A 112768-nucleotide genomic window follows, 5' to 3' on the forward strand; every position below is an offset into this window, starting at 1 on the left:
TTCACGTCGATTTTTCGACATGTCCGCGCGGGAAGTGCGCACTAACTCAGAAGAACCCAAATCGCTCGTGTGCCTAGTAGCGACATGGATCGCGTCGATACACACGGTTCGGGTGGAATCGATTCTTTGTCCGAATGGGTCAACGCGATCTCAGGCGTGACAATATGGGCTGTCGGATTCTTCGACGAAAATCCGAGGTGATCCTCGCACGGCAGCTCCCTGCACGTAACAGGAGACCTATATGCTCGACGGACAAAAGTCAGTACCCGAATTCGCGTAGCCGATCGAAACGCAGTCGTACCTGTTCGGCACTGAGAGGACGACGACCTCCCGCCCTCTCGACTCATTCACCTATCCACACAACCAGACCTTCGCGGCAACAGGACAACCCTTAGCAGACTTCCTCAGTCTGGCGCACGCGCGGCAGCATCCTGTCGAACTCGCGCTTGACGATGCCATAGCATTCGCACGCCCGGGCTTCCAGACCTGCGCGATCGAGCACCTTGATGCAACCACGACTGTGATGGATCAGGCCGGCGTCATGGAGCTTTCCGGCCGCTTCCGTGACCCCTTCGCGACGCACGCCCAGCATGTCCGCGATCATCTGCTGCGTCGCGTGGAATTCGTTGGACGGCGTGCGGTCAATCTCGATCAGCAACCAGCGGCACAACTGCTTGCTCAGCGAGTGGTGACGGTTGCACGCAGCGGTCTGCGCAATTTGCGTCAGCAGGGCTTGCATGTAAAGCAGCATCAGGCGGCGCAGGAAATCCGAGCGATTGAACTGCTCACGCAAGGCGCTAGCACTCATGCGATAAGCAAAGCCTGGGCATTGAACCTGAACGCGGGTCGGCATGGTATCGCCACCGGTCAGGATAGGAACGCCGGTCATGCCTTCCCGGCCGATGGCTGCGATCTCGGCCGAGCTGCCGTCTTCCATCGAGTGAAGCAAAGAGATGATGGCGGTCGTCGGGAAATACACGTGATGGATGCGCTGTCCTGAATCGCAAAGCAACTGGCCCGTACGGAGCTGAACGAGTTCCAGGTGCGGCGTAAGCGCTTGCCATTCGTGCGCCGGAAGCGCTCCTAACAAATGATTGCCGTGCAGGTCGGATTGAAGAGTCAACATGTTTTTCTTCTCTGATTCGTGCGCTGTGCGCCGTATTTTTATTCTGGTCCACCCCGCGTCCCGTGATGCATCTAACGGCACCCATCGAAGACGTATTGCGACCAGCCCCGTAAGCAGCTCTGCCAAAGTCGTTTGCTTGATTTTGAATTTCGACATTGGCTAGTGCTGCACCACACATATAGCGAGGACCGTGCCAGTAGGCGTAAAACCCAATGCCATCATGAAGCGCCCTAGGATATGCAGTAGCGCACAGTGGGGATGAGAACGTTTTTGATTCAGTCTTGAACAGTGCCTGATCGAACCGGCGCTATCCGTCCGATCAATCACGCAAACGCTTTCGTCTGTTCAATGCCTTACTGGAGGCGCATCCGATTTCTATAACACCATTTGAAACACCTGTATCTGCGACCTTGAAACCGTGATCGCATAAGCATTTGTCGGTTGTTTTAAAAGTGATACAGAAATGTCCGTCCGTTTTGGCGTGACCCGGGGAAAGTTTGCGTCGGGGACCCGGCGGGGGAGCGCTGTCGCGGCATTAAGGGCCTTCACACCTCGATGACAGAGCGGAGTTGTCAGCCTTTGATGGGATCAAAAACGGTTGCATGAATTGCGCGAGATTCAGCGACGGCCGTCTTCAGTAAAGGACAGGGTGGCGATCCGTGACATGCTCACCCGCGTTGCATCAACCATTTAGCATCGCACGCGACGATGTAGCTTGGCGATCCCTCTCCCCTCGCAAAGAGCACCAGTTCGACGAGCTCGCCAACATGCTGGAGATCGTATCGGTGATCGCCGCGTCGTCGTCCACCCTGCCCTTTCGAAAAAGTCCGTTGGCAACGTCGAAGCTCGAATCGTCTGCGGCCATCGGCCCAGCCGACCAGGCCTCCTTCGGGACGTAGTGATTAATACGTTTTACATCCTATCCAGTACAAACGCATTATGCGGTGGGTATTTCGCCCTTCGCCAGCGCAAAAATTGCCGTTGCAGTCGCATCGGGCCCAAAGAAGCTTCGCGGACGCGTGAAACATTATTGCGCTTAATGCTTCGGGTCCATGCTGGATATGGCTTTTGCGTCGTCGTATTTCGATGTCGATTGTTTCACGGTCGTAGTTGCGGATGCTAAGGCAAAAGCCGACAACTCCATTCGCTTCGGTACTCGGTCCGGCGCGCTGGTCAGCAAACCTCACCACTCCCTATCAACGAACGCGGGCCGGTGCTGGTCGGCAGTAGAACCCCGCGATGCTTGGGCTGGCGGGCAAACTACTGAACATTATGAGCGATAATGTCCAGTAGTTTCACATGGCCCGTGCCGCTCAAACATGCAACCAGTTTGGCTGTGCCGCCGCGATAGTCCCCACGCTGGAATTCAGTTGGCCGACCCACCAATATGTAATTATCAGAGCAGGTCGTCCCACAAAAACGCTCGGATCGCGCTAAACCCGCTAGGGCGAATTCAAATCATCGGGCAGCGTGCGCGTCAGGTGAATGCAAGCGCAAGATCTCGTAGATCGCCGCCAAGTGTCGCTCCCCCGCAGCATCCGTACTCACGTAGTGGCTCATGAGCCTGGGAACGGACAGGCCGAGTTGTCGGCAGATCACAGATAAATACGGTTTCGAATCGCCGCGAGTGCAGGCCTGCGCCGCCGCTACGATCGCTGCATCCCTTACCCGTTCACGCCGCCATGCCAGCACCTGGCGGTCGCGCTCGTTTTGCACTCGTACCCACTATTCCATGGCTTTCTCGTAGGCTGTATGTTTATACAGTACTCGAATGCCGCGCCTCTCTGATGACAAGTAGCGGGCCTTCTCCGCCATCGAAAATTAACCGTGTTGTTGCTGCGGTCGCCTTGGCGGGAGACAGTTAGTTGCATATGACACAGACCGGTGCAATGTCATTACACGTCCAACGCGAGTTTCTCCATAGATCGATCCGCCCAGCCGTTCATGTGACTAGAAGCCCTTTCAATCGAGAACCCTCGAAGACTTCACGTGTTACCTCAAATAAATCGCGGAGAGCCAGTGGTACTGCGCTTCTGGCAGCCTTCAACGGTTGCAAAGTTAACTTGCGAATGGTCAGTTTACTGAGTACGCTTTGGGAAATTAAACGCTCAGCGTGTTTTTTTTCGTTGAGCGTTCACTAAATCATCCAGCGAAGAACTTTTGGCTGACCAGTTTGACACGGAGTCCAGAATGACGACTGCTGCTCGAGCACGTGCAGAGAAGCCGATTGTATCGATTAAACCTCAAGTGAGACACGTGCCCAAGCGCATGCCGTTGTCCGCGATAAAAGCCATCGCCGACAACGCCAGCGGCATGTTGGTCGACGTACGCGAAAGCATGCTCGCGCCGCACCCGCGAAAGAACCCGCCTGTCTTCACGACTGCCCAAGTCGGAGCTCTTTGCAGAATCGACCGTCAACGAGCCAATTATTTTCTCCGCGCTGAATCCGAACTTCCGCAAGGAACTTTGCATGGAAGCGGCCGTAGCCGCGAGTTTTCGCTGGCCGAGGCACGCGTCTGGATTGATAAGGTTGCGCCGTTTACAAAACGACCGACGGGAGTCAAAGGGAAAAAGATTGCAATCGGAAACTTCAAAGGTGGCGTGAGCAAGACTACAACCGCGATGACTCTTGCGCAGGGACTTTCCCTGTTTGGGCGTCGAGTGCTAATTATCGACTTGGATCCGCAGGCTTCGCTGTCTGCACTGAACGGGATCCTTGCAGATAGTGAAGTGTCCGATGAACAAACGGTCCTGCCACTCATCTACGGCGACGCTAGTAATTTGGAATACGCGGTTCAGTCGACTTACTGGGACGGTATTGACCTAATTCCAGCGAGCGCGGCGTTATTTGGCGCGGAATTTTTCCTTCCATTTAAGCAATCCAAGGATTCTTCATTCCAGTTTTGGGATGTGCTTAATAAAGGAATGGAATCTTTGTTGGATATCTACGATGTAATCATCATCGACACGCCCCCAGCTTTGTCCTACATGACCATAAATGCGTTTATGGCTGCGGACGGCTTGATTGTGCCTACGCCGCCAAGCGCGCTGGACTACGCATCTTCAACACAGTTTTGGAGTTTGCTGTCCGATCTGTCCGAGAGCATGAAGCAGGTTGCCCCTCACTTAGATAAGAGCTTCGACTTCATTCATGTCCTTCTTGCGAAAGTGGATCACAGCCAAGCTGCAACCCACATTGTTAGGGAATGGATAAACAAGACCTATGAAGGGCTGGTTCTGCCGGTTGAAATCCCGACCACGACGGTGACACAAAGCGCAGCGGCTGAGTTCGGCACGGTCTATGACATTTCAAGATATGAAGGAAGTCTGAAGACGTATCAGCGCGCCCGGGAGGCGTATGACCGTCTGGCTGAGCTGATTGACCAGGAATTGGTTGCGTTGTGGCTATCAGATGCGGAGGTCGCATGAGCATTAAAGATAGGTTGGCTGCGAAATCTGCCACGATTGGGGCGAATCCAAGAGTCCCCAAAACACTCGATGATGGACCGGCCCGTCCAAAGACGGCTCCCGGCCAACTTATGTCATCGCTCCCCTTCCTCGCGGAGAAGGAGCGTGAACTTAGCGCAATGTCTCAAGAGAACGAAGAGTTGCGCGAACAATTGCGGAACGGGGGCGTTAGCGAAGTGGCCATATCAGAACTGCACGAAGTTGAAGGACGCCGGCGCAGGCTGACGGTGGAGCAATATTCGGAACTCCGAGAAAACCTCCGCCAAAACGCGCTCGTGCAAGCCATCACCGTTCGCGCAAGGGATTCGGGCGGGTACGAAATCGTTTCTGGTCATAACCGTGTCGCGATTTTCCGTGAGTTGGGCAGAGAGCGCATCCCGGCTGCCTTCTTCAAGGAACCAGATGACGCTGCAACCGAAGCGAGCGCGCTGTACGCCAATCTTTTTCAGCCCGATCTCACCGACTACGAAAAGTATTTGGGGTTTAAGAAGTTGCTGGAACAAACCGGAAAGCAACAGAAAGAATTAGCTCGCGAGTCCGGAGCGGACGAAGGTTCGGTCTCTCGGTGGATGTCGTTTGGAGACCTTCCGCGAGACGCGCTTGCGATCATCGAAACAAAGCCTTCGTGTATAGGTGGGAAGGCAGCGATGGCGCTAGCTTCCCTTTCGCGAGAAGGGAAATCCGACGCGGTCGTGCAAGCGATCAAAGCCCTCTCTACAGGGAGCATTACTCAGGAGGCGGCGGTTCGACTTGCCAAGGAAAATAAGGCCGCGCCGGCCAAACCGGTCCGAGCAGCACCGGTGACCTTCCGTCAGGGTGCGAAGGTTTATTGCAAAGTAATCGGGGCAAAGGAGACGATTCGAATCGACTTTCATTCCGAGGAGGCGCGAGTTGCAGCAGAAGAGGCGATTCACGCTGTGCTGGCAAATTTCTCAGGGTCGAAGCGATAGTCTCACGGTGAGACTTATTTAAAATCAACCACTTATGGTTTGGATCAAGAGAATCGAGATGATTTAATCAGACTTGGAAAAACAGAAGCCTTCGGTTGGCGCCGAAGGCTTCTGAATATTGGGCTTGCTGTTGCTCACCCTGCTGCTTCACTTCCCCGACGGCAAATCGGGTAAGGACTCACATCTCGAAGTGTAGCGGATAGCGATCGGCAGTCAAGCGTTTGTCCTCCATTTTTTCAAATGGATGCATGACTATGCTTATCGCGCAACGCTTCGTTGCTGGCGAGGGTAACGATCGCCCCTCCCCGCTCGAAATAGACTCTCCAAACCTCGACAGTGAGGCGCTTGATAACTTCGCGTGTGATCGCTCCAACCTACCCTGGATAGTCTTCCGGGCAGCGCACCGCGCGAATCACATTGCAGCCATTCCTTCACGCTCACGTGCCCTCCTCGCGGCACTCGCACGTACCGTCGACGCGCAAAAGCCGTACGCCGCTATCTTCGCCCGTCGCGAACTCCTCACCGGTCGCGCACTGCAGTCAATGCGCACGTTCTACCGCAGTCTTGATGATCTAGCCGAAGTCGGCCTCATCGTGCGAGCCCCCCAGAAGCGCCATGGTGATGCGGGACTATTCGGACGTGCCTATATTCATCTCACGGAAAAAGCAGCCGAGCTGCTGGGATTCGTCGAAGAGAAAAATCCGCCAGCCTTGGCACAAACGTCGAAATCCACAGGCGCCAGCCCACAGAATTCAGAAGCCGATGCCCAACAGGACCCTTTACTCATCCGCCCGTCTGCCACCGTGGCAGACGGAGGTATATATAAGGATCTATTCCCTAAGAATCAAAAGAGACAACCAGGAACGCTCCCGCTGGACCTTCAACGTCTGCTGAGCTTGGGTTTTCATAAATTTTTAGTTTTCAAACTCATGCGGGAAGCAAAGCAACACGGCAAGCTTCTGACCGAAGTGGTCGAAGTAACCTGGGAACACCTGAGCGCGGCGAAACGCCCCATCAGCTATCTCCGGTCTTTGCTCCGCTCGCCAGTCGATTTTGGTCACCAACTTCGCTCCCATTACGCAAAGATTCACGAACGACGCACGCGATTGAATGAGATCAAAGCCGTTGACGATCTCGTAGCACGCCACGCCGGACAAGTCTTTTTCGACGAAGCCATCAACCGGCGCTTTGAGATTTCTGCGGATGGCTGCGAGATCGCTATTCGCGATTGCCGTGAACCCCGCGCTCGCGTGTCCGCGGCCGGCTGGAAGCCGGATTTTGTCGCAGCACTCCGGGCCGGTCGCCTGCTGAGCGCATCACCGTCACACGACGCTGCGTTTGCCGAGAAATGCACGTCTTTACCTTCGGTCGCCAGCGTTAGCGTTCGCGCGGAGAGCGCTCCGAAGGAAGGCGCCAGGTCCAACATCAAACCGGCCCCGGCAGCTGCTATTTCCGCACGCCTCGCGGACATGAAACAGCTCCTTCGGGCCACATGCGCCGGCGTTCGAAAAGATGTGGCTGCGCAACCCAATGCCGCGAACTGATTGCTGGTCGCAGAGTCTAGAGAAGTAACCTTGAAGCCGCTTGCTGCGCCCCTTCGCCATCGAGAAAGTCTTCGAAATCCGCCAGCCTTTGGTCCGCAGACTAGAGGAGAGCACAGAGGCGGCGGGGGAGTGAGCAACTACACTCACGCGAGCGCACCGCATCCTAAGTGACATCGTATCCGCAGCGGTCAGATCATAGTTGTGGTGGTCGGACGAAAGAGACGCGATGTGTACTTCGCTATCTAAGGATGCAGATCTCTCATTCTTGGGCTGGACCATTGATTTTCATGCGACCCAATACGGTTTGATTGTTTGATATCCGTAACGAAAAATCTAAGGTCGCTGGGGGACGATCATGAGCCACACAAGGGAAAGAAGCACGGAGGAGGCGAGGGTTGCGCCATCTCGCATCCGAAGTCAACATCCGAAAACTAACGCACTCGCTCACGGTAAGCGCACTATCGACAACGCAAACGTGACGATCTATGTGTCGTTACCGCAATCAGAAAGAAGTCGGTACCGTATGCGCCTCGTGAGCCAGTCATAGGTCAAAAATTAGTAATCCTAAAATTTGGCGGAGAGTATCCATCTAAAACAGGATGCAGCCCTCGTCAAGGCACAGCCATTCAAGAGAGAGGCGCTCATAGTGGCACAGCGAGTTGCGCGCGCTGAAGCAGAACTCGGCCGGAGAGGTCCTTCCCGCTTAAATGATCAGAATGAGCCGTCGTTCGAGGTCATGGTCAGGTTGCTCGCCTTGGTTTGCAAACTAATGTCGCCGAAGGCTCAACTCGAGATTTGTGCCTCCAATGTTTGGCAAGATCGAATCGTTCAAGCCCCGGATGTTTTTGAATCTCAATTGAATCGATTGGGCTTTGCGCCCCGAGGCAAGCTTGTATAGCCGCCGCCCGCGTGTGTTGTGCAAGGAAACGATTAGATGGTCTGCGAAGCTGGGCGAGTGCGAGACGGCAAGAGGGGGAGGGCGCTCTGGAGTTGTAGCGCCTCGCGGACACATTTTCTGATTCCGAAGGGCCAGTTCCTAACCTGTGCATCCGGTGCCGGCCATTAGGCCCTGACTCGTCATTCACTGGCCGACAACAACGCCTCGCCGCTCTTTGGGAGCACCTGCCTGCCCGCCAAGACGCGCGTTAGCGTGGATCACCCGCTGGATTGCTTCAAACTCGTCCCAGTCAACGTATCCCTCGTGGGCATTGGGGGTCAGCGCCAACCATTGATCTCGCGGTTTGCGTTGGTCACGTTTGCGCGGTTCTACGTCCTTGTAGTGGATCGAACATTCCGTCTTGCCACAGGCATATGCGCCACCGTAGACCGGCCTGGTCAGGATCTGATACACCGTTCCGTAATACGGTCGCTTCCAGTGGACCTCGCCGCGCGGCGTGCATGCCGGCAACTGCAGGCCATGCTCCAGGAACCATAGTAGCGTCTGGCGTACCGAACCAATCGCGGCGAACTGGCGGAACACCGAACGGATAGCTTTCCGCACACGCAAATTCGGCTCCTTCTCCAGACGCTGGTCTTCGGAATTGCGATAGCCGACGGGCGCCGTGATGATGAGCTCGCCGCGTCTGGCTTTCTCGCGGCGCGCTTCCAGCGAACGCTGACGCAGAAGATTCAGTTCGTATTCGTTGTGGCTGCCCTTCAATCCAAGCAGCAAGCGGTCATTGCTTAGGCGTGGCGCGTACACTGTCTCCTGATCTATCAGTACGGTATCAACGACACGGCAAACTTCGACCAGTTACTGCCACTCGCGACTGTCGCGCGCGAATCGCGAAACCTCGCGAGCGGCAACCGCGCCGACGCGCCCAAGACAGACCTCTGCCACCATCCGTTCGAAACCCGCGCGTGTCTGCGTGTCTGCGTGCCGGCTGCAGAGCGGCCCAGATTCTCATCTATTACTTCAACCTCGTGCCAGCCCAACCGGTGCAGACGATCCAGCATCGCGTACTGCTGTATCTGGCTCTCCAGATTGTGGCTGACCTGGTAAGCCGACGACTGGCGCAAATACAGCATCGCCTTGCGCCAGTTGCTGCGCCCGGATCTTGTCACTCATCGCACACCTCCTGTTGGAGTGCGGGGGCGTACAGCCCGCGTCGGTGTTGCCGCAGCAATTGCACCAGCAAGCGCGTCGTCTGCTGCCGTACCTCCGGCGGCAGGTTCGTCCACTGCGGTGTCTTCGGGTAAGGATGAAACAGGTCGAGTTGATCGCCAGGTCGTGGGATTGTCGCGCGTCGCATCAGAACCTCCGGCAAGGAGCAAAGGATGGTGCTGGGCTTGTATCATATTCGCTTGCACGGAAAGCGACGTATCAGCCAGCAAGCGCTTCAGATCGCGCAGCGCCTCACAGGTGACGACGGGAGAAATTGCGGAAGTAACGTCACAACAGGCAGCCGGGTCGAACATCCACGGCGGCACCTCCGATACACGCGCCGTCTCCAGTGGATCGAGTGCGCAGTGCAGAACGATCTCGCCGTTCTTCTCCACCGTATTGAAGATCCGCACCGTACCTCCGTACCACGGGTGCCAGTGATAGAGAACTTCCCGCGACTCGGTAATATGCGTGTTGTGTTGACGGCTTGTATAACCGCCAACGGCGCCACTCGCGCCTAGGAAATGTCGCGCCCGCGTTGTTTGCCGAAGCGTTCAGCAAACAACAACAGGCGGCTTAAGAAAAGAGTGGCGGCTGTTGACAGTGCACCTCATACAAAGCCGAGCTGATTCATCGTCGAGTGCCCTGGAAGACCAAAGAAGCTGTGGAGTTCGCCACGCTGGAATGGGTGTCGAGGTTTAACAACCATCGACTGCTGGAACCCATCGGTTACATCCCTCCCGCTGAAGCGGAAGGAAACTACTACCGGCAACTCTCTAATCCAGCTGTCCCAATGGCAGCGCAACTTAAACCGAACAGCCTCCACGGAACCCGGGGCGGTTCACTTTTTCTGCGAAAACCTTACCCTATATGGCGCAGACCTCATCCGATGGCTCACGCGACTTAGCGACGCGATCTCAGCATTTCGCGCTTTCCTGCTGGCAACGCTCCGGGCGCAAACGTGATTGGTTCGGTCATTGACTACCAACGGTAACCAAATCTTAACGAAGTACATTTCCTTTTGGTTTAAGAATTGTTGCGATTGAAACGTTCAGTATCAATCGCAACGCATCGAGGTCTGCTGCCAAAGATCCCGTCTCGTCTGGGCAGTGGAATTCAACCACCAATTTCTTTCGCATGCGCCTAGCCTTGACGGTGATCGCCGGCCAACCTCCTGAGTTGCCTGCAGCTAAAATGGTTAGTTTTTGCTGGTTGGATAAATTGCAATCTTTCTCGGCGGTCCACGTCGCGCGTCGCACTAATGTGTTGGGACCGTACATCGCTACTAGCTTGGCGAGTTTCTGACCGGCCGACAGAGATAGGGTGCCTGCCTCGAAAAGATCCAGTACGGACCTAGGAAGATTCGATACGGCGACCGCTTGATATAGCTGATTGCGCAACCCGAGCTGTCTGCTCGCTTGGTTAATATTTTTCCATCGCTTCGATGCGAGTCCTGCATGATACTCCGCGACCAACGATTGAACTTGAAGCCGTCTGACTTCATGCTGTCCATCGTCATTAAGAAGTCTCAGTATTCGGCGCCGATCCTCATCGTCGGTCGCCGGCGTAATTGCTGCGGCTTTCATAATGAGGTTATCAACTCCATACTTCGCTTTGGCGCTAAGAAGCCGCTGTCGCGTGTAGGTGTTCAGTTCGACTTTCGCAAAAAGAGCAAGGATCTGAGGCGGCAGCGATAGGAGCGATCTAGCGTGTTTCAACTGTGCCACGGTGACCTTCGGTTCCGTCTTCGAAAGTACGTGTGAAGCCTCCGCTAGAGTGTGCCAAAGAAGCCCTTTGCCATTATCGTAGAGCCTCGCCAGTTCGAGCGGTTTCGCAATCAACGTCGCTTTATCCATGCTGTCTACTTCCCTGTTAGGCAATTTCATCTTCTACATCGAATTTTGGCCAATTTCTTGCGTTGCGCTGGAAATGTCTGGTCCACTTCTGAAATCCCATACGCAGCGATTTGGTCGCGAACCACCGCCAAATCGACCCATTAACTTTCTTTTCGTAAGGAATACACCACGTTTTCCTATTTCATGATTCGCTCAAAAATTCCATTAAAAGCTTTTAAATCAAGCCACTATTGTTTTTTTCTTGGTAGGACACCCTAAGTGCCGATTAGGGTCATGCGCTCGATAAGAGTAATCTCGCTGCCTGTCCTATTCAGCACTGAGCCGGTTCAACCACCTGCCATGCAATTTAAACGCATTAACTCGGAGGTTCCTCAAGGCAGTCGGCAGCATGCTTGAACTTGTGCAAAGTTGGTCCTGGAATAAATAGCAGAAGCAACAGGGTTTTGGGATTGGAAAGAGGGTTGATTTTGGTGCTCTTTCTGCAAAGGACCCTGAGCGCCGCTTAGGGTCTCGGGCTTCGCGACAGCACACGGATACACACTGCTCACGTATCCGGTCAAAGACGCGCAATTTCGTTCGTCTTTCCACCAAGTTTTTGGGCGTAGCGCTGTTTCAATGGTAACCATTCAACAAGGGTTGCCATGCGTCTTTTCAGAAACCAGCGCCAAGCTGCACTCGCCACCGCTCCAGGCATGTACGCCGAGGAAGATCCGAGCAAAGTCATTTTCGAAACCAGCACGCGGCTCAAGCTTGAGTCGAATCGCTGGATGCTCATCGCATTCGCCTGTGCAGCCATCGCGGCGGGAGCCGTGTGGACCCGCCAGCCCCCGCCTTCCGTGGTCCGCGTCGTGGGCGTCTCTGCTGATGTGACAGGCCATCCTGTCACAACCGAGCTCGTCGCGTACAAACCGGATTCCCAAGCGATCCGCGCCCACGTCAAAGACATGGCCGTCCGATGGTTCACGATCGAACCGGTTTTAACGGATCGGCTCGAAACGTCTCGCATGACGACAAATATCAACTCCGTCAAAGCAGAGATGATTGGAGCTGGTTCGAGTCAGTTCAAGGCTTGGCTTGATCAAGACGCACCTTTCCAGGCGATCATCGCTAATCCGAAGTTGATCCGTGAAGTCAACGTCCGAAACATTGCGCTCCTGGAAGATTCAACCGTCCTCGTCGAATTCACAACCTCGACATCACAGGCCGGCGGCGCTGGTAAGCCGGATGTCAAAGCCTATGCGCTCACCTTGCGCTACCAGATAGTCGCGCCCACTGCGGATGCGGCGCTCACGTCAAATCCATTCGGGGTCTTTATCCCGTTCTTTCGCCTCGAGCGGACTGCCTAAGCATGAACGCCAATCTCAAACACACTAGCCGGCGCGCAATCGCCATCTGTGCAGTCATGGCGATAACGGTAATCACCGCGCCTGCGGCGATGGCCAGGAAATCGGTCAGCGACGCAACGACACCTGCGATGATCGCCGACAACCCCATGAGCGCGCTCAATCCGTTCAATGGCGGCGCCGATCCTGTGACGATGCCCGGCGACGCGCGCATTGGCGTCTTTCCGTACAGCCGGGATCAGATCTACCGGGTTCTGACGGCACCGCTCAAGCTCACCACGATTGAGTTGGAGAAGGGCGAAAAACTCATTGCAGATCCCGCCATGGGTGACAGCATCCAGTGGGAGATCGACGACGACAAGTCGAACCACATCTTCATCAAGCCCCACAAAGCTGATCTTGTGAACACGCTTCACATTACGACCAACAAGCGCGAGTACGACTTCACGCTCATTGCTTCGCCGGCAGGGGGCTTTTTCTACCAGACCGTTCGCTTCCAGTATCCGCACTCGCCGATGACCCGTGTGACCTCGCGTGATGACCAGAGCGCTGGTGCGGATCGCGGCGGTGTTGATTCCGGGTCGGTCAGTGTCGCGCCAGACAAGCTGAATTGGGATTACAGCGTTGACGGCCGGACTGAGTTCACCCCGGAAGTGGTCTTCGATGACGGTCACGCCATCTGGATGCGCATGCCCCAAAAGGCGCAGTCGTGGCCGGTACCGTTTATCAAGGATCACGGCGACGCGGTTGTCGCCAACTTCATTCGTCGCGGGGATTTTCTTGTACTGCAGCGCCTGGCAGATGAGATCGTTTTGAAATCTGGCAAAGACGAAGTCACGGTCACCCGCGGTCGCCGCCGCGTGCTCGGGCTGTTCTGAACACCATGGCCAAGAAAAACCCAGCTGACAATCCCAACGAAGAGCAGATAGCGCTCACGAAGGGCAAGACGCCTCGCAACGCCATTATGAGCATCGGCATTCTTGCCGCGATTGTGATCGGTGTGTTGGGCTTCTTTTACGAACTGAAGGCCTCGAACCAGGCAGAGCAGGACGCGCGCGACAAGAAAAGTCTGGCGCTCAAATCGAGCACCGAGGGCGCGGGCGACAAGGGGCCAACTGATATAGAGCAGGAAATCCGCAAGCAGCGGGATGCAGCGGCGGCAGACGCAGCAGCGCGCGCAGCGTCCGATGCGGCCGCTGCCCAGCATCCCGTCAAGCCGATGCTGACGGGGACCGATTTCCAAAGCGAAATTGACAAGGGTGGGGCGGATACGCAGGCGCTTGCACGCAATGCAGCTCAGGACGCAATTTACACGTCCTCCGTGTTCAAACAGTCAGGCGGGTCGCGCAATAACGCTCAGCAAGCGACAACGCTTCCCCCAGGTGTTCTCTCGTTGGAAGAGTTTCGTGCATCACGAGCCGCCGCGGGTGACCCCAGCGCGGAGCAGCTGGCCATGCAGCTTGCGAAGCAGGGGCAAGCACCTGAAGACCGGGATCGCGCGTTTCTTCGTGAGGCCGCCGCACAAGGGGGCATTGAACAGACAACGTTCAACGGTCGCTCACGCGGCTGCACGCTTACGCCCCCTCACAACATTCACGTAAAGACGATTGAAGGCCTAAATTCGGACAAGCCGGGACGTGTCGCGCTCATGGTCGATGAAGACGTATACGACAGCCTCCAAGGCGACTGCCTGATGATCCCTAAAGGCTCGTTCATCAACGGCCAATACAGCGCGGACGTCAAGGTTGGTCAGGAGCGCTTGCTCGTTGCCTCGACAAGCCTGCGCTTGCCCAACGGAAAGAGCGTGCCGATGAATGGCATGCAAGGTGCGGACCAGAATGGCTATGCCGGATTCTCCGGCGACGTGAACAATCACTTTCTCAAGATCTTTGGTGCTGGCTTCATCACTGCGATCCTGCTGAAGTCATTTGACAACGGCGCGCAGACAGCGACGAACTCCAGCCCCAATGGCGTCACGACCTACGGCAGCACTGCAGGTCAGGTCGCCGCGACGACGGCGCAAGCCGTCTTGCAGCGCAACCAGAATATACCGCCCACGATCACGGTCGATCCGGGTGAGAAGTTCCTCGTGCAAGTCACGCAGGACATCGTTATGGAGCCCTACCATGACTAACGCGCTCCTCGCGGCAGCGCTGCTTTTCATTGGATCCTCATGTCATGCGGCCACGATCGAAGAGATCATCAGCCCGACACAGTTTGTCGTATCGAGTGCCGGACAGCGCACGATCCTTGATATCGAAGGCACCCCGGTTTATGCATGCGGTATGAAACCGTTTCAGTCGTGGGCGCAACGGCTTGAGGGTCAAGCAGTGGAAATGGGGCAGGGCGCAACGCCGACCGTCAAAGTTGATGGAGCGCCCGTTAGTCTGCTTGCCATCCTCGTGAGCGGTGGATGGGTACAACCCGGCGTCCTAAGCGATGACGCGCAGGCTGCGATGACCGAGCGGCGTGGCGGCTGGGCATGCGCATCCGCGCAAGCGCCGTTCGACGCGATGCATTCCACAGTCGACCCGAAGATCCTCGCCGGGATAGCACTCAACGAATCCGCCTACAACGGTCGGGCGTGGCCATGGACGCTGAACGTGGCCGGTCGCGGATTCTTCTTTCGCACGCGCGAGGACGCCTATCGCGCGATTCGCATCCTGATCGCGGATGGTCGAAGTGACTTCGACATTGGCATCATGCAAGTGAACTGGGGATACCACTCGAAGTGCTTTGCTTCGCCGTGGGACGCCTTGAGTCCGGCGACCAACATCCACGTCGCCGAAGACATTCTCAACGAGAACTATCAGAAGACGCATTCCGCGGTGAAAGCGGTGGCGTACTACCACAGCGCTAACCCGCAGCCAGGTCGTGAATATCTCGCGCGGTTCGTCCAGCACCTCTCTCAAATCGATCGCGGCTTATGAAGCAATCACTCACAGTCGTCTCTATGGCGTTGGCACTGCTCTCAGTGAATGTCGCGCTCGCCGGCACCGACCCATTCGACTTCGACTACGAAATCGCCGGCAACGTGCTCGAGCGTCCCGCGCTCGTCTTCAATGATGGAAGTTCGACGTACTTCCAGCCCCGGGCGGGACAGAATCTGCGCGTCGAGGGCGGCCACAACGAAGGACCTTACGTCGTCGTCCCGGGCACCCCGGACGTGATCCATTACTCCACGGGGCAAACCACTGCCACGGCGTACTGGAAGAAAGCGAACCGCTTCATGGGCGACACGACCCGCGAAAGCGACGATCTCCCGTCTGGGTTCACGGGGTTTTCAGGTCGACTCGCGCTTATCGGTGCGCACTCGCACCTTGAAAGCACGCGCGCGCTGAACGCCACCATGCCCCTGTCGCAGATGGTCAAGGCGTTGGTGCCGCAGGGGTGGACGGGGTCGGCGCAGAAAGATATCGACCTTACCGCATCAACGAGTTTCGCAACACGGGATGGCGAAAACTGGATGCAGTCGTTCGACCGGCTGATCGCCTCATCCGACATGTACGCGGATGTCGATTTTGATGCGCGGCATGTCACCTTGCGGCGCTCGGCACCCAAGTCGGTGGCGGTGAACTATGTGGCGAGCAATGGGCCATCGGCCTCGACATCGACGATCGCGGATCCAATTGCTGCGATTGCCGCGAGCTCTGCAGACGCCCCCGTCCGTGATTCGTTGCTTGCCTCAAAGCTTGGCGCGGTCGCCATTCGCGACGGCGACGATGCACATGTCCAGATCAAATTCGCGGCGAAACCCGCAGCCGAAATCAAAGTGGTCGATGAAAGCGGCAAGTCGTTGCGCCCGAAGTGGGATGACGCCGGCAATGTACTCACGATCAACCGCGCTGAGCGCTTTGTTGTATCGAACGGCGCGGACCAAGTGGAAGTGGCCCGGGTCGCTGGAACGGTCTACGAATTCGACGCCGGGAATAAGGCCGCGTTGGAGAGTGTGTTCGACAAGGACGGATCGACGTTCTTCAAATTCGCCGATTCGGTCGGTCACGTAACCGTGGCTGATGCGAGGCATCTCGGTACGGGCGAGCAGAAAGGCCGCTATTACAAGTTCAACGGCACGTCCGACCAGTTCATCGTCAATGCGGACGGCAACGTTGTGAATGTGACGCGTCGCCATGACGTGCGCTTCTTCGACAGAGCCAAATCGTGAGCACGGCCGTCATGACGATCAACCATCTTCTTGCTGGCGTCGTGCTGTGGCTCGTGGCTGCCCCGTCGATCGCACGCGCCGATTGCCTTGATGATGCAGCTGCATTTCATCGCGTGAATGTGGTCCTCGTGCGCGCCATTGCGCAACAAGAATCGGGCATGCGTGCAAACGCCGTCAACGTGAATCGCGATGGCTCAGAAGACATTGGCCTAATGCAGATCAACAGCTCCTGGTTGCCAAAGCTATCGCGGTGGGGCATCACCCGCGAACGCCTTTTCGACGCATGCGTGAACAGCTACGTCGGCACCTGGATCCTCGCGTCGAACATCAAACAGTTTGGGCCGACCTGGCGCGCTGTGGGCGCGTACAACGCCGTGTCCAGTTCGAAGCAACTGATTTATGCCACCCATATTTATCGCCGCATCCAGCGCGGCAACTGACCTCATGACGTCGAACACTCTTATGAAAACATCTTTCCTGTTTCGTCCGGTCGGCCGCTTTCTCGCGATTTTGATGCTGGCCGCGGCCGCCAATGCGATGGCGGCCGATCCTGATCAGTCCCGCTTGGCAGCGCCGGCTGGCGACGGTTGGCAAGTGTTGTCCGCCACGAGCAGCCCCAAAGCAACTGTGGCGCCGATGAAGATGGCGCCTGCAAGCGCGGCTTCCAACGATGCCTTTGCATCGCGAGGTACCAGTTCCGTGGACACCAAGCCGATCCAGATAGCCTTGGCTCCGACATCGACTGCCGTTGCACCGGTCGTGCTTCCTTCGCCGTCGGCTGCCGTCGCACCCAACGGCATCCTGACCTTCTCGACCACACCTCAAGACTCCAACCTGCGCAACGCGCTTGATCGTTGGCTTCAGCAGCAGGGATGGCAACTCGCCTGGAAGATCGATGACGATCTGCCGCTTGAATTCAATGCGACGTTTTCCGGTGACTTCAAGTCGATCCTCACACAGGTCATGCAGGCCACCAATCACATGCGCACGCCCACCCGCGTATGCAAGCACACCAACAACGTGATCCGCGTCGTCGCACGCGCGGCCAATTGCCAAGAGTAATCATCATGCGCCATAACACGATCAAAATTGCCGCGTCGCTTACCCTGGCCTCGATGCTCTCGGGCTGCGCTGTTAGCCAAATGGACGTCAATCGGGCGTACTCGGCGGCCGCCGCTGACGCGGCGAACGCAATGGGCAATGGTCCAGAATCCATGCCCCTCGTTGAGGAGGTACCGACTGCATTTCTCGGCGACCGTCTCGTACCTGTGGCTTATGAAGCGACGCTCCCGGCGGTCTTTCGCGACAAGATGGTGACGTTCCCGCCGAACCTGCCAATCTCCAGGATCGGCACGCTCGTTTCGAGTGCAACCGGGTATCCGGTCCACATTAGTCCGGACGTGTTTATCCCGCGTGAATCGCTGATTCCGAGAAGCGCCGGGTCCGCATCCGTTGCTCCGGCGGTTGCGGCCGGCGCGCCGATGGGTGGATTGGGCGGACCACTGCCTACCTCACTGGCAAGCGCAAGTGTCAAATCAGGCGTGGAGCCGGTGTACGCACAGCCCTGCGATTGCAAGGTGGGACAGTACCTGCGCGGCGTAACCGAAGATCTCGGGCTCGACTGGAGCTTCGACGGCACAACAATCGCGATCTCCCGTTTCGTGACGAAGACGTTCACCATTTCTGCAATCCCCGGAAAGGTTAGCGTGAAGTCGTCGATGTCTAAAGGCACGGACACCTCGACCGGCAACCAATCGTCGGGAACGACCGGTGGCTCGTCGGGCAATACGGGTTCCTTCTCCGCTGTGACGTCGACCGGCCGGGACGGGTCGTTTGATCAGATTGCGTTGATCCAGGACGAATTGAATCAGTTGAAGTCGCCCATGGGTGTGGTGACGGTGAATCCGCAAAGCCGGCTCGTAATGGTGCGCGATACGAAAGAGGCAGTCGATCGCATGGGTGCACTGCTTGCACGCGAGAACGCCATTTCGACGCGTCAGGTTGCGTTGCGTGTGCGCACGCTGCAGTTCGACATCAACGACGGAACGCAAGCAGGCATCAGTGCCGATGTGATCTTCAACCGCATCTCGGACGGCTTGAAGAAGTACTCGGTGGCCTTTGGTTCGCCGACGTCACTTGCGACATCAGCCGGTTCGGTCGGCTTGTCCGTCCTGCGAGCCAACTCGCCGCTCGAAGGCACGAACGCTGTGATCAACGGCGTGAACAGCTACGGCAAGACCGTGCAGGACAACACGGTTACCAAGATGACCTTGAACGGCCTGCCAGTGTCAGTGGGTTCTTTCGAGACGAAGGGCTATCTCGCGGCCACGACGCCTTCTGCAGGCGGAATCGTCGGATCGTCGGGCGGCTCTGTCGGGCTGCAACCGGGTTCGGTTACCGTTGGCGACTTCGTGAACATCTTGCCGTCTGTCAACGATCACAACCAGATCGTCTTGTCGTACTGGAGCGATAGCTCGAAGCTCAATGGTCCTTTCCAGACGATCAGCGCGGGCTCGGGCGCTACGCTGCAGCAAATCCAACTGCCGGACATCATCGGCAGCAAGGATGACCAGACGATTGCCCTTTCCGACGGTCAGACAATGGTTCTGTATGGGGCTGTGACCAACCACTACGACGCGGCGAGCAATAACGGCATCGCCGGGTTGAGTGGCGCGTGGAACAAGTCGCGCACGTTCCAGGTGATCATGCTCACGGCCACCGTTGTTTCGTCGATGTGAGCGCCGGTATGCATCTCGAACCTATTCCAGGAGAGAAGGGCGCACGGCTCGCGTTTGGCCTTGAGTGGCGCGCCTACGCGACCAAGGGCGCGGCTGCTGAACGACGCCGCTATGCCGAACAATTTGACGCGACGCATTACGTCGAGCTCAAAACGAACGGCGAGACAATCGGGGGCTTCTGCAACCTTGACCCCGATGAGCGCAAGGGCTTAAAGCTTTACTCGGCAGCCGCTCGCATCGCGCTGCTTGAAATCGTGCGCGCGAAACCGGCCGTGCTTGTATTGATCCAGAACGACCAGCGCGTGCACTTTGTTCACGTGTTGCGTGGTGCTGTGTCGGTTGACGAAGACGTTCCGCTCGTCTCGCTCGATGCGCGGCGCGTGGCGCTCGAGGATCAGTGCGCGAAGATCAACCTCCCGTTGGTGACGCTCGGCCACGGCGCCCAGCTTCACAACCTCGATGAGCCCTTTCCTATCCGCGAGTTGCTCGCTGCGCGCAAGACGGCCGAGATCAAGAAGGTGCCGGTCAAGCTTCCGACCGCACTTCCTTTGCTTGTAATCGCGTGCGCAGGGTTCTTTGGCGTGAGCAAAGCAATCGACTTCTTCAATCCGCCGCCGCCGCCCGCACCCCCACCGCCCACGTACATGCAGGAATATCAAACTGCGGTCGCGCGGGTATTTACGGCGCCGGCCCCGCTTGCATCGGTGATGGCGCCCCGACTACTCGCCGCATTCGGTGGGCAGGAAAGCAATTTCGCCGGATGGCAGTTCTGGAAGGCGACCTGTAACGCGACCGGCCCCTGCAAGGTCACATACAAGCGGCAGGGCGGAACGTTCAAGGACTTCGACGCAAACGCGCCCGAGCGCGTCCGACCTGTGGTCTTCAATGCCAACGGCTGGCAGCTCGATACGAAAGGCCCACAGGTAATCGTGGTCGAGCGCGTCGCGCTCGCTCAGGCCAAAACCTGGCCGACATCGCAAGCGCTCATCAAAGCGTTGCAGACAGAGCCGCAAAAGTTGTCGGTCACGCCATTCACGCTCGATAGCCACGGGTACGTCGTCGATATCAAAGAGCCGGAGCGCATTCTCGCGCGCCAGCCGCAGCCGGGAGAGATGCATGGGCCTCTCATCATGCGCGGCCAGTGGGAGATCGATGGATACAAATGGCAAGCACCGCTGCTCGCGCGCCTGCCCGACAACATGACGCTCGACTCCTTGGACCTCGAATTAAAGGAAGACGGTACCGGCGTTCATTTCACCGCAAAGGGTAAATATTATGTTTATAAGTAAAACCGCTCTGGCCGGTGCAGTGGCACTCGCGCTTGCAGGCGGGCTGCATGCAGAAGAAAAACATCTCACGCTTGACGACATCGACACGCTCGCGCGCCAGAAGATAGTCGACAGCATGAAGAAGACGCCTGACGGCAATGCGAGCCAACAGGCAACCCCAATGCTCGGGGCGTCGCTGCCAGCGGCGCCTGTGCCCGCTCAGGCGGCTGCAGAAGCCTCCAAGGCCGTGCCGCGGCGCACCGTCGCCCCGGTCGTGCGCGCGATACCGGTCACGTTCCTTGGCGCATTCAGCGACTCGACGGGGTCGTACGTCCTGTACGACTACATGGGTGCGATCTACCCGGGCCGGCAAGGCACGAAGCTTCTCAATGGCTGGACCGTGTCTCGCATCGATGGCTATCAGGTCACCGTCACGGAGGGCAAGCGCAGTTGGAGCCAGGTGATCGTCGCTCAGGCAATCCCTGTGGCCGACCCATCGCCTCCTAGTTCGAGCATGCAGGCGCTTAATGATCTGAACAGCCCGTTGCCCAGCGCACCGGGCGGAAATTCCGTTTTTATTCCTGTGGGGAAATAAGCCATGAGTCTTTTTGGTGGAATTGACGATGATGTGCCTGAGGCACGCTCAGGGTTCTTCAAGCGGTTGCGTACCCCGAAAGCAAGCTTTGTAGAGCCGGCCGGCGCGATTGAGCCGCGTATGCAGCCTACGCGCGCAACTGTCGGCCCGGTGAGTTTCCTTGGGCGTAATCTGTCAGCGGACGTCGAGGATGTGGAAAGCGTCGACGTTGACGAAGAGCTAAAGCATAGCGAAGCAACGGACACCACCGTTGTTACGGGCAAGGAGAAGATTGTTGCTGAGCAGGTGGCGATTGAGTCGATATCGCGCGCGATCGATGCAGCGAGCGCCAGCAACGTTGAGCACGGTGACGAAACGGCGAAAGCGGTCGATAGTGGGCAGGCGGCCGCAACGGCAACGAGCGCAACATCAGACCTAGCTAAACCCGTCTCGCCAGAGCCTTTCGTCGTCCCGGAAATTTTGAGCGACGAAGACAAGGCATTCAACGAAAAGGCCGACACGCTTTTTACGCAATCTGGACGCCCGCACCTCGTATCTGCTGAAGCGCTACCCGACTACAAGCGCATTCTGACGGCCGCTGATGATGACGCGGCGTTGCGAATTCCCGCTGCCGCACGCAAGGAATTTATCGCTGTCGAGCTGCAACCGGGTGTTGCGATTTCGGTCGCGACGGCACGGTTTTGCGAGCGTGCCCAATATGCGACTTTCATCAAGGACTTGGCTACCGCCGACGTGTTCGTGCGCGAAGAACTGGTCGCGGCAGAAGAAGTGATTGCCGCGATCTACGCCGGCAAAGCGGTGGCAGCAGTGAAGGGCGGGTTGCGTGAATCGTCGCGCGCCATCGGAAACTTTCGTGACGTCATCGAAGCCGCGCATCACTACGGCGCAAGTGACGTGCACTTCGAGCCGCGAGAGTTCGAAAACGACGTGGAGGTGCGCTTCCGTGTGAACGGAGACCTCTATACCTACGAAAAATTACCGAAGACCATCGTGCGACGCGCCTTGTTCGCAGCCTACAGCGACCTGGTTCAGCGCAACACCAACTCGGGTAATAGCTTTCAGCCGAGCGCGCCACAGTCTGCGATGATTCCGCTGGTCGTGAAAACCGATACCGTCAACCTGCGCTGGCAATCGTCACCGCTTGTTGGCGGCTATGACGTGGCGCTTCGGCTACTCGATGGCAATTTCAAGAACTACAAAGTCCTCTTGCCCAAGGACATGGGCTTTGAGCCTAGCCAGCTTGAGTTGATCGATACACTCAACTATGTGAGCGGCGGCATTACGGCTTTGACCGGCGAAACCGGTTCAGGGAAGACGACGACATTGCGGGCGCTCTCATATCAGCTTCCTGATCGGGATCTCAAGAAGCAGTTCGCCGTGAACGAGCCTTCCGAATATCCGATGCCCTGGCTGTCGGACTATTCGATCATCCGCAGGCCCGACGAGACCGACGAAGAAGCGAACCGCAAATACGCGGAAGTGATCCGTACGCTGATGCGTCAGGACCCCGACGATCTGACCATCGGCGAGGTGCGGGACAAGGTGGTGATGGGTCTGGTTGCGGAACTCGCGCTTACTGGTCACCCCGTGCGCTTCTCGCTGCACGCAGGCGACATCATCGCGGCCATCATGCGAATGGCGGGTGGCCGTTTGCAGTTGCCCATCGATGAGCTTGCCTCCGAGGGCTTCATCAACGCGGTCGGCAATCAGAAGCTCATCCCGACGCTTTGCGACCACTGCAAGATCCCCGCTGAAGATGTCATGCCGAAAGCCGACCTCGAGATCCTTCGCCGCAAGTTTGGTCTGGACACTTCGAAAATGGCATGCCGGAATATGGAGGGGTGCGCTCATTGCCGCTTGGTCGGGCTGACGACGCGTTCCGGAAAGGTCGCCGGCGGCACGAAGCGCCAATCCGTTGTCGCTGAACTTTACCGCCCGACGCCCGAGTTCCTCGAGCGGGTGAGCCACAAGGATTGGGCTGGCGCGCGTCAAGTTTGGCGCGGTTCACGTAAATCCGGGTTCGAGGATGGGGACATGACCGGAAAGACGCTATATGAACACGCTCTTTACAAGGTTTCGCGCGGATTAATTGATCCACAATTTGTGAATCGTTCGATGCAGGGCTTTTCGCAATACCGCGTCATGCCCGGCGTCGATGGTCTGATGCCCTAAGCGCTTGCGGATACACCATGTTCAACCTAATCGGAAAGATGTTGCCCGCGCGGCAGCGGGAAGCGTATGCACGCTGGCGCTTTCAAAAGGTGCGCGAAGTCTTCTATCGCGAAACGCGGTTGGATATTGCGAAGAAGGGGTTGCGCAATACCGAGACGCTTTTTGACCGGCTCGAAACGTACGAGAAGCGTAATCGTTCTCGCGGGCAGGTCGTCTGGACTGTTTTCGCGAGAATCCGCGAGACGATGCAACGGGGAGAAAGCTTCTCTGTCGCGATCAAGCCGTTCATCCCAGGCGACGAATACGCACTGCTCGATATCGCCGACGAGTCCGCTCAACAAGACGCGGTGGTTCGCGGGTTCGAACTTGCCGAAATGGCGGCAAGCGCCAAACGCGTGCTGTCGGCTACGACGCAACTGCAGATGGCGTATCCGGCATTGCTGCTGGTCTACATGTACGGCTACTGCATGTTGTTCGGCGGGGCGATCTATCCGCAGATCCTGGATTCCAAGCCGCTGGACCAATGGCCGGACGCGGGTCGATGGCTCTACCACGTCGACACCTTCGCATACGACTACTGGTGGTTCTCGCTGTGCCTGGTGATCGGCCTCGTAACGATGTACTTCTACTCCCTCAAACGCTGGACCGGGCATGTTCGAAACAAGTTCGATCGCATGCCGATGCTGTGGCGTAATCGGCGAGACCTTCGAGCTGCGCTTCTGATCGTGTCGCTTGCTGGTCTTTTCGATTCCAACTTGACCCTGCGCGCTGCGCTCGACCGGTTGCTGAAAACATCCGATCCGTGGCTGCGCTGGCACCTGAAATCCATGCATCGGCGTCTGACCGCGCGATCGGACGAGCCGATGCGTGCGCTGGATACCGGCATCTTCTCGTTGGAGATCGTCGACACGATCACTGACGCGGCGGGGCGCGATCAATTCGAAGCGGCGATCAAAAATCTCGGTCGGCAGTCACTGGATCGCGTGGTCGACTCCGTCAAGCGAAACGCGCGTGTCACGCATTACCTCATGCTCGGCTTTGCGGCCGCGCTGTTCCTCACCATCGGTATCGGCTCCTATGTGATGACCGGCGCCATCAGCATGACACCGGGTGCGCCCGGCGTCTCAATCAACTAAAAGGAGCTTGGCCATGAAGCACAACGAACAGGTACACCTCGACGCCGCTGCGCTTGCGAAATCAAGCCGTCGGCAACGCATGCTCATGATCGCCCGCAGGACGAAACAATCGGGCGAGTTGTCCATGATCGAAGCAGGCGCGGTCATGGCGGGCGCTGCCTTGCTCGCGCTTGCGGTGTATGCAGGGGGCAAGTATGTGCTTGACCTGATTCACTCCTCGCAGTTCAAGAGCGAGGCGCAGATGTTCCACACGGGCATTTTGAACGCGACGCAAAACGACGCGGACTTCTCCGCTGAGACGTTGCAGGTTCTCGCGCAGAACCATGCTTTCGACTCGGCAGGCTCGCGTGTTTCCACCGACAAGTCGACGATCAAGGGTCTCTTTAACGGCACGCTCTCAACCAGCGTGGGTACGCTGGTGACGGCGAATGATTCGTTGATCTTGACCTATCCGGTCACGGCGACGATTTGTTCGCTTAGCGTTGCGGCATTGACCACGGTCTACACGCAGGTATCGGTGAACGGTACGATTGTGGCCTCGCCCACCTTGCCGTTTAGCTCAAGCACTGCGGCCACGTCGTGCGCCTCGGCCGGTGCGACGGCGAGCCTCCAGCTGTACACGACTCGCACGTAAGGCGGGGCTGCCGACATGGGAAGCATTCTGGAGATGTTGATTGTCCTGGTCGGCGCGGCCTTGCTGACAGTGCAGGGTATTAAGGAAGACATCGCCGCCAAGCACACGAACCTGCTGCAGATCGAGGGCCAAAATCTCGCGTCGATCAATGCGGCGCTCGGCAGCTACGTGACGGCCCAGTATGGATCGTTGATTCCGGCCGGCTACTCGCAAACGGTCGCGACGCCAATTACACCGCCATCGCTGTTGCAACTCAGCGCCTTGGCCAACAATCGGGTGACTTTTAAAAACGGGCCGTTCTGGGGCGGCACGTATCAGATTGCGATGATGATCGTGCCCGACGCCTGTTCGACCGCAGCGGGGACGTGTCACATCGCTACCTCGCTATACCCGAGCTTGCCGTTGATGAAGGCGGGATCCGCTGACATCGAAGGCGCCGGGATCATCGCTTCAGCAGGCGGTAGTTCGTTTGGCTACTCGACCAACCGAGCGCCGTCTGTCATCACAGGCATCCAGGGGAAGTGGACGCTCGCGAATCCGAATGGCAACAAGAGCGGCACGATCCTGGCCATCAACGGCTTTGGCGCCGACGGGAATTCTCCATATTACCGGCGCGACGGCACGCTGCCCTTGACCGGTACGATGAACGCGAACAATCAGGACATGCAGAACATCGGCAATATGTCCGGGAAGACACTCGCGTTGCAGGCGGGCAATAGCCTGAATATCGGCGGAGGTGCCACTTACTACGGCGACGGGACAAACGCGGCTGTCCGGACCAACGGTGCACTTTTCGTCCAGAACCAGGCAGGCACTGCTGCAGCAAACGTCAATATGGGCGCGCTTAATGCAACCACCGCCACTCTATCGGCGAACGGGGGAGCGCTTACGATCGGTACCGCGGGTGTGAATTTTTACGGTGACCAAAACGGCAGTGCGGCAATTCGCGGAAACAACGGTCTGTACGTGCAGGATTTGGCTGGCAATCCCGCACCGATCCAGCAAGTGGCGAGCATCAATTCGACGGGAACGGTCACTGCGCCGGTCGTCAACTTTAACGTCGCGGCGGGCAACTGCGCATGGAACACAGTAACGATGCGCGGTGCTAATCAGATGTGGGTCTGCAACAAGTACGGCAACTGGGTGCCGTTGAGCAATCTCATCGGCAACTTTACTACTGACGCGCAACTTCAGGGGTACTACAACGGGTGGCAAATTGCTGTCCCCGCCTGCGGACCTGGGGGTTCGGCATGGTGGAAAGTGATTCCCTCATCGGTGAGCACCAACTACGCGACAGCGAACCCTCCGCTAGCCGGTGTTCGCTATGGCATGGGATACACCGGGGTGAATTGGGTGCTTCAGATCTATGACGTTCTCGCAGACGGCAATAACTCCTTGGTGCAGGATCAGCTCAGTTTGCAGGCGGAAGTTGACACTGGTTGTAGTTTTGGAAATGAATAAATGAAAACAACGAAATGGATGGCGTCGCTGGCTGTGGGCACTGCGCTGGTCGGCCCGACGCTCAGTGTGAATGCTCAATATGTGCAGAACGCTATCACGACCCCAATCGCGCCGGGGTGCGGGCCGGGAGAAAGCTGGACAAAGAATGGCGCGCGATATCAATGCGAGACACCGCAACCGTCATGTCAATACGGTTTCGCGTCTGGGCCAGTATGGACCGGTAGCTCGTGGAGTTTTTCGTGCAACGCGCCACCGCCGCCGGTGCAGCCTACGCCGGCAACGGGAGGCAACACACAAACAGTAACAAGACAGGACGAGGAAAATGCCTGTACAGCCGCGTACACGGCGTTTTGGCGTAAGGCTCCCATTGGCGGAGCTAGTGCCATGACGGGTCCGTACACAGGCAGCGGTTTAAACCAGTTTAATAATTCGGTCGCGGCAATAGCAGCGACCGGCGTTTACCTCAGCACGGCTGCGCCCGAGGTTCAAACGGGGAATCCGGGCACACCGGCTAATAGCAATGATATGTTCATTTTTCAAAACGGCGCGTACTGCTGGCTCCAGCCGGGTACAACCAACGTGACCGGCTTGGCTCTTCTTACGTGGTGCAGTCCAAATGGCGGTAGCGTGCAGTGCGGTGGTGGTGGTGTTGGCAACTAGGTTTTTACGACTTGCCGATAGCTGAAGCAAAAAGAACGCTCTATAAAAGGGCGTTCTTTTGAGGGAAATTTCACGTTTTTGACTAACTTGCGGCGGTGGTGAAGCTCCATGTAGCGCTGATCGGCGTTCCGTCACGCGCGCCGCTGAAGGTTGCGGTGTACGTCGTGTTTGCTGTCAGCGGCGCGAGCGGCAGCAGGAACGCAACGCCTTGGAATAGGGCGTTGTTCACGTCGGCCGTGACACCAGCGGATGATCCAGTCAGTGCAGCGGACGGCACGATGATCCGTGCGGCCACCACCGCCCCATTGGCCGCAGTCAACGTGAAGCTGCTTACTGTCAGCACGTCTCCTGCGTTTGCCGCGTTCACTAAAACCATGATCGGCCGTCCTGGCGCCGCGATATCCGGTGCCACATTCACATCTTCTTTCATCATCGCCAGTGCGACGTTCGGTTCGTTGACCAACGGCGAGTGCGCAATCGTAGTGGTTGGCATTTGCTGACCGCCCGACGCGTTAAACGAGTTGGCTTGCGGTGCACCGCTTACACCGGCCGTCTCGCCAAAATCGAGTACGCAGCTGTAGTTGGGATAGGAGCCGGAGTTCTGCTGGAAACCAATGCCGATCGTTTGTTGATTGCTCGTTACGCTTTGCAAGTGATAGACGGTATCGAGATAGATATTGACGCAGTTGGAGCCATAAGCAGCCGCGCTGGTTTGCGGATAGCCGGCCGCGATATCTTCACCGATCCATTCGGTTGCGGGAGCACCCGCGAGCTGCGCCCGACTCAGGGGCGTGGCACTGTAGTAGTTCGCGAAGGTCGACACTTCGTCGTGCGATAGCGCGGTCAAGTTTCCGTTCGCCAGATTCGAGTCTAGATACAGCGCATGTGCCATGGCCGAGGTATCCAGGATCGGGTCCTGAGCTACCTCACCTACGCCCATCGAAAGGCGGTAAGCGTTGAGCGTCGAGAAGGCGCTCGCCTGCATGGTTCCCGTGCCATACGTGGGAGCCGGCACAGACGTCTGCACCGCTACGGCACCAGAGGTCGTGGCGGGCGGGCTGCTCGCGCTGGAAGCAGGTGCAGCGCTATTGCTACCGCCACCGCCGCCACCACCACAAGCTGCGAGAACGAGAGAACCCGCGATAGCCAGCGCGGTCAGTTTGTATGTTTGTTTGGTCAGCATTTCTATATTCCTCGTAGGTCGTTGATGCAGTCGCATTTTTGCGATCTGCTTATTACTTAGCTTACCGAGCGCCGTGCGAAGTCAAGTCTTCGCCGCCGGTAGTTCACGCATTCAAATTAAAATTTGTGAAACTTGGCCGCGTGCATTGTAAGGGCCGGTAAGGCCGTCAGGCGACGCCCCGTTGCCCGGACGCAACCGTTTGCTATGGGTGCCGCGCCCGGCCGCGCCATCTCTTCACGCGCAGAAATATAAACGCGCCTACAAGAAACGCACCGGTGGCAACAGGCTCAGAATGGCCGACCGTTGGAAGCAGTGAAGACCCGATCCAGAGAAGCGTCAGCGAAAACGCGATTTGCTTGAACAGCTTGCTATCCAGCATCTCGACGATTCGACTTCGAGCAGGCCGGCAGATTGTCGCGTATCGCTCGTTGGATGCTTCGAGGTCGAACTCCGCCGCGTTCGCTGCCGCAGCACGCGACGCTCGATAAAACTTCTCATACCGGTGAAAGCGCGCGTCGCCTCGGCCATTAAGCCAGGACGCGGCGCTATCCGGGAACAGGTAGGCAAAGTCGTGCATTGCTAATGGGCAATATCCGAATTGAACTCGATCGCGCCGATGACGCCGTGGATGCACTGTCCATCGACTTCCGAATGAAAGCGACCAGTGCCAAGGTCGCGCCAGCCGAACTGCGCGCGTCCGTCCGTCGTAAAAACGATTAAACCTGCTTCAACTGAGAACTGCGCACTCGGGCCAACGGCTCCTTCGGATTTGTTCAAGATTTCACCTTTCGTTTAGCCGCTTGAAACTTGGTGGTAAGGGTGAGCTGACATCCCGGGCACGTAAATTTGTGTTCCAGCTCGATTTTGTCTTCGCCGTTGGCGAGGATGTAATGCGTTCCGCACGAACGACAAGGCCCTGTGCGCAACAACGAGTCGCGCGCCATCCTTCGTGTCAGATGGTTGCCTCGATCTGCGGAGATCAGCAGATTTTTGCCGAACGTTTTGGCCATCAGATCGTTCGTGGCAATAAGCGCTTCCGGGACATTACCGCCGCTTCGCAGTACGCTTCGATACAGCCAGGTGTACATGCTCGCCTGCACGCGGCGCACCGGTTGGTCCACGTACCACGTGAGGGAAGTCGGGTTGTTGCCAGAGGGAGACTTGACGCCGTGATACTCCTTATAGATGAGTCGCGTCTTGGTCGGGTGGATGTCGAACAGGTTCGAAGCGGTCGAGGAACGGCACCCCTGCTTCATCATGGCGCGTGCGTACACTTCCTTCGTGACCCGATCAATGCGCAGGCTGGTCCATACCGTCTGATAGGGAAGGTCGCCCGAGCGAACCGGCGAAGTTTGCATGAGGTAATGACCAACCGACTCTTCGGTGAGAAAATTCGCGCTGTATTCCTGCCAGAAGTTTTTATCGCTGAATCGCCACCTGAACAGCGGAAACTTGATCTTCGCTATGGCCGTCTCGAGCTGCCCAATAGGCACGCTTTTGAGGTACGCGGCGAGTTCGAACGAAAGACCAAGAAGAGGCACGGCCAGCAAGCTCATGTGCATGACATCCATCAAGAGCTTCACATAGTCCTTGTTGTAATGAAAGATGTCGTTGGCTGTGACTCTGTCAATCAATGGCATCGCAAAACTGAGCTGGTCGACCTTGGCGGAATGCGTGAGCCCTTCAACAATCGATTTCCAATCGCGCGCGTCGTCCAATACTGGTGCGAGTGCGACGAATGGCATGTTCATAATCGCTGCCATGGGCGAAGCATGTTTACGAAAAATCATCATGTCAGGCATCGAGACAGCGAGGACTCTCTCCATCGCCGCATTTTCCGAGAGCGCGATTTGCATGAAGTCGGTGAGCGAGTAGTTGGTGCGCTGAATCTTCTCGATCAACCAATGCGGGACGATCGTGTTCGCCGGTTCTGCGGCAGCGGTGGTGAGCAGTGTCATTTGTGTTTCTTCTTTATGGTCTTCGGCGGCGCAGGTCCTTACGCCGTGTCTTGTTGAGTGTTTTGGGCGAGTAATCGATCAGCTGCTTATTGCCTCGTTGCGCCGTCTACTTCCGACAAGCATTTGCGCAACATCGCCGAGAGCGATTTCAGCGTAGGCGTATAGAGGGTCGGCTCCGTAGAGGCCTGGACCGCGAGCTGTGCCGTAGCAAATTTGGCAGCGAACCCTTCCCACGCGCTGATCAACTGGGCCAACGTTTGTTGCACAGAGCTTTCGGATTCCACCTGAGCGCGGCTGGCCGCAATTTGGTCGTTTATTTCCTCCAGCTCCCGCTCGGCCCGTTGCTTATTTACTTCAGCGGCTTCGAGCGCGGCCATCCGGTCTTTGAGCGCTTCGGTCAACGTGCTAAAGCCTTCCGGTACCTTCTCCACGATGACTTCCTGAGTCTCGACGGTCTTGGCTTTTTTTGCGGCGGCTAATTCGGCGACGACCCGGTCGAAGTCTTTAACCTTGTCCTGATAATCCTTTTGCAACTGGCCAAGTCCTGACGTGCGTTCCTTGACGAAATCACTTTGGGCTTGAATCTGCTTTTGTTGCTCCTGGAGCGCACGGTTGAGTTCTGCGAGCTGGCGCCGCAGGTGTTTTGAATCGGCCTCAACGCCCCGAAGCTGATCCTTGCTGTCCTCGAGCAAGCTCTGGACGTTATCCAGTTCCTTGTCCTTGTCTTGAATTGTCTGGTCTTGCTTGCGAAGCAGGTTAAGAAATTCCCGAACTTCGTCCTGAGTCATTTTGGGATCGGCGAGCTTTTTCTTCCATACCTTGTCGATCTCGTCGTCAGTGACGCCCGGAGCGGAAAGGATGTTTAGCTCGCCGATATTAAACATTTGAACGGCTTCGTTATCCTCGCCGAACTTTTCGAAGCAGCGCATGTATTTCCTAGCGGCGTGACTCGTGAGCCCCAGCGATGCATCGAAATACTTGTATGCGAGATGTTTTGCTTGATTGACCGCGAACGTGGAATGACCGGTTTTAGCAATGTGGTTCTCGATGATGAGTTCCGTTGCGTTGAAGAGGCTGCCGCCAAGTAATACGAGTTCGCTTGCGATTTTCTTGCGTGACGCGGACACTGAAAGCATATATTCAGTGAGTCGTGCGTTCAGCTCCTCGTTCTCGGGTTTGGCACCGAAAAGCTCTTGAGCAGCCTTCATGATCTTCTCGCGGCCCGACGACGAATAGTCGTGGTTCCCGAGGAAGTCAAAATCCTGCACTGGGTCCAGAACATCCTGCTCGAAGAGGTTGAAAGGAGCGACGGCGGTGCTGCTCGCTTTCTTTAAGGCTAAACCATTCAACTGCATATTAACTCCTCTGATTTGTGAACCGAGCCTTGCTTTTGACAAACACGGTTAAGCGGAGCGCACTACCAGTTAATACTTGGCACGCGCATTAAGACCGGCCCAAAATAATGGGGACGGCGAAGCCTTCTCAAAGTGCGGTAAAGGCGCGATAGGGGCGTTGTCTGAATAACGGTAATTTTTCGTGAGACTGAAGAGCATTATGTAAGCTTTTACCGAATTTACACTCTTATATTTCTCGTGACATCGCGAGTTCATTTTGGTAGATGCGCTGTTTATGCTCGATCAATGCGTTTGGATTCGAATCGATAAACTTACATATTGCTTTCCTTGCCATATCGATATCGATGCGTGACACCCCGGCGTGTTGCCGTTGATGGCGAATCCAAAAAGGAATTTCTGCAAGGCTGATTAAATCGAGGTCCAGGTCAGCAGAAAGCCGGCATTCGCTGGATGAGAACACTCCAGCGCCAGCAACATGCCAGTCTCGTGGCAGGACGGAGCGTAGGAAGGCAAGCTTGGATCGGTTCTGCGCAATGGGCGACTTTCGCTCTTCGGCTCCGATGGCACCTGTTGATCGCAACAGGGCATCCGGATTGGAGGACGGCTGAATCAGGCCGCTCCAATTCTTCGTCTCGAAGATGAAAACGCCGAAGGGCGTAATGGCCAAGTGATCGATTTCGATGGTGGGATAGCGGGTCCCGGGGGCATGCTCGATGATGACTGAACCATCGTGCAAGTAAAACTCGGGTCCGCAGCACCACCCCAGGGAGTCCCGAAGCTTGGCGTGCGTCAGCTTTTCGCCGAGCATCCCGGCGGCTTCTGCACGTGCAGCTGCCGCTGCCGGAGTACGCCAATCCATTGTTTGTGCCTTCGTCACGGGCGTTCGCCGTACGAATCGCCGGTACCCATATACCGCCCCTGCCGCCAGCAACATCTCGAAGAACATGCTTTCCTCCAACTCGTGTGTGATTAAGACCAAGTCTGGCAGCCTGAGAGCGTTGTCAAGGCGCGATGCCGTAAAAGCGCCCAACTAGACTACACCCAATAATCTGAGGATTGGATTGCTAAGAGGGCCGGTTTTAGGTGTCTTTCTGCGAAACAGCGCTATCTAAGTAGGTGTTTCGAAGAAAAACCGTGAAACCTTACGATTGTGTAATTGTTTTTAGGGGGCGCGCTCGAGAGCCAAGGCACATTTCTTCCGTTGAAAGCCACTATGAAATCGTGAGCTTTCGAAGCGCCGGTGGGCGCGATCTCGATTAAATTCGTTTTCATACCTCGCGTTTTCTACGCATCGAACTAGGCCACGGGCAATTACGTCCGCCGCGCCTCCATTCCTTTCTCCCCGCTGAGCGTTTCCGCCAAGGCCCGTGAATGAGCCTTGACGAAAGCGTCTCTCCGCGCGCCTGTTTTCCCTGCTCATCCGAGCATCGAAACCGTCTGGACCTCGGTCCAGCCATTCCTTAGTGCGTTAATTTTTCTGGAGAGAAAAATGCCGAAGCAGTTGGTACATATGGCGACCAAGTCGCCGTTGGTTTTCTTGGCTGTGTGTTTTGCGCTGTGGTTTGCGGCGCATTCGTTTTTCGCCGGCATATTCGTGCTTTTCGTTGGTGCAGCCTGGATCAAGAAGTCGATCTTGGCGGCGGCAAAGTCTGAACCGACCGCTAACGAATCAAAGGAGTCACCTGCAACGGTTAGTGCAGCACCAACCGCAGTTGCCGAGCCTCAAGCGCAACCGGCAACTCCGATCAAGCGGCAGTACGCAAAATCGGCCGTTGTCGTTCCAATTAAGACAGGCACCGACAACTAGTCGCCACGCCTTAATAGCAAAGCCGCCAACTGGCGGCTTTGCAACTTCACCCCTACGGGAATCCTCCCGTTCGGGGCATGGGATTCCCGCTCATCGGAGCACTCTCATGCAAAACGAAGTGACAGCATGGCAACTCGACATGTTCGGGGGACCGTCTGCAATCGTCCCAGCCGTTATCAAGCCCGATCCGCTTCCTGATCCGCAATTCTGGAGCGATAGCGTGATCGACAAGATGGTCGACGCGCTCGTCAGTCTTGCGACTGACAGCCGGCGCGGTGACAACATGCCGGAATCGCTGATGGACTGCTGCACGCTCTTTAGCGAGCGGCTTAGAAACAGAAAGAAATTCGACCACGAGGACTACCGGGCGACACTCGGCTGGGTGATGGGTTTTTGGGATGGCGCGTTGCCATACCGATACGTCTGCGCGATCAATGGGATTGATCCGGAGATCCTGCAAGACATCATCACGAGCAATCCCTTGCTCAAGCGCGACATGGAAGAAGTGCGGTGTGAGTGCTTCGGCACGCTCTTATAGGGAGGCACCATGACTTCAATCACGTTTGGCAAAATTTTCGATGGCCTTTTCGCGTCGCGCCCATCGGCCAATCCGACTGCACCCTCCCAACCGCCAGCGCCAACCGCGCCAACCGCGCCAACCTCACCAGCCGGACCGGCCGCACCGATCACCGTCGGTACGGGGGCGTCCAACGAGCGTCAAGTGACGATCGCCGGCGAACCGGTGCTGTTTCGCGACGAAGGCGATGTGGTCGTGCAATTCAAACCGGCCTTCGATTACGACCTTCGAGAGACAACAGTCGGTATGAAGCTGATTCCGGCTCTCACGCCGCATTGGACATTGGTACGCGAGTTTTCCTGTTCGGTCACCGAGGCGATCGCGACTGCAATCAAGGACGCTGCCGGCTCTATGAGACGTGAGCATCACGAGTCGCACGAGCGACAGAATGAATTCTCTCAGCGCTTATCGGCAAAAGCGGATGTGGTCGTTGACAACTCGGTACCGCATGTCGAAGACGTCGTGTCCAAGGCTTTGCAGCCTCGACGCATCGAGCGTCCGCGCTTTGGCGTAATCACGGAATGGGGCGAAAAGACCTTTCCAGACGGCAAGCGGCCTGGAAAGACGTATGAGTCGTTCTGTTTAACGCTTACTCACCGAGGCGAGGTTCACGTTCTGCAAGGCGAAGGGCTTCGTGACGCGATTGCGGATGCACGGTGCACGACGGGCGATTCAGTTGAGGTCAAGCGCCTCGGCAAAATCAAGGTTCCGGCAGTCGATAAGCAAGGTCGACCGAAGCTCGATGGTCAAGGTGCTCAAGTCCTTTGGGACAAGTGGCAATGGTCAATTCGAAAAAAATCTTAAGGAGTTTCTGATATGGCTTCAGTCAACAAGGTGATTCTCGTCGGTAATCTCGGCGCGGACCCCGAAACACGTTTTCTCCCCAGTGGAGACGCAGTTGCAAACATTCGACTCGCGACAACAGATCGCTACAAGGACAAGGCGTCCGGCGAGATGAAGGAAGCGACGGAATGGCACCGCGTCACGTTTTTCGGCCGCTTGGCCGAAATCGTGAACGAGTATGTGAAGAAGGGCTCATCGCTATACATCGAAGGCAGAATCCGGACGCGCAAGTATACGGACCAGGCTGGTGTCGAGAAATACGCAACTGAGATTGTGGCTGAGCAGATGCAAATGCTCGGCGGTCGATCGTCGGGAGACCGCGGAGATTCGAGTCGTGACGGCTTTGAGTCGCAAGATCGAGCACGGTCGGCGAACCTACCTGCTGCTGCTTCGAGACCCGCGCCAGATCGACAACCGGCGCGCGGAACACCGGCACCGGCGAGCTTTGGCGGTGGCGGGGGCTTCGCGGACATGGACGATGACGTGCCTTTTCGCGCCGTTTACACGCGGGCGGCTTGGTCATTGATCTGATCCCGTAAAGCCTCACTTGTTCCTCCTGTAAAGCCTCACCTTTCGTTGTTCTGGTCCATCCCTCGCGGGATGGGCTGGATCACGACATATCTTCAGTCGTCGTATTGCGACTAGTCAGCGCGTATGCGCACACGCACACCATTTCGCAAATTTGCTTTGCTGAAAAAAGCCGTTCGCCGAGCTCAACCGCTCGCGCTCGGACGGTTTTTTTGAGCACGGTTTTTACCGCCTGTTCAGGCATCGACCCTCAACCACACCAACCCTGGAGTGACCAATGAATGTAAAGGACATCAAGCTGTCCCCGGAACAGTGGCTTGCGTTGCTCCAGCGGTATGGAGTTCCGGCCAGTTCACTGAACGGGAAGGGCGCGCCTTGTCCCATCTGCGGCGGTACCGACCGCTTCACTTATGACAACAAGCGTGGCCGCGGTGATTGGGTATGCCGCAAGTGCAATGGCGGCGATCGGATGGCTGGCGATGGTTACCAGTTGATTTGTCGTTCCGCCGGACTGTCGTTTCGAGAACTGATGGTAGAGCTCGAGGGCGGCACGTTGGCGGAATCGCAGCGGCAGGCCAAGCGCATGCCGGCGTCGCCAGCGCCTACCCAGAAACGGAAGATCGACCCGGCTTGGGCCCAGAAGCATCTCGATTCAATGTGGAATCGTGCCGTCGGGATCGGCTTCGACAGTGCGGCCGCGCGTTATCTTCGTTCGCGCGTTCCCGGATTGACCGTTGCGCCTTCACCGGCGCTGCGGATGGGAATGCTCGAGTATCGGCACGAGAAAAAGGTGCTTGGCCAATGGCCGGGAATCTTGGCTCGCTTCACCTTGCCGGATGGTCAGCTTGGAACGTTGCATCGAACGTTTCTTGACCGATCGAAGGCTGCGAAGGCCAACGTCGTTACTAACGATGGCGAGATTCTGGCGCCGAAGTTGAATGACGTGACACTGCGCAGACTCAACGGCGGCGCAGTCCGGCTGATGGATCCTGTTGACGGAGAGATCGGTGTAGCCGAAGGGATGGAAACGGCTTACGCGGCGCACATGCAATTCGGCGTGCCCGTGTGGTTCTGTCTGAATCGGGTTCTGCTAGCGGACTTCGTCGTGCCCGACGGGCTGGGCATTCGTGTGGTTCACGTGTTCGCCGATTTTGATGCCGTTGATCCCCGAACCAAAAAGTCGCCGGGCGTCGACGCGGCATTGACGCTGGCCAGGCGGCTGAGGGCTGAGGGATTCACAGCGATCATTCATCGGCCGAAGAAACGGGAGACCGATTTTGCGGACGAGTGGGCAGCATCACGGCCAACAGTTTCAACGTCTATCGCGGTGCGTCCCGACGTACAGAACCAGCATCACGGGTTGAGCGTTTAGCTTTTTAACGGCCCTAGTGGTCGCATCATTTTATTTACCACCCGGTGGGGATTCGTCCCCACCGGGGCCGACATCCGCCCGGGTTTTACACTTGGGAGAAGGTCATGAGTTTTAGCGTGAAAGTCGGTTGCTTTGAGATCGTCGCGACTTCAGGTCGAAAGAACGGGTCATTGCCCGTCAGTAAATCCGAAGCAGAAGAATTCGATGTGTTCGAGCGCAAGCGCGCAGGTAGCGTGCAACGTGCGCAACAGGGACTCAATTTTGAAACGGCTGTGACGTACTGCGTCCAGCGAGTGGCAGGTGCAAAGGGAGAGATCCTTCTGCATTAGCGGTAAAGAAAAACCCGGCACGCCGGGTTTTTTTTCGCCTATACGGTCTAGAAAATAAGGCTAGATACGGAGAAACACTGTCGCGAACAGCATCATCGCGAGAAGCAGCTTGATGAAAAGCAACGTGGGTTTAAACATTCCAAACAACAACCAGGCCGCGAGAAAACACCCTCCAGCAATCGAGTTCCAGAAGGGTGTGGACGGGCACAAGCTCAGGTTGCAAAGAAACAAGAAGAGGCACAGGCAACCAAGGATCGCCCTCTGGTAGATGCGCTCAAGGTTCAGAAAACGGTCAAGCATCGCTATTCTCCTTTCCTGCCTTCAGTTTCATGCCACGACGCAACAGGACTGCTGCTTCCCAGAGTGCTACGGCCGCCGCGACGAGAAGCCAGAACCGCACTGCGCGGGTCCAGTCCAGATGCATCAGGGTATCAAATATGGTCATCGAAATGCTCCCTTCGTAGGTGGCTTGTGTAAGCCGATAACTCATATTGACAGTTCTGTAGCGAAGTCAAGATGCCGAAAACGGCAACGAGCACCGGCGGTCGCGGCGGTCCGTTTTCAGCCAAAACCTGTCAGATTATTTTCGAGGAAGTCGTAGTGCTCATCGTCTTCTACTGTAACGGGTGCAGGACTACTCTTCGTTGTCGGAGCTGCTTCGCGGCTGACCGCATGCGTTTGCGTCGCCGGAAGCGAAGCGATTGCGACTTCGGGAGGTGGGTGCCGAATGCCTGGCGGTAATGGTTCGAGAACGCCAACCTGAGCGTGTCCTGGGGAGACGACTCCCTTTAGATAGTCGTCCGCGAGGCGTTTAAGCAACGCAGCGCGTTGGCGGGGATTCGAAACGCCGATCATGGTGCGATAAAGCTCAGGCGTCGCAACCGCGCTGATCGTCACTTTCATGTCGAGCGTCTCTTTCATGCGGCCGCTCCGTGCTTACGCATATCGCGGCGCAGCGTCGCTTCGCCGGCGGCAAAAAAACCATTAACGTTGGCGAAGCATGGCGCCTCTAATAGGTCGATCCTCACGCGCTGAAATGCTTGCTGCATCACCGGCCGATAGAGAGCTGCTCCCCCCCCGGTCAGAACGATGGAGCGAATATCATTCGTCCGTCCGACTTTGTTTTGCATCTCTTTAACGGTTGCGGATATGACCGCTTGTGATTGCGCGAGATACGGAGCGAGCGGGATATCGTCGCCACAGAAAAGCAGTGGCAGATTCTCACGCAAGCATTGATCGATCCGTTCAATATCGTCAGCAGGTTCACCCTTGTCATTTGAGATAAGTTGGGCAATACGCTGATAGATTTGCGATGCACCGCCGGGTGCACCGCCGCTGCGCCGATCGTCCATCGTGAGCCCTTTCGCGACCACCCAGTCCGTTGTGAAATAACCGACATCGACGACGAGGTGGGAGTTGACCTGATCAAATTGGTCCCGGTGATACCGTGAAAAATAGATCAGGGCTCCCAAGGGCTGTGGCATCACCATGACATTGTTGATGGTTACCTCGGTGCTGCCGAAATTCATCTTGCCCGTGAAGCGCTTGCTGAGGTCCGTGGCGTACTTGCTATAGGTGTGAACGGGCAGACCCAACACAAGGCGGTCAACATTGTCGACGTTTGCGAAATGCAATGCGCCACCAAGCAGCGCTGCATAATTCGCCGTCGTGCAGTAATCCTCCGACAACGTGCGACCGGCGTTTCCATAAGCGGAAGAGAGCGCTACCCCAGGGCCAACCTCGTAAGATGTTCCCTCTACATCCCCCCGCGTCAGAATACTTGTCGCTCCAATAGAATCAATGAACCGGGGGCGATGATGAGAAAACGAATTGGCAAAATACGGACAAGCATTCAAGGACAGAGCGGTTGCGCGGTTGCTGCCGCCGGAGAGCGCGGCGTTGGAAGACGTTGCACGTGAGGTTGGCGTGGGAGTTGGGACGCTGGAGCGCTGGCGCAGTGATGCGCTGTCCAGGCCCGCTCGCGAGCGGGCCTGGACAGCGGCGGCCCGATTTGACGCCGTGCTGACGACCGCTGCGATGGACGAGGCTGCCAAGAGCGCATGGTGCCGCGCCAACGGCGTGTATCCGCACGAGCTGGCTTCCTGGCGGCAAAGCGCCACGCAGGCGCTGGCCGAGCCCGAGGAGGCGCGTGCCAGCCCGCAGCAGACCCAGCAGGACCGGCGTCGTATCAAGGAACTCGAGCGCGAGCTGCGGCGCAAGGACCGTGCGTTGGCTGAGACGGCGGCGCTGCTGGTGCTATCAAAAAAAGTCGAGGCGATCTTCAGCACGGGCGAGGACGAATGATCGACCTCGAAGATCGCCAGTCGCTGGCCCATGATATCCACACCGCGCACAAGGCCGGCGCACGGCTGCGCCTGGCTTGCGAGACGGCCGGCATCGACGTGCGCACCCTGCAGCGCTGGAATGCCGGCGAAGGCCTCGTATCGGGCGATGGAAGACCTCATGCGGTACGCCCGCAACCTTCCCATGCGCTGAGCGCCGCCGAGCGTGCCGAGGTGCTGCGCGTGGCCAACGAGCCGCGCTTCGCCGATATGCCTCCTGCGCGCATCGTGCCAATGCTGGCCGACCAAGGCGTGTATATCGCCAGCGAATCCACCTTCGCCCGCGTGCTGCGCGAGCACGGACAAACCGCACATCGGGGCCGGGCGAAAGCGCCCAAGGCTGGCCGACCGCCGACCACGCACATCGCTTGCGCACCACGCGAAGTCTGGTGCTGGGATATGACGTACTTGCCCGCCGAGGTCGTCGGTCAATGGTTTTACCTGTACCTGATCCTGGACCTGTACAGCCGCAAGATCGTCGGATGGGAGGTGCACGAGCGCGACGATGCCAGTCACGCTGCCCATCTGGTGCGGCGCACGGCGCTGGCCGAGGGCATCGCTACTCTGGCGGACAAGCCGGTGCTGCACGGAGACAACGGCTCCACGCTCAAGGCCACGACCGTGCTGGCCATGCTCCACTGGCTTGGCGTGAAGCCATCGTACTCACGCCCACGCGTCAGTGACGACAACGCCTATGCCGAGGCGCTGTTCCGCACGGCCAAGTACCGCCCGGAGTTCCCCGCCACGGGCTTCGCCGAGCTCAATGCTGCACGCGACTGGGCGAGCGACTTCGTGCATTGGTACAACTTCGACCACCGTCACAGCAGCATCCGCTACGTCAGCCCGGCGCAGCGCCATGACGGAGACGATCACGCGATCCTCGCCGCTCGTCACGAGGTGTATGTCCAGGCGCGGGAACGTAACCCGGCCCGCTGGTCAGGCTGCACGCGAGACTGGACGCCCATCGGTGCCGTCACGCTCAATCCGGAGCGCGAGTCAGTCGTCACGATGGCCTCGCACGCCACACTTAAACAGCCTTTGGCTGCATGACTGAGGCGACAAGTACCTTGACACGCGCCGACATCGATGCATGCGATCTTACGTGCATCAAGCAACCCATGACCGAAACCGGAGATAGCGTTCTTGACTGCGAGGGGCGCCAGCGAAGGAAACATCTGGGTCGCGATTTCCGAGCCGTTTCGGAAAGCACTTTTTGTGTTGCCATATCCAACATCGATCGCGAAAACATTTGCGGTTGATTTCATTTCTCTCTCTCCAGAGCGGAAGTTAAGTTCCGGCGGTACTGCCACTTTTCTGTCAGTTATCTGGCAGATAACTGATAGTTCGATGGGCACCTTCGAGCGTTTTGCGGAATCTGACAGATATCTATTAGTTAACTGTCAGATCATGGAGGCTTGCCGATGGACGCTTGAAGAATCTGACAGTTATCGGGTACTTATCTGTCAGATACCATGCGTTCGGGTTCAACTCTACCGAAGTGCAGGCCAAGTCAAGCCTTCGAAAGCTCACTACATTTACGTAGCTTTTGACGTGGGCTTTGCATGCACATGCGGTTATTCTCCGTTTCATACCCCGCGCGTTCTGCGCATCGACCTCCAAGTTTGACCATCGAGGGCCTCGCTTTGCCTAGCGAAAAGCCCTTCTGTCCGGGCCCCAAGTTGCTGGGGCCTTTTTCTGATTCGAATCAAGTACACAGTGGTCAAAGTTGAGGACCACTGGACAGCGATATCCATTGGGTTTGCGGGCTGTTCAGCCCCTGTAAGTGAGTTGAGACACTGTGTATGCGGACACCTCGGACATTTTCCGGGTTCGCATCGACAGCGCTCAAGCTCACATGGACACATCCTTTCAGCATACGAAGCTGGGTGCGTTACGCGAAGTCCGACACACGGCGACTGAGTGAACGTGCTTGGGGATGGGGGTATCGGCGATCCGGTTTACGGATTGGCTGATCCCTGTACGGAAGACGAACGGTAGGCGCAGCCGGAGAAAGAAATGCGCAAAAAGTATTACCGAGCAAATGGCCAGGGTGTGCGCGAAGCGCGAGCAACGCGTGAGCACACAGCGACGCAGCAGTGCGTCTAGGCCGGCGCGGTAGCCGTAGCAGCCGCATAGCCGGGTTGCGGAGCGAAATGCTCTGCCGACCTGACCAGCGACGCAGCATGCCGTACCGAGCGACAGTGATCCCGCAAAGCGGGGCCGGTTCGATAGGGCGGATGCAGCATGTTCGCAGGCGATCTTCACGCGGGAGCGTGATGGATTGGCAGCAGGCAGCAGGACAGTCGAACACGTTTCTTCCACGTGTTGGGTTGATCGAATGGAATCGCTAAAGGACAGGAAGGTAGGACCCGGCGGGGTACGCAACGCGCAGCGCGATTGAGGCACGGCGGAGATAGGCTCCCACCGACTCTCGCGAAGCGCACCACGGCAGAGACTGTGAGTGGCCACCCGGCTTGTGTGGCGGGGGATCAACAACGGACGAAGGGTTTTGTAGAGGATGCGTTATGCAGATTAGCAATCGTCAGGGCAGCGGAGATTCGTTGCGTCGGCTTGTCGCTTTCGCCGTGCTCGGCGCGTCGATTTGGACGGAGACTTGATTTATGTCGGCCATTTTGAATGTATCGGCGATCCTGAAAAGCTATCGCTTTCCGCCTGATTTCCGAGGTGCATTCGAGAGATTGTTCCTAGATAACGTCAATCGAGTGCATAGCCGCACGCGAATCAGTGCAAAGCCGCTTTCGATCAAGACACAGGAATACCGCATGCGAAAGCTGTGCCGATCGTTCGAAGAACTTCGCGAGAACGGCTATGGGCTTCAAAGTCCGTATTCGCTCAAAGGCAAACACATTCAGGCGCTTGTCGATTTGTGGGTGGAGGACGGTCAATCGGGCGGGACAATAGAAAACAAGCTCACGTACTTTCGAGCGCTCGCCGAGTGGATGGGCAAATCCGGCCTGGTCGGCGCGCTGTCGGATTATGCGGACAGAAAAGCGCTCGGGTTGGTCAGGTCCTATGTAGCGCTTTGCGACAAATCCTGGGAAGGAAACGCGGTAGATGCGGTAGCCAAAATCGAAGAAATTGCTTCGACAAACATAAACGTTGCGATGCAGCTGAAGTTGCAGGCCACATTCGGTTTGCGGGTCGAAGAAAGCTTCATGCTCCGCCCCACTGAGGCCATTCGGGACGCTGCCTTCTTGGCGGTCGTTCGTGGAACAAAGGGCGGCAGAGCCCGAGAGGTGCCGCTGGAATTTAAGTTTGCCATTCTCGAAGAAGCAGCGCGAGTGACAAATCCCTATACGGGTTCAATGATGCCGCACGGGCGGACGATGGCTCAGTGGCGGAATCACTACTACTACGTTCTCCAATGTCACGGGGTGACAGAGGATGGGCTCGGCGTAACCAGCCACGGCCTGCGACATCAATATCTTCAACAGTTGTATGAGCGCCTGACGAGCGTTCCGGCGCCGATCAAGGGCGCGCTCGAGCGCGTGGACCGCGAGACGCATCGTGCAGCTATTCAGCGTGTTGTGGAAGCTGCGGGTCACAGCCGCGCGACCAAGGCGAACGCCTATCTTTCGACTTATCGGATCCAAGCGACAGCGCAGGCGCCGAAGGTCTCGCTTGAGCAAGCGAACGCGGCACTCATCAATGCAAGCGGGAACAAGAGTCACGCGGCGGCTGCCCTGGGAATCTCCCGGCAGGCGCTTTATCGGCTATTGGCTCAAACGGACTTGTCCAGCTCGCAGTCATAGGCGGGCGAATCTGCAAGCGCAGACAAGGGGGGCGACCTCTGTTTAAGCGTCGAGCATGGCGAAGGGATGAAAGTTTTTATCAACGAGGGCGGCAGCTTGTCGTGGGTTGTCGGCCGGTATCCAACGAAAGGGGATTTAAAAATGGAAGATCGCATCTACACAGGTTCAGAGTTGGCCAACATTATCGCAATCGGTATCGACCGTACCTCGCTTAGCGCCTGGCCCATGGTGACGCCCCCGTATAGTGCCGCGGAATTCGAGGACTTTCGGACCAGCGGCCATGCAGCCGGACGCGATCTTGCAGAATTTGCTGGCCCGCGCAGGGGTATCCGGACCGCCTGGGGTTACGTCACGGCCGAGATGCGAGAGGACAGCAGTCTCCGCAGCTTGAAGATCCGTCTCGAAAATGATCCGTGGTTTCGCGACTCGGCGTCAGAGACCGCGGGTGACGGGCAAGCCGAGGCGGGTATCTACCTCAGTGACATTGCGCAATGTGATCTTGAACGCGCGATTGGCGACGACATCGATGTGTTGGAGGAAGCCGGTGCCGCATGGACTGACATTGGATCAGTCTATGTAATCGGCGAGTTTTACATCCTCGAGGGCGCGTCGCTCGGGGAAGTTGGGGCAATTCTGGCCGACGTTTTTCGTCGCGTTGATGTCGCGGCGCTTATCGATAAAGCCAAGCTGGAGGCGGTAGACGGCGGGGTTGAGGTGTAAGCGCGAGTGCGATTTGCGTCGCCCGAACTGGCGTAAATCGCAATTTTTGGCCAAATATGATTTTCCAGATTTTTTTATTTGTTATCCGACCCAAAACGGACGTTTTTTCTTTATAAATCAAACAACTAACAAAATCGGGCGAAAAAAAGACCCTAAGTGCCGCTTAGGGTCTCGCCGATCGGTGTTTCGATGTTTTCACGCCGAGTCGGAAAAGCGACGGGCGGTGGCCCGGGCAGATTCCGCGCAGAAGGTTCGGTGCCGTCGCTGTAAATGGCGGTCAAAGTTTGGGTGACGATATTGATGTGTCGTCATGCGCATCGCGGCGTTAGCGGGGCGCGAGTGAATTCAGCGCGCTAACCAATCGAGCAATGGGCTGGTCATCGCGTGATAGCTCAGGATCAAACCCAGCACGGCGATGCTCAGTAACTCGAGTTTCAGCTGAGCGCGGTGACGGTAAGCCGCACGAATGTATTCGATGGGTGACATGGCGTTCTCCGGAAAAAGTGCACGGCAAAGCGCCGGGCATGCATTCAGTATTGCGCGTCGTTGGCGATGTCAAGGCGCACGGCAAAGCGAAGGCGGCAGAGCCAGAGCAGGGGAAGCGGGAAAAATTGATGCTGGAATTAGCTGCGGGAAAGACGACTTTGCCCCTTTCCCGACGAATGTAGAGGGTCGTGATTACCAGCGACTGCGCTCGGGCAGATCATCGACGGCCGCGGCGATACGCGTCTCAAAGGCGCAGTCGTCGTCACCGCCTGTAGCCGGGATGCGGGGGAATTGCACGGATGCGACGCCGTCGATATAGACGAACTTTGCCAATTGAACGAGTGTTCGGAATCGAGCCGCATCCTTCAACACGGGATCGACCGGCCAATAATCGCGCATTGTTATTTTTCCATCGACCACCTTTTGGGCAAGCATCGCGAAGATCGGCCCGCGTGTTTCCCAGTCTTCAGTGGTGCGCGACAACAAATCCAGAATGTAGGGGATATCGACTGCGGAGATTTCCTTGCGGGCGAGGTCGAGTAAATCACCTTTCGTTGCAACGGGTCGATTGAAGCGCGTATTCCATATGATGCCGGCGCGATCCAATGCGGCATTCTTATCGGTTCCGATCGGCTCCCACGGAGTTTGCATTCCGCAGTCTTCGCATGCGATACACACGACCTGCTCGGTCGGACGCTCCTCAGGCGGACGGGGTTCCGTGTCACCCATCCTCAAGGCACGACCAGCGCCAGTGCCCCACTTGGATAGATCCAGTTGAGGTCTTGATGGCCTGTCTATCACGCGTTGTGACCAGCCAAAAGACCAATTGCCGCCACAATGAGCGCATGGGAAAAGTTCGTCGGTCATCAGCTAAAAGTTATGATTTCAGATATAGCGAATCATCAGATGAATTGATATCGCCCCGCCTATATTGGCCGTCGAAATGTTCCCATAAATAGTCGAACGCCGAATGCTTATTTTAGTGTCAGGCGCGTCGATCGGCGATGCGGTTATAAGCTTCGTGACTTAAAAGCTGCAATGGTTCGAGCGTCGGTGCGTCAAAAAGTAGACGGTACGAGCGGCCAACGGGAACGGAGATAACCTGGCCCGCACATGAACGCAGTGGTTTTCCATTGAGCGCGAGTGGATGCTCGCCGGCGCTTACCTTGCGTAGGATCTCCCGCGCCTGTCGTTGAACGGTACTCAGGTGGGTCACTATCGATAGGTCGACGCGGTCACCTTCAGCGGCTCGCTGTTTCGCCTCCCGGGTTTGTTCACGAGCAAGCTTATCGAGCTGCCTGGATTTTTCTGCGGCCGTGCAGGCGTGACAGTACTGGCCTTTGCCGGTGTGCGCGCAAGAGAACGTGCGCTTCATGGTGTGAATGGTGCGAAATTGGATGATCTCATTGCACCACGAAAGGGGCACTAGTCAAGCGTCGGAACGTCACTCATTAGTGTGTCTTTCTGGATCGGCGAGTGTTGTTCATCGAGTGCGGCGGAAAGGGTGAGGATGAGTTCGTTGGCTTGCTTTAATCGATTGTCCAGCCGGGCGATATTCGCTAAGGCCACAGCGTATTGCTCCGAGAGCATTTCAAGCGCCCAGAACGCAGACAGTGCGGCGTCGCAGTTGCCGCAGGTGACGAGGCCGCCATGGCGGTCGAGCTTGATGTGCCGATGAGCGCATTCGCCTGGTCGGTGAGTACGCTCGTCCCGGGTGATTCGGATCTTCCTGATATCAACGACCTTGCTCATGCGCTCTCGGGAAACTCGTCATGTTGCCGAGCGTCCAGAGTGCGCCCTGACGCGCTCTTGCCGAACCATCCCATAACGGCGATGTCTTCGCCAATCTGCCCATTTTCATCGGTCGGTGGCTCGCCGGTATGGTTTGACCAGACTCCCTCATCGTCAACGAGCCAGCACAACCCATGCTGAGCTGTTCCAGCATCGACCCATGCGTGCGCATGGCGCTCTTCACCGCAGTGGGTGTAATGATCTTCATTTGCGAACTCGCTCCATTCCCCCCACTGCTTGAACAAGAAGGGAACGGCCGCGACGCGACACTGATCCCGAATTGATTTTGGCCATGCAGGATGCATAGGCCGCGCGCGGTGCCCGCTTTCGCCGCCGACAATCACCCAATCAATGCCGGCGTCGTGTCCGGTCCAACTGCCACGCTCACCGCAGCGCGCACAAAGCGGTTCATGTTCGCCACGGTCGAGGACGGTTTCGACTTCGGTCTCGAGCACGTAGCGCGTATCTGGGCAGACGTCCGGACAGTGAACGCCGGTGGGTGTCAGAAACCGACGAAGGTCGATCGGACCAAGCATTGGCTCGATCGACAAGAATCGTAACGCCGCTGGGATATCTAATAACTTCGGGATATCTCGGTCCGCTTCGGCTTGATTGACGACCGTGGCGCCGATCCAGACGTTGGACCATCCATCTCCCCAATCCGTGGGCAACATGGCGGGGACGTTACCAATTCGCTTGGTGAGAAGAAGCCAGTCGAGCTGGGGCGTGTGCTTGATCAATGAGAAAAGGTCCGCGCGCCATTGGGGGTCTACCGCGTTGTCGAACACGTCCGCTAGACTGGAGCAAAAGACACGTTGCCGATGACCGTGCTCGGCGAAGAAAGCGTCGTGCTCCGAAGCCCACTTGCGTGGCTTTGACCAGTTGGCAGCGCTGGTACGACGGCGGGGCGCACCTGGACCCCAATTGACAGCGACGCCACCAGCAAAGCGGGCGTTGCGGGCTTCCGCGTAGCAGTGGTCGCACCCGGGGCCGACCTTTTGGCAACCTTCCCACGGATTGAAGCTGTGCGTAGCCCAATCGATTTTTGTGTTCTTCATCTTGCAGTCCCCGCTGCACGGCGCGCCGCATTGTATTGACGCATCCAATCCAAGGCGTCGGCGGGTGTGCCAAGCTCGCCGGTGACTCGTCGACGGGCGTTCATCGCCGCGGCTTGGCGCATGGTGATTTCGACAGCGCCGACGGCAACGGCTATTGCGCGCTTGCTTAGAGCGATGTCGTAATGGCTTCCGCTTGTGTTCGTCGGGCGTTGCCAATGCTCGCGTGCTACGCCAATGCGATCTGCCATTTCGTGGAGCTCGGATTCATGCGACGCGAGCATGTGGCAAAGAATTAATCGGCCATAGAGTGCGCGCATGTCGTCGACGTAGACGGTCATGCGAGTCCGCCGATTTGATCATCGCTTGTCATCTGACTGCGGCGGCGATAGGAGCCGTCGAGCTTGGCCGGGCGGCGAGCAAACAACGCATACGCGCCGTCTTCGGTTTCCTGAATTTGGAGGAGCACCCATCCCGCGCCGGCGGGAGGCGTCGGCATCCACTCGGAGAAGTCGAACGCTTCGCTCATTTTTTCCTTGGCATCAACCGAAAGCGCGTCCGACTCGAGATCAACCAACCTGGTCTCCAATCCAAACGCCCCGAGCAGCTTGTCGAGACGTACGTCTTCATCGCACGCGGGCAAGCTGGGATGATTGAAAAAGCCGTGACGGTCGCGAACGATCGTCACAGGCGCGAGCAAGCCATCAGCAAAACCTTCGAGTGTAGGTGGAGCGGCTCGAGCCGGCAGAGCCTCGGCGAGAGAAGTGTTGAGGAGCCCACTGTGCTGCATGCCGTCTAGAAAGACCGCTTTCGCGAACTCGACAATATGTTCCGCGCGCTGTTCAGGAATAGAGATGTGGGCCAATCCTGCGGCTAACCTGTCGAGGTCGAACTCGCTCGCCCACGTATTAACCAGTGCTTGATGCGATGGCGCGATCTTTTTTTCTTCGTTGTAGAGGTTCATGGTGGTCGCGGTAGGTTGGTTTATGCCAGTGCGTCGATGAACCCGTGGTTGGCGGGAAACAGGACGCGTGAAATAGACGCATCGCGTCGGTAATTCGCCTCGACGCTCGTGAGATAAGCCCGAAAAGCCAACTCATCCGAGAGGTCGCCGACGAGTGGCCGGTTTGCAATCCGCACGTCGGTGGGAGCGTGAGCGGCTTCTGCTAGTACGCGCTGGGCGGCGGCGTCGGGCAACCACCAGCGATTCCAACGAAGCGTGAACCCCAGCCACGAGGAAGCGCCGCGCAACTCTGGCCACGTCGCCTGAAAGTCCAGGACCGCACCAAGGGAGCTGAAGAAGACCATCCGGAGGCGCATTTCGTCGGCCGCAGCGACGACGATCTGCTTGCGGTCTTCGTCGGCACAATCGGTGGAGCTGGCTAGCGCCAGTGCAGGGTACGCAAGCTGCCAATCGGCGCCGCGCGCGATGGCCCGTTGCAGGAAAAATGAAGGTGCGTGCATGGGAATGTCCTTTGTTGGCAACGCTCATGCGAGCGGTGCCTTCAACCTACGCCCGGCTTGTAAAAGTCAAGCCGCCGCCGGCAACCGAACCGACGCCAAGTCCGCCGGAGGCACCCATTCGACGCATGGCGTACGTCTCTGGGCGTAGATCGCCTGCTTCTCTTCCTTCCTGCGACGGTAGGCATCGTGAGATTCCATCCCGTATACCTCAATCGCCGTTGCCGCTGCCGTATCGGTCAGCACGAAGTCCGGCAACATCTCGTCGCCCGGCATAAGTCGCAGGGGCTTGTAAAAGCGCCTGCCTTCCGCGACGAGGCGATTTGCCATCGCAACCTCGTAACTGGAATCGCAGAAGATGAACGCTTTGTTGCAGAGCTGCACGGCCAGATCGATGACGCGCAGGTTGCCGTCCTTCGTGCGTTCGAGAACGAGCACCGCGACAACGCGTGCGTCGGCGTTGCCGATCATTGACCATGCGTACCGGAATGACTTCGCTGCCTTCTCGATCAGGTCCTTCGGAGCGAAGAACGATTCGAACGTCTGCCGGATCTTGACGACAAAGCTGTATTTGGACGGGTCGATTGATTTGATTTCTGCGATGAGGATGCCCCGCTCGGAAGCGTCTGCGGTAGTTTGAATTCGTGCGAGAAATTCTTCGAATTCGGTCTTGATCGCGGCCTGCTGTGTTTCTTCGTATCTGCGCATGACATGCAAGACCTCCTGGATCGGACGCCCGTTGAGTTTGCCTTCCCCAAGCTGCGCCAGGACCTGTGCGTTACAGGTTCCCCAGTTCCGCTGGGTGCCGCCGGACCATTGGTTGAGTCCCGCGTCGCCCCAGACCCGTTGGAGAAATCCGAGCAGGGGCGCAGCGCGCCTGCCCGCGGTGGACGTTCGCGCCGGATCGCCGGAACTCTGCACACGACCCACTGTTCGAACGCTCAATGAAATATCGAGCTTCGCGTTTAGTCCGTCAGGCGTGTTTCGAATAGCGTCTTGCGCAGGACCGGCCGACCCGCCAAGAGGACCGGGCTTCGCGAAGAAGGGACACGTCGTTGCATCGTGCTTGGCGCCTTCATCAGGCCAGCGCGCGAGATGAAATAGTTTTCCATAGCGTCGAACGACCAGTCTCAAGGGTGCCAAGATCGAGCTTGGCTTGCAGCCACACACCGCGTATCCCGGGTTCTTTTTCGCGCGCTCAAGGTGCAGTGCAAATCGAGCGGGATTGTTCTGCACCTCTTCGAGAGGCTGGCTGATACCGTCGAACGAAATGAGGGGCATGGGAAGGGCCTATAAGCGGTGGTGTAGGGGCAGTCGAGCGGAGCAGCATCGATATCGGCACGGGTCGCGAGGAGGCGTTTATGCGCCTCTGCGTTTGACAGACTTGCGATCGTCCACTTGCTGCGACGATGCCTTGCCGCGGTGGGCGCTCGCAGATCGCGACCGAACGCAAGAGATTGCTGCCACTATCGCGATAATTCCCACTACCACCGTCGATGATCCAATCAAGAGCCAGCCGAGTGAAACTGAAGGTCCAAGCAAGCGCAGCGCTGCTGCCGCGACAATGAGGATGAGCAGGGTAGGAGTTTGCGCGGGGTTTGTGAGTGTCATGGGCATGGTGCCGGTTGTAGTTCAGATATAGACGCCCGCTTAACCCGCGCTTTGTGGCGTAGCCAATGCCGTTTGGGCGGTTGAATCGGGCGTTAAGCGAATGACACCGTCTGCAGGCGTGCCGACGAGACGCCGCACGCGACTGTGGATGTCGCGCTCGAAATGATCGACGTACCCAATGTCCATTCCGAAGAACGGGAATACAGCGCCTGCGAACACCAACGCAAGCAATGAAAGCGTTGTCCAAAGTTGCCCGAAGCTCGCGACATCTTTGGTTGTCAGCGTACTGGCATGAGCCAGGACGTAGGCTGTATCTTGTGGGCTCACGACGGCACTGATCGCAAGGGCCCAGACAAGCAGGAGCGGGGTGAGGATTGCGACGCGGCCGATCGTCGCAAGCGCCACCCGAAGAAAGTTGCTCGCTTGGGAAATGTAATTACCGGGGGCAAGCAGCGCATTCAACTGTACCTGCGCGTATTGCGTGTCTTGAATCTTCGCGACCATCACGTCATTCACAAAGACTGCCCATGTCATAGCGTTGTTCGCGGCAACCATTCTCCGCAGACGGCGTACTTTCAAGCGCCGACTCAATTCATAAACTGCGGGAAAGCATATGACGGCAAGAGCAACTGGCCAGACGAGGCGGGCAGTGCATCCGTAGAGAAGCGCAACGGCGATGGCCGCGGGCAGGCAGAGGAGTGCAACGCTGCCCCAGTTTTCAGAACGTCGGTCGAATAATTGCATGATTGATTTCGAAGATCCGGGTTGAAGGGATTAGTGAGTCGCGCAAACGACACCTGTCGGTGCAGCGTCAACGGCCTACCAAATTCTCAACGCTGATGAGACGGCCGAGTGACTGAAACGTGCGAGAAAACATGCGCTATTCGGGGTCGGCGTCGATCCGAAGCGGGAAGCGTCCAAACTCGGCCCAGTTTCCGACGTATCTCGTGGGAATCGCGGGACGCCAGTCGACCACTCAGTGACCTCGAAGAGGCAATGGCACCTCAAGCCATGACTGGTATGGAGCCACACACACATATCCACAGCTTTGCCCACACAATCTGTGGACAACCGCAGCTCACCGCCCAACGCTTTTCGAACCTGATGCCAACGAAAAGAAGGTGGTTTTTCGAAGTCTTTCGACTGCCGGTGAAGGGCCACAGGCTATAAAGTACGATTTCCATCCGCGCTTATTTGCGCATCGACACCGCGCCGTCAAGCAGTTCCGACTGCGCATTTCCTTTTGATCTTCGACAACAATCCCGCAGGGGCCAAGCCCCTTCGAGGACTTGCGCCTGCATTTTCATGGAGAATCACATGCAGGCATTTGATAAATACACCAAAGTCTGGAGTCAAGTTCAACCTCTCATGAGCGCCAAGCTCACGCAAATACGGAGCGGCCTTGCTGAGCGGGTACCCAATCGACTCGGCGATATATACGAAGGCGGCGATGAAGAATCCCGCCTGAGTCTCGACGTGTTTGCGGACTCGCTTTGCATCATCAGTCTGGATTTCACATTGCTAGACGCCACCGTCAACGGCGAGGAGCCGGGCGGATTTGGTATCAGTCTTTCGGTTACTGGCTATGCGGCACTTGCGTTGGGCGGATACATGCCCAAGGCGTACACGCCAGAGGCTTATACCGACGACGTTTCTGAAATCGTTGATCGCATAGAAGCACTTGATACAGAAGCGTTCGTGCGGCACGTGTGCGACGAGGCGCTCACCCACGAAGGGTTGCTGCGCGAACTTGCTCAGGCAGGTTAAGCGACTCAAATCTAGAAGCTCATTCATTTATCCCGCAGGGGCATCGCCCCCCCGTGGGCGTGCGCCTGCTCATTTCCTCTTGGAGATCTGCATGTTCACAAATCTGGTTCACTTGTTTAAAACGGCACAGGACGCGGCCGAGCGCGCATACGGCGGCGTCCTCACGGCGGAGAAAGAAGCGTTCGCGGATCTTGGCGGGGGTTACACCGCCATGAACACCCGAAGCTCTTATGCTGCCGAGCGAGAATTGCAGGAGTTCTGCAGCCGGCTCGTCGGGCGTCTGGTGATGGAGGCATCCCGCAAGTTCGCGCCTGGGTCCGGGCGACTTGATATCGACAAAGATGCCGAGCTCAAGCGATTCGGCTTAGACGTCAACGAAGTGCTCCAAGCGGGAAAGCTCCCTGATCTCGACGGGTTCTGGCAGCACCTCGGAAAGACGTACTCGGGCGATGCCGGCCGCGAGGTCGCGTTTTCTCAAGCTGCGAAGGCGATCATCGACGGCTTTTGGTTGAAGCCCGATTCGGAAATCAAGCGCACGAGCAGTGCCGTGGTGCTTGAAATGCGAGTCTCGTCCGAAGTGTCTTTCAGCTCTTCCGGAAAAAGACGGATTCACTACGGCTCGGGGCAGCGAAGGCACGGTCACGGTGAAACGTGAAGGCTCAAACCGGGCGGTGCTGGCTAAGATCCTCGGCACTGTCGAAGTCGACGGTATAGAGGTGATTTGCCTGGATCGGTTGGTACACGAGAGCCACGAGTCGACGTTTGGCGAGTGGGCGCTTGCGGGCGCGGTTACGACACTCCTCTCGCGGCCGATCGCAACTTCCGTCGCAGTGTAAGATTTGGTCGGCAGTTGACTACTGCCTCAGTGTCCTTTTGTCAGAACCCGGCCGTGAGCCGGGTTTTTTTTGCTCTTTACAGCTTGGCCACCTATCGACAAGTAGGTCAGTTTGCGCAACTTCTTGCGTATTCTTGGTAAAAAGTTGCCGTCCACGATTCGTTCTATGGGCCGGTACACTGGGGTTGTCGCGCGCCGTGGATAAGGTGCGGAGAAGGTAAAAGGAGGCATCGATGTGCGGTCGATTTTCGCGTGCTCGGCAAGGCTTGGACTATGTCGTTCCTTTCCTACCGGACGCTGTCTACGATGACAATATCTTTCGCCCGAGCTGGAATGCCCTAGTGAGATGGAGAGCGCCGGTATGCGGTGCGGGTTCCCCTACGGCCACCGCGTCATATGCCACTCGCGGCCATAGGCTACGGAACTTAGTCCTCGCTCAACGGGCGGGAGTCCTGGTTTTGCAGGAGTCGCACCCTAGCGGCGCGATTTGTTGCTCATTCACCAACGCCGGCGATCGTTACAGTCGTGCCAACGGCAATCTTGGCGGTGCCGCTCTTCCCATTCACGGCGGCGCCACTCCCTTTCGCGCCAATCGTTCCCGTAATACGCGCCAGGAGGAACGTAGGATGGAACTCCTGGCGGGACACCATAAATAGCGGGCGGGGGACCGTAGACCACTGGAGGCGCGCCGTACACGACTGGCGGCGCTTCATAGACCACGGGCGGTGGTCCATACACCATAGGCGGCGGTTCGTATACTACCGGGGGCGGCGCATACTGCGGCGCAGGCGCGTAGATTCCCACACCGACATCGATATGGGCCGATGCTGGTATCGATACGCATAACGAGGCAATCAACGCCATCACCCACGACGCTAGCTTGAACTTTGTAATCACTGATAATCCTCGGGCACGATGTAGCTTTCTTAGAGCCATTGCAGCAGCGAAAGGTAAGTTAAGTGAGCCAAACTCGGCTCACGCCTACCATTGGTTAACGGCACCACACCGCGAGCGTGGACAGGCAAGCTGTTAGAAACGTAAGTAATTGTCTGAGCGCTGCCTCTTTCCAGGTACTAGATCGGAGGAAATGCCGGTTAGACGTCGGCCAAGACCGGTCAGTTGCAAGCCCTCGATCAGGCGACGATTGTTGACTGGTTGGCCAGTTAAGACTGGATCTGTCCATCTTGAACGCGCGTCGACCCAACGGCTCTTGTCGTCCAGATTGAAGGGTTATGGCGAGTTGTGTTCAGCCGATCGCTGAAAGACAGAGTTCGGCCACAGGAAGCGACGCTCGTTCAACGAAGACGTACGGCTGAAACTCGACGCGTTTCGGTCATTCGATCCACTTGTCGTCGGCTATCCGCGAATGCGCGGTCGAATTCGTTCGCCTGTACAATTCCCGCGCTGGTTCACCACCAGGGGAGCGGGAAATGGAGCAGGCCTACGCGGCGATCGGACGCGCGGTAATCGCGATGCAGATGTTCGAAGTGACTTTCGTGTCGATCCACGAAGGCTTCAAGATGATCACGGACGAGGTTTACCGCGAGGCGTCGGGCGGCATGATCGACGAGAAGAAATACAGAACTGCATCCTTGAACGTGGTCAAGGCGCTCTCCGATAGAGGCCAGATTGCCATGGATCTGGAGGATCGGTTAAATACTCTGATAGAGCGTCGGAACGAATTAATGCACCGATGGTTTATGCATCACGGCTGGCCGTGGCCCGAGACTAACAATGCGGCCGACTATGCGCCCGTCATCGAACTCGCAGAGTGGGTCAGGACCGAGGCGAACGCAATTACGCACATGATGGCGGGCTACATGGTGCAGCACACCCATCCCGACGACGCCCAAAAGGACCCCGAGACGTACAGGCAGGCGACGGCCGAGCTTTTCCAGAAGCTGCGCGCGCAGGAATAGATGGCATGCACATAACAAAGATCGCTGCCGCTCGAAGGCAACTCACTACTGCCATTCGCCTTTTCTTCGATGGCGGGGACCGAGTATCCGTTTACTCGCTGGCATCGAACGCGTGGGAGGTTATTGACGTGCTCTGCACGAGCGCGAACGTGGAAAGCTTCTCCAAGCAGGCGCGCGAAAACTTGCCGGACGGACACACGCTTAACCACTACATCAACGAGCCGTGTCGAAACTTCTTCAAGCACGCCAAACAAGACCCGGACCCCGATAGCTCGGTCGAATTGCTTGAGTCTAACGTTGCCGCCATCTTATTTCTGGCTGTGGAGGATTACATGCGACTTCGGCAAGGTGGTCCTGTAGAGGCGCAAGTCTTTCAGGCATGGTTTATTGCCGTTTTCCCAGAAAAGGTTGCGGATGAGCCTGTCGCACAATCGGTTCTCGAAGACGTCAACCTGGCCTTTCCAGGCATCGCCACACTCGTCGCGAGCGATCAGATCGAGACGGGCAGACGGGTACTGGAAGCTGCTCTCAATGACCCCGGACTCACGGCTGATCCGAAAACCGAGCCGAGCCTCTGAGTCTCGTCTGCTCCCGGCCTGCTTTTGCTCAGTCACGGGAGCAGCCGCCGGATACACGGAGTTGCACTTGGCTAAACCATGCATCTCCGCGCTCTTATCAAAAAATTAGCTCGTGGACAACTCAGATGGACGATACCCGATCAGAAATCGAAGAATTGAAGCGAATTGTCGACACCGCCCGACAGGAGATCGAACTGTCGGTTATGTTCCATGAGACTTGGAAACCCGCAGCATATGACGGCGCGCTCCAAGCACGAATCGGGACGTCCTATGCGACGCACGCCTTCCAAATCATTCGCTTGTCGCTGCGTCGTGAACTGTTATTAGCGCTGACACGTGTGTGGGACACCAACAAACAGGCTGTGCGAATGAGCCTGATCGCCGATCGCCTACGGAACAAAAAATTGTTCGAAGCACTGGTTCAAGACCGTGCTAGCCGCCTCGGCCTTAGTTCTAAGTTCGCGCCCGACGCGATGAGAAACACGCTGTCGCCAAGGCGCGATGAGATACTGGAATTGATCGCCAAATACAGTGCGAACGGCGCCAGCTTCGAGGTCCTAGAGAAGCTTAAAATGCTTCGCCACCAGCATCTAGCACATCGGCAATTGCCCAGAGCCCCGGTTGGGCCCACGGAATCGAATACGGCAGCGCAGCAACAGGAGGAAGGTGCGCCACCTGTTTGGGCCACCGACGACGAGATTGAGACCTTCTACCAAGACAACCTCAAAATCATGCGGCTGCTGTTGAGCGTCGTTTTGGGCATGGCCTACGATCTGTCGGAGGCAACGGAAGTCTACGAGCACCATGCAAAATACTTCTGGGCGTCAGCACGTGGTGAGCGCACCGAGGGCCACCCCGACTATCGTCCGCCGCCGGCGGCGTCTGAGTAAAGGCGAAAGCCAATGAGTGCACATCCACCCGCGGCGATACCGCAGACGCGTGATGCTCGACTGGCGCGTCGACAAGCACTACTGAGTTGCGCGATCATCCGCAATATTGCTTTTTACTACGCTGGCTGGGTCAGCGAAGATGGCCGAGGGCAGTTAAAGGACGACACGGAATTGGGTCGCACGATCAACAGTAATTTTATCGACATGGCGGTTCTTGAGTGGGCAAAACTCTTTGTCGACGCCCGAGGACGGCATCATTGGTATCGGTTCGTGCGGTCCGTAGAAGCGCGCACCGCGTTCAGGACGGGATTGCTGGCGAGCATTGGGCTTGACCTACCGACTTGGGAGCAATACCACGCGGACGTCAGAGTCTACCGTGATCGCTTCATTGCACATCTGGACGATGATGACGTAATGACGACACCGCGCCTTCGCCTTGCGCGTGACAGCACACTGTTTTTCTATCAGCACCTAGCCGCCAATGCGCCTGTCGGCGCTATCGCCGGCCGATTGCCTCACGATCTTCGCGATTATTACGACGCTTGCTCTGACCTCGCTAGTACTTACCGTGTGAGCTATGTAAGTGACGGGATCTGAGCCTGCTGCAAGATTCAACGGACAACAGAAATGGCGCAGGATATAGCGAAACAGAAGACTCTCGATATGTACGCTTCGCTCATGGAAGAAGTGAAGCTTCGCGAAGCAACGGTCTGGAAAGTTATCGCGGGCGAGATCACGCTGCCGCACCCATGCGCCCGTGAGTATTGTTTCCTGCAGATCCGGATGATTATCGAAACAATGGCCTTAGGCTGCCTCCTCGTGCATGGCGATATCCCGGCGACGCAGAGCAACAAACATTTGAGCCAATATTCTGCGGACCAGATCATGAAACTACTCGGGAGCCTACATCCCGAGTTCTATCCAGAGCCCGTTCTCCTGACTACCACTGTCTCATTCAGTGGAAAGAAACAGCACCATCTAGAACCTCAAGTCAACGACTTTCTTCCGAAGAAAACTTTACTGAAGTACTACGCACGCTGTGGTGACGTGCTGCACCGTGGGTCAGTAAAAAATTTGTTTAAAGAACGTGGCGTACAGTCAGATCTCGACGAACCGAAAACCATGCTGGTTAGCATTCGAAAATTGCTGGAACAACACCTGATCGCGTTGTTCCAGCCCGACGCCAAATTCGTCTGTCTACTGTCTGACCCAGAGGCTGGGGGTAAGACAACGGCCGCAATCGGATCTTCCGGCTAGTAGTTTTCACATGCCCAGAGTCCCTTGCGCATCCCGGTTCGCTTGCGTTCGGCAGCCAATAGCTGTTCGGCGCTCCACCGATCAACCATCGACAGTTCAACAAGCGGCATTGCCTCGCATGAACGAAAGGCAGCTGGACAGTCGGAAGCGGACCTTGCGGCCCAAAGGGTAATTGACGGCAACGGGTCGATTCCGGTCTTTCAATTAATCGGAAGGACTCAAGTACCGCGCGAAAGCCACCATGTTTTGGTCACCTTTCTGATTTAAGCGGGCGGATATAGCGACTCGTGAGTGCCGAGTTCTTGCTTGTTTTTCTTGGGCCCGGGCTTGTTCTGGTCTCGGTGCTCCCCATCCTGAACGCCGATTCATTTTCCGGTGATGCGATCCGGCATCGCCGGTTCCCTTCGTGCACCAGATTCATCGTCAGGCGGCAGTGATCACACTCACGTCGCTCCACTCCTCACTCAATGCCTTGATGCTCTCGTAGTTGACTATCTGGGGCTCACATCGCTCAGCACGTCGCTCGCGATGGACTCAGTTCGGATCTTCCTGTCCCGCGTATCGCTCATCGGTCAGTATGCCTTGAACTGGTTCGTGGGGCCCTGTACTGGCGAGTGAGTGAACCCACGCGCATTTCATCTATCGCGGCGAGCATCACGTTGATCGTCTTGATTCGTCTTTCAATTTGAAGAAGCCGTTTGTGCCTTCAAACCGCATATTTATGCAATACTTTGGAGTACAAAATAATATAAGGGATAATGATGACGCTCTGGACGGCCTGGTGGGACGCGATCTGGCTGCTGCGTCCCGCGTTCTCTCGCCTGCGCAGCTTCATGTGGTTCGCAACTGTCGTGGCTGGCTTGACGGTACGCACCGAGTTGTTGGGCGTGACCAGCATCGTGCGTGCGCTCAAACTGCGACCGGCTCTGTACAACAAGCTGCGTGACAGCCTGCACAGCGACGCCGTGCAGCTCGATCGGCTCTCGGTGCTGTGGACTCAGGCGGTGCTGCGCCTGTTCCCCGACCCGCTACGCGTCAATGGCCGGCGTGTCCTGGTCGGAGACGGCATCAAGGTGGCCAAGAGCGGCAGGAAGATGCCCGGCGTCAAGCTGCTCCATCAACAGTCGGACTCCAACACCAAGCCCGAGTACATCATGGGACACTCCATGCAGGCCGTCAGCATACTCGTACGGGCTGCTCAGAGCGTCTTCGCCGTCCCGCTGGCCGTGCGCATTCACGAAGGCCTGGTGTGGTCGAACCGCGATCGGCGTACCTTGCTCGACAAGATGATCTCGTTGCTGGGGATCGTCTCGGTCAACGAGCCGTTCTACTTCGTCGCCGATGCCTACTACGCTGCTGGCAAAATCGTCAAAGGCCTGCGGGATCAGGACAACCACCTGGTCACACGCGTGAAGTCCAATGCAGTCGCCTATGCCCCGTACGTGCAGCAAGGAGCCCGCAAACGGGGCCGCCCCAGGCTCTACGGTGCCAAGATCAAACTCAAATCGCTGCTGTCTGATCCACAGTCCTCACAATCAGCTCCCAGTCCAGTCTATGGTGAGCACAACGTCACCATCCAATACCGTGTCTGCGATCTACTGTGGCTGGCGGGTGGACGGCTCGTTCGCTTCGTGGCAGTGACTCACCCCAGCAGGGGTTCGTGCCTGCTGATGTGCACCGACCTCGGTCTGGATGCCGTCGAGATCATTCGCCTGTATGGATTGCGCTTCAAGATCGAGTACAGCTTCAAACAGGCGGTGCATCGGATCGGCACATTCGCGTACCACTTCTGGATGCAGGACATGAAGCCGCTCGGCCGCCGAAATGGCGATCAATACCTTCATCGCGAGTCACTCGAGTACCGTAACGCCGTCAAACGCAAGATCCACGCCTACCACGTTTTTATGCATGCTGGCATCGTCTGTCAGGGACTGCTTCACTACCTGGCAGCGGTGTTCCCGTCACAGGTCTGGAGTTCCTTTGGATCCTGGCTGCGCACCATCCGCCCCGGCATCCCGCCATCGGAGTTGGTCGTCGCCAACGCATTACGCCAATGCCTGCCCGAATTTCTCGTGAATAGCGCCAAAACCCATTTCTTCGCAAAATTCATCGCAGAAAGGCAGGACCCCGACACCTTCGAGATGTTCCGCCTAGGCACATAGCCGAAAAACCGCGCCTGAAGTCGGCACTCTCGAGATAGCGAGTATCTTTCCACTATCACCCGCGTCCTTGACGCATCGACCTGAGCCAGCGGTTTCCGCTTCGGCCATCAATTTTCGTTCTACCTCACAACACTGTCCGTTCGGAGGTGCTTGTGCTGCCTGTTTGTCTTGCTACCTATGGAGAAACACAATGTGCAGTCTGACCTGCGCGCTCGACGCTCGCGTTAACTGGGCGCATTACCGCGTCGCGACAATTGCTGGAGATATCGATGCGGCAATCGAATATCTGCAGGAGGCGTCGCAAAGTTCGTTTATCAGTGGGTCCGAATCTTACGAAGAGGGCTCGGTAATGCCGAACTTAGTCGCCGACCTGCCCCGACTCGCCGCCTCCTGGCGCGCGGGATGGAACAATCGCGGCCTTTCTGCAGAAATGGATCTGTGTCCCGTTTGTAATAACGGATCGGGCAATCCTTGTCCGATCCATGATTAGGGCATCGTCTTCCTCGTACGTGGCATCTACTTAAGCCGGAGCGCTTCGGCTATTCATTCGTTGTTCAACCCTTCGGGAACCTCTCCCGATCGGGGCAGGTTCCCTCTTGGAGCCTGCATATGCAACAGCACACTGTCCTCGAGCAACAATCCCCGGCTAGCGCAGCATTCGCGTTAGCTATGCCGTCACTCAAGCAACCGACTTTGCCGCTGAAGGCGATAGTCGTGCGCCACAACCCGCGGAAGTACTTTGATCCGGCTGAGATGGATGAATTGGTGGCATCCGTGAAGGAAACGGGCGTCATTCAGCCGATCATCGTGCGCGTCGACGAGGAGGGTGTCTTCATCCTAGTCGCGGGCGAACGCCGGTACAGAGCGGCAATGATTGCTCGCGGCGAGGACTATGAAATCCCGATCACGTTAGCGGAGATCGATGAGGTTGAAGCTAAGCAACGCGCGTTAATCGAGAACGTGCAGCGTGCTGACATGGCGCCGTCCGAAGAAGCTATTGCCGCTGCCGAGCAAGTCGGCATCTGCAAGGGCGATCGTGAGGAAGCGGCGCGCATGATTGGCTGGTCGCTCGCGACGCTCGAGGCCCGCTTGGCGCTGATGAACTGCAGCAACGGTGTGTTGGAAGCACTCAACACCCGCACGATCAAACTCGGTCATGCTGAGTTACTTGCGGCGCTGCCCAAAGAAACGCAGGATAAGTTGCTGCCTGTGATCATCAAGGAAGGCAAATCGGTCGGTGAAATCAAGAAAACGATCGAACAGGTTGCTTGCTCCCTGTCCGCCGCGATCTTTGACAAAACCGATTGCGCAGGCTGCCACCACAATTCGGCCAATCAGGGCGAAATGTTCGGCGAAGCGATCACGACAGGAAACTGTACGAATCGCGCGTGTTACAGCCAGAAAAGCGAGCAGCAGCTTGAAACGGTTGTGACTGGTTTGCGTGACGAATACCCGGTCGTGCGCATTGTGCGCGCCGGCGACAACGAAACGCGCGTACAGCTTGCCGTTGACGGTCCGAAGGGCGTTGGCGCGGAACAGGCTATTGCCTGCCATGCGTGCCAGAACTACGGCGCCGCGGTTAGTGGCCTGCCTGATTCGATGGGTAAGGTCTACAAGGGCCAGTGTTTCGACACCGTCTGCAACATGAAGAAGGTGGCCGCGCGCCTGCAGGCTGAGAAAGCTGCAAGCCAGCCGCAGGAGACTCAGGCGAACGCCGGTACCGGTCCTCGCACAGCCCCGGCGAAGAAAACCGCCGGTGCTACAGGCGCAAGTACTCCTTCCACTAACCCTTCCGTCACGACAGTTTCCGAGTCCGACAAGATGAAGACGTATCGCGTGGCGCTCTGGCGCAAAGCGTTGCGTCGCGAAGTCGGTCGAGATCCGGCGACGGCACGCAAATACCTGATTGGCATCGTGCTTTCGGGCAATGCACGCTGCATCGACGAGACGACGTTTTCGGGCATCTGGGAAAAGATGACTGAAGAACGGATTCCCTCGAAGGATGTGACGAAATCTGTTACGGCCGTGCAGGCGGCGTCGGACGATACGCTCGACAAGGCCATGATCGGAATCGCGGTCGCCGCAATCGAGGGGTTGGATGTCAACTATCTCACGCAATTGTGCAAGCACCACAAGCTCGATTTAGGTCTGCACTGGAAGCTCTGCAAGGAGTTTCTGGAGCTGATCACGAAATCAGAAATGATGGTGGTGGCCAACGAGTTAGGCCTTCAGGCCGCGCTCGGCGACAATTTCAAGAAAGTCTTTGGCAAGTCCAAGGCCGAAGTCATCGACGCGCTTCTCGCCGTCGAAGGCTTTGACTACACGGGCAAGCTGCCAAAGGTGCTCAAGTATTAACCCGCGCTTCATTGCACATCTACCTGCTGTTCCATCTCGTTCAGACCGCCCCTCGTGGCGGTCTATTTTTTTAACAGGAGCTTTTCCATGTTTGTTTCTCTCGAACCGCTGCTGCGCAGCTGCACGAAGCTCACGCTTTCGTTGCAGATGAAAGGTGACGATGTCGTGGTGTTCGTCAAGCCGGAAGGCTCGGCGAAAGATGCCGCGATGCTGCAACCGCTCGTGCTCACCGCTTCGGCGGCAGAACTCGATGCCGGTTTTGCGGATGCGCTCGCCGCTTACACGGGTGTGCGTGCGTCGCTCGCCGACCAGTGCTCGCCGCTTACACGGGTGTGCGTGCGTCGCTCGCCGACCAGGTTGCCGCGACTACCGCGATTCTTGAAGCCGCCCAAACGACGCAAGTCACGAAAGCGACCAAAGCGCTGTCTGGTAAGAAGGTGACACCTGCGGCCGCCGCCAAATCGTCTTCCAACAACGAATCGGACGAGGACGACGCGGATGACAACGCTGAAGGCGAGCAAAGCACCGCTCCCACCGCAGCAACATCAACCGTCGCGCCGGCAGCAGAAAAATCCGGTACCGACCTGACTTCACTTTTCGACTGAGGTTCACATGTCCATTGCTATCGCCAAGCTGCTTCGCGAGTTTGTCTACAACGGCGTGAATCTGGCCGATCCCGGCCCGACCTTTACCGCTGACGAAGTCCGTGATCTTTACTCCGCGCAGTATCCGGAGTTGACCACAGCCGCAATCGACGGCCCGGAGTACTCGGGTGAGGTGATGCGGTTCAAGTTCGTGCGCGCGGCCGGTGCCAAAGGCTCCCATGCGTGAGCGCGAGTTACTCAAGGCGTTATCCAACCCGGACAACGCCACATCCACTAACGAGCCGCCCGGAAGGGCGTTTTTTTTTCATGATAAGGAGGTCGGCGAATGCTCTTCGATCCTCAGCACGCTGGTGCGCTCATCGCTGTCGCGGGCGCCCAATGGCAATCGAAACGCGCTGCCGCTGCCGGACGTGGACCTGCCCATGATTTTCTGACGCTTCCGGCCATTGCCCCCGTGGTTCCGACCTCGGCGGTGATGCGCTGGCGGGCGGAAGAGGATGTCTGCCGTTTGATCTCCGACCAGTTCGTCACGGGCCCCATACGGGCGCGCGATGTTCCCAGGTTCTCAAGCGCGGGTGAGGCTTTCGCACGAGGCTTTTTTGCCTGGGCGAAACGGGAAATGCCACGGTTCAAATGCCTCAACTTCAACTTCGTGATCCACGACGTCGAGGCCGTACGCGAGCAGATGCAGTATCAGTACGACGCGCGCGATTTCGAGCCCACTTCGCCCCTGTATCTCGGTATCGAAATGCAGGAAGAAAACATCTTCGATATCGGCGAGAAGGTCGCACAGCTTCGAGCCGTACACCCTCGGTTGGTCCCGACCACGATGGCATTGATCAATCGTGCGATGGGCCGAACGATCTGGGTTCGAACGCCGGACGAGTTTCTCGGGATGTTTTCCTCGTATTACTGGGACGGCGACAGCAAGGCTTCTGATGAGGACGTGCTGGAAATCCTCAAGGATCGCTTTGGCGACGATGAAGCGGAGTTAGAGAACTACCTTCCTTCGGTGGTGCGAGACGAGCTTTGTCCGAGCGACATGGACGTCGGCCGGTACAACCGAAAGACGCACCGGTTTTCTCTTACGCCTGCGCTCAGTGCCGCGTCACTGCGGCAATTACAAGAGTGCGGTCCTCGTTCGGTGCGGCGCGTTTGCCGAGAGCTCGAAGCGTTGACGCTCCTGCTGAAAACCAGCCGGCCGCGGTGTCTTTTTGATCTGCAAGCTAGACCTGAGTGTGCGTATGCCGCAGCGACCCTGATTGCCTGCGACAGCCCGCGAATTAGCGAGCTGCTCGATGACCACTACGAGCACCTCTCTCAAAGCGGTGAAGGCTCGACGTTTTACGGCTTCATTCCCTTTGCTTCTAAGCCTGAGTCCATCCGCAAGCAGTACGCGGACTGGTCGCTGGCATTTTCCATTCTTGGCCAACTGGATCGCGTCATCGCGGCTCTTGCGGCATAAACAACCGGAGCTTCATATGAAAGGTTTGGATATCGGCTCGGATCGCCGGGAAGAGGTGTGCGCAACCAGCGCCATCTTGCTTTACAGCGGACGGGATAACACGGCGCATTACGGGACGGTGCACCCGATCAACCCTGGAAAGGGCGGTCGGGCATCGATTGGTGCGGGACGGCCAATTGATCGGGCAGCGCTTCTGAAATGCCTGACGGAACTGTCGCAAAACGCGGCACCGAGAGCCGAGTTTCTTCCAGAAACAGTGCTCGCGGTTTCGCAAGACGCGGTGACGTGGTGGTGTAGACCGGGGATGCGACGCGTGTTCTTTGATTGCCCGGAAATCGGCAAGCGAAGCGCGATCGTGCCGCATCCGGGTTTGGTGTTCAGAGCAGCGTCGAGTGGATTCAGCGTGTTCGCGCTGAAAGAAGACAGCCGCCCAACCCCGGCTTCGACGCTGCACGAACCGCCTTACTTTAACACCTGGGATTTTGGAAAAATTTGCATCGGATCGGCTCATGTTCCGAAGCGAATTGACGTCTCCTCGATCGCCGGCTGGGAGAGCGGCTTTTTCGAGTCGGCGTTTACGCACCCCAATCACGGCGGCAAGCGTGTTTCCTATCCCAAGGGTGAATTTGCTTTCTGGAAGGCGATGCTCGACGGCACGTTCGGCGAGCAATTCCCAAAGAAGTCACTTGTTTCCATGAAATTTAATCTCGGCGCGCTTATCGCCGGCAAGGAGCGTTGATATGAATGCAGCAGATAGCGTGTTGCAGCGCTCGTTTCCGACGGTTATGGTTCCCCGGCGCGAGCCGGTTGGACCCATGGTTTCGGCCGGCGAGCGGTTGTTGGTTGCTGAAAACGGTGTGTTCCTCGAGGTCAGCCTTCCGTGGATCTCGCTTGTGCGGCGCGTCGCCAGCTTCACGGCGCCGATCCCGATTCCGTATGGCAGCGTGGAAGAGCATACGAACCTGGTTTGTGGTCGCGTGCCCGAGGAGCTGATTGGCGAGTTTGTCGCGATGGCGCGCGCTGCGTACCCCAACGAAACCGGATCATGGATCGTTTGGAGCACCAGGACGCATCAGTTTCGGCTGCTGCCGGTGGTGATCCTCTCGCAGTCGAGCGGGTCATTGAAGTACGACCGGCCGGAACGCCACGACGATGAGGTGTTGATCATCGACTGCCATTCACATGGCCGGCATCCGGCGTATTTCTCGGGCACCGACAACGAAGACGACAAGCACGACATCAAGTTTTCGCTTGTCGTTGGGAACTGCGCGTCGCACGTGCCGAGCTTCGCATTTCGGCTGTGTGCGAAAGGCATTTTCGAGGAGGTCGAGCGGGTACCGGCTGCGTGGTACCGGGTCAGCACACGAGCGGAGGCCGTATGAGCGAAGCCATTAAGGTTCGCCACGCGATCCCGTCGGATATGTTGTCGCGGCCCTGGCAGGTGATGGTGGTGGGCGCCGGTGGCACCGGAAGCGCGGTGCTTCCGAGTCTCGCTCGGTTGCACCACGCGATGGTGGAACTAGGCCATCCGGGCGGCATCGATTGCACGGTGTTCGATGACGATACGGTCAGTCCGACCAACGTTGGCCGGCAAGGCTTTTATCCGAACGACGTGGGCGAATTCAAAGCCTCGCTCATCGTCAATCGGTTGAATGCGTTGATGGGTACCAACTGGCGAGCCGAGACGCAACGGTTCACGAAAAATGTGAACTGCTACAGCGCAGACCTGATCATCGGCTGCGTGGACACGCGGGCCGCGCGCAAGGCAATTGTTGATGCAGCGCAAAACGCCAACGTCTATTACCTCGATTGCGGGAACGACACGGACCGTGGCCAGGTGGTGATCGGCCAGCTGATGGCGTTGAGCGAAGCCAAGAAAAAGCCGGAGCGTTTGCCGCATGTTGGCGAACTGTTTCCGGACCTGATCGACGCTGCGCTCGACGCAATGGATGAAACGCCGTCCTGTTCGATGGCCGACGCATTGCGCAAGCAGTCGTTGGTGATCAATCAGGCGATCGCGGTTCAGGCGTTCAACCTGTTGTGGACGATGTTTCGGACTGGCGCGGTGCCCTTTTCGGGCGTGTTTGTGAACCTCGCAACGGGGAGAACGAACCCGATTCCGATCGACCCCTCTGCATGGGCCCGTTTTGGCTACACGTACGTGGCGCCCAAAGCACGGAAGAAGAAGCTTCGGAAGGGCGAGGCTGAACCTATCCCGTGGTAATCGTCTTTATTTGTTTGTAATCCTCCGACTCCCTTCAAGGAGTCGGCATTTTTTTGTTCTAACGGCGGCGTCTCGCGTGGCCTTCTTAACCTTAGCGGGTACGCAGCCCGTTGGGGGCTGCTCCGCTCTATTCTTTGGAGTCTTGTATGGGTGCAACTGTCTTGACGGGCAAGCGTGCTGGCGCTTTTCAACGCGCTAATGGCGAATGGATTTTCGCGTTGTTCGAAAGAACCTACGAGAAAAACTGCTATCCGCATCGCGACAAATGGTCGGGCATTACGATCGGAAACTATGAGAGCGTGATGCGGCGAGTCTTCCACCATGCCAGATCGTGTGAAGGTGGGATGCTGCAATCAAGATCCGGTGATATCAGACCCGAACAATACATCGAGTCCTGGCGCCAGGAACTGGCAAAACCCATGATGTTGCACGATCGGCAGATCGACCTCCGTGTGGGGAGCGCTTTCGATGCGGCTATCCCAGAGAAGTCGCTGGATGATGTGCGCCAGCGACTTGCTCACGTCGACCGGCACAGTCGTTTCGATGCGCTGGTCGCCGGTAGTCTATCCGTCTCTCTGCACGGGGATGTCGACGTGCTCATTGCGTTATATGGCGAAGGCGGCCCATTCAGCTTATGGCGTGTGCTTTCCGTTGAAGACTGCGGATCGGTGCAGGTGACGGCTTCGGTTCCGCGGTTGCTGCCGGCTGCTCAGGTCATGCGCCAGATGCCCGATGTCAGGTGTCATGCGATTGACGGTGAAAACCGGGTGGTGTCGATCGACGGAAAGCCTTGGCATCACGCTGGATGGCAATACAACGCTGTCGGATCGTTCATTACCGACTTCGCGTATGACCTCGATATGGCCCATCCCGGCTTCGCCAAGCGCGCCATCCCAGAATACCGGGACATGCTGCGCAAGGCGTCACCGGTGCCGCGCGATACCACGCTGACCATTTCGCGTGCGCCTGAGGGTGTGAGCAAATGGGCGGTGGCGTCGGCAGATGAGCTTGCTCAGGGTGTCGGCATCGTCGCATCGGATCAGGATGCCCCGGAGGAGTACGGCTTTCTGTTCGGGAAGCTCCTCGCAGATACCGATGCCAACTTGCTCTATAAATTGGGGCATCTCGATCGCTCGCAGATCAAGTGGGATGTCCCCTTGGACCAATCGACCAACGAGCCACCGCGTGAGGCGTGCATCGAACAGTTCTCTCTATCGCTGTTTTAAGCCTTTCGCAAAGCCGCTCCCAATTGAGGGAGCGGCTTTTTTTCGTGTGCGCCCAGCATGGGCGCAATCTTGGAGGCCCCCTGTGTCAGGCTACTTGTCGTGTGTCTTTCTTGAAATAAGAATGTCTGATCTGGTTTCCAAAGTTGGGTTTGGTTCGGTTTTTTTGCTTCATTTTTCGAACATCCTTTCCGGAGTTAGGGGGTGGGTGTTACGGGTGGAGCGCAGCGGAAGCCGCCCCCTCAGGATGCCAGGTTTGGGATTTCTGTTCGCATCGGAAAGGCGCGCACGGCGTTCATCGTCCTGCGGCGGGACTGGTTGTCGTCTCTAAATATTGATCTCATATATAGAGGCAGCAATGACAGCAAAGCATTCTGAAGCGTTTATCGAGCAGGCCCTGGTCAAGGTCTTTTCACGCGGCAACCGATCGGTTAAGTCGGTCGCAGAAGACCTGAATGTCGGCTACTACACGTTAAAATATTGGATGAAAAGGAAATCTGTGACCAAGAGCGGTGTGCCGGCGACGCGAGAGAAACGCCCCCAGGACTGGACTGCTGCAGAGCAGTTGGTCGCTTTGCAGGAAACCCATGGCTTGTCCGGGGAAGCCTTGCAGGCGTGGTGCCGCGAAAGAGGCATATTCGCCCATCATCTGACAAGCTGGCAGACCGCCTTTTGTGCAGGCGGACAAGAGTCATCGGGCACCCGCGAAGTACGGACGTTGAAAGACGAGAACGTGAAGCTTAAGCGCGAATTGGTACGCAAGGACAAGGCACTGGCGGAGGCGGCTGCGTTGCTGATTCTGCAAAAAAAGTTCCGCGCGCTGTGGGAGGACGAGGCGCCATGACCTGCCTTCCAGAGCGCGAGCAGGTGATGGCCATGGTGGCCGAGGCGATCGTTGCAGGTGCACGCCAGGCGCGTGCCTGCAAGGTCATTTCGCTGAGCGAACGCACCTTGCAACGCTGGCAAAACGATCAGGCTGCTGGTGCCGGCGATCGCCGGCCGGCACGGGTACAGTCGCCCAAAAATCAGCTGAGCATGCTCGAACGCCAGCGCCTGCTGGCGATTGCCAACTCGCCCGAATTCGGCCATCTTCCGCCAAGCCAGATCGTGCCCCGGCTGGCCGACCGCGGGCAATACGTTGCCTCTGAATCGACCTTCTACCGCGTGCTGAAGGCCGAGAATCAGCTCAAGCACCGTGGTGCTGAAAGGCCGGCAAAACCGCGCAGCAAGCCGCGTGCGCTGTGTGCGACTGCGCCGGCCGAGTTGTTCAGTTGGGACATCACCTATTTGCCGACACAGGTCAAGGGGATCTATTTTTACCTGTATTTGTTCATGGACATTTTTAGCCGAAAAATCGTTGGCTGGCAGGTCTATGAAGGAGAAAGCAGTGAGCTGGCAAGCGAAGTGATGCGTGACATTTGCGCACGCGAAAACATCGCGCGCGATCAGGTGGTGCTGCACTCCGACAACGGCAGTCCGATGAAAGGCGCCACCATGCTGGCCACGCTGCAGGCGCTGGGGGTGATGCCCTCGTTTAGTCGCCCGGCGGTGAGCAATGACAATCCATTTAGCGAATCCATCTTCAAAACGATGAAGTATCGGCCGAGCTATCCGCAGCGCCCGTTTGAGCACCTCCTGGCCGCAAGGCAATGGGTCGGCACGTTCGTTCATTGGTATAACGAAGAACACCGTCACAGCGCCATCGGCTTTGTGACACCTGCACAGCGCCACGCGGGCCTCGACACTGTGCTGCTCAGCAAACGGGTCGAGCTCTACGAAGCAGCCAGGCAAAGGCACCCCGAGCGCTGGAGTGGCGCCACGCGAAACTGGCAGCCGGTCATGATTGTGCACTTGAATCCGGAAAAACCGGCAACCCAAAAAGCTGACCGGAAGGAGCAACACCTGGAACTCAAAACGGCCGCATAAATGCAACATTCAGGCGACAACTAGATTGAAAATTTCCGGAGGTGCGAGTCCTCCCGTGAGTTGACCACAGCGAACGAAGCGAAGCGCAACTGCGTGAGGGTGACCGAGCGTGGGGAGGAAGCGTGGAGCGAAGCCGCGAGCCGATGGACAAGAACCGGATAGAAGGCGGTGCCGATCAGGGCGAGCAGGCACGAAACTGCGAAGCTCTCGTGGTCAAGGATCAGGTGCTGTAGATCCGGCGGTTGTGCGGTGAAGGATTGCGTTCTTACCTGGGGAGATCTCGCCTCGTGCCTGAAAGGGCGACGGCGTCGAGTCGGAGCGAGAAGTCAGCAGAGGCCGTACTAGTCACAGGATAGGCCGGTGAGGCTGAAGCTAGTGATGAAGGGCCGAACGAGAAGGAGTGTTCAGCGTCATGTCGATGTGGCAGGCATTGCGTCAGATGCCCGGGCAAACGGGGCGAGCGGGAGTAGCGCGCGGTGAAGCTGCGCGTGTACCCGTGAGTGACGAAGCTTGCCGCCCGCGGCATGAATCCGGGAACACAGGGTCGGCGCTGCTGGAAGCGGCGTTGACGAGAGAGAACCTGAAGCAGGCGTTTAAGCGGGTACGGGCAAACAAAGGCGCTGCGGGTGTAGACGGTCTGGATATCGATCAGACCTCCCGACACCTGGTGACGGTGTGGCCTGTGATCCGCGAGCAATTGCTAAAGGGGACGTACCGGCCGAGTCCGGTACGGCGAGTGACGATTCCGAAAGCGGACGGAGGCGAGCGCGAGCTGGGCATCCCGACGGTGATTTCATATTGCACCTCTGCCAGTTGAGTGTTGGAATGTTACCGCTGAAGATGCCCTGAAGTGCGTACCCAACGCCGCAGTTGCTGTTCTTTGGCACGATTGAGCGTGATCCACCAAGGACCGCGTCCATCGAGCTTGCGGGCCTGGACAACCTGGCGCTCGATCCAGTAATACACCATGTGTGTACTGATGCCCAGCCGGTCAGCGAGTTGCTGTACCGTAAGCTCGTCGGTCCGTTTGAAGCTGGTTGCGACAATCTCGTATCGGTAGCGAATCCATTTGACCATGGAGAGCGTGAACGATTTGCCAGTCGCACTGCGCAAGCCTTCCTGATTGAGGTGCGCAACGATTTGTGGGTCGGACAGACGCTGCGACAGTTCGCGCACCCGCTCGACGGTCTCCGCCGGATAGCGTATTGCTTCGGGGCGCGGCCTGGGCAGATCCACGGTGATATCAGTGCATGCGCTGCCCTGCCAGCGGATATGCAGCACGGCTTGTCTCGCGGCAAATAGTTTCTCGACCGTGATGTCGCGGATGAGCAGCCGCAACATGCGCTTGCGGTCCTTCGCTGAAGTCGTCGGCGCACGCCACAGGCGCGGCAGATTGCGCGCCAACGCGAGGACCTGGGCCTTCTGTTCGGATGTGGCGACGTGTGCCTTCTGGCTCTGGAATTCGGCGGCTTGGGTCTTGATCTCATCGAGCCGAAGCATCGCGTCGTTCCAGCGCCGCTCGAGGGTACCCGCGACCAGACGGTTGGCCGGATCGCATTCCTGGTAGCGGCGTTCGGCGAGTGCGACCTCATACTCGGCTCGTTCGATACGCATGTGCCACTGACGCATGACGGCGTGATCGCGCTGCTCAAGTTCGTTCAGGGCAGTGAGCGCGAGCTCGAGTTCGGCTGGCTGCAGGGCGGTGATTACCGCCTCGCCAATTGCGTTGTCAAGTAGTTCGCTGCGCATGCTCATGCAATCGGTCGTCGCCAGCCCCTCGCGGCGGCGAGCACTGCATAAGTACAATGGATAAAGGCCGCCGTTACCTTGGTAGCGAACGGTCAACGCCCGACCACAGCAGCCGCATATCAGCAGTCCCTGAAGCAGCGCCAATCCTTCACGCGCCGCACCACTGAGCACGGTACCTTCGCCGTTGGTCCTGTTGAGCGCCAGGCGGTCCTGGTTGCGCTCAAATTCCTCCGGGGTGATATATCCATCGTGATGGTCTGGCAGATGAACGCGCCACTCTGCCTTCGGAACCGGCTGCACGCGCTTATGGACCTCTCCCTGTGGCGTGATGCGCTGCCGATACTGGTATCGTCCAAAAACATAGATGCCGGCATAGGAAGGATTCCGTATCAAACCGAGAACACGTTCGTGACTCAGGCGCCCCCAGATGAGTCGACCCGCCCATGCACCTCCATAGGCGCGCTTGGGAAAGCGCAGGCCCTCTTCGGCAAAGCGCTTGACAACCGCGTATGCGCTGCCGGTCTCCTGAAACAGACGAAATGCCAGTTGCACGGCACCGCGTACCTCGTCATCGGGATCCAGGACGATGCGACCGTCGTCGTCATAGCACAAGCCGACAGGCAGTGGGAAGCGCAACTCACCTTTCTTCGCCTTGTTGAGTTTGCCGCCCTGGAGGCGCCCGCGCAAGAAATGGAGCTCCGCCTGTGCCATCGTACCTTTGAGACCCAGTATCAGGCCATCGTTGAAGTCGCCTGCGTCGTAGCAACCATCGGCATCGATTACGAGGGTATGTGTGAGCGCACACAACTCGAGCAGGCGATGCCAGTCCAGATTCGAGCGTGCCAGGCGGGAAACTTCCAGTGCGAATACAGCACCCACGTTCCCCATCGAGACGTCCGCCACGAGGGTCTTGAAGTCCTCGCGGCCCGTCATCTGTGCTCCCGATTGACCGAGGTCGCGGTCCAGGATCCGGATCGCCGTCTGCGGCCAACCCAGTGCCAGCGCTTTGTCGCGCAACGCATACTGACGCTCGGTGCTCTCCTGATGGTGCCGTACCTGGGCCAGCGTACTCTGGCGGATATAGATGTACGCCGGTTTGCTCTGATGTTGGGGGGTGATCTTGCTGTTCATCGAAGGCCTCCTCGGTCAGCTCCAGCGCGGGCCCGGCGGTGAGCCAGGCCTCGAGCATGTTGGCGATGAGTACGCCGGCCGATTGCGGATCGATGATGTGGGTGAGTGACAGCGGAGACTGGCTCACCGGCGCCCCTCAGAGCGCCTCGCGGCGGCGCAATAGTTCGCGGTTGATCTCGCAGATCTCCTCGATGATCTCGCGGACGCGGTGATAGTTCGCCAGGCGTTCGGTGACGTCGGCGTGGTCTGCTTGCGGCACGTAGTCCATTTGCGGCCGGCGGCCGGGAAAGCTCACGGACAGGTAGTACTTGGGACCGTGACCGGGACCCTCGGCGCACTTGCAGCCGGGTTTGCCGCAGCGCTTGTAGCGCTCGATGAGCGAGCCGCGCAGAAGCGTCTCCAACGCCGGCATTTGCTTGAGCAATTGCGCGCGGCGTCTGCGCAAATAGGATGACGAAATATCTTCCATTGGCGGACCACGTGTAAGACTGGTCTGATAATAGGACAAGGAATCGCATTGATCAAGCTCCTTTGGTCGATGACTTCTTGGGCGGCGAAGCGGCAAGCTGGTCGATCAACGCGATCAGCTCCAGCAACATGTGCAGATCGAAATAACACACGGGGCCGATGGTGTCGTCGTGGACGGACGGTGTGCCCCAGTCGGTCCATTCGCGCGCAATGCTGAAGCTGCCACGCTCTGCATCACGCAGAAGCAGCGTGTCGGTACCCGAGACGCGGCGGGTCTTCAGGACGGGAAAGCGTTGGCCCTTGAGCGGATGAAAAGGATGGCGGATCTCAGCCCAACCCAAATGCTCGCTGAGCTCCTGTGCAGTTCGCGTTGACCGTCCCGACGGTGACGGATCGGCTGATCCAGCAAGCACTGCTGCAGGTGTTGCAGCCGATTCTGGACCCTACCTTCAGCGAGCATAGCTACGGCTTTCGGCCCGGGCGCAGTGCGCACGACGCGGTGTTAACCGCGCAGTCGTACGTGCAGTCTGGGCGGCGGGTTGTGGTGGACGTGGATCTGGAGAAGTTCTTCGACCGGGTCAATCACGACATTCTGATCGACCGCTTACAGAAACGCCTTGGCGACGCCGGAGTCATCCAGTTGATCCGGGCGTATTTGAACAGCGGCATCATGGATGACGGGGTGGTGCAGCAAAGACATCAGGGCACGCCGCAAGGCGGGCCGCTATCACCATTGCTGGCCAACGTGCTGCTCGATGAGGTGGATCGGGAATTGGAAAGGCGGGGTCATTGCTTCGTGCGCTACGCCGACGATTCGAACGTGTATGTTCGTAGCCGCCGTGCAGGTGAACGAGTGATGGCACTGTTGCGACGCTTGTATGGTCGGCTGCGCTTGAAGGTCAACGAGACCAAGAGCGCGGTGGCGAGCGTGTTCGGCCGCAAGTTTCTGGGCTACGGCTTGTGGGTAGCTCCGGGCGGTGTAGTGAAGCGCAAGGTAGCGGCCAAACCGCTCCTGGCGTTTAAGCGTCGCATTCGTGAACTGACCCGCCGTTCTGGCGGGCGCAGCATGAAGGAGGTGGTGGAACGGTTACGGCCTTACGTGTTGGGGTGGAAGGCATACTTCAGGATGGCGCAAACGCCCAGTGTGTGGTCGGCACTGGAGGAGTGGATGCGTCACCGGCTGCGCGCTATCCAGCTTAAACACTGGCGCCATGGCCTTACCATCTACCGGGAACTCCGTGCGTTGGGTGCATCCGCTGAAACAGCGCGCCAGGTGGCGGCGAATAACCGTTGCTGGTGGCGCAACAGCGACCGTGCTCTCAAACGCGTGCTCACTATCGCCTACTTCGATCGACTGGGGGTACCTCGACTCTCCTAACCTCAACTTCTCGAACCGCCCGGTGCGGACCCGCATGCCGGGTGGTGTGGCAGGGGTACGGCCTCTTGGCCGTCCCCTATGCCGATCCTGCTTTTCGTCGTGCTCCGGCCGTACAGATGACCGGGCGAGTATGGTCCTTGCGTCGAAATGGCTTCGAAGAGGAGAACATCGATGAAAATAGTAACCCTGTTGGCACGCTCGATTGCTTCCGGTACGGGCGCGGCGCTCGCGTCCGCTGCGGTCGCCTCGCGGGAGGCAGTGAACAATGGAGCGAGCGCAGTCGCGCCGCTAAACGCGGTCTCGCACGTCATCTGGCCGGCGCAGGCGTTCCTCGAAGAGCGTCCGAGTCTCCGGATGACCGGAACTGGCGCTTTCATTCACTTGGGCGCGAGCATCTTTTGGGGCGCGCTATTTGAAACGCTGCTTGGCCGCCGTACATCAGCGCAAAGCATCGTCCGAACCGCTGCGGTCACAGCGGTCACGGCGTACGTCGTGGACTATCACGTCGTGCCAGAGCGCATAACACCTGGTTTTGAGGCGCACGTGTCGCCGCGCTCCTTCGTGCCGATCTACGCGGCGTTGGGCGCGGGCCTGGCGCTCGTGGCGCTCGCTACGAGGAAAAGTTAAGCCGCGATTCGCGACATTGGGTTCGCGGGTGCTGCGCGTTCTTCGTTGGCCACCGCTGCAAGCGCGCGCGAGAGCTTGGCGACTCGGTTTTTCTGTTGAGGCAGGAGCTCGTAGCGGTTCCCGAGCTGCTCGACGCGGGAACGCCAGTAGGCTAAATCAAGCCGAGGCAGGGCAGTCGTGGCAAACGCTCGCGAAGCGAGGCTTAACACTGCTTCGAGGTGGTCGATCTCGTGGTCTGCGACTCTGGGTGGCATTTTGCGTGTGTAGTTATGCATCTCTCTCTCAGGGGTATGGTACTAATCGCATTTGCCAGATTTCGGAGGTTTCTAAAATGCAATTGCCGTGCCTTTTAAACGAATGCTGGTGAAATAGGCGAGAGATTTCCCTAATAGTTGTGTGCGGCGGATTTTTGTTCATACAAAACGTTTGCGCGACTCTACAAAGTTTGTTTCTCAGGCCCGGCTGTCGTGCCTCTCAGTGCCGGGCTTTTAGCCGACATGTAAAAACGTCGGCTTTTTTTCTATAATTTTGCAGACTTATTTGAAAGCGACACTGAATCCGTGACCTTTTCACGAACCGCTGGCTCGGGACCCCGCTAAAGTAACCGTATTCCCCGCGCTTCTAGCGCATCGACACAAGACGCTCGGCATGCTGAGCTCTTGCATTTACCTCTCTCTCAGGCTGTTCCTCCTCGGTCCAGTCTTTATGGCGGCCACATTGTTGGTCGCCTTTTTTTCTTCCCAATGGGAGCTTCTCCCATTCCGGGACAGCTCCCTTTTTAACTGGAGTTTGTCCCCATGATCTCGACTGCAAAACACGCTTTCGTCAGCCTCCGCTGGTACGCCAGACAGGACGCCGAAGCCTGGAAGATGTTGCTTTTTATAGCGAGTGTTGTACTCGTCTCGGCCGGTATCGCATCAATCAGCTAACCCGGTCCTTACCTTCATTTTTCGTTGTTCATTTTTTCCTACCCAACGGGGCAAACCACGCCCTCGGGGATGGAATGCCTCGATTCTCGTTGAGGCGTCCATGTTTAAAGCTCTGCTTTCCCTTCTCGTTATCTCAATTCTCAGCGGTTGCGCTTCCGCGGATTTCGGCTCGCCGAATACGTACCAGCGCTACGACGTGCAGCGCATTGGCCAGATGGAACAGGCAACGGTCATCCGCGTGCGGCCGATCACCATCGAGAGCAACTCCGATTCGTCGGGTTTGTCATCGATCGTGAGTTCGGTCGCAGGTGCGTTCCTCGGCTCCCAGGTGATCGGGAACGGACGCGGCCGCTATATCTCAGGTGCACTGTCGGGTTCGGCTACGGGTGTCATTGCCCAGCGCGTGAGCTCGATAATGTCGCGCCACAGCGGTCTCGAAGTGTTTCTGCTTCGCGCCAACGGCCAAACCGTTGTCGTGAGTCAGGTCGATGACCAGCAGTTCGCCCCGGGCGAGCATGTCTATTTGATTAACAGCGGCTCCGGTTATCGGATCACGCATTAATCCAGCGCGTCTTCTCTTCACTCAATCCCTGTCTTAGGAACTCAAGATGAACACTTACGAACTTGCTGGACACGGTTGCACAACGGGTTGGGACGCAAAGACCAACGACGTGAATGGCGAGAATATGTACAAGATGCGTCCGATCGAGGTTGCCGCACAGGCTGCAAATGTGACGGAGTTCCGGGCGATCATGCTTGATCCAGCATTTCAGCCGAACGGCGCACGTGTTCGCTATTTTGCGGACGTCGGGCGTCTCTCGACTGACATGGATGCAGAGGCGCGGTATGCGCGCTTGCGTCCCGAGCTGAAGTTGTACGAAGAACGTTTTTCCCAAGTAGCTTGATCAACGGCGGCGTCACTCGACGCCGCTTCAAATCCTTCCCTTGCGGGCAGCTCCCGCAAGGGACCTGCCTCGCTTTTTTTGTGAGGTAGCACATGAAGTTTCCCCGTTTGTTTTATTCGGACCGTACCGCGGCGAGCGCCGGCACAACCGCCGCACTTCAGCGGCACGCCGCGCGAATCTTGCGACGGGTCGCGCATGACCTGCGGTTGCGCAGTCATGAAATCGTCGTCCAGTCCGGCCGCCGTGCTCGGTCCGACCGCGTCTCGCTTCGCACCGAGACGTTGTTCCTCGATGTGCTCGACAAGCCGTGCAAGCAGGGCGTCGCTTTTTCCTTCCGCACGCGCCGGGACCGAAAGGACCTGACGGGTGGAGGCGAAAACTACGTTGCGCTCGAGCAGCTTGAAACGAGCGCGGGTTATCAAGCATTTCTTGACGGTCTACGGCTGGCCGGCGGGATCAACACTTCGTCGCGAGCGCGTAAATGAAGCTCGCAACGGTGAAGGTTGAATACACCTGCGGACTCACGTTGACAGACCGGGTTGCGCTGGACGACACGACCGGAGAAATGCTTTTGCCGCCTAGGCTTGTCGCGGTAATGGCAAAAATGGAAGAGTCGGAATGCTCACCGGCGTTTAGTGTGCGACACGAAGGCTATGTTTTGCCCGTGCAAGGGGGACCTAACGGTACTTATAAGGCTCAAATGCCTGCAAACGCTCCGTTAGGAATTCGCCGGCTTCTTCATCCGATTGCATTGCCGACGAAGGACCAGCGTCAGCAGAATGGGCGGTTTTTGCAGACGCTTTCGGCAGCCTCTATCGTCGGCGCGGTTGGCTATGCTCATTCTGCGGCGCGGTGGGATTTAGCAACGTTGCTGAATACAGCCTCGCTCGCCGTCCTTGGAGTACTATTGTGGTACGCAGGCCTTTTAGCCATGAAAGGAGATTAACGTGGGTGCGACGATTTTCACATTTGTACTTGGCGTGTCCATTGCTGCTTTCTTAGCGTGGTCAAACCATAATGGGCAGAAGCATGATCGCGAACGCGATTGGCATTGAGCAATTGATTTAGCGGGGCGAAAGCCGCGCAAAAGAACGAAGCCGCATCCCTCGACGGGATGCGGTTTTTTTTCGTCTGCGCGCCGAACGGCGGGCAATCCACCTGACGCGCCTCGGCGCGTTTTTTTCGTTTACGGAGCAATAATGATGCAACTCGGACAAGCTGTTCTTGGACAGACAGATCTCGCGGCGCGGGCAGTTGCGGCCAGCGCTGAAGCGATCGCGGTGGACCCAAGCGCAAAAATCGATACTGACGGTAAGACGGTCAATCAAGTGTACGGAGCGCTCTGGGCATGTCTTTATCGCACCGAGATGGAGCCTGAATGGCTCTCCTTGGCAAACACCCGAGACCACCCCGACGAATATGCATACGGTGCGCGGCACGCCAGGATGTGGCCGTCACAGTTCATGTTCGACCGGCTTTCGGTGTCTGTTTGTATCGGCAATTCGGAGGGCTGGATCATTCACGTGGACTGGGTGACGCGGCCTGAAGCCGAGGATCTCGAGCGCCGCTACGCGATGATGCCCTTGCTTCGCGCAAAGGTGTTTAACCGCAACCGGGCGTGGGACTTGGCACGACTCATCGCCCACAAACTCGACGTCGCTTAATTACCTTCGCAGTTCTTCTTCGCGCCGACTGGCGCTTCACCCTGACGGGCATCGACCCGGCTGGGGACGATTGCCCGTTTTTTTTATGAGGCAATCATGTTCCATCTTTCAACCACCAAGTTCTCCCGCTCCATTACGACGTTGCTTGAAGTTCTCCAGCTTTTCCGCAACGACTCCCATTTCCGGGCCGTCGATGCGGCCGACGTCAGTCTGAGTCATGCCGGCCATCCGATGTGCGTGACGAAATTTGACGGCAAACTGACCGTGCGCATGTCGGGCTCAATGCCCGATCTATTCTTGGCCATGCTCGACGAGATCGACGGCGCCTATTTTCGTCCGAACGGCAAGCTGCTCGAACCGTGGCAAATTCGACCCGCCCACTGGCAATTGCTGTTCTTCGCCTTTGAGTTGTCGACGCGGCCGCTTTATCTCTTCACATCCGAGCAGGTCATTTCGTTCGCCAATCTAGGATCGCCCAGTCTGTTTCAAGTGTGCGAAAAGGAAGCGCGTGCTCGATTTGGATTCGGCGCTGGCGGACCTCCCGTGGCACTCGGATCGGGGCAAGTCAACGGCCGACACGAAGTGCATTTGGCCTACGCGCTGGCTGCTGGTGTTTCTGTTCCGGAGGCGGTACTCGCCGACTATGGGTTGCATACCGAGCCGTTCGGCAACGACATTCGCTGGGCGAGAGTGTTGCTAACGGTGCCAGAGTTGCGCGGGGCCATGCCGGTCGCAAAGCTTCGAGTGTTGGTGAGCGTGATGACGCATTCCCGCCAGGCCATATCGTCAGCGAACGCAGCAGTGTTAGCCATGGTCGCAAGGCTGCTTCCCAACGAGCCAACCTACGTGGAGGTCGACGATCTATTGTGTCGCCACGGTTTGCTTGACGCGCGTGCATTACCGGAGACGTATTTCGAGGCGGTCGATATCGGAGCGCCTGTGTCGCCGTTTGCCACAGTTCTTCGGCGCATTATGGCCGACGAGCGGAAATCTTCGACGCTAGAGCGCCTGGAGGCGCGGCGTGCGGCGCGTGAAATCAGCCAGCGTGAATACGATCTGCATCAGCACCTTGCGGCGCTGGACCACGGGCGTTCGACGTTCGAGTTCCCTAACCGAATGGCTACCGCGATTGCGAATGCCGACATGCACCAGTTGCTTGATATTCTGGATCGCCCAGACGATGCGAATCGATGGACGAAAAAAGCGGTGCGCGAGTTCTATGGCGTGAAGCTGACCGGGATTACAGCCAAGGCGCGCAGGCGAGCGATCTTTGCGCTCGCTGGTCTGGACGAAGCTCAGCAGCTGGAGTGGGAGCAACGGGCTGACGCGAGCCGCATAGCTAACTCGGCCGCTCGTGATGTCGACCGTGCGAAGGCGCGGGCGGAGTCCGCTCGATATCGGTACGGCAATAAGGTGATAACCGGCGTGCAACATGTCGAGCAATCGATCGCGAGCGGATTTAGCAAGATCACGAGCTATCGATATGGAGCAAGTCAGCGCTACAGCCTCGTGGCACCCGCTCACGACGGTGTCGAAAGCAGGACACTTCGCGCGAATGACGGCACGCTTGCGTATGCGCAGTATCTTCTTTCGCAAGGCCAACTGGCCGAACACGCAACGCAATCCTCTTGACCCCAAACCCGGCCTTCGGTCGGGTTTTTTTTCGTTCTTTCGAAATCGGCATTCATCGAAAGCCGGTATGAAAAGGCCACGTTTCGCCGGGATTGCATCGCCTGGCGTGGCTAAACTGCATTCATCAACCGCGTCTTGACGCATCGACCTTCCGTGCCACGCTCACCCGTCGGCCGGCTTCATCTACCCCACAGGGACTACGTCCCTTTGGGCGTTGGCTTTGTGGGGTTTTCACTTCAGGAAAACCACTATGCAAGTCACGTCCTCGCAATTGTTCGAGCTGCTCTCGCTGTATGTGCCCAAGCGCCTTCCCGTGTTGATCACTGGACGCCCGGGTATCGGCAAAAGCGACATCGTGGAACAGGTCGCGCAAGCCACCGACCACGAACTGCTCATCAGTCACCCGGTTGTCGAAGACCCAACCGATTCAAAGGGGCTGCCGTTTCCATCGCGCGATGGTCTGACGGCACAGTTTCTTCCCTTCGGGGATCTGGAGCGCGCCTTGTCCGCAAGACGCCCTCTGATCTGGTTTCTTGATGACCTAGGGCAAGCCTCGCCGGCTGTTCAGGCTGCCAAGATGCAACTCCTGCTTGCTAGACGCATTGGTGAGCACGTGTTGCCGTCCAACGTCACCTTTCTCGCTGCTACTAACCGCCGCACTGACAACGCCGGCGTGACGGGGATTCTTGATCCCGTCATATCGCGGTTTGCAACGGTTGTTGAGCTCACGCCGACGATTGATGACTGGACGGCTTGGGCGGTCAAGTCAGGGATTGCGCCTGCGCTGATCGCATTCCTGCGGTTTCGTCCCGATCTGCTCTCGGTTCAAAAAACCAATCGCGACATCGAAAACACGCCGAGCCCGCGCAGTTGGGGCTTTGTCGCGAAGACGATGGACGTGGTGCCAAAGGTGCTCGAACTCATTTCACATGCAGGTTCGGTGGGTGAGGGCGCGGCGTCGGAATTCGTCAGTTTTCTGCAGATCTTCCGCGAGCTTCCATCGCCGGATGCGATTCTGCTCAATCCGGACAGGGCACCAATTCCTGAAAACGCCGCTGCGCTGTATGCGACGGCCGCTGCTCTGGCCGCGTATGCGACCGAAGCGAATTTCGACCGCGTGATGGTGTACGTCGATCGAATGATTGCCGGCGGCCTTCGCGAATACAGCGCCTTGCTGGTTCGCGATGCGCTGCGCCGTACGCCGACCATCGCTAATTCCTATGCGTTCATCAACGCGCAGGGTGGCGAGGTAGGCAAGATCATCCGCGGCGAATAAGCAGGGCACTCAAGCTCCGCAATCAATCGTCGCACCTTCCCGTTTCACCTTTCTCTTGAGGCACGACGCGCTGCACTAGCGCGCCCGCCTCTTTTCTCGTTGTTCCTTTTCTCGCTTCACCAAACCCATTCCTATATCTGGAGTTTCATATGAACACGTCTATTCAATCGAAAGTCATGCTGTGCTCGGTCACTATTTCCACGTGGGTTGCTCGCCGTTTCGACGGCAAGGTCACCGAGGAAGTCGAGAAATCACATCATGCAAAAGGCATCGGTCGCTTCAACAAGCGCCTCTTGCCCGAGTACGCGCCGAGCTTCGCCGAAGTGCTCACGCTTGCAAGCCGCATCAGATCGTATTTCTACGACCACACGTTGAAGTATGACCAGTTGGGGGTACGGCTCTTGCCGACGATGGTCTACATGGAATTTGCCGAGAAAATGCGTTCGTTGAAAGACGAATTCGACTTGGCGGTTTCGATTTTTCAGACCGATTATCTTGACCTCAAAGAGCGTGCGCGCATCGAGCTCAACGGGCTGTTCAACGAGGCGGACTATCCGACCCTCGCTGAGCTGAATACGAAATTCGGCGTCAAGATGGCCGTGCTGCCGTTTCCTGATGCCAGCCAGTTTGGTGTCGAGCTGCCGGATGACGTACTCACCACGCTCAAAACGGAACTGGATCAACACGTTCTCGCCTCGATCTCAACGGCGAACGATGACCTGGTTGGCCGTTTGTACGAAGCGGTTTCGCAGATGGCTTCGCGCCTGTATGCGAGCGGCAATGTACGACTGGACGTGGCCAACAACGTGCGCGAGTTGTGCGCGCTGTTGCCCAAGCTCAACTTCTCGAACGATCCGAAGCTCACACACATCCTCGAGCAGGCCAAGACGCATCTGGCCGTGCACACGGGAGCGGATCTGAAGGATTCGTCGGTCCTGCGTTCTCAGGTGGCCAGCAAGGCACACGAAATCGAAGGATTGATGGCGGCGTTCATGGGTATGTCGCCGTCGGCCCCAATTCCGGAGGTCGAGGACTCATCAGTTATGCAGCTGCGCCTTGTGGCCTAAGGGGAGAAACGCCATGCAATCCATCATCGCAAAACGCATCGTTGCAACGTTTCATCCGCAGGCGTGGGTCAACAACCATGCAGTGGACGTGGATGCTCAAGGAGAATGCCAGTTTGACGTGACCGAGTATGTGTCGGCGCTCGGCGAAGAGAAGGCTTTGGCGATAAAAGACTACTCCGACTCGTCGGATGATCTTGTGTCGCTCGCCAAGGCGCCGGACTGGGCTAGAAGCTGGCCGGGACCGTTCTTTGTGACTGTCGAGCAATCGATTGGCGAATACTTTAAATTCGCCGACGTCGCGTGGGATTGGTTATGAGCATCGATCCTCGTATTGCTAAGCAACGTACGGCGCTCGTGCTCTCGCAGCCTTTTTTCGGTGCACTGGTGCTGCGGTTGAAGGTGGTCGAGGATCGGTCCTGCGAGACGTTCTGGGTGGATGGGGAATCCTTGGGCTACAACCCGGATTACCTGGCTACATTGAACGACCTCGAAGTGCGAGGCGTTCTCGCGCACGAAGTTCTTCACGTGGCCAATGGCCATTGCTGGCGAATGGGTGCGCGAGACCCCGAGCGCTGGAACGATGCAGGTGACTACGCCATTAACCCGATCGTCATCGACGCCGGCATGGTGTTGCCAAAGGGTGTTTATCTGGATGCCCGCTATACGGGCAAGTCGGCCGAGGAGATTTACGGCCAACTGACCGAGGATGCGCGCAAGAAGGCGAAGCAACCCGATAGCAAAGCTGATAGCAAGCCTCAGCAGGCGAACCCGTCGGGCAAGCCGGAAAGTTCTGATCGGGGGAGTGATCGCGATAATCTGGCAAGTCCGGCTCAGCCTTCAGAATCAGGCGGGACGGCAAGCAGTACCGAGCCCAAGCCTGCATCGGTTGGTGAAGTCCGTCCGTACCAGGGCGAAGACAAACCAACGAAGGAAGCGGAGTGGAAGGTAGCCGTCATTCAAGCTGCGAAAGCGGCGCAGATGTACGGCAAGCTTCCGGGTTCACTTCAGGCGATGGTCTCTGAAGCCGTGCGACCGGTAGTGGATTGGCGGGCGGTGTTGCAACGCTTTGCCCAACAGGCAACGCCGAGCGATTACAGCTTTGCCATGCCTAATCGCCGGTATCTGCATCTTGGGTTTTATCTGCCCTCGCTGCATACGCCGGCGGTGGCCGATGCGGTGTTTGTGCGGGATTCAAGTGGCTCGGTCACAGCCGAGACGCAGGCGCAGTTCAACGCGGAGATCCTGTCGACGTTTTATTCGCTGCAACCGGCGCGCTTGATCGTGATGGATTGCGATACGCGCGTCACGCAGGTGCAGATTTTCGAACGGGGCGACTCGCCGGAGATCAAGCCTGTGCGCGGTGGCGGTGGCACGGTTTTTATCGAGCCTTTTGAAAAGGTGCTGACCGAAGGAATCAACCCTACGTTTCTGGTCTACCTGACAGACATGGAGGGGCGGTTTCCGACGCAGGTGCCGTATTTTCCGGTGCTCTGGGCGTCGACCACGCCGCTTTCACGGGCGAGGAAAGCGCCGTTCGGAGAAACGATGGAAGTAATTTGCTGAACCTGGCGCAAGCCGGGTTTATAGGTTGAAGACAGAACCCGGCCTCGTGCCGGGTTTTGTCGTTTACGGACGTTCAGGCGCGTTTCTTTTGCGGCAGCGGCTCGGGTTCGCCAGCCTTCAGTCGCTCGAGACGCTCGCTCGCGCCTGCAAGCACGCCAAGCGGGGCGCGGTCCAGTTGCGCATCGTGCATCGCCAAGACAGCCTCGACGCGGGCGGATCCATCGGCATCGATCTGCCAGACGGCTTCGTCCCGCCCTTTCACGAACGCTGCGTTCAGTGCGGCTTCAGCATCGAGCCACGTTTCGCGCGAAATTTGTCCGTATCCCGCCTCGGCGACGAACGAGGTCAGGATCAGAATCTCGGTCAGCGACTGCACGCCGTTTAGCCAGCCGTGCCCGTCGATGAGGGCTTGCAATGCGCAGTGGGCGTGCAGCGAGAGAAGGTCCGCCTCTCGTTTAGGAATCGGAACGAGAGAAAGTTTCGCGAGGCGCGCACGGGTTGCTTGCGGGCTGCGATTAAAGGGTAGGGTACGGGCCATTGATCGGAAAAGGGGTTGCGTTCACCGGTTAACGAACGGTGGGCGCTTATTCTGAAGGGGCGCGATCCAGGCGGGAACGCTCGAACTGCTCAATTACGCCGACCGCTGCCCGACATTGGTCGGCGTCGAGGTGATGGATAGTGCACGCCTTCTCGTCAATCTGCAGGGCGCTCGCGAGCCACCGGTAGCCTTTGGCCCGAGCCTCGAAGATTGATATCCCGTCACGCCGCGCTTTTATCACGGCCATTGGCTCGAGCGCCGCATGCAACTTCGCCTTCCATTCACGAAGCTCGGCGTTCGCAAGTCGTCCAAGCGGCACGTTCCGGGTACTGCGCGAGTAAATACCGATCCACGCCTGGCAGGGCTCGCACAGCCATAGCGTGCCGCGGTCTTCGCGATATGGATAGCTGAGGCCGCCGACGCGAACCAATACGGCGGGTGCGCCACAGTATTCGCAATGAGGCTGAGGTAACGGCTTGACTGGACGGGCGACGCGCATCGTGATCTCTGTTTCAGGAGACCCTAATCGGCACTTAGGGTCTCGCGGCACGCTTGTTTTTCTAAGTGTTTGATTATAAATAAGAAGATTCGAAAAACACCCCGGATAACAAAAAAAAAATTTGGAAAACGGTTCTCGGTCATTCCGGGCTTCCTACATCCGTTTTGACCGGTTGAGTGACGCAAAGAGATACGTTTTATAGCGTCTTTGTGAGAAAGACCCTAAGCGGCGATCAGGGTGTCGCCTCTTTCAAAACAACTCAACGTGCAAAGGGGTGCTTTCTTCGCCCAGCGACATCATGCTAAACCACGGAACCGCTGAGGCCAGATTCGCCGCGCCATGGACATTTGCTCTGGAAGCATCCGTGCCGCCGCGCATGCATTTGATGAAAGCGATTCGATTTCGTGCGTCTTTCGGCGACTTTCCGCGTGTCCCGCACTAAACAATAGTCGGATGTTAAATCGCCCGAAAAGGCACGCATGTCCGACTTTGCCGATAGCCACCTGCTAAAGCTGCGCCCGCTCGAAACCGAAGCGGTAAACATGTTTTTCGAAGCGCTCTCGCCATTAAAAGAGCAACTCGACGCGCCCGACCTCGCGGAAATCATGGTGAACGACGTCCGCAATGTATGGGTCGAGCATCGTGGTGTGATGTCAAAGGTCAATGTCGACCTTCGCCCCGCACATCTGGAAGCTGCAATTCATTCGCTCGCTTCGTCCGTTGATAAGTCCGCGCGCGCCGGCAGCGACAAGGGAATCATTAACGCCGGTCACAAAAACCTGCGTATTGCAGCGGTGATGAATCCGACAGCAATCGATGGTCATGCACTGAGTATCCGAAAGCACCGGGAATCAAAGCTCTCGCTGTCCGACTATGTCGCAATGGGCGCCTTCGCGGCCGTCAATGCCCGTCCTGAAATTGCCGAAGCCATCCTATTTGAGGAAGGCATTGAGAACCAGGCGCTCATGCGCGCACTGGTCGCGCTCGTCCAATCGCGTAAGAACGTGCTGGTCGCCGGCGGCACGTCAGCCGGTAAGACAACCTTCTTGAACGCGATGCTCGAAGCAATCCCCGCCGACCAGCGGGTGATCACAATTGAAGACACGATGGAACTGAAGGTGCACGTTCCCAACCGTGTTCGTTTGCTCTCAAACGCCGACACGAACGTCACGACCCAATTGCTTGTTGCGCTGTGCCTGCGGTTTCGGCCCGACCGCATCATCGTGGGCGAAGTCCGGGGCGGCGAAGCGTATGACTTGCTCCAGGCGTTGAACACTGGCCACGACGGGGGCCTCGCATCGATCCACTCGAATAACGCTCGTACGGCGCTTAGCCGTCTAGAGAGCCTTGCCATGCTCGGTATCCCGCCTGGCTCTAGATGGGAGCTGGAAGACATGCGCAAGAACATCGCCGATTGCTTCAACTACGTGGTGCATTTCAAACGCACGGGTGAGATGCGCCACGTCTCCGAAATCCTTGAAATCCGGGGCTTTCGCAATAACGACTACGACCTTAAACGCGTTTTTTAATCGGGAGCATCACATGAAACACAAGTTTTTCAGTTCAGCCGCCGCAGTCGCACGAAAGCTCAAGCCGGGCAAGCCACTGTTTGTAGGCGCGGCCCTGAGCGTGGTTTCGGCCGCTGCCATGGCTGCCGGCGACTTCTCGTCGCTTACGGGTCTCACCGACATCATCTGCACGATCAGTAACCTGATCAGCGGACCGTACCTGTACGGCATCGGCATCGTGTTGATCACGATTGGTGGCGTCGCGGTAGCCAATTCAGAAAGCAATATTGCCAAGACCTTCTCGGTCGTCCTCGTGGGCCTGGGCATCGCATCGGTTGCCGTGCCGATCATGCGCGACCACTTCCACCTCGCCCAAGTCTGCTGATATGCGCCAGCACAAGGTTAGCCGGGGTTTATCGCTGCCGCGTCAAATGGGCGGGGCGGACCGCGGCCTTGCCATCTTCAATGGCACGCTGACGGCGCTCCTTTGCTACACGAGCTGGAGCCTGTCGTTTCTGGTTGTAGGCGCGCTTGTGCATATCTTCCTGCGTTGGAAAAGCTCGACCGATCCATGGTGGCGCATCGTGATGCTCGTCTACAACCGTTATCCGGACGTCTACGAGCCGGGACCCAACGCCCAATTCAGCGCGCGCTTTAAGCGCCCCTACGGCTTCGATCAGGACCTCTCATGCTGAAATCCATGTTCGCCAAGCGGTCGGTGCAGGAGATCGCGCCATGGATGACCATGATCACGCCCGAGATCGTGCTGGATAAGGATGGATCGCTGTTGACCGTCTTCGAGTTCGAAGGGATCGATGCGGATACGCCGAACCCGGGCGACATCACCGCGGCGCGTGACAACCTCGATCACGCATGCCGCAACTTCGATCATCGGATCACGGCGTGGTGGCGGATGTCGCACCGCCGGGTAAAAGGAGAGATGTCGGGCGAATTCGCATCGAAAGCGGACGCCCGGATCGACGCCATCAATCGGGCGAACATAGGCAGCGGCAAGTACTTCCGCAATTCTCACTCGCTCGCGCTCGCGTTCACGCCGGAAACGGGTATCTCGCGCATCTTCGACAAGATCGGCTACCACATGACGGTTGGCGGCAAGAATCTGGCCGTGGCCATGTTCGAGGCCGCGAAAGACCTGGTGCTCGCGCGAAGTGCCTTCGTTTTCGACTTGTCGAAGATCCAAAACGAAATCAAACGCTTTGAAGCGGTCATCGACGGCTTTACGGGCGGTGTCACGCGGCTCAAGATGAAGCGCTTGCAACTGCAGAATGCGCTGTCGTTCCTGCACCAGCGCGCCAATCCGAGCACGCCCAAGCGGCGGGTACGTTATCCAGTCACGATGCTCGACACGCATCTCACGGAAACGGAGATCACGATTGGTGCGTCCGAGCTGATGTTCGAGTCGGCGCACGGCAAGATCTACGCACGCATCATCGGGGTAAAGGAATGGATGGGCTTCCAGGAAGCCGCGCTTGACGTGCTCGCGCAAGTGGATGCAGAACTGGATGTCTGCGTAATGTTTCGCTTTCTCGATACCTCGCGCGCGAGTTCGTACATCAAGAAGATTCGCGGTTTCTACAAGGTTGCGGCGTTCAACCCGATCGCGATCTTGAAGCAGTGGGCAACGAAGGAAGAGCAAAAGAACGACGAGGGTCGCGAAATGCTCGCGAAGGAAGCGGGTGAAGCCTTGGCCAAACTCGATGCCGAAGGGCAGCAATACGGGTTCGCAAACATTTCGGTGGTCGTCTACGGCAGCACACCGGAAGAATGTGAAGACGCAACGCGCCAAGTCGTGGGCGTGATCGGCAATGCCGGATTTGGGGTCATCCAGGAGCGCACCAATCTATTTGCCGCGTGGAGTGCGACGCTGCCCGGGCGATGGGATCAGCAAAAGCGCTTACAGTTTGTCGAAACGCCAGCGGTGTCCGATATCGCGCCACTTACGAGCGTGGGCGAGGGTTCGAATGTCAACGAATGGTTGACGCAGCAATCCGGTACCCCGATGGGTCCGCTCACCTGCTTGCCAACACGCCACCGCACCTTGCAACGTTTCGATCTCCACCACCCCGGTGGCAAGGCGCATACGTTGGTCGTCGGCCCGATCGGCGCCGGCAAGTCGGTCTTTTTGAACTATCTTATGTCGCAGACCGGCCGGCACAATGCGCGCCGAATAAGGTTCGATAAGGATCGCTCAACACGAATCCCCACGTTGCTTGGTGGGGGGCGGTTCATTGACGCGACCGGGCGGTTCGAAACCGCGACATCGGTCAACCCGCTTTCCCTGATCGGCGATTCGAAGCATTGGCCATACGTGGCCGAGTGGGTAAAGCTCGTGATTGAAGGCGAAGACTTTACGTGTTCGCCGACCCAGGAAACCGAGATCTTTCAGCGCGTGAAAACGCTCGCCGAGGCGTACTCGCCGGATAAATGGCGGCTCTCGGGGTTGATCACGCTGCTGCCGGCGGAATTACGTGAACGGCTTCAGGTGTGGACAGAAGGCCAAAAGAACGGTCGGTTTTTTGATCATGTCGAGGACGGCTTTGCGCTGTCGGACGATCTCTCGATCGAGATGGGGGACTTGTTCCAAAACTACCCGGTCGCCGCGGCGCTCTTCATGGACTACGCCTTTTACCGTATCGCTCAGATTCTCGACGGCAAGCGCTACACGGTAATCGAGATTGAAGAGGCGGGGTTCTTCTTTACCTACCCCAAGTTCTACGCGCGCCTTGAGATCTGGGCGGTCACGATCCGCAAGCTCAATGCGGCGCTGCTCATGGCAACGCAATCGCTCGGGCAATTGGCTCGCGTCGCTGATTTCGAAATTCTCAAAGAGAACATCCCGAACATTATCTATCTCCCCAACAGCGATGCGATCAACAACAAACTGTATCGCGACACATTCGGTCAGACCGACCACCAAATTCGGATGATTGCGAACGCCGTTCCGAACCGAGACTACCTGTGGGTCACGGCTACCCAAACTCGGATGCTGCAAATGTCCTTCTCGAAAGAGTCGCTGGCGTATTTGCGCTCGGACGGCCGGGCGCAAACCATTCTCGACAAGCACGTCAATTCGGGCGTGGACAACTGGCAAGACGCGTACGTGCGTGATGTGCTCGCCAACGCTTGAAAACTATCAACGAAAGGATTAAATCATGCTGAAGAAAACGCTCGGTAGGCTTGCTGCGGTTTGCGTGATGACGTTGCTACCCCTAAGCGCCGCCCATGCATGGGGCATCGTGTTCGACCCGACAAATTTTGCGAAGAACACGATTACAGCGGCCGAAGCGGTCAAGTCCGAGGTGTACCAGGACACGAACCTGATCTATCAGTATCAGATGATGCTGAACCAGCTCAAGCAGGCGACCAATCTCAATCCGGCGGCGATGCTCTCACAAGCGCAGACGATTTCGAGCGACCTTAGCAGCCTGAGCAAGTACACCGATGGCCTGAAATCTCTCTATGGCGGTCTGCAGAGCAACGCGCAGTACCTGACGAAGGTTGTTTCCCTCGTCACTCAGTCCGGAAAGACGCCGCAGCAATGGCTGAGCGACCAGAGCACGCTGTTACAGAACAACGATACGACTGCAAAGCAGCTATTCCAGCAAGGCAGCGACGTCATTTCCCACGTCGGAGTTTTGGCGAAACGTCGCCAGGAAATACAGGACCAGTTGAATCTCTCGCCCACGCAAGAGGCGACCGCGCAATTGACGACGCACATGCTCGATATCGTATCGAGCCAGAACGGCGACATGTTGACCATGATGGCGGCCAAGCAGCAAAGCGAGGCTGTGGATACGCAGGCGAAAGTTGCTGACGCTACCGCTTCCAATGCGGCGCGGGCAACGTTGCAGTCCAAACAGGATCAGGAGCGCGCTGCCTATCAGAGCTCCATCGGAACCTCGACGGTGTTAGGCCAATGATGATGAATATTTTTCTCGCAAGCTATTGGCGCCGCCTGAAACTTGTTGGAATCGCACTGCTGTTCCTTGCAGCGTTCGGGACTCAACTTGCTCACGCGCAGTTGGTAACACCGGCCGACACGCCTAGTGCGACCAAAACCACTGGAGATGCCGCGAGCGCACTCGCGAGCATCTCGAGGCCCGGCGATCTCGGCGAAGGCACGGGAGACGCGGTCGCGCAAATTGCGAGCTTGCTCGTCAATCTGATTCCACACGCGGTCACGCTGAGTCAAACGGTCCTGCCCGAGGCGAACAAATTTGCGTGGGCGCTTAGCGTGATAACGATTGTGCTTGCGGGCGTTCGCTTCGCGGGGACCCATCATCCGGTGTCCGCATGGATCGCAGTGTTCGAGGAGATCGCTGTGCTTGGCATCTTCCTCGCGTTGTATCTTGGATACGCCACATCGGCGACCGGCTTTTGGACATGGTTCCAGAATCTTGCGACCGCGATCAACGGCTCTCGCCCAGATGTGGCCTCTCAGATGGCGCACCTCGGCGGGACAATCTTCGATGGCTTGAAAGAGAGCTACGGTATCTGGGGCACGCTGACTCATCCGGCGCAGGCCTTGGGCGACGCCGTGGTTTTGCTGCTTGCATTTCTTGTGATGACAGTAGCTGCGATCTTCTACGCGTACTTCACGGCAGTGGGCCAGATTCAGGCCGCAATCGGAATCGTTGTTGGGCCGATCGCGTTGGCATTAGGCTGTTCCTCGTACACCCGCGGCTACTTCCAAAAGTGGCTCGACTGGATGATCAGTGCCGGGATGTATATCGTCGTCGTGTCGATTCTAATGGGCTTGGTCAACACAGCGGTTTCGTCGGCATTTTCGAAAGCGGCTGCTGTGGGCGGCCATACCACCTTGAATGCCGCGTACGTGTTTGATCTTTCGATTTTCATGCTTCTGCTTTCGCTGGAAATTCCGAAGCTTGCAGGTATCTTCGGCGGTGGAGCGGGCGCAAGCGGCACGGCTGGGGTGCGCATGGCCGCGAAGGCCGCTACCGGTGGGCTTTTCTAAAAAATGTCCGACATTCATAAACCTATCGACGCCGCAGCGCTTCTTAAGCTCTATGCGAAGCGCATTGAGTTAGTCCGTCAGTGTGCCAATGAAAGTACGCAGGCCGTGTTCGAGCGCAAATGGCTTTCGGTGCTAACCCGCTGCGCGCAATGGTTCTCGTCGATGCCGCTCACGCCGGAGCTTCATCGTGAGCCCGGTGGTGCGTTCCGAGCGACCATCGAATCGACCTTCTACGCGATGCGCCTTGCCGGCGGCCAAAAGTTTGCCGCCGACCTGACCTCGGAAAAGCGCAGGCGGCTTGAACCGCAATACAACTTCGCCGTATTCCTCGCAGCAGCGTGTTCCTTGCTTGACGAGCCGTGCCGTCACTTCGAATTCACGCGGCTTGCTGACCATGCGCGGTGGAACCCTGCCGCGCACGGCGCTTTCGGGTCCTGGCTCGGCGATGGGGGATACACCATCGAACGACGCACGGCGCCACTGAAAAGCGAGCGGATGCGCACGGCAATGTTCGCGCAAACCGTCATTACCGCTGAGCTGCTTTCAGGACTCGACACGGCTGTGCTCGCCGATCTTTTTGGCGCCATTAATCCCGAACGCTCTCCGCAAGGGTTTGAGGCGTTGGTGCACAAGGTGGTGCGCCAAGCCATGGATGTCGCCGTCGACTTCGAGCGCAAAGCGCAACGCGGCGTTTTTGCACCGGTTAAATTCGATGTTCCTTCCGCCGTGCACGTCGCCCTCGAGCTTCAGCCGCAACCGGCCGCGCCAGGTGCTTCGCCAGCTTCGGTGCCTGCCGCCGCCGCATCCGGAGCCGCTGCCGCTCCTGTACATTGTGCTACGCCGCCCCCGATCTCCCCGAGTGTTGGAACATCGGCCCGTCCGGCAGACGCGAGCGCGCAATCTCCCGCTATCGCGACAGCGCCTGTCCCGGCGGTGGCCAGCCCCGCAGCAACAACGCCGCAGTTCTCGCAATCCTTGCTTGATGCATTGGAGCGCAGCGAAGCGTTGGCGGCGTCGCCGGTCTCCGCGGACGCTAGTCCCGAGGTGGTAAAGCCCGTCGCCGTAGATCCCGCGGCGGTGTCGCTGCCGGTCTCGAAAGCGGGTCGGGCCGGACCAACTGACAAAGAGCTCGACGAGTTGTTCGGCGCTGGTTCCGTGATGATGCGCGAGTTCTTCCGGGCACTTGCGGACGATGTTGCAACGGGCAAAGCGAAGGTTGCTTGGGAAGAAAAGGGGTTGACCGTTCAGAAGCGGCTGATTGGTGCGTATGGCATGACAAGCGATGCGCTGGTGGAGCAACTGAGGAAACGCAGCTTGCTCATGCGCGCACACGGCAACGACATCTGCATCGTGGAGCGCGCGGGGCGGATCATCATGGAGCGACCAGCCGCATGAACTACATCAATCACTTCCGCCCGATTTATGAGGTGCGACCGGCTGTGGTTTGGACCTTTGCGATTGTCGGTATTCTTGTGTCCGGCATGCCGTATAGCTGGGCATTCGCACTCTTCGGCTTGGCCGTGCTGACGGTGCGAGGCGTACAGATTTGGCGCGCATTGAGTTTTCGCATGGCGATCTCGACCAAGTGGCTGAGCAAGATCCACATCTCTAAACTGCTCGCCACGCAGAAAAACATGCGCGAGCGCGAGGATTCGATGTATCTCGGCACCGGGTTCGAATGGACGCAGAAGCATACGCAAATTGCCCATGACATCCTGCGCATGCCCACGACGGACATTCCATCGTTACCGCGCTGGCTGAACAAGACGGACCTCGGGCGCGCAGTTGAAGCGCGCATTGAATCGGTCTTCGCGCCGGTAGACAGCGTGCGAGATCGCATGCCTCAGGGGTCCTCGTGGATCCACGGGATGGAACCAAAAAAAGTTCGCGTGCCGTTTCACTATAAGGCGATGGGCGGTCACACGCTGGTCGGCGGCACGACCGGTTCGGGCAAGACCCGCACCTATGAGGTCATCTCCACTCAAGTGATCCACAACCCCAAGGATGTACTGATCATCGTCGATCCGAAGAACGACGACGACTGGAAAAAGCGCGTTGAGAAGGAGTGCAAGCGCGCCGGCCGGAAATTCCTCTATTTCAATCAGGCGAAACCGGCAGAGTCCATTCGGTTGAATCCGCTTGAAAACTGGTCGCAGCCGTCGGAAATTCCGTCGCGTATCGCGCAATTGATGGAGGAGGGGCCATTTCGGGACTTCGCGTTCCTTTTCATCGACCGCGCGGTCAAGGGTGAGCTGTACGTTGGTGACAAGCCGAATCTACGGTCCATCCTCAAATACGCGCAATCGGGTATCGGCACGCTGTTGGATCGCTGCTTACGCCGCTTCTTCGTTGAAAACGGATTGCCCGATTGGGAAACGCTTGTCGTAAGCTCGACCGTTCAGCAAGCAACGAAGGGCAAGAACGATGTTTCGCTGGTTGACGGTATGGCCAAGCTTTACATCGACCGGTTTGCGGCAGTGGATCGCGGTCATGAAACGCTCGACGGCCTGATCGCCACCCACACGCATGATCGCGAGCACTACATGCGGATCATCGCGTCGGCATTGCCGCTTCTCCAGATGCTCGCCACTGGCGAAACTGGTTTGATGCTCGCGCCAAAAGCTGACGATTTCGAGGATGAGCGGGAGATCTGGGACATCGACAAGATCATCAAGCAAAAAGCAGTCTTGTACATGGGCCTGGATTCCCTCTCGAACAACATTGTTCAGAAGGCGATCGCATCGATGGCGCTGTCGGATGTGGCGGCGGTGTGCGGCTCGATCTATAACTTCTATGCCGAGAAGCCCGACGTGGTCTTGATCATCGATGAAATCGCCGAGGCAATCAACGAACAGGTGATCCAGATCCTGAATAAAGGTCGCGGCGCAGGGTTTAAGGCGTTTGTGGCTTTCCAAGCGCGTGCGGACCTTGAGGCGAAGCTTGGAAACGCGGCAAAAATGCTGCAGGTTTTGGGTAACTTGAACAATCAAATAATCCTTAGGCTTGAAGACAGCGACACTGCAAAGTGGTTTTCGGACAAGGTCGGAGAAACGGCGATTCGCGTGGTCAACATTTCGAACAGCACGAACACTACGACCGAGTCGCACGCCATGGAGTTCAGTGGCTCGCAGTCCCGCACGCTTCAACTGGAAAAGGCGCCGCTCATCCCTATGCGCTTAATTCACAGTCTGCCGAATTTGCAGTACTTCATGCGCATCTCTGGCGGTGCGGTGTATCAGGGTCGTATTCCCATCATCGAAGGCTAATAAAAAAGATCATGTCTGTCGCATTCAAAAACATCATCCGCGATCACAAGCTATCGCAAAAGCTCATCCCGGTTTTTAATGTGGCGCCCGAACTGGAGCTCGCGTGCTCTCGCGTGGTCGACTTCGTCGGCGAGCGCTTTCGCGGCGACAAAGGGCCGCTCGCAGCGGAAATGATTCACTCCGCGTTGAGCGGCTTCAAACGCGCCAAGCGCACCGGGGACGAACATATCGCCTTCATGCAAGGTCTCTTCGAGCCGGCAAAGGCGCTGTATGCGCGTCGCTATGTCGCCAGGCGCGGGGAGAAGCTGAGCGTTTGGTCGCCGATGCTCGAAGCGATTCCAATGTTCGAAGAACGCCACGCGAACTGTAAGTTCGAGACCATCGACGAACGGTGCCCCGAACAAATTACAGAGCGCACGGCGGCGTTCCAACTGGCTTCGCGCGTGCTGCAAGGCGAGGCTTTCCGCTTTTATTTCGAGGAATACGATGTCGCTCACCGTTTCGATCATAGCGAAGTTGTCGGGCGTTGATGAACGTACCGCGCGGCGGGCGCTCGATACCGTCGTAGCATTCGACGAACCTGGGGCCATGCCGCCGGCCGAGTTTTCGGTAGGTGCCGCAGCCCGCTGTTATGCGCTCGCGACGATTGCGGACCAACGGCCCGGTTTCTTCTGGCTGGGTCTGTTGGCCCTTGTCGCGGTTCCCGTACTGATCCTCGTGCAGATTTTCCATCATGGCTAGTCGGTTCGGCTCGCACCTTAAAGTCTGGTTCCTGCTCGTGCCCGTGCTCGCCATTGCGGTGATGCCGGCCATTCCAGAACGCTCACTATTCGAAATCCCGGAAGCGGAAACCGCTTCGTTGGTTACGTCAGTGGGCGCCGAACGTGCAGATGAAGCCACCCGCTCAGCCAACGCGCTTTTCAGGCGTTCGTTCGTTGACAATGGTTTGCTGCGCAGAACGCTTGCCGCCTCAGGGCCGGTAGGCGGCATGACCGACGGCGGATTCTCGACCTTCGCTCATACGTGGACCGAAAACTTCTGGCTGCTTGTCTATCGCATGATGTATCGGGCGATGGTCATGAAGATTTGGATTGCTGGGACCGCGCTGTTTGCGGCCGCTATGTTCTTCGACGGAACTGCCCGGCGCAAGATAAAAGCGTCCGCCGCTGGCTTCGTGAGTCCGCTGTCCTTTCACTTGGCCGGCCACGGCCTTTTGCTCGTGCTCGGCACGCTATTTGGCGTACTTGTCGTTCCCATACCGGTGATCGCGACCTACTGGGTGGTTGTTGCTGGTCTGCTAGGCGGGTTGCTTTGGAAAGCCGCCGAGTCGTTTCAGTCCTCTCGGTAGGAGAGCCACAGCAGGAGACCTGGCGCGAGGGAAAAGTCGGCTGCGTTCTTCAGGAGAGGTTATACGCCGTATAGCCTTTCCTTTTTTTTGCACGGCAAATCGCATTGCCGGTCACCGCTCGTGCTTACGTCGAAGCAAAGCCACACAAAATAGTGCGCCTTTCGCGCTCTCGCAGCCCGATGGACCCGTAACAATGACATTTATAGGCAGCGCTTCGCGCGCCTTGTTTTCCAACGACAACCGGGCGTATGCCCGCCAGGAGAGGCCGAATGAGCACTGTTGCAGAAACCCAAGTCAAAGAGAATTCCGCCATCGACGGCGCGGTTTTGGAGCCCGTTATGGTAGCGGGGGTCTCGGCACCAAGCACGGTAACCGACGGCGCCGATGACGGCGAATTGGAGCTTGAGCTTACACAAATGGAGGCCGATGCCGACCGGCTGCAGAAGGAAGGCGTGATTTCACAAGACGACGCGACCATGAAGCGCGCCGAAGTGGCCAAGACCCGCAAGCTCTTTCGCGACCTGCCTGGCGAGGAGCGCATCGCCATCATCAAGCGTCGCCGCGAAATCGGCCGCCAACTTCTGGACCGCCAGTTGTCGGGCGCCGCCGTCGTTTCGGCGCATGTTCGCCTGAACCACACACGGCTGAAGCCGCTTTTCGAGCAATGGTGGCCGTATCTGAACCGCATGAGCATCAACATGCAACGTTTCGGCAATTCCACGTTTGGCAGCGAGAACAAGGAAACCGTGAATGGCTTCTTTGACAAACAGCTCAAGTCCCTCGAAGAATACGTCGAAGAGCAGCATCGGGTCGCCGAGGGGTATCGCGTGTCGAAGGAAGCTGAGCTTCGTGCGGCCAATGATTTTGTGTTTGAACCGAGCATTCCGATGCCGGCGCTCGAAATCGAGGTCGAGGCGTATTCGCGCTTTTCGATGCGCATCTTGAGCGCGCTGATGAAGTTCGACAAAGCCATGGATCATTACGACTTCATGGTATGGAACGGCATTCGCGATCAGTCGGATGTGGATGACGAAACGGTGCGTTTCCTGAAAAAATTCAACCCGCTGGGCTTGCGTGGTTACATGACGCACCTGCGGCTGATGACGACCGTGCGCGGCTTGTAAGGCTAATGCGATGCTGGACGAATTGAACCCCCAGCAACGGGAAGTCGCCCAGTTGCGCCAGAACTGTGTGGCGATCGCTTGTCCTGGCGCGGGCAAAACCAAGACGATCGCGACCAAGGCGGCGCTGCTGCTTCAGGAAGAGGCCGTGATGGTGGGCGCGGTGACTTTTTCTAAAGACGCTGCGCTCGAGCTGCGCGATCGCATCCTGGCTACCGCCGGCAAGACCGTTAAGAAAAGGCTGATCGCAGGAACCTTCCACTCGCTCGCGTACAAGCAATTGCAGCGTCCCGGCAGTCGGCCGCTCGACATTGCATCCGAGGGCGACCGTCTTGGACTGCTCATCCGGGTGATGCAGGAAATCGGTCGGGAAGGAAAGGCTGAAGACGTCATCCCGGCTATCGAGAAGATCAAAACGAACTTTGGTAAATTCGATCCGCAAAGCGAAGACGGGCAACTGTATGCGGCCTATCAAGACGCGTTGGCGAGAAACGGCAAGATCGATTTTCAGGACATGCTGCGTCTGGCTGTAGAGGGAATGGAGAACGGCACGATCCTCCCGTATCCCTTCACCTTCCTTCTCGTTGACGAGTTCCAGGATACCGACCCGCTTCAATATCGCTGGATCGAGCTGCATGCGAACGCAGGTTCGATCGTGACAGTCGTGGGCGACGACGATCAGAGCATCTATGCATTTCGCGAAGCGCTGGGCTACCGGGGCATGGAAGCATTCATCAAGCAGTTCGATGCTAAACCGGTGGTGCTTGGCAGTAACTATCGGTGTCGCTCCGAGATCTTGGCGGCCGCCGACCGCGTCATACGCAACAACGTCGATCGCATCGCGAAGGTATTGCGAGCCGAGAAGGGTGCGGGCGGCCGTGTGATGGCTTCGCGGCACGCCGACGAATACGCGGAAGCTGTCGCTGCGGTTGAGGCACTGGCGCCACTGCTCGTCGCCAAACAGTCGTGCGCGATTCTCGCTCGAACAAACCGTATCTTGGATCCGCTCGAAGCGGTTTGTCGTTCGCATGGTGTGAAGTACTACCGCGCGTCGGGATCTTCTGTGCTGAGTCGGCCAGAAGGTGCGCTCATGTGCAATTTGCTGGAAATTGTCGAGCGGGTGAAAGAAACCGGGCTGGATTCGGTGCTGGCTCACCTGGGTCTTCGCGCCGAGCAATTGCGTGCGCTTCACGCAAACATGGGAGCTGAGCTGCAGCAGCGCGGCAGGGCTGACCTAGTCGAGTTGGGTCTGCCGGAGGACGTGGCTACAAACTATCGAGAGTTCATGAAGCGGCTCGCCGAGTGGCGCGGGCTCTGCGACCGAAAGTTCTACTCGTTGACGCTTTCCGGGGTCAGCGAGTGGATGTTGAAGTACGCGAAAAAAGAGCAAGCGATCCGCGCGATTCAGGCGACGTACGACGTGCTCTCAAGGCTCTCAGGAACGTTTGCTGAACGGCTGCTATTTATGCGCCAGGAGAACAACCACCCAACGCCCGGCGCACTGATTCTCACGACGATGCATAGCGCGAAAGGGTTGGAATGGGATCACGTGTGGATCGCGCGCGCCGAAGAAACGATCGCGCCAGATGCAAAATCGACTGAACCCGAAGAGCGTCGGTTGTTTTACGTCGCGATGACGCGTGCACGCGAGTCCCTGATGATTTCAGGTACAGCCAAGAACTTTGCGTCCAGGTTCGTGACCGAAGCACAAATCGAGGCGCCAGCTGAGCCGGCACTTGCCGCATAGCAAGTGCATTTGAGCAGCGAAGCGCTACACAAAATAGGGGAGTAACAATGAAACAGAAACTGATTCTTGGGCAGAAGGCAATTGGCGCAGCGCTAGTCGTGGCGGCGGGGGCAACTGTGATTAGCTCCGCAATCGCCTTCACATCCTTCGCCACGAGTTCCGCCGCCACACTTGCGGTTGTTGGCGAGGCGGCCAACTCCTCCCAAGATATGCGGACGTTGCAGATAGTAGAGCGATTGACGGGTGACGAGCGGGAACATGTTCTTACGCAGTACGGCTTTCATTCCATCACCGAGCTGAGTCAAAAGATCGAAAAGCGGCGCATAGCCTTTCAGCAGCAAAGAGAGAACGTAGTGCGCGCTCAATCCGCATCGCAGTTATCGCTAGCATTCTTTGTAGCTGCCCTTGTTGCTTTGTCGCTCCTGTCTTCGAGCGCCGCAAACCTCCTATTTAAGAATGCAAACACGCGACGTCCGGTCCCCGCATAAACGGCCGAAACACGCGACGAATCTATTTGAAAATTCGAGTCAATCGACTCGATACCGAAACTGCGGATACAAGGCCACCTGATGAAAAAATTTCTCTTATTCGCACTTTCCGTTTGCTACGCATCACTTGCCTGCGCGCAGTCCTTGCCTTTGCAGAATACGGCCATGTCCGTGACTGGAACACCCAAGATCACATCCGAGGACGGGCAAAGCATTCGCGTCGTGAACACCAAGGGCTCTGCATCCCTCGCAAAAGTGTCTGCTGGTGATTCGTGCTCGACTACTGGCCTCTTGATGGAAGGCGCGGCCGGGAATACTTTGCTGACCTGCGCCAGTGGTAAGTGGCGTGACCTCAGGGATCTGGATCAAGCCGCCGTTCAAATGACAATCGACGGTCCCGACGAAGGCACGTTTTCGCGGCATATCCAGTACGCATTCGTTGCCCATGTTGGCATTCCGACCCTCCAAACAACCGAGGAAGCCGGATTTAGGGTGTTTCGCTCGCAATCGGGGTTTGTCCAGCCGACCAAGACTGCCGACAGCCTTTACGTGGATACGAACGTACTAGCTTTTAATCCGGATAACACCGCCCACTTGCTCATCGAGCTGACGTCAATGGATGCCGCTCACGAGTGGACGCAGCGGGTCGATGTGACTGTGCCGCTCGGCGTCAAAACAGCGATTGCGAAGGATGGGTTTGGCGTCGAGTACGCGGTCCGGGTAACCAAACGCGCTTCGTAAAGCGCAAAGGAAAAGGCCCGGAACGATGCCGGGCCTTCAAACCAGGGTGGGAACCCCCGTTACCGCCTTGGTAGTGTTTCTCTCGGAACTGACCTGTTGCCTCTGCGTGTTGGTTTTATCGACGGGCGCTTGTTGTCGGTCAGCAAGGCAATATTAGACGGCAACCCGCTTTCCCTTATGTGGGCGATCCCACATAAGGCTTACTTTTGGTTACAGGTGTTGCAAACTGTGTACGACGCAGCGCCTTCAACAAAAGACGCCGGGCAAGCCGGCGTTATCTATAGAGCGTGTTTAATCAGGGTGCGCGCTTTTTCGCGCCGTCTTTCACGTCTTCCTTGATGTCGCCATACTGTTTTTGGGCCTCACCAGCGCCTTGCTGCAGTTGGCCCTTGGCCTTTTGACTTGCGTCGTCCGTGGCATTGCCCACAGCCTCGTTGACCTTTCCCTTCACCTTCTCAGCCGTACCTTTCACTTGATCCTTATTCATAGCAAACCTCCGATTCGGTTATGCGCCTGAATTTGGCTGCAATCGAAGGCTTGCACAAAACGATCCCGGTAAGAGTCGACGCGTAGGACGAAAAAAAGCCCGCTCAGTGGCGGGCACAATCCATATCAGTGGAGACATGGAGGAGACGAAATAAGTATAAACCCTAGTCTCCCAAATGCAAAGTTTTTTCCAAAAGGTCGCTCAGGAACGCATCAGGCAAGACAAACGGGCTTCGGTGGGCAACGGTCTCAGGCATTGCATGGCGGTTGATGAACCGACCGTCGACGAGCATGCAAAAGCACAGATCCTCGAAGGCCGCTTCCTGCGCGGCGGCTTCCCATGTGTCACTTCTGTAGTCGGTTTCGGGTTTTGTTGTCATCGTCATTGCGGCCCGCTGTGAGAGAGCCGCGATTCACGGCATGACCTGTTATCGGATCGTCTCCTACAATCTTTACCCCGTCCGTTCACCAAGGCACCCGTTCTAGAACGCGGCCGTACGATGTAGCTCAGTGACGTTCGAGTCACCCTTTTCGGATACGCCTTCGACGGGAGAGATCGCCGCAGTCGTACTAGGTTCCTCCTGCGGGGTCGCGTTGCTCGGGGGTGCCACATCGATCGTCAGCATTCGAGCAACGCGCTTGAGCGTGCCATTAAGCGACGCGTTGGGCCCTAATCGGATCGTGCCGCTGTAGAGAATGTCGCCGGAAACGTGTCCGTTGACCTCGAGCGAATCGCGGGCGTGGACGTTGCCGTCAACGCGCCCGTCGATGCGCACGTGTTCGCCTTGCGTGCTGCCCTTGACCAGGCCGCCCTCGCCGATATGCAGCAAGCCGCGCGTCGAGATGACGCTGCCCGCACACAATCCGAAGCAACTGACACCGTGATCGACAATCATGTCGCCGTTGATTGCGCAGCCTGGCGCGATGAGCGTAATGCAAAGTTCGTTTTTCATGACCGAAACTCCCTAGAACATCTGTACTTCGTTCGATCCTGTCCGGCTCGCCGGAGCGGATGGCGTGAGGGCGCGCGTTGCCGTGTTCGGCTCAACTACGCTCTCCTGTTCGACGCGCGATTTCGAGATCCGATGACGGGCTGGATGCGTCTGCTTCGTCGTGGTTGCTGCGGATGCGGCGGCGACCGTTGGAGAGGGCTGGCTCGCGGCTACCGGCGCGACAGTGACCGATTGCCGCGGCACTTGCTGCACGACAACAGGATCCGCCGGCTTTGCTACTGAAGAGAGAGCTGGCGAAACCACGAGCGTCGGTGCGATCCCCGTTGCAACGGGAAGGGACGTCGGGGCAACAGTAGGTGCGACGCTGCTACGCGGCGCGCTCCGGTGGATAGGGGATACCGCAGCACGTTCGGTGTCTGCCGTCATTTGTACGGGTGCGGGCGTCGTGATCGCCCCCTGAGCCGGGATGCCGGTCGTCTTGAGCGATTTTTGGAATTGATCAGCCGTCAGCCCCAATGATGAAGCGCCGATGAGGTCACTTGACCTGAGTCCAGGCGCATTCATGACTGGCTGCGCAGGAGCCGCATCGATCTCCTTGACTTGGTTTGCGTCTATCTTGAGCGCGTTCACCGGCTGTTTGGCCGGTGATTTCGTGGGGGCAGTCGTCGAGATCGAAATAGGGCTTTGCGATGTGCTCAACGCCTTGTAAAGCGAAGCAGCGCCCATTCCAGCCATACCCACAACGGCGGCGACGGCGAGCGCGAGAACGCTCACGCGCACGATGGGACCTGTTTGGTCCCAGCGCCGGCGCATCGTTGGCGCAACGTCATCTCGAGCCATACTGGCCGGTGCCGGAAGCGCCGCGATCTGTCTCGGCAAATCAATGGTGGTCATATCGGGTGCAAATTGGGCATGAAGCCGTTGGATATCGCGTAAATCCATAGTAGACCTCGTTTGTTTATTGTCTTGAGAGCGTACCGCCCGCGCGTCGCTGTCAAGCAGGACGGCGGAGAAATGGGGGAGAGCGCTTAGTTAGCGCGATCTGAGTCCGGCAACAGGATGCCTTCCGGCGCGTATCGGTCGTTGTCCGGGATGCAGATGAAGGGAAACTGGTGGAGGCGCGCTTCGGCAGCCGCCAGTGCGGATTTGCGCTGATGCGAAGATACGACGCCGAGGAAGAGGCCTTCGAGCGTTCTGACGAAGATCACGTCGTATATCGCGAGAAGACGCACCAGACGGCCGGACAAGGCGTTCTTCACCTCGATCGTGGCGCTTTCAGGCTTGATGCTGAGCTTACGCCTCGGCAATTTGTTGGTCTGCGCCAGCGCCCGCTTGAACCACTCGTCTGCAACTCGGAACTCTTCCTCAATCGCAGCGCGCTTGCCGCCCCGTGCCACTGACATTTTGGCGGAACAGAAGTAGTAATGCGCGCGGAGGAACTCCCGCATGAACTTCGAATGGTACGTAAGCTCGGTTTGAGCGTGCGTGTCGGGGATAATGCGCGCGATCCGGTCGTCGCTAGTCAGCCTTGCGAGTGGTTTGAGTCCAGACTCGATCGCGGCGTTTGGCGATGTTTCGGGCGCAACAGGTGCGTTATCTTGGGGCGCTTCCTTCGGAACAGCTGACATGGTTTTCTCGGTCTGTATGTGCTCTCTCAGACATAGATTCTCAATCAATGAAAACGCGTCGAGCCGTCGAAAGACATATCAAATTCGTGACCTTTCGAGTCCACAGCACATCCATTTCCCTGAATACTTCAATCCATACCCCGCGTCTCTGACGCATCGACCTCGACTCCTATCCCGGAGTCCATCTTTTTTCTCCAAGCCGTGCTTCTGAGCATGCTCCGACCAGTTAGCTCCTGGTGTGGATATCTTCTTGTGTCGAGTGCCTAGCTAAACACTCCCCAATTTCAGCCGTGATACTCGTAACCCTGGATCGCATTCATTTGCGCCGGGTACATCGTTCGAACCCAGTTTTTCGGGTGTTCTCTCTCCAGAGCCTGTTCTGGGTAGAACGATCGAAGTTGGCTGATCCGTGATTCCTGCGGCGGAATGTATTTTCCGAAAAGGGCTGTTGCGCAGCGTGACCATGCTGCGCGAGGACGACTTTACGTCCTCTGATAGAGCCTTTACTGGCTCCCTGTGCGCCACGTCCCCAGAAGGGACGTGGCGTGTAGGTCTTATTTCCCCATTTCTCAAAGCTCGCTCCCTCACCGGAGCGGGCTTTTTTTTCGCCTGTCGGTTTCCGATGGGCTTTCTCTGGAGGTGCTTATGTTGCTGCAAGACCGCCTCAACCAGCGCATTGCAACCGCGATCAAAGACAAGATCGAGTTTGAGCGCGCTGAATGGGAAACAACCTCGAATGCGTGGCGCACACGCTGTGAAGCGGCTCGAGTCGCAAGTTTCAGCGACGCCGAGCGTTCCGTTTTTATCCATCAAGTGACCGAACGCAGAGGCAGCGCGGCCGCCGGCGAGATCCAATCTCAGGCGACCAAACTGCGCACCGCGGCCATCTTCTTTCTCGCGAGCTCAAAATCATGAATGCAGTCGTATCGATGCTGGACCTCACGCCGCGCAGTCTGGTAGAGGAGCGGGCGCTCCGGCCCCCGACCATGGGCAAGATTCGCCCGGGTATCAAAGTTCTCACGCGTGCGATGCAGGCGAATCAACAAGCCGTCGAGCTGTACAACGCGATGGCGGCCGCCGGCGACTCTTACGAGACGATCGGCAAAATGCTCGAGAGCAAGCTGAGGCTCAAAAACGCGTTGGTGCCGAAGAACGTCCCGTACTTCGTGTGCAGGCGTTCCGACTTCTCCAACCCAGCGACGGCCGATGAGATCCTCCGGATGTATGGCGAGGATCGGGGCGATGGCATCAAGCTCTATCGTTTCCCGGTGATGTTTGCCTTCGACGATTGGCTTCGAAACGTCCCCAACGAAATGGCGGTGTACACGACGACGAGCCGCCAGTTCTTCTCGCAGTATGGACCGGACGGCGTGCGCTACTGCAAGACCTATGCGCCGGTTGAACGCGATGAGCGGGCGACACGCGTCAGACGTTCTTTCGGCGGCAGACTCATTGTTCACCGACAGGATGACGACATACCCGATGGCAAGTGCGATCCGCATGCGTGTCCGCAGTACCAAGCGCGCAAATGCAACCTCTCTGCGTCGTTCCTGTTCGTGATTCCGGAAATCAAGGGTCTCGGGCTGATCGAGCTGCCAACCAACTCCATCTACGTTCTTCAGAAAGCTTACGGCGCCATGCAGACGGTGGCGCTTGCGCGCGGTCGGCTGACAGGCACCCGGTTTTGGCTGTCGAAGCGTGAGTTCGACATCACGCGCATCGACGAGAACGGCCAGGCGGTTCGTCAAAAGCAGATGCTGACGGTGCTCGATGCGGATATCGATCTCGGTGCGTTGCTTGATGGCGCGGACGGTGCTGTGCCAGCGTTGGAAAGCGCGAATCAGGCAGTCGCGTTGATTGAGGCCTCGGGCGATACGCACGTGATCGATCAAAGCGCGGCTGACCGCACATCTGAATCGACCGGCCAACCACCGGCCGATCCCATTGACTACGAGCCACATCCGAATGAAACGCTGGAAGACAAGCGCGAGCGCATGACGGATCTGTTGCATCGCCTTGGGCTTAATCGTGAAGAGCGGCAGCAAGACGTCAGAATCCTTGGCCAGTTTCGGTACGGCAGGGGTTGGACGAACAAGCTCGATCAGGTTGACGCGATGAATCGGTTCCTGGCCAGCGCACTCGTCGACAGGACTGAACTCGAAGCGGAAATTGCGAGCGCAGTGCAATCGACTAGCTTCGTATAAGGGTTGCAATGGGGATCGCCATTGCACGACTTTACAACGCTACCTGGGATGAAACGTATCTTCGAGCAGGCACGAGCACAGTGTCGGAAAATCACTTTCATCGTAACAACGGGTATGACGCAGTCGATATCCAACGCATTGAAGCTCTGAGGGTCGAAGAGCAAGTTGAACTCGATGAAGGTCATCACCTGGTGAAGCGAATCCAGTAGTTCCCGGTAACCCTCTCATTCGCCGGCCCTTCGGGGCTGGTTCACCTTTCCCGATGTCGATACGCGAGAACCCTTCAGCAAACACGCGTTGCTAAAGAGTTTTCGACCGCGCTCCCCTGCGCATCGAATCCGTCCGCTTCGGCGGCCCATTTTCTGTTTTTGAAGGACTATTCGATGCGTGAGATCGGCAACTTTACGTTGTTCTTCGGCGCTGACGATGCACTGAGCAACTGGCATCCCTGTAAGTTTGTTTATCGCGGCTTCGAATTTCAGAGCGTCGAGCAGTTCATGATGTTCTCGAAAGCCAAGTTATTTGAGGATGCCGCATCGGCCAACGCAATACTGGCCGCACGTTATCCAAAAGAGCAAAAAGCGTTGGGCCGAAAGGTCAAAAGCTTTGATATGGAAAAGTGGCTAAACAAGCGCGAATCAATCGTCTACGTCGGTTGTCGAGAAAAGTTCTTGCAGAACCCACGGTTGCGAACAGTGCTATTGGCGACCGCATCGACTGAACTGGTCGAAGCGAGCCCCTACGATCTGATCTGGGGTGTCGGACTTGGCGAGCGCGACCCGTTGATTCTTGACAAGTCCAACTGGCGCGGAACAAACCTTCTTGGCATTGCGCTCATGAAGGTGCGGAACACGCTGCAAAGCACGTAAATTCAAATCTTTCTCGCCACTCGGCGACAACAATGAAGCTGCCTACGGGACACCGAGGCAGCTTTTTTCATTTAAGGAGGCGATATGAAAATCGCTCATTTTTCTGACTTGCATTACGCGCCGGGCAACCTGGAGGAAGCGGACCGCTGCTTCGGGTTCGCCGTGTCCACTGCGATCGAACTACAGGCAGGTTTCGCCGTGATTTCAGGCGACGCGACGGACCATCGGCTCGATGCGCATGCGCCATCGCTCAACCGGCTCGCGCAACAGATCCACCGTCTCGCTTTTTCAATGCCGGTTTTGATGCTGCAAGGGACGTTCTCTCACGAGCCACCTGGCACGCTGAAGAACTTTGCGTTGATGGGCGACCGATATCCCGTGTTTATCGCTGATCGCGTGCAGCAAGTAAGCTGGTTCGAGGGGCAATTCTTCGCGTCGGCCGGGCCGGTATTTGACCCCGACGAGCTGAGCGGTGTTCTTAAAATCGGCGCGGATGTCGTGTTCACGTGTTTGCCCACGATCAACAAGGGGCAACTCGCGGCCGCGGTGGGCGCGAAGGATGCGGCAACGGCGCTTGGCGACGTGCTGAGCGACTATCTCGCGGCGGCCGGGCAGGTCAACCGTGAGCTACGCGCGGCTGGTATCCGAACGGTCGGTGTGTCGCATGGCACGGTCAACGGCTGCACGACTGAGCACGGCGTCACGATGGCCGGCTTCGATCACGAGTTCTCCCTTGGTGCGTTGTTCGACGCTGAATGTGATGCTTTCATGCTGGGACACATTCACAAGCACCAGCAATGGGAACGCGCAGGGCGTGTGGTTGCGTATCCGGGTTCGATCGGACGCTTTCATTATGGCGAAGAGGGCGATAAGGGCTATCTCCTGTGGGATCTGTCTGCCGGTGACGCGAGAGCGCAACTGGTCGCCACACCCGCGCGGGAGACTGTCTGTATCGATTTCGACGGGCTGCCCGATATGGCGCGGCTCGCCGAGATCGCGGCCAGCTCAACGGACAAGTTTGTTCGCGTTCGTTGGCAAGTTGACGAGGAGCATCGACAGGCGGTTGATCGTGAGGCGATCGCGGCGCTTTTTTCCGGCGCATCGGAGTTGAAGGTCGAAGCGCGCATTCTTCCGGTCACACGCAGCCGCGCTCAGGGGATCAGTCTTGAGGCAACCGTCGAGCGCAAGCTCGAACGGTGGTGCGAACTGACGGAGGTCGGTGCAGCGCCGTTGCTTGAGCGTTTTCAATTGCTTGAGGCGAACGACGCGGAATCGATAGCTGCAAGCATCCTATGTACTATCGACTCGCTGCAATCGTCGCCGTCTAGTCAGGCGTCTTTTGATGCTGCAGAAAACGGTCGCGAGGCGCAAGCCGAAACAGTTGAAGCTCCGGACGCAACAGTCCAGATTGTTTCGCCGCCGGCGTCGTGGCTCGAGGATGATCTTTTTGCAGCGTGAGCTGCCAACCCAGTGAGAGAGGCCAGTACGGCTCTCTCACGTGTGAACACGAGCCGTGTTCCGATAGCCCGTTAGGTTATCGAAACAAGGTTTCACCGCGTCCTAGACGCATCGACGTAGGCAACACCCTTTCTCAGCAGTTCCATTCTTCTTCACCCTGGCGGGGAGCGATCCCTAACGGGCGCACTCCGTCTTTTTTCCTAACGGAGTGCAATCATGTTTGGCCTTTATCCTGCCGGATCCGATTGGATTCGTACTTTCGTGTCCGAACACCGTCCGGCGCGTGAGATTCAAAAGTCGCTCGTCGACCACGCCGGCTTCACTGCGGCGATTTTTCATCAGCCATTTGGCGAACATCGCGGTGCGGTCATTGCCCAGTCCGGCAAGGTCCTCGTGATGTCTGCAACCGCCCCGGGCATTTTTAACATCGCAGTCACGCCAACTGTTGAGCTGCAGCACCTCCTCTGGTCATATCGTGAAGGCTATGCAACTCAGTGGTCCGCGATGGAGATTCGCACCCTGACCGGTCACTCGGGCTGGGATGAGCTTCTCATTAGCGCCCAACGCGAGTTTGCGAAGGCCTGCGATCTGGTGAGCGCCGCAATCGATGGCACGTTGAGCGCGCCTCGCTTGCCCGAACCTGTTGCCGCATCCGCCGTTGGGACCGTTCACGACGCGTTTCCGGACGATGACAACGACGGGTTCTATGCGCAATGGGTTGAGATGTCGCAACAAGCATCGGAGTTGCCGCCATGCGCCCACTGAAACTCACGCTGGAAGGGTTTTACGGTGTCCGAGATGGTATGCACCGCGACAGTCTCACGCTTGATCTGGAAAGCTTGCCGGAAGGCCTGATTGCGTTGACCGGACCCAACGGGGCCGGAAAAACGACGATCATGGACAACTTGCATCCGTATCCGATCATGCCGTCGCATGCATCGAAGATATCGGTCGATGCGTTCTCGTATTGGGATCACATCTGTGCGCCCACCGCGCTTAAGGAACTTGAATGGGAACACGATGGCATCCGCTATCGGTCCTCGTTTTCGTTTCGAAAGCCCGGCAAGACTGGCAAGGCCGAGTACTACCTGGCTTATCGATCAATGGATGGCACATGGCGTCCAGTGTCGTTACCGGACGGCACCGTGTCGGACGGCAAGGCGGACACATACAACCGCTGCGTCGAAGCGATCAACGGCTCACTCGAGACGTTCTTCACAAGTGTGTTTTCGGCTCAAAACCGAAGGCCGCTTGCGTCTTACGGATCGGGTGAAATTAAAACGCTGCTGGCCGAATTGCTCGGGATCGAGAATCTGAAGGCGTTGTCGGCGAAAGCTGCCGACGTTGCAAAGATTCTGGGTCGTGCGCTCGACGCCGTCAACGCTGAGATCTCCTCGTTGGTCCTCAAACGCGAACGGGTATCGGACGTTCAGCGCCTGGCCGATCGAGAATTCGAAGCACTTCGATCTGCTCGCACGGACCGTGATAAGGCGGTGGCGGTCAGCACAAGCCTGACTCAGCAGCGCGCGACGCTCGCTGTCAAGCAAAGTGAGTCGGCCGCGATTGAGGCTCGTCTTCGCCAACTCGGCGTGCGACGGGACGAACTGAACGGTGCTCTGAAGACGCTGAATGACGACGACACGGCCGCAAAGACGCGTACGCAGCAACGCACGTTGGCGCTGAACCGGTCCATTGCCACACATCAGGCGACGTTGACCCAACGAGACGCAATTCTCGGTGCGGCAGCGCAGCGTGATGAGGCACAGCTTTCTATCGGCCGGGAGGCCGCAAGAGTCGAGCCTTTGCAAATCGAGATTGCAGCGCTGCAGGCGAAGCAGGTTCAGCACGCAGAGTTGCAGGGCAAGTTGCAGGGTCTCGAAAAGGAAGGGCCGACCAAAGCGGCTCATTTCGAAAACCTCAGGCAGCAAGCTGCGGTGATCGACTCGGTTCCCTGTGCTGGCCATGACATGCACACGAGATGTCCTCTGTTGTCGCAGGCGCGTGAGGCTAAGGTACAGGCAGAGGTTCAGCGGATCTCGGTGGCCCAACTACGAACGACTTATTCGGAAACGAGAAAGTTGGCCGTGGAACTGGCGCCGGCGATCGAGCAGCATGCTGCAAAGCGTGCTGAGCTGAAGACGCTGAACGACGCCATTGCAATTGCCCGTCAGAAGCTTGAGAAAGCGACTGAACTCGCTGCGAAAAAACCGTTGCTAGAGGCTGCAACCATTGGCCTCGAGGCAGCGCAAACGGAACTCAAGGCTTTGGCCGAAGAGGAACGGGCACGCCTGCTTCGTATCGAGTCCGATAAGTCTCGGTTGATGGCGCAACTGACGGAGCTTGTCGAGGAAGTTACGCGTCTTGGTGCAGTCGATGTGACTGCTGCGATCGCTGAAATCGACCGACAACTTTCCGTTAGTCGAGAAGGTGTTGTGGCGTTGGATGCTCGAATCGAACATCTGATCCGGTCGCAGACAACGTTGCAGGCTGAATGCGAAAGGCTGAAGACGGAGTTGATCCCGTTTGTCGCGACCGAAGTGCGCGCCAGTCGGCTCTCCAATGAGATCGCACATTGGAAGCTTCTGGCGAAAGGTCTTGGCAACGACGGTGTTGTTGCTTTGACGATTGACGATGCGGGGCCGGCGTTGACGCACACCGTGAACGAGTTGTTGCTGGCTTGTTATGGGCGGCGCTTCACCGTCGAGATTCGCACGCAACGGGCGCTGGCCAGCGGAGAAATGCGCGAGGGATTTCAAATCCTTGTGCATGACGCCGACAACGACAGCACCAAACTTGTCGAGGTGATGTCGGGTGGCCAAAAGGTCTGGATCAACGAGTGTTTGACGCGTGGCATTGCGTTATACCTCGCCCAGAACACCGGGCAGCCTTACCAGACCCTCTTTAGCGACGAATCGGACGGCCCGCTTGATCCGCAGCGAAAGCTGCAGTTCATTCGCATGAAGCGAGAAGTGTTGCAGCAGGGCGGGTATCAGCGGGAGTTTTTCATCTCGCAAACACCCGATCTTGTCGCAGAGGCTGACGCGATTATCGATGTCCAGGCGCTTGCCGCCTGATCAACTTTTTTAACCCTTGTGGGGAGCGACTTCCTGCAAGGGGTGCTCCTCGTTTTCCTTAGGAGCACCCGCATGCAATCCCTCGAACACGGCCGCAATACGGAGCCGTCACTTTCAACTGAAAAGGCAATCGCCACCGAAGCGCCTCGCGTGCGTGAGTACCGTTTAAACGGCTCCCTTCTGCGTGACGTGATGGTGCAAGGCCAATGGCTCACGGTACGCGTGTTGCCGTTGTGTACCTAGCCGCAGACTCATTGACGGCATAACCCTTCTGGCGCCCACTGCGGCGCCAATTTTTATTGGTGAAATCATGGCAAATCTTTTGATGCTGCTCTTGGCTGTGTCCAGTGGTCCTGCGCATTCGCATCCGCCGAAAGCGCCGCGTCCGTCAGTTGTCTCACCGCACTCCGATGTACGCGGGGCGGTGCTGCTTCGACACACCTTGGAGCGTGCCCACCCACTGAATATGCCGCGACTTCGTCGTTGCTAAAACCTGCAGAAGCCCCGTGATCCTCTTGGACGCGGGGCTTCTGCAGTAAACCTTCCACTTAAAGGAATCTATATGAAACGTTTTCGTTCCTTCTGCGTTGCTTTGGCGTTAGCCGCATGTACGGCCATTCCGGCACCTGCATTCGCGGCTGAGGCTGACGTGCAGGTTGCTTTTTCTCCTGACGGCGGAGGCGAGGCGCTTGTCCTTTCAACGATTCAAAGCGCGCGGCAATCGATCCGGTTACTTGCGTACTCGTTCACAGCAGCGCCGGTCGTCCGGGCGCTTATTGCGGCCAAACGAAGGGGTGTAGATGTGGCTGTTACGGTCGACTATCGAAACAACGTTCAAGAGGATCGCAGTGGCAAGGCCCGTGCTGCGCTGGGCGCATTGGTCAACGCAAGCATCCCGGTGGTTGTGGTCAGTGCATACCCATTGCAACATAGCAAGTACCTAACCGTAGACAGCGCTGTGATTCAGACAGGTTCGTACAACTACAGTCAGCAGGCGGCTTTGTACAATTCGGAAAACGTAATTGTGGTTCGCGGTCGGCCAGACATTGTGCGAGCGTATCTCTCGAACTGGAACGACGTCTCCGCTCGAGGTCAGCGGTACAGCGCGCAGTAGATCAACCATACACCTTCTAACCCAGCGGGTTCGCAGCCCGTTTGGGGCTGCTCCGCATTTTTCTTGGAGCAACAATGGCTTACTCGTGCAGTGACTTCACGGATGACGTGCTCAACACGCTGATCAGCTTAGGTCTCGTGGACTGCGATGCAATCGCAGACAACGACCCTCAGGCGCAGGCGGAATTAGCGCTGAGGGCGATCGCCGACGTGGCTCGTAAGTCTGCAGACGCAGCTCGCATTCTGGACGCAGATCTTTTCTTCAACGAGGTGTGCGCCTCTCAAAGCAAGCTTCAGGATTTGACGGATGAACAGGGCGCTCGCCCGCTGATGTTCATTTTTCTTCTGCACAACGCAGTCCTATCGAATTCCCTTGTCCAACTCGATCCCGAGGACATACCTGTGGTCAATCTCGTGTGTGCGCTGCCGTCAGGTGATCATTGGCGGACGTTCGTGCTCATGCCGAATTAGCCGATATCCGGATCGGGAAATCAACTTAACCCCTGCGGGATCGATCCCGTTTGGGGTCGCTCCGCATCATGAGGAGTCGCTTATGTTTGAAGCAGCAAAGAACCGCTTTTACCCGGAAGTCTTCAGCACTGAAGAAGCCGCACGGCACTATATCGGCGATGCGAAAGCCGATGACGTACGCCCATGGATAAGACGGACGGACGTCAAGCCGATGATAGACAGTTTTATCGTCGTCGCGGGCAAGGATGTTCCGC

The 112768-nt window shown here is 57.5% G+C and carries 119 protein-coding genes and 3 pseudogenes (1 of these 122 cut by a window edge); 85 read left to right on the forward strand and 37 right to left on the reverse strand.

Going from position 1 to position 112768, the window contains the following annotated elements; all coding sequences use genetic code 11:
• Positions 1 to 391: 391 nt before the first annotated feature.
• Complete coding sequence (locus ACSQ36_RS41670) at positions 392 to 1126, reverse strand: Crp/Fnr family transcriptional regulator (RefSeq protein ID WP_436186733.1); 735 nt, start codon at positions 1124 to 1126, stop codon at positions 392 to 394.
• A 767-nt stretch (positions 1127 to 1893) separates the two neighbouring features.
• Between ACSQ36_RS41670 and ACSQ36_RS41675 the strand changes: the two genes are divergently transcribed.
• The 4 genes from ACSQ36_RS41675 to ACSQ36_RS41690 all read left to right on the forward strand — a co-directional run bounded on the left by ACSQ36_RS41675 (position 1894) and on the right by ACSQ36_RS41690 (position 7088).
• The gene (locus ACSQ36_RS41675) at positions 1894 to 2025 is read left to right on the forward strand and encodes a hypothetical protein (protein ID WP_436186734.1); all 132 of its coding nucleotides are present in this window, start codon (positions 1894 to 1896) and stop codon (positions 2023 to 2025) included.
• A 1291-nt stretch (positions 2026 to 3316) separates the two neighbouring features.
• Positions 3317 to 4555: a ParA family protein gene (locus tag ACSQ36_RS41680; RefSeq protein WP_436186735.1), complete on the forward strand. Its 1239-nt coding sequence runs from the start codon at positions 3317 to 3319 to the stop codon at positions 4553 to 4555.
• Positions 4552 to 5544, forward strand: a complete 993-nt coding sequence (locus ACSQ36_RS41685; RefSeq protein ID WP_436186736.1) for a ParB/RepB/Spo0J family partition protein — start codon at positions 4552 to 4554, stop codon at positions 5542 to 5544. The genes ACSQ36_RS41680 and ACSQ36_RS41685 overlap by 4 nt, the downstream gene beginning before the upstream one ends.
• Positions 5545 to 5798: 254 nt before the next feature.
• A complete protein-coding gene (locus ACSQ36_RS41690) occupies positions 5799 to 7088 on the forward strand; it encodes a replication protein O (RefSeq protein ID WP_436186737.1) in 1290 nt (429 codons plus the stop codon).
• Between the two features lie 1081 nt (positions 7089 to 8169).
• Here the strand turns inward: ACSQ36_RS41690 and ACSQ36_RS41695 are convergent.
• Genes ACSQ36_RS41695 through ACSQ36_RS41705 form a run of 3 tightly spaced genes read right to left on the reverse strand, consistent with a single transcriptional unit; the run spans position 8170 to position 9605 of the window.
• Positions 8170 to 8790, reverse strand: a complete 621-nt coding sequence (locus tag ACSQ36_RS41695) for a recombinase family protein (protein WP_436186738.1) — start codon at positions 8788 to 8790, stop codon at positions 8170 to 8172.
• A gap of 14 nt (positions 8791 to 8804) precedes the next feature.
• Positions 8805 to 9152: a hypothetical protein gene (locus tag ACSQ36_RS41700; protein ID WP_436186739.1), complete on the reverse strand. Its 348-nt coding sequence runs from the start codon at positions 9150 to 9152 to the stop codon at positions 8805 to 8807.
• Complete coding sequence (locus tag ACSQ36_RS41705) at positions 9153 to 9605, reverse strand: hypothetical protein (RefSeq protein WP_436186740.1); 453 nt, start codon at positions 9603 to 9605, stop codon at positions 9153 to 9155.
• Between the two features lie 200 nt (positions 9606 to 9805).
• Here ACSQ36_RS41705 and ACSQ36_RS41710 point away from each other — a divergent pair.
• Positions 9806 to 9982: pseudogene (locus tag ACSQ36_RS41710) on the forward strand (IS3 family transposase); the annotation flags it as partial.
• A 211-nt stretch (positions 9983 to 10193) separates the two neighbouring features.
• Here the strand turns inward: ACSQ36_RS41710 and ACSQ36_RS41715 are convergent.
• Positions 10194 to 11048 carry a hypothetical protein gene (locus ACSQ36_RS41715; protein WP_436186741.1) on the reverse strand — a complete coding sequence of 285 codons (855 nt, stop codon included), beginning with the start codon at positions 11046 to 11048 and terminating at the stop codon, positions 10194 to 10196.
• Between the two features lie 641 nt (positions 11049 to 11689).
• On the opposite strand from ACSQ36_RS41715, the gene ACSQ36_RS41720 reads away from it, so the two are divergent.
• The 14 genes from ACSQ36_RS41720 to ACSQ36_RS41785 all read left to right on the forward strand — a co-directional run bounded on the left by ACSQ36_RS41720 (position 11690) and on the right by ACSQ36_RS41785 (position 26560).
• Complete coding sequence (locus ACSQ36_RS41720) at positions 11690 to 12394, forward strand: type IV secretion system protein (RefSeq protein ID WP_436186742.1); 705 nt, start codon at positions 11690 to 11692, stop codon at positions 12392 to 12394.
• 89 nt (positions 12395 to 12483) lie between these two features.
• Positions 12484 to 13269 carry a TrbG/VirB9 family P-type conjugative transfer protein gene (locus tag ACSQ36_RS41725; protein ID WP_436187001.1) on the forward strand — a complete coding sequence of 262 codons (786 nt, stop codon included), beginning with the start codon at positions 12484 to 12486 and terminating at the stop codon, positions 13267 to 13269.
• A gap of 5 nt (positions 13270 to 13274) precedes the next feature.
• A complete protein-coding gene (locus ACSQ36_RS41730) occupies positions 13275 to 14525 on the forward strand; it encodes a TrbI/VirB10 family protein (protein ID WP_436186743.1) in 1251 nt (416 codons plus the stop codon).
• Positions 14518 to 15321, forward strand: coding sequence for a transglycosylase SLT domain-containing protein (locus ACSQ36_RS41735; protein ID WP_436186744.1), 804 nt, complete (start codon positions 14518 to 14520; stop codon positions 15319 to 15321). The genes ACSQ36_RS41730 and ACSQ36_RS41735 overlap by 8 nt, the downstream gene beginning before the upstream one ends.
• Positions 15318 to 16556, forward strand: a complete 1239-nt coding sequence (locus ACSQ36_RS41740; RefSeq protein WP_436186745.1) for a hypothetical protein — start codon at positions 15318 to 15320, stop codon at positions 16554 to 16556. Before ACSQ36_RS41735 ends, ACSQ36_RS41740 begins: the two co-directional genes overlap by 4 nt.
• Before the next feature lie 11 nt (positions 16557 to 16567).
• Positions 16568 to 16996 carry a lytic transglycosylase domain-containing protein gene (locus ACSQ36_RS41745; protein WP_062175089.1) on the forward strand — a complete coding sequence of 143 codons (429 nt, stop codon included), beginning with the start codon at positions 16568 to 16570 and terminating at the stop codon, positions 16994 to 16996.
• A gap of 22 nt (positions 16997 to 17018) precedes the next feature.
• A complete protein-coding gene (locus ACSQ36_RS41750) occupies positions 17019 to 17618 on the forward strand; it encodes a toxin co-regulated pilus biosynthesis Q family protein (RefSeq protein ID WP_436186746.1) in 600 nt (199 codons plus the stop codon).
• A 5-nt stretch (positions 17619 to 17623) separates the two neighbouring features.
• Complete coding sequence (locus tag ACSQ36_RS41755) at positions 17624 to 19294, forward strand: type II secretory pathway protein (protein ID WP_436186747.1); 1671 nt, start codon at positions 17624 to 17626, stop codon at positions 19292 to 19294.
• 8 nt (positions 19295 to 19302) lie between these two features.
• Positions 19303 to 20583: a hypothetical protein gene (locus ACSQ36_RS41760; RefSeq protein WP_436186748.1), complete on the forward strand. Its 1281-nt coding sequence runs from the start codon at positions 19303 to 19305 to the stop codon at positions 20581 to 20583.
• The gene (locus ACSQ36_RS41765) at positions 20570 to 21157 is read left to right on the forward strand and encodes a hypothetical protein (protein WP_436186749.1); all 588 of its coding nucleotides are present in this window, start codon (positions 20570 to 20572) and stop codon (positions 21155 to 21157) included. Before ACSQ36_RS41760 ends, ACSQ36_RS41765 begins: the two co-directional genes overlap by 14 nt.
• 3 nt (positions 21158 to 21160) lie before the next feature.
• Entirely contained in the window at positions 21161 to 23329 is a 2169-nt protein-coding gene (locus ACSQ36_RS41770) for a GspE/PulE family protein (protein WP_436186750.1), read from the forward strand.
• A gap of 17 nt (positions 23330 to 23346) precedes the next feature.
• Positions 23347 to 24465 carry a type II secretion system protein gene (locus ACSQ36_RS41775; protein ID WP_436186751.1) on the forward strand — a complete coding sequence of 373 codons (1119 nt, stop codon included), beginning with the start codon at positions 23347 to 23349 and terminating at the stop codon, positions 24463 to 24465.
• A 13-nt stretch (positions 24466 to 24478) separates the two neighbouring features.
• Entirely contained in the window at positions 24479 to 25099 is a 621-nt protein-coding gene (locus ACSQ36_RS41780) for a hypothetical protein (protein ID WP_436186752.1), read from the forward strand.
• Between the two features lie 15 nt (positions 25100 to 25114).
• Positions 25115 to 26560, forward strand: a complete 1446-nt coding sequence (locus ACSQ36_RS41785) for a hypothetical protein (RefSeq protein ID WP_436186753.1) — start codon at positions 25115 to 25117, stop codon at positions 26558 to 26560.
• 742 nt (positions 26561 to 27302) lie between these two features.
• On the opposite strand, the gene ACSQ36_RS41790 is transcribed toward ACSQ36_RS41785, so the two are convergent.
• From ACSQ36_RS41790 to ACSQ36_RS41815, 6 genes are all read right to left on the reverse strand, one after another.
• Positions 27303 to 28403 (reverse strand): CAP domain-containing protein, encoded by a 1101-nt coding sequence (locus ACSQ36_RS41790; protein ID WP_436186754.1) that lies wholly within the window; start codon positions 28401 to 28403, stop codon positions 27303 to 27305.
• A 202-nt stretch (positions 28404 to 28605) separates the two neighbouring features.
• Positions 28606 to 28980: a hypothetical protein gene (locus ACSQ36_RS41795; RefSeq protein WP_436186755.1), complete on the reverse strand. Its 375-nt coding sequence runs from the start codon at positions 28978 to 28980 to the stop codon at positions 28606 to 28608.
• A gap of 2 nt (positions 28981 to 28982) precedes the next feature.
• A complete protein-coding gene (locus tag ACSQ36_RS41800) occupies positions 28983 to 29180 on the reverse strand; it encodes a hypothetical protein (protein ID WP_436186756.1) in 198 nt (65 codons plus the stop codon).
• The gene (locus tag ACSQ36_RS41805) at positions 29177 to 30304 is read right to left on the reverse strand and encodes a FlhC family transcriptional regulator (protein ID WP_436186757.1); all 1128 of its coding nucleotides are present in this window, start codon (positions 30302 to 30304) and stop codon (positions 29177 to 29179) included. The genes ACSQ36_RS41800 and ACSQ36_RS41805 overlap by 4 nt, the downstream gene beginning before the upstream one ends.
• 143 nt (positions 30305 to 30447) lie before the next feature.
• Positions 30448 to 31716 (reverse strand): hypothetical protein, encoded by a 1269-nt coding sequence (locus tag ACSQ36_RS41810; protein ID WP_436186758.1) that lies wholly within the window; start codon positions 31714 to 31716, stop codon positions 30448 to 30450.
• Between the two features lie 226 nt (positions 31717 to 31942).
• Complete coding sequence (locus ACSQ36_RS41815) at positions 31943 to 32662, reverse strand: nuclease-related domain-containing protein (RefSeq protein ID WP_436186759.1); 720 nt, start codon at positions 32660 to 32662, stop codon at positions 31943 to 31945.
• 543 nt (positions 32663 to 33205) lie between these two features.
• Between ACSQ36_RS41815 and ACSQ36_RS41820 the strand changes: the two genes are divergently transcribed.
• The 6 genes from ACSQ36_RS41820 (at position 33206) to ACSQ36_RS41845 (ending at position 37172) form a co-directional block, all read left to right on the forward strand.
• Positions 33206 to 33523, forward strand: a complete 318-nt coding sequence (locus tag ACSQ36_RS41820) for a hypothetical protein (RefSeq protein ID WP_436186760.1) — start codon at positions 33206 to 33208, stop codon at positions 33521 to 33523.
• 106 nt (positions 33524 to 33629) lie between these two features.
• Positions 33630 to 34061 carry a hypothetical protein gene (locus ACSQ36_RS41825; protein ID WP_436186761.1) on the forward strand — a complete coding sequence of 144 codons (432 nt, stop codon included), beginning with the start codon at positions 33630 to 33632 and terminating at the stop codon, positions 34059 to 34061.
• A 9-nt stretch (positions 34062 to 34070) separates the two neighbouring features.
• The gene (locus ACSQ36_RS41830; protein WP_436186762.1) at positions 34071 to 34904 is read left to right on the forward strand and encodes a hypothetical protein; all 834 of its coding nucleotides are present in this window, start codon (positions 34071 to 34073) and stop codon (positions 34902 to 34904) included.
• A gap of 12 nt (positions 34905 to 34916) precedes the next feature.
• Positions 34917 to 35474, forward strand: a complete 558-nt coding sequence (ssb, locus tag ACSQ36_RS41835; RefSeq protein WP_436186763.1) for a single-stranded DNA-binding protein — start codon at positions 34917 to 34919, stop codon at positions 35472 to 35474.
• Between the two features lie 274 nt (positions 35475 to 35748).
• Positions 35749 to 36843, forward strand: coding sequence for a DUF7146 domain-containing protein (locus ACSQ36_RS41840; RefSeq protein WP_436186764.1), 1095 nt, complete (start codon positions 35749 to 35751; stop codon positions 36841 to 36843).
• 104 nt (positions 36844 to 36947) lie between these two features.
• Positions 36948 to 37172: a hypothetical protein gene (locus ACSQ36_RS41845; protein ID WP_436186765.1), complete on the forward strand. Its 225-nt coding sequence runs from the start codon at positions 36948 to 36950 to the stop codon at positions 37170 to 37172.
• A 60-nt stretch (positions 37173 to 37232) separates the two neighbouring features.
• On the opposite strand, the gene ACSQ36_RS41850 is transcribed toward ACSQ36_RS41845, so the two are convergent.
• The 4 genes from ACSQ36_RS41850 to ACSQ36_RS41865 form a co-directional block, all read right to left on the reverse strand.
• Positions 37233 to 37472: a hypothetical protein gene (locus tag ACSQ36_RS41850; RefSeq protein ID WP_436186766.1), complete on the reverse strand. Its 240-nt coding sequence runs from the start codon at positions 37470 to 37472 to the stop codon at positions 37233 to 37235.
• The gene (locus ACSQ36_RS41855; RefSeq protein ID WP_436186767.1) at positions 37465 to 37617 is read right to left on the reverse strand and encodes a hypothetical protein; all 153 of its coding nucleotides are present in this window, start codon (positions 37615 to 37617) and stop codon (positions 37465 to 37467) included. Before ACSQ36_RS41855 ends, ACSQ36_RS41850 begins: the two co-directional genes overlap by 8 nt.
• Before the next feature lie 116 nt (positions 37618 to 37733).
• On the reverse strand, positions 37734 to 38093 hold the full coding sequence (locus ACSQ36_RS41860; RefSeq protein ID WP_436186768.1) for a hypothetical protein: 360 nt from the start codon (positions 38091 to 38093) through the stop codon (positions 37734 to 37736).
• Positions 38090 to 39028, reverse strand: a complete 939-nt coding sequence (locus ACSQ36_RS41865) for a PRTRC system protein D (protein WP_436186769.1) — start codon at positions 39026 to 39028, stop codon at positions 38090 to 38092. Before ACSQ36_RS41865 ends, ACSQ36_RS41860 begins: the two co-directional genes overlap by 4 nt.
• On the opposite strand from ACSQ36_RS41865, the gene ACSQ36_RS41870 reads away from it, so the two are divergent.
• The 3 genes from ACSQ36_RS41870 (at position 39003) to ACSQ36_RS41880 (ending at position 44007) form a co-directional block, all read left to right on the forward strand.
• A protein-coding gene (locus ACSQ36_RS41870) for an IS3 family transposase (protein ID WP_436186770.1) occupies positions 39003 to 40564 on the forward strand; the annotation gives its coding sequence in 2 pieces (ribosomal slippage) (positions 39003 to 39441 and positions 39441 to 40564; 1563 coding nt in all). The two genes, ACSQ36_RS41865 and ACSQ36_RS41870, sit on opposite strands and share 26 nt — an antisense overlap.
• Before the next feature lie 1571 nt (positions 40565 to 42135).
• On the forward strand, positions 42136 to 43287 hold the full coding sequence (locus tag ACSQ36_RS41875; protein WP_436186771.1) for an integrase domain-containing protein: 1152 nt from the start codon (positions 42136 to 42138) through the stop codon (positions 43285 to 43287).
• Between the two features lie 66 nt (positions 43288 to 43353).
• Positions 43354 to 44007: a hypothetical protein gene (locus ACSQ36_RS41880; protein WP_436186772.1), complete on the forward strand. Its 654-nt coding sequence runs from the start codon at positions 43354 to 43356 to the stop codon at positions 44005 to 44007.
• A gap of 345 nt (positions 44008 to 44352) precedes the next feature.
• Here ACSQ36_RS41880 and ACSQ36_RS41885 read toward each other — a convergent pair whose 3' ends face one another.
• The 10 genes from ACSQ36_RS41885 to ACSQ36_RS41930 all read right to left on the reverse strand — a co-directional run bounded on the left by ACSQ36_RS41885 (position 44353) and on the right by ACSQ36_RS41930 (position 51155).
• Entirely contained in the window at positions 44353 to 44493 is a 141-nt protein-coding gene (locus ACSQ36_RS41885) for a hypothetical protein (protein WP_436186773.1), read from the reverse strand.
• A 192-nt stretch (positions 44494 to 44685) separates the two neighbouring features.
• Positions 44686 to 45099, reverse strand: a complete 414-nt coding sequence (locus tag ACSQ36_RS41890) for a hypothetical protein (RefSeq protein WP_436186774.1) — start codon at positions 45097 to 45099, stop codon at positions 44686 to 44688.
• A 379-nt stretch (positions 45100 to 45478) separates the two neighbouring features.
• On the reverse strand, positions 45479 to 45868 hold the full coding sequence (locus ACSQ36_RS41895; RefSeq protein ID WP_436186775.1) for a DUF7682 family zinc-binding protein: 390 nt from the start codon (positions 45866 to 45868) through the stop codon (positions 45479 to 45481).
• Positions 45869 to 45918: 50 nt separating this feature from the next.
• Entirely contained in the window at positions 45919 to 46245 is a 327-nt protein-coding gene (locus ACSQ36_RS41900) for a hypothetical protein (protein WP_436186776.1), read from the reverse strand.
• Positions 46242 to 47342, reverse strand: coding sequence for a phage Gp37/Gp68 family protein (locus ACSQ36_RS41905; RefSeq protein WP_436186777.1), 1101 nt, complete (start codon positions 47340 to 47342; stop codon positions 46242 to 46244). The genes ACSQ36_RS41900 and ACSQ36_RS41905 overlap by 4 nt, the downstream gene beginning before the upstream one ends.
• Complete coding sequence (locus ACSQ36_RS41910) at positions 47339 to 47680, reverse strand: DUF4031 domain-containing protein (protein ID WP_436186778.1); 342 nt, start codon at positions 47678 to 47680, stop codon at positions 47339 to 47341. The genes ACSQ36_RS41905 and ACSQ36_RS41910 overlap by 4 nt, the downstream gene beginning before the upstream one ends.
• A complete protein-coding gene (locus ACSQ36_RS41915) occupies positions 47677 to 48303 on the reverse strand; it encodes a hypothetical protein (RefSeq protein ID WP_436186779.1) in 627 nt (208 codons plus the stop codon). The genes ACSQ36_RS41910 and ACSQ36_RS41915 overlap by 4 nt, the downstream gene beginning before the upstream one ends.
• A gap of 20 nt (positions 48304 to 48323) precedes the next feature.
• Positions 48324 to 48803, reverse strand: a complete 480-nt coding sequence (locus tag ACSQ36_RS41920) for a hypothetical protein (RefSeq protein ID WP_436186780.1) — start codon at positions 48801 to 48803, stop codon at positions 48324 to 48326.
• Positions 48804 to 48869: 66 nt separating this feature from the next.
• Positions 48870 to 50081, reverse strand: a complete 1212-nt coding sequence (locus ACSQ36_RS41925) for a DUF1173 family protein (protein ID WP_436186781.1) — start codon at positions 50079 to 50081, stop codon at positions 48870 to 48872.
• A gap of 369 nt (positions 50082 to 50450) precedes the next feature.
• Positions 50451 to 51155, reverse strand: coding sequence for a hypothetical protein (locus tag ACSQ36_RS41930; RefSeq protein WP_436186782.1), 705 nt, complete (start codon positions 51153 to 51155; stop codon positions 50451 to 50453).
• Between the two features lie 573 nt (positions 51156 to 51728).
• On the opposite strand from ACSQ36_RS41930, the gene ACSQ36_RS41935 reads away from it, so the two are divergent.
• Both ACSQ36_RS41935 and ACSQ36_RS41940 read left to right on the forward strand, forming a co-directional pair.
• Positions 51729 to 52178: a hypothetical protein gene (locus ACSQ36_RS41935; protein ID WP_436186783.1), complete on the forward strand. Its 450-nt coding sequence runs from the start codon at positions 51729 to 51731 to the stop codon at positions 52176 to 52178.
• A 112-nt stretch (positions 52179 to 52290) separates the two neighbouring features.
• On the forward strand, positions 52291 to 52833 hold the full coding sequence (locus tag ACSQ36_RS41940) for a hypothetical protein (RefSeq protein ID WP_436186784.1): 543 nt from the start codon (positions 52291 to 52293) through the stop codon (positions 52831 to 52833).
• Positions 52834 to 53511: 678 nt separating this feature from the next.
• Here ACSQ36_RS41940 and ACSQ36_RS41945 read toward each other — a convergent pair.
• Positions 53512 to 53877, reverse strand: a complete 366-nt coding sequence (locus ACSQ36_RS41945; protein ID WP_436187002.1) for a hypothetical protein — start codon at positions 53875 to 53877, stop codon at positions 53512 to 53514.
• A gap of 566 nt (positions 53878 to 54443) precedes the next feature.
• On the opposite strand from ACSQ36_RS41945, the gene ACSQ36_RS41950 reads away from it, so the two are divergent.
• The 18 genes and pseudogenes from ACSQ36_RS41950 to ACSQ36_RS42035 all read left to right on the forward strand — a co-directional run.
• Positions 54444 to 54932 carry a hypothetical protein gene (locus ACSQ36_RS41950; RefSeq protein ID WP_436186785.1) on the forward strand — a complete coding sequence of 163 codons (489 nt, stop codon included), beginning with the start codon at positions 54444 to 54446 and terminating at the stop codon, positions 54930 to 54932.
• 149 nt (positions 54933 to 55081) lie between these two features.
• Complete coding sequence (locus ACSQ36_RS41955) at positions 55082 to 55510, forward strand: hypothetical protein (protein WP_436186786.1); 429 nt, start codon at positions 55082 to 55084, stop codon at positions 55508 to 55510.
• A 125-nt stretch (positions 55511 to 55635) separates the two neighbouring features.
• Entirely contained in the window at positions 55636 to 56400 is a 765-nt protein-coding gene (locus ACSQ36_RS41960) for a hypothetical protein (protein WP_436186787.1), read from the forward strand.
• Between the two features lie 12 nt (positions 56401 to 56412).
• Entirely contained in the window at positions 56413 to 56997 is a 585-nt protein-coding gene (locus ACSQ36_RS41965; RefSeq protein WP_436186788.1) for a hypothetical protein, read from the forward strand.
• Between the two features lie 30 nt (positions 56998 to 57027).
• The gene (locus tag ACSQ36_RS41970; RefSeq protein WP_436186789.1) at positions 57028 to 57657 is read left to right on the forward strand and encodes a hypothetical protein; all 630 of its coding nucleotides are present in this window, start codon (positions 57028 to 57030) and stop codon (positions 57655 to 57657) included.
• Positions 57658 to 58418: 761 nt separating this feature from the next.
• On the forward strand, positions 58419 to 59819 hold the full coding sequence (locus ACSQ36_RS41975) for a transposase (protein WP_436187003.1): 1401 nt from the start codon (positions 58419 to 58421) through the stop codon (positions 59817 to 59819).
• Between the two features lie 190 nt (positions 59820 to 60009).
• Positions 60010 to 60309 (forward strand): hypothetical protein, encoded by a 300-nt coding sequence (locus ACSQ36_RS41980; RefSeq protein WP_436186790.1) that lies wholly within the window; start codon positions 60010 to 60012, stop codon positions 60307 to 60309.
• Between the two features lie 179 nt (positions 60310 to 60488).
• Positions 60489 to 62174, forward strand: a complete 1686-nt coding sequence (locus ACSQ36_RS41985) for a PRTRC system ParB family protein (RefSeq protein WP_436187004.1) — start codon at positions 60489 to 60491, stop codon at positions 62172 to 62174.
• An 87-nt stretch (positions 62175 to 62261) separates the two neighbouring features.
• Positions 62262 to 62615: a PRTRC system protein E gene (locus ACSQ36_RS41990; RefSeq protein WP_436186791.1), complete on the forward strand. Its 354-nt coding sequence runs from the start codon at positions 62262 to 62264 to the stop codon at positions 62613 to 62615.
• Positions 62612 to 62779, forward strand: coding sequence for a hypothetical protein (locus ACSQ36_RS41995; protein ID WP_436186792.1), 168 nt, complete (start codon positions 62612 to 62614; stop codon positions 62777 to 62779). Before ACSQ36_RS41990 ends, ACSQ36_RS41995 begins: the two co-directional genes overlap by 4 nt.
• A 7-nt stretch (positions 62780 to 62786) precedes the next feature.
• The gene (locus tag ACSQ36_RS42000) at positions 62787 to 63005 is read left to right on the forward strand and encodes a PRTRC system protein C (protein WP_089161516.1); all 219 of its coding nucleotides are present in this window, start codon (positions 62787 to 62789) and stop codon (positions 63003 to 63005) included.
• 99 nt (positions 63006 to 63104) lie between these two features.
• Positions 63105 to 64244 (forward strand): PRTRC system protein F, encoded by a 1140-nt coding sequence (locus ACSQ36_RS42005; RefSeq protein ID WP_436186793.1) that lies wholly within the window; start codon positions 63105 to 63107, stop codon positions 64242 to 64244.
• A 16-nt stretch (positions 64245 to 64260) separates the two neighbouring features.
• On the forward strand, positions 64261 to 64983 hold the full coding sequence (locus tag ACSQ36_RS42010; RefSeq protein WP_436187005.1) for a PRTRC system protein B: 723 nt from the start codon (positions 64261 to 64263) through the stop codon (positions 64981 to 64983).
• A 1-nt stretch (position 64984) separates the two neighbouring features.
• Positions 64985 to 65626, forward strand: coding sequence for a PRTRC system protein A (locus ACSQ36_RS42015; RefSeq protein ID WP_436186794.1), 642 nt, complete (start codon positions 64985 to 64987; stop codon positions 65624 to 65626).
• Entirely contained in the window at positions 65623 to 66468 is an 846-nt protein-coding gene (locus ACSQ36_RS42020) for a PRTRC system ThiF family protein (RefSeq protein ID WP_436186795.1), read from the forward strand. The genes ACSQ36_RS42015 and ACSQ36_RS42020 overlap by 4 nt, the downstream gene beginning before the upstream one ends.
• Before the next feature lie 161 nt (positions 66469 to 66629).
• Positions 66630 to 67694, forward strand: a complete 1065-nt coding sequence (locus ACSQ36_RS42025; protein WP_436186796.1) for a hypothetical protein — start codon at positions 66630 to 66632, stop codon at positions 67692 to 67694.
• A 355-nt stretch (positions 67695 to 68049) separates the two neighbouring features.
• Positions 68050 to 69617, forward strand: a protein-coding gene (locus ACSQ36_RS42030; protein ID WP_436186797.1) for an IS3 family transposase whose coding sequence is annotated in 2 segments (ribosomal slippage) — positions 68050 to 68503 and positions 68503 to 69617 — 1569 coding nt in all. Because the reading frame shifts where the segments join, the coding sequence is not laid out codon by codon here.
• Positions 69618 to 70029: 412 nt separating this feature from the next.
• Positions 70030 to 70407 (forward strand): annotated as a pseudogene (locus ACSQ36_RS42035) (group II intron reverse transcriptase/maturase); the annotation flags it as partial.
• Between the two features lie 38 nt (positions 70408 to 70445).
• Here the strand turns inward: ACSQ36_RS42035 and ACSQ36_RS42040 are convergent.
• From ACSQ36_RS42040 to ACSQ36_RS42050, 3 genes are all read right to left on the reverse strand, one after another.
• On the reverse strand, positions 70446 to 72497 hold the full coding sequence (locus ACSQ36_RS42040) for a recombinase family protein (protein ID WP_436186798.1): 2052 nt from the start codon (positions 72495 to 72497) through the stop codon (positions 70446 to 70448).
• 136 nt (positions 72498 to 72633) lie between these two features.
• Complete coding sequence (locus tag ACSQ36_RS42045) at positions 72634 to 72966, reverse strand: DUF6788 family protein (RefSeq protein ID WP_089159504.1); 333 nt, start codon at positions 72964 to 72966, stop codon at positions 72634 to 72636.
• 52 nt (positions 72967 to 73018) lie between these two features.
• On the reverse strand, positions 73019 to 73306 hold the full coding sequence (locus ACSQ36_RS42050) for a Y4bD/Y4pK family protein (protein WP_028233071.1): 288 nt from the start codon (positions 73304 to 73306) through the stop codon (positions 73019 to 73021).
• Positions 73307 to 73335: 29 nt separating this feature from the next.
• Between ACSQ36_RS42050 and ltrA the strand changes: the two are divergent.
• The 6 genes and pseudogenes from ltrA to ACSQ36_RS42080 form a co-directional block, all read left to right on the forward strand.
• Positions 73336 to 74343, forward strand: a pseudogene (gene ltrA / locus ACSQ36_RS42055) (group II intron reverse transcriptase/maturase); the annotation flags it as partial.
• 171 nt (positions 74344 to 74514) lie between these two features.
• On the forward strand, positions 74515 to 74970 hold the full coding sequence (locus ACSQ36_RS42060; RefSeq protein ID WP_436186799.1) for a hypothetical protein: 456 nt from the start codon (positions 74515 to 74517) through the stop codon (positions 74968 to 74970).
• A 1029-nt stretch (positions 74971 to 75999) separates the two neighbouring features.
• Positions 76000 to 76461: a hypothetical protein gene (locus ACSQ36_RS42065; protein WP_436186800.1), complete on the forward strand. Its 462-nt coding sequence runs from the start codon at positions 76000 to 76002 to the stop codon at positions 76459 to 76461.
• 46 nt (positions 76462 to 76507) lie between these two features.
• Positions 76508 to 76804: a hypothetical protein gene (locus ACSQ36_RS42070; RefSeq protein ID WP_436186801.1), complete on the forward strand. Its 297-nt coding sequence runs from the start codon at positions 76508 to 76510 to the stop codon at positions 76802 to 76804.
• Positions 76805 to 76896: 92 nt separating this feature from the next.
• On the forward strand, positions 76897 to 77289 hold the full coding sequence (locus ACSQ36_RS42075; protein ID WP_436186802.1) for a hypothetical protein: 393 nt from the start codon (positions 76897 to 76899) through the stop codon (positions 77287 to 77289).
• The gene (locus tag ACSQ36_RS42080; protein WP_436186803.1) at positions 77286 to 77750 is read left to right on the forward strand and encodes a hypothetical protein; all 465 of its coding nucleotides are present in this window, start codon (positions 77286 to 77288) and stop codon (positions 77748 to 77750) included. The genes ACSQ36_RS42075 and ACSQ36_RS42080 overlap by 4 nt, the downstream gene beginning before the upstream one ends.
• Positions 77751 to 77767: 17 nt before the next feature.
• Here ACSQ36_RS42080 and ACSQ36_RS42085 read toward each other — a convergent pair whose 3' ends face one another.
• Complete coding sequence (locus ACSQ36_RS42085) at positions 77768 to 78001, reverse strand: hypothetical protein (protein WP_436186804.1); 234 nt, start codon at positions 77999 to 78001, stop codon at positions 77768 to 77770.
• Positions 78002 to 78003: 2 nt separating this feature from the next.
• Between ACSQ36_RS42085 and ACSQ36_RS42090 the strand changes: the two genes are divergently transcribed.
• The 6 genes from ACSQ36_RS42090 (at position 78004) to ACSQ36_RS42115 (ending at position 84006) form a co-directional block, all read left to right on the forward strand.
• Positions 78004 to 78468 (forward strand): hypothetical protein, encoded by a 465-nt coding sequence (locus tag ACSQ36_RS42090; RefSeq protein ID WP_436186805.1) that lies wholly within the window; start codon positions 78004 to 78006, stop codon positions 78466 to 78468.
• A 96-nt stretch (positions 78469 to 78564) separates the two neighbouring features.
• The gene (locus tag ACSQ36_RS42095) at positions 78565 to 80100 is read left to right on the forward strand and encodes a hypothetical protein (RefSeq protein ID WP_436186806.1); all 1536 of its coding nucleotides are present in this window, start codon (positions 78565 to 78567) and stop codon (positions 80098 to 80100) included.
• Positions 80101 to 80350: 250 nt separating this feature from the next.
• Positions 80351 to 81376: an ATP-binding protein gene (locus ACSQ36_RS42100; RefSeq protein ID WP_436186807.1), complete on the forward strand. Its 1026-nt coding sequence runs from the start codon at positions 80351 to 80353 to the stop codon at positions 81374 to 81376.
• A 149-nt stretch (positions 81377 to 81525) separates the two neighbouring features.
• Positions 81526 to 82443 (forward strand): hypothetical protein, encoded by a 918-nt coding sequence (locus ACSQ36_RS42105; protein WP_436186808.1) that lies wholly within the window; start codon positions 81526 to 81528, stop codon positions 82441 to 82443.
• Positions 82444 to 82456: 13 nt separating this feature from the next.
• Positions 82457 to 82759, forward strand: a complete 303-nt coding sequence (locus ACSQ36_RS42110; RefSeq protein WP_436186809.1) for a hypothetical protein — start codon at positions 82457 to 82459, stop codon at positions 82757 to 82759.
• Between the two features lie 2 nt (positions 82760 to 82761).
• Complete coding sequence (locus tag ACSQ36_RS42115; protein WP_436187006.1) at positions 82762 to 84006, forward strand: vWA domain-containing protein; 1245 nt, start codon at positions 82762 to 82764, stop codon at positions 84004 to 84006.
• A 73-nt stretch (positions 84007 to 84079) separates the two neighbouring features.
• On the opposite strand, the gene ACSQ36_RS42120 is transcribed toward ACSQ36_RS42115, so the two are convergent.
• Positions 84080 to 84421 carry a hypothetical protein gene (locus ACSQ36_RS42120; protein ID WP_436186810.1) on the reverse strand — a complete coding sequence of 114 codons (342 nt, stop codon included), beginning with the start codon at positions 84419 to 84421 and terminating at the stop codon, positions 84080 to 84082.
• Between the two features lie 169 nt (positions 84422 to 84590).
• Positions 84591 to 85043, reverse strand: a complete 453-nt coding sequence (locus tag ACSQ36_RS42125; RefSeq protein WP_436186811.1) for a zinc-finger-containing protein — start codon at positions 85041 to 85043, stop codon at positions 84591 to 84593.
• A 479-nt stretch (positions 85044 to 85522) separates the two neighbouring features.
• Here ACSQ36_RS42125 and ACSQ36_RS42130 point away from each other — a divergent pair, with 479 nt between their 5' ends.
• From ACSQ36_RS42130 to ACSQ36_RS42200, 15 genes are all read left to right on the forward strand, one after another.
• Positions 85523 to 86572 carry a CpaF family protein gene (locus ACSQ36_RS42130; protein WP_436186812.1) on the forward strand — a complete coding sequence of 350 codons (1050 nt, stop codon included), beginning with the start codon at positions 85523 to 85525 and terminating at the stop codon, positions 86570 to 86572.
• 13 nt (positions 86573 to 86585) lie between these two features.
• On the forward strand, positions 86586 to 86936 hold the full coding sequence (locus tag ACSQ36_RS42135; protein ID WP_436186813.1) for a TrbC/VirB2 family protein: 351 nt from the start codon (positions 86586 to 86588) through the stop codon (positions 86934 to 86936).
• 46 nt (positions 86937 to 86982) lie between these two features.
• Positions 86983 to 87246, forward strand: coding sequence for a conjugal transfer protein (locus tag ACSQ36_RS42140; RefSeq protein ID WP_436187007.1), 264 nt, complete (start codon positions 86983 to 86985; stop codon positions 87244 to 87246).
• On the forward strand, positions 87240 to 89699 hold the full coding sequence (locus ACSQ36_RS42145) for a VirB4 family type IV secretion system protein (protein WP_436186814.1): 2460 nt from the start codon (positions 87240 to 87242) through the stop codon (positions 89697 to 89699). Before ACSQ36_RS42140 ends, ACSQ36_RS42145 begins: the two co-directional genes overlap by 7 nt.
• A 25-nt stretch (positions 89700 to 89724) precedes the next feature.
• Complete coding sequence (locus tag ACSQ36_RS42150) at positions 89725 to 90492, forward strand: type VI secretion protein (protein ID WP_436186815.1); 768 nt, start codon at positions 89725 to 89727, stop codon at positions 90490 to 90492.
• On the forward strand, positions 90489 to 91547 hold the full coding sequence (locus ACSQ36_RS42155) for a type IV secretion system protein (protein ID WP_436186816.1): 1059 nt from the start codon (positions 90489 to 90491) through the stop codon (positions 91545 to 91547). Before ACSQ36_RS42150 ends, ACSQ36_RS42155 begins: the two co-directional genes overlap by 4 nt.
• A gap of 3 nt (positions 91548 to 91550) precedes the next feature.
• Positions 91551 to 92942, forward strand: coding sequence for a TraI domain-containing protein (locus tag ACSQ36_RS42160; RefSeq protein WP_436186817.1), 1392 nt, complete (start codon positions 91551 to 91553; stop codon positions 92940 to 92942).
• Positions 92939 to 94813, forward strand: coding sequence for a conjugative transfer system coupling protein TraD (gene traD, locus ACSQ36_RS42165; protein WP_436186818.1), 1875 nt, complete (start codon positions 92939 to 92941; stop codon positions 94811 to 94813). The genes ACSQ36_RS42160 and traD overlap by 4 nt, the downstream gene beginning before the upstream one ends.
• An 11-nt stretch (positions 94814 to 94824) precedes the next feature.
• A complete protein-coding gene (locus tag ACSQ36_RS42170; protein ID WP_436186819.1) occupies positions 94825 to 95343 on the forward strand; it encodes a hypothetical protein in 519 nt (172 codons plus the stop codon).
• Complete coding sequence (locus tag ACSQ36_RS42175; RefSeq protein WP_436186820.1) at positions 95300 to 95554, forward strand: hypothetical protein; 255 nt, start codon at positions 95300 to 95302, stop codon at positions 95552 to 95554. Before ACSQ36_RS42170 ends, ACSQ36_RS42175 begins: the two co-directional genes overlap by 44 nt.
• Entirely contained in the window at positions 95547 to 96161 is a 615-nt protein-coding gene (locus ACSQ36_RS42180; RefSeq protein ID WP_436186821.1) for a DUF4400 domain-containing protein, read from the forward strand. The genes ACSQ36_RS42175 and ACSQ36_RS42180 overlap by 8 nt, the downstream gene beginning before the upstream one ends.
• A 269-nt stretch (positions 96162 to 96430) precedes the next feature.
• The gene (locus ACSQ36_RS42185; protein ID WP_436186822.1) at positions 96431 to 97285 is read left to right on the forward strand and encodes an ATPase; all 855 of its coding nucleotides are present in this window, start codon (positions 96431 to 96433) and stop codon (positions 97283 to 97285) included.
• A 10-nt stretch (positions 97286 to 97295) separates the two neighbouring features.
• Positions 97296 to 99029 (forward strand): ATP-dependent helicase, encoded by a 1734-nt coding sequence (locus ACSQ36_RS42190; RefSeq protein ID WP_436186823.1) that lies wholly within the window; start codon positions 97296 to 97298, stop codon positions 99027 to 99029.
• Positions 99030 to 99076: 47 nt separating this feature from the next.
• Positions 99077 to 99517 carry a hypothetical protein gene (locus tag ACSQ36_RS42195; protein ID WP_436186824.1) on the forward strand — a complete coding sequence of 147 codons (441 nt, stop codon included), beginning with the start codon at positions 99077 to 99079 and terminating at the stop codon, positions 99515 to 99517.
• A gap of 81 nt (positions 99518 to 99598) precedes the next feature.
• Entirely contained in the window at positions 99599 to 100258 is a 660-nt protein-coding gene (locus ACSQ36_RS42200; RefSeq protein WP_436186825.1) for a hypothetical protein, read from the forward strand.
• Positions 100259 to 100553: 295 nt separating this feature from the next.
• Here the strand turns inward: ACSQ36_RS42200 and ACSQ36_RS42205 are convergent, their stop codons facing one another.
• The 5 genes from ACSQ36_RS42205 to ACSQ36_RS42225 all read right to left on the reverse strand — a co-directional run bounded on the left by ACSQ36_RS42205 (position 100554) and on the right by ACSQ36_RS42225 (position 103325).
• On the reverse strand, positions 100554 to 100745 hold the full coding sequence (locus tag ACSQ36_RS42205; protein WP_436186826.1) for a CsbD family protein: 192 nt from the start codon (positions 100743 to 100745) through the stop codon (positions 100554 to 100556).
• Positions 100746 to 100908: 163 nt separating this feature from the next.
• Positions 100909 to 101130, reverse strand: a complete 222-nt coding sequence (locus tag ACSQ36_RS42210; protein ID WP_436186827.1) for a hypothetical protein — start codon at positions 101128 to 101130, stop codon at positions 100909 to 100911.
• A 96-nt stretch (positions 101131 to 101226) separates the two neighbouring features.
• Positions 101227 to 101697 carry a bactofilin family protein gene (locus tag ACSQ36_RS42215; protein WP_436186828.1) on the reverse strand — a complete coding sequence of 157 codons (471 nt, stop codon included), beginning with the start codon at positions 101695 to 101697 and terminating at the stop codon, positions 101227 to 101229.
• A gap of 12 nt (positions 101698 to 101709) precedes the next feature.
• Positions 101710 to 102591 (reverse strand): hypothetical protein, encoded by an 882-nt coding sequence (locus ACSQ36_RS42220; RefSeq protein ID WP_436186829.1) that lies wholly within the window; start codon positions 102589 to 102591, stop codon positions 101710 to 101712.
• A gap of 134 nt (positions 102592 to 102725) precedes the next feature.
• The gene (locus tag ACSQ36_RS42225) at positions 102726 to 103325 is read right to left on the reverse strand and encodes a DUF1845 domain-containing protein (RefSeq protein WP_436186830.1); all 600 of its coding nucleotides are present in this window, start codon (positions 103323 to 103325) and stop codon (positions 102726 to 102728) included.
• Between the two features lie 645 nt (positions 103326 to 103970).
• Here ACSQ36_RS42225 and ACSQ36_RS42230 point away from each other — a divergent pair.
• From ACSQ36_RS42230 to ACSQ36_RS42275, 10 genes are all read left to right on the forward strand, one after another.
• On the forward strand, positions 103971 to 104240 hold the full coding sequence (locus ACSQ36_RS42230; RefSeq protein ID WP_436186831.1) for a DUF7696 family protein: 270 nt from the start codon (positions 103971 to 103973) through the stop codon (positions 104238 to 104240).
• Positions 104237 to 105529: a recombination directionality factor gene (locus tag ACSQ36_RS42235; RefSeq protein WP_436186832.1), complete on the forward strand. Its 1293-nt coding sequence runs from the start codon at positions 104237 to 104239 to the stop codon at positions 105527 to 105529. The genes ACSQ36_RS42230 and ACSQ36_RS42235 overlap by 4 nt, the downstream gene beginning before the upstream one ends.
• A gap of 383 nt (positions 105530 to 105912) precedes the next feature.
• The gene (locus ACSQ36_RS42240) at positions 105913 to 106398 is read left to right on the forward strand and encodes an NADAR family protein (RefSeq protein ID WP_436186833.1); all 486 of its coding nucleotides are present in this window, start codon (positions 105913 to 105915) and stop codon (positions 106396 to 106398) included.
• 84 nt (positions 106399 to 106482) lie between these two features.
• Positions 106483 to 107856, forward strand: a complete 1374-nt coding sequence (locus tag ACSQ36_RS42245) for a metallophosphoesterase family protein (protein WP_436186834.1) — start codon at positions 106483 to 106485, stop codon at positions 107854 to 107856.
• Positions 107857 to 108072: 216 nt separating this feature from the next.
• Complete coding sequence (locus tag ACSQ36_RS42250) at positions 108073 to 108621, forward strand: hypothetical protein (protein WP_436186835.1); 549 nt, start codon at positions 108073 to 108075, stop codon at positions 108619 to 108621.
• The gene (locus tag ACSQ36_RS42255; RefSeq protein ID WP_436186836.1) at positions 108609 to 110930 is read left to right on the forward strand and encodes an AAA family ATPase; all 2322 of its coding nucleotides are present in this window, start codon (positions 108609 to 108611) and stop codon (positions 110928 to 110930) included. The genes ACSQ36_RS42250 and ACSQ36_RS42255 overlap by 13 nt, the downstream gene beginning before the upstream one ends.
• A gap of 72 nt (positions 110931 to 111002) precedes the next feature.
• On the forward strand, positions 111003 to 111173 hold the full coding sequence (locus tag ACSQ36_RS42260; RefSeq protein WP_436186837.1) for a hypothetical protein: 171 nt from the start codon (positions 111003 to 111005) through the stop codon (positions 111171 to 111173).
• 319 nt (positions 111174 to 111492) lie between these two features.
• Entirely contained in the window at positions 111493 to 112044 is a 552-nt protein-coding gene (locus ACSQ36_RS42265) for a phospholipase D-like domain-containing protein (RefSeq protein ID WP_436186838.1), read from the forward strand.
• A gap of 107 nt (positions 112045 to 112151) precedes the next feature.
• Positions 112152 to 112514 carry a hypothetical protein gene (locus ACSQ36_RS42270; protein ID WP_436186839.1) on the forward strand — a complete coding sequence of 121 codons (363 nt, stop codon included), beginning with the start codon at positions 112152 to 112154 and terminating at the stop codon, positions 112512 to 112514.
• Positions 112515 to 112596: 82 nt separating this feature from the next.
• On the forward strand, positions 112597 to 112768 hold the 5' portion of the coding sequence (locus tag ACSQ36_RS42275; RefSeq protein WP_436186840.1) for a hypothetical protein. It continues 20 nt past the right edge of the window; 172 of the gene's 192 nt are visible here — the first part of the coding sequence; the start codon lies at positions 112597 to 112599; its stop codon lies off the right edge, out of view.

The sequence above is a fragment of the Caballeronia sp. LjRoot34 genome (genome assembly GCF_964253815.1).
GTDB lineage: Bacteria > Pseudomonadota > Gammaproteobacteria > Burkholderiales > Burkholderiaceae > Caballeronia.

Coding starts and splice junctions, on each gene's coding strand:
- ACSQ36_RS41670 (WP_436186733.1), bottom strand. CDS start 1,126: ATGTTGACTCTTCAATCCGACCTGCACGGCAATCATTTGTTAGGAGCG.
- ACSQ36_RS41675 (WP_436186734.1), top strand. CDS start 1,894: ATGCTGGAGATCGTATCGGTGATCGCCGCGTCGTCGTCCACCCTGCCC.
- ACSQ36_RS41680 (WP_436186735.1), top strand. CDS start 3,317: ATGACGACTGCTGCTCGAGCACGTGCAGAGAAGCCGATTGTATCGATT.
- ACSQ36_RS41685 (WP_436186736.1), top strand. CDS start 4,552: ATGAGCATTAAAGATAGGTTGGCTGCGAAATCTGCCACGATTGGGGCG.
- ACSQ36_RS41690 (WP_436186737.1), top strand. CDS start 5,799: ATGCTTATCGCGCAACGCTTCGTTGCTGGCGAGGGTAACGATCGCCCC.
- ACSQ36_RS41715 (WP_436186741.1), bottom strand. CDS start 11,048: ATGGATAAAGCGACGTTGATTGCGAAACCGCTCGAACTGGCGAGGCTC.
- ACSQ36_RS41720 (WP_436186742.1), top strand. CDS start 11,690: ATGCGTCTTTTCAGAAACCAGCGCCAAGCTGCACTCGCCACCGCTCCA.
- ACSQ36_RS41725 (WP_436187001.1), top strand. CDS start 12,484: ATGGCCAGGAAATCGGTCAGCGACGCAACGACACCTGCGATGATCGCC.
- ACSQ36_RS41730 (WP_436186743.1), top strand. CDS start 13,275: ATGGCCAAGAAAAACCCAGCTGACAATCCCAACGAAGAGCAGATAGCG.
- ACSQ36_RS41735 (WP_436186744.1), top strand. CDS start 14,518: ATGACTAACGCGCTCCTCGCGGCAGCGCTGCTTTTCATTGGATCCTCA.
- ACSQ36_RS41740 (WP_436186745.1), top strand. CDS start 15,318: ATGAAGCAATCACTCACAGTCGTCTCTATGGCGTTGGCACTGCTCTCA.
- ACSQ36_RS41745 (WP_062175089.1), top strand. CDS start 16,568: ATGACGATCAACCATCTTCTTGCTGGCGTCGTGCTGTGGCTCGTGGCT.
- ACSQ36_RS41750 (WP_436186746.1), top strand. CDS start 17,019: ATGAAAACATCTTTCCTGTTTCGTCCGGTCGGCCGCTTTCTCGCGATT.
- ACSQ36_RS41755 (WP_436186747.1), top strand. CDS start 17,624: ATGCGCCATAACACGATCAAAATTGCCGCGTCGCTTACCCTGGCCTCG.
- ACSQ36_RS41760 (WP_436186748.1), top strand. CDS start 19,303: ATGCATCTCGAACCTATTCCAGGAGAGAAGGGCGCACGGCTCGCGTTT.
- ACSQ36_RS41765 (WP_436186749.1), top strand. CDS start 20,570: ATGTTTATAAGTAAAACCGCTCTGGCCGGTGCAGTGGCACTCGCGCTT.
- ACSQ36_RS41770 (WP_436186750.1), top strand. CDS start 21,161: ATGAGTCTTTTTGGTGGAATTGACGATGATGTGCCTGAGGCACGCTCA.
- ACSQ36_RS41775 (WP_436186751.1), top strand. CDS start 23,347: ATGTTCAACCTAATCGGAAAGATGTTGCCCGCGCGGCAGCGGGAAGCG.
- ACSQ36_RS41780 (WP_436186752.1), top strand. CDS start 24,479: ATGAAGCACAACGAACAGGTACACCTCGACGCCGCTGCGCTTGCGAAA.
- ACSQ36_RS41785 (WP_436186753.1), top strand. CDS start 25,115: ATGGGAAGCATTCTGGAGATGTTGATTGTCCTGGTCGGCGCGGCCTTG.
- ACSQ36_RS41790 (WP_436186754.1), bottom strand. CDS start 28,403: ATGCTGACCAAACAAACATACAAACTGACCGCGCTGGCTATCGCGGGT.
- ACSQ36_RS41795 (WP_436186755.1), bottom strand. CDS start 28,980: ATGCACGACTTTGCCTACCTGTTCCCGGATAGCGCCGCGTCCTGGCTT.
- ACSQ36_RS41810 (WP_436186758.1), bottom strand. CDS start 31,716: ATGCAGTTGAATGGTTTAGCCTTAAAGAAAGCGAGCAGCACCGCCGTC.
- ACSQ36_RS41815 (WP_436186759.1), bottom strand. CDS start 32,662: ATGTTCTTCGAGATGTTGCTGGCGGCAGGGGCGGTATATGGGTACCGG.
- ACSQ36_RS41820 (WP_436186760.1), top strand. CDS start 33,206: ATGCCGAAGCAGTTGGTACATATGGCGACCAAGTCGCCGTTGGTTTTC.
- ACSQ36_RS41825 (WP_436186761.1), top strand. CDS start 33,630: ATGCAAAACGAAGTGACAGCATGGCAACTCGACATGTTCGGGGGACCG.
- ACSQ36_RS41830 (WP_436186762.1), top strand. CDS start 34,071: ATGACTTCAATCACGTTTGGCAAAATTTTCGATGGCCTTTTCGCGTCG.
- ssb (WP_436186763.1), top strand. CDS start 34,917: ATGGCTTCAGTCAACAAGGTGATTCTCGTCGGTAATCTCGGCGCGGAC.
- ACSQ36_RS41840 (WP_436186764.1), top strand. CDS start 35,749: ATGAATGTAAAGGACATCAAGCTGTCCCCGGAACAGTGGCTTGCGTTG.
- ACSQ36_RS41845 (WP_436186765.1), top strand. CDS start 36,948: ATGAGTTTTAGCGTGAAAGTCGGTTGCTTTGAGATCGTCGCGACTTCA.
- ACSQ36_RS41850 (WP_436186766.1), bottom strand. CDS start 37,472: ATGCTTGACCGTTTTCTGAACCTTGAGCGCATCTACCAGAGGGCGATC.
- ACSQ36_RS41855 (WP_436186767.1), bottom strand. CDS start 37,617: ATGACCATATTTGATACCCTGATGCATCTGGACTGGACCCGCGCAGTG.
- ACSQ36_RS41860 (WP_436186768.1), bottom strand. CDS start 38,093: ATGAAAGAGACGCTCGACATGAAAGTGACGATCAGCGCGGTTGCGACG.
- ACSQ36_RS41875 (WP_436186771.1), top strand. CDS start 42,136: ATGTCGGCCATTTTGAATGTATCGGCGATCCTGAAAAGCTATCGCTTT.
- ACSQ36_RS41880 (WP_436186772.1), top strand. CDS start 43,354: ATGAAAGTTTTTATCAACGAGGGCGGCAGCTTGTCGTGGGTTGTCGGC.
- ACSQ36_RS41885 (WP_436186773.1), bottom strand. CDS start 44,493: ATGTCACCCATCGAATACATTCGTGCGGCTTACCGTCACCGCGCTCAG.
- ACSQ36_RS41895 (WP_436186775.1), bottom strand. CDS start 45,868: ATGAAGCGCACGTTCTCTTGCGCGCACACCGGCAAAGGCCAGTACTGT.
- ACSQ36_RS41900 (WP_436186776.1), bottom strand. CDS start 46,245: ATGAGCAAGGTCGTTGATATCAGGAAGATCCGAATCACCCGGGACGAG.
- ACSQ36_RS41905 (WP_436186777.1), bottom strand. CDS start 47,342: ATGAAGAACACAAAAATCGATTGGGCTACGCACAGCTTCAATCCGTGG.
- ACSQ36_RS41910 (WP_436186778.1), bottom strand. CDS start 47,680: ATGACCGTCTACGTCGACGACATGCGCGCACTCTATGGCCGATTAATT.
- ACSQ36_RS41915 (WP_436186779.1), bottom strand. CDS start 48,303: ATGAACCTCTACAACGAAGAAAAAAAGATCGCGCCATCGCATCAAGCA.
- ACSQ36_RS41920 (WP_436186780.1), bottom strand. CDS start 48,803: ATGCACGCACCTTCATTTTTCCTGCAACGGGCCATCGCGCGCGGCGCC.
- ACSQ36_RS41925 (WP_436186781.1), bottom strand. CDS start 50,081: ATGCCCCTCATTTCGTTCGACGGTATCAGCCAGCCTCTCGAAGAGGTG.
- ACSQ36_RS41930 (WP_436186782.1), bottom strand. CDS start 51,155: ATGCAATTATTCGACCGACGTTCTGAAAACTGGGGCAGCGTTGCACTC.
- ACSQ36_RS41935 (WP_436186783.1), top strand. CDS start 51,729: ATGCAGGCATTTGATAAATACACCAAAGTCTGGAGTCAAGTTCAACCT.
- ACSQ36_RS41945 (WP_436187002.1), bottom strand. CDS start 53,877: ATGGCGTTGATTGCCTCGTTATGCGTATCGATACCAGCATCGGCCCAT.
- ACSQ36_RS41950 (WP_436186785.1), top strand. CDS start 54,444: ATGGAGCAGGCCTACGCGGCGATCGGACGCGCGGTAATCGCGATGCAG.
- ACSQ36_RS41960 (WP_436186787.1), top strand. CDS start 55,636: ATGGACGATACCCGATCAGAAATCGAAGAATTGAAGCGAATTGTCGAC.
- ACSQ36_RS41965 (WP_436186788.1), top strand. CDS start 56,413: ATGAGTGCACATCCACCCGCGGCGATACCGCAGACGCGTGATGCTCGA.
- ACSQ36_RS41970 (WP_436186789.1), top strand. CDS start 57,028: ATGGCGCAGGATATAGCGAAACAGAAGACTCTCGATATGTACGCTTCG.
- ACSQ36_RS41975 (WP_436187003.1), top strand. CDS start 58,419: ATGACGCTCTGGACGGCCTGGTGGGACGCGATCTGGCTGCTGCGTCCC.
- ACSQ36_RS41980 (WP_436186790.1), top strand. CDS start 60,010: ATGTGCAGTCTGACCTGCGCGCTCGACGCTCGCGTTAACTGGGCGCAT.
- ACSQ36_RS41985 (WP_436187004.1), top strand. CDS start 60,489: ATGCCGTCACTCAAGCAACCGACTTTGCCGCTGAAGGCGATAGTCGTG.
- ACSQ36_RS41990 (WP_436186791.1), top strand. CDS start 62,262: ATGTTTGTTTCTCTCGAACCGCTGCTGCGCAGCTGCACGAAGCTCACG.
- ACSQ36_RS42000 (WP_089161516.1), top strand. CDS start 62,787: ATGTCCATTGCTATCGCCAAGCTGCTTCGCGAGTTTGTCTACAACGGC.
- ACSQ36_RS42005 (WP_436186793.1), top strand. CDS start 63,105: ATGCTCTTCGATCCTCAGCACGCTGGTGCGCTCATCGCTGTCGCGGGC.
- ACSQ36_RS42010 (WP_436187005.1), top strand. CDS start 64,261: ATGAAAGGTTTGGATATCGGCTCGGATCGCCGGGAAGAGGTGTGCGCA.
- ACSQ36_RS42015 (WP_436186794.1), top strand. CDS start 64,985: ATGAATGCAGCAGATAGCGTGTTGCAGCGCTCGTTTCCGACGGTTATG.
- ACSQ36_RS42020 (WP_436186795.1), top strand. CDS start 65,623: ATGAGCGAAGCCATTAAGGTTCGCCACGCGATCCCGTCGGATATGTTG.
- ACSQ36_RS42040 (WP_436186798.1), bottom strand. CDS start 72,497: ATGAACAGCAAGATCACCCCCCAACATCAGAGCAAACCGGCGTACATC.
- ACSQ36_RS42045 (WP_089159504.1), bottom strand. CDS start 72,966: ATGGAAGATATTTCGTCATCCTATTTGCGCAGACGCCGCGCGCAATTG.
- ACSQ36_RS42060 (WP_436186799.1), top strand. CDS start 74,515: ATGAAAATAGTAACCCTGTTGGCACGCTCGATTGCTTCCGGTACGGGC.
- ACSQ36_RS42065 (WP_436186800.1), top strand. CDS start 76,000: ATGTTTAAAGCTCTGCTTTCCCTTCTCGTTATCTCAATTCTCAGCGGT.
- ACSQ36_RS42070 (WP_436186801.1), top strand. CDS start 76,508: ATGAACACTTACGAACTTGCTGGACACGGTTGCACAACGGGTTGGGAC.
- ACSQ36_RS42075 (WP_436186802.1), top strand. CDS start 76,897: ATGAAGTTTCCCCGTTTGTTTTATTCGGACCGTACCGCGGCGAGCGCC.
- ACSQ36_RS42080 (WP_436186803.1), top strand. CDS start 77,286: ATGAAGCTCGCAACGGTGAAGGTTGAATACACCTGCGGACTCACGTTG.
- ACSQ36_RS42090 (WP_436186805.1), top strand. CDS start 78,004: ATGATGCAACTCGGACAAGCTGTTCTTGGACAGACAGATCTCGCGGCG.
- ACSQ36_RS42095 (WP_436186806.1), top strand. CDS start 78,565: ATGTTCCATCTTTCAACCACCAAGTTCTCCCGCTCCATTACGACGTTG.
- ACSQ36_RS42100 (WP_436186807.1), top strand. CDS start 80,351: ATGCAAGTCACGTCCTCGCAATTGTTCGAGCTGCTCTCGCTGTATGTG.
- ACSQ36_RS42105 (WP_436186808.1), top strand. CDS start 81,526: ATGAACACGTCTATTCAATCGAAAGTCATGCTGTGCTCGGTCACTATT.
- ACSQ36_RS42110 (WP_436186809.1), top strand. CDS start 82,457: ATGCAATCCATCATCGCAAAACGCATCGTTGCAACGTTTCATCCGCAG.
- ACSQ36_RS42125 (WP_436186811.1), bottom strand. CDS start 85,043: ATGCGCGTCGCCCGTCCAGTCAAGCCGTTACCTCAGCCTCATTGCGAA.
- ACSQ36_RS42130 (WP_436186812.1), top strand. CDS start 85,523: ATGTCCGACTTTGCCGATAGCCACCTGCTAAAGCTGCGCCCGCTCGAA.
- ACSQ36_RS42135 (WP_436186813.1), top strand. CDS start 86,586: ATGAAACACAAGTTTTTCAGTTCAGCCGCCGCAGTCGCACGAAAGCTC.
- ACSQ36_RS42140 (WP_436187007.1), top strand. CDS start 86,983: ATGGGCGGGGCGGACCGCGGCCTTGCCATCTTCAATGGCACGCTGACG.
- ACSQ36_RS42145 (WP_436186814.1), top strand. CDS start 87,240: ATGCTGAAATCCATGTTCGCCAAGCGGTCGGTGCAGGAGATCGCGCCA.
- ACSQ36_RS42150 (WP_436186815.1), top strand. CDS start 89,725: ATGCTGAAGAAAACGCTCGGTAGGCTTGCTGCGGTTTGCGTGATGACG.
- ACSQ36_RS42155 (WP_436186816.1), top strand. CDS start 90,489: ATGATGATGAATATTTTTCTCGCAAGCTATTGGCGCCGCCTGAAACTT.
- ACSQ36_RS42160 (WP_436186817.1), top strand. CDS start 91,551: ATGTCCGACATTCATAAACCTATCGACGCCGCAGCGCTTCTTAAGCTC.
- traD (WP_436186818.1), top strand. CDS start 92,939: ATGAACTACATCAATCACTTCCGCCCGATTTATGAGGTGCGACCGGCT.
- ACSQ36_RS42170 (WP_436186819.1), top strand. CDS start 94,825: ATGTCTGTCGCATTCAAAAACATCATCCGCGATCACAAGCTATCGCAA.
- ACSQ36_RS42175 (WP_436186820.1), top strand. CDS start 95,300: ATGTCGCTCACCGTTTCGATCATAGCGAAGTTGTCGGGCGTTGATGAA.
- ACSQ36_RS42180 (WP_436186821.1), top strand. CDS start 95,547: ATGGCTAGTCGGTTCGGCTCGCACCTTAAAGTCTGGTTCCTGCTCGTG.
- ACSQ36_RS42185 (WP_436186822.1), top strand. CDS start 96,431: ATGAGCACTGTTGCAGAAACCCAAGTCAAAGAGAATTCCGCCATCGAC.
- ACSQ36_RS42190 (WP_436186823.1), top strand. CDS start 97,296: ATGCTGGACGAATTGAACCCCCAGCAACGGGAAGTCGCCCAGTTGCGC.
- ACSQ36_RS42195 (WP_436186824.1), top strand. CDS start 99,077: ATGAAACAGAAACTGATTCTTGGGCAGAAGGCAATTGGCGCAGCGCTA.
- ACSQ36_RS42200 (WP_436186825.1), top strand. CDS start 99,599: ATGAAAAAATTTCTCTTATTCGCACTTTCCGTTTGCTACGCATCACTT.
- ACSQ36_RS42205 (WP_436186826.1), bottom strand. CDS start 100,745: ATGAATAAGGATCAAGTGAAAGGTACGGCTGAGAAGGTGAAGGGAAAG.
- ACSQ36_RS42210 (WP_436186827.1), bottom strand. CDS start 101,130: ATGACGATGACAACAAAACCCGAAACCGACTACAGAAGTGACACATGG.
- ACSQ36_RS42215 (WP_436186828.1), bottom strand. CDS start 101,697: ATGAAAAACGAACTTTGCATTACGCTCATCGCGCCAGGCTGCGCAATC.
- ACSQ36_RS42220 (WP_436186829.1), bottom strand. CDS start 102,591: ATGACCACCATTGATTTGCCGAGACAGATCGCGGCGCTTCCGGCACCG.
- ACSQ36_RS42225 (WP_436186830.1), bottom strand. CDS start 103,325: ATGTCAGCTGTTCCGAAGGAAGCGCCCCAAGATAACGCACCTGTTGCG.
- ACSQ36_RS42230 (WP_436186831.1), top strand. CDS start 103,971: ATGTTGCTGCAAGACCGCCTCAACCAGCGCATTGCAACCGCGATCAAA.
- ACSQ36_RS42235 (WP_436186832.1), top strand. CDS start 104,237: ATGAATGCAGTCGTATCGATGCTGGACCTCACGCCGCGCAGTCTGGTA.
- ACSQ36_RS42240 (WP_436186833.1), top strand. CDS start 105,913: ATGCGTGAGATCGGCAACTTTACGTTGTTCTTCGGCGCTGACGATGCA.
- ACSQ36_RS42245 (WP_436186834.1), top strand. CDS start 106,483: ATGAAAATCGCTCATTTTTCTGACTTGCATTACGCGCCGGGCAACCTG.
- ACSQ36_RS42250 (WP_436186835.1), top strand. CDS start 108,073: ATGTTTGGCCTTTATCCTGCCGGATCCGATTGGATTCGTACTTTCGTG.
- ACSQ36_RS42255 (WP_436186836.1), top strand. CDS start 108,609: ATGCGCCCACTGAAACTCACGCTGGAAGGGTTTTACGGTGTCCGAGAT.
- ACSQ36_RS42260 (WP_436186837.1), top strand. CDS start 111,003: ATGCAATCCCTCGAACACGGCCGCAATACGGAGCCGTCACTTTCAACT.
- ACSQ36_RS42265 (WP_436186838.1), top strand. CDS start 111,493: ATGAAACGTTTTCGTTCCTTCTGCGTTGCTTTGGCGTTAGCCGCATGT.